108 protein-coding genes and 3 riboswitches (2 of these 111 cut by a window edge) are annotated in these 112528 nt (G+C 68.2%); of the genes, 54 read left to right on the plus strand and 54 right to left on the minus strand.

Annotation, left to right across the window (positions count from 1 at the left end):
- The 3 genes from ASE96_RS12355 to ASE96_RS12365 form a co-directional block, all read right to left on the minus strand.
- Window positions 1–199, minus strand: the 5' end (the start) of a protein-coding gene (locus ASE96_RS12355; RefSeq protein WP_056430636.1) for a hypothetical protein. It extends 248 nt beyond the left edge of the window; 199 of the gene's 447 nt are visible here — the first part of the coding sequence; the start codon lies at window positions 197–199; the stop codon falls past the left edge of the window.
- Window positions 200–422: 223 nt separating this feature from the next.
- Window positions 423–1100, minus strand: coding sequence for a TM2 domain-containing protein (locus ASE96_RS12360; protein ID WP_056430638.1), 678 nt, complete (start codon window positions 1098–1100; stop codon window positions 423–425).
- 101 nt (window positions 1101–1201) lie between these two features.
- On the minus strand, window positions 1202–1813 hold the full coding sequence (locus tag ASE96_RS12365) for a phosphoribosylanthranilate isomerase (RefSeq protein ID WP_056430641.1): 612 nt from the start codon (window positions 1811–1813) through the stop codon (window positions 1202–1204).
- 179 nt (window positions 1814–1992) lie between these two features.
- Between ASE96_RS12365 and ASE96_RS12370 the strand changes: the two genes are divergently transcribed.
- The gene (locus ASE96_RS12370; protein ID WP_056430644.1) at window positions 1993–2655 is read left to right on the plus strand and encodes a HutD/Ves family protein; all 663 of its coding nucleotides are present in this window, start codon (window positions 1993–1995) and stop codon (window positions 2653–2655) included.
- Here the strand turns inward: ASE96_RS12370 and ASE96_RS12375 are convergent.
- From ASE96_RS12375 to ASE96_RS12390, 4 genes are all read right to left on the minus strand, one after another.
- Window positions 2652–3479: an ABC transporter permease gene (locus ASE96_RS12375; RefSeq protein ID WP_056430647.1), complete on the minus strand. Its 828-nt coding sequence runs from the start codon at window positions 3477–3479 to the stop codon at window positions 2652–2654. The two genes, ASE96_RS12370 and ASE96_RS12375, sit on opposite strands and share 4 nt — an antisense overlap.
- Window positions 3480–3520: 41 nt before the next feature.
- The gene (locus tag ASE96_RS12380) at window positions 3521–4450 is read right to left on the minus strand and encodes an ABC transporter permease (protein ID WP_082492714.1); all 930 of its coding nucleotides are present in this window, start codon (window positions 4448–4450) and stop codon (window positions 3521–3523) included.
- Between the two features lies 1 nt (window position 4451).
- On the minus strand, window positions 4452–5639 hold the full coding sequence (locus tag ASE96_RS12385; protein ID WP_056430651.1) for an ABC transporter substrate-binding protein: 1188 nt from the start codon (window positions 5637–5639) through the stop codon (window positions 4452–4454).
- A gap of 62 nt (window positions 5640–5701) precedes the next feature.
- On the minus strand, window positions 5702–6778 hold the full coding sequence (locus ASE96_RS12390; protein ID WP_056430653.1) for an ABC transporter ATP-binding protein: 1077 nt from the start codon (window positions 6776–6778) through the stop codon (window positions 5702–5704).
- Window positions 6779–7003: 225 nt separating this feature from the next.
- Here ASE96_RS12390 and ASE96_RS12395 point away from each other — a divergent pair, with 225 nt between their 5' ends.
- The 6 genes from ASE96_RS12395 to ASE96_RS12420 all read left to right on the plus strand — a co-directional run bounded on the left by ASE96_RS12395 (window position 7004) and on the right by ASE96_RS12420 (window position 11313).
- Window positions 7004–7744: a FadR/GntR family transcriptional regulator gene (locus ASE96_RS12395; RefSeq protein ID WP_056430656.1), complete on the plus strand. Its 741-nt coding sequence runs from the start codon at window positions 7004–7006 to the stop codon at window positions 7742–7744.
- Between the two features lie 28 nt (window positions 7745–7772).
- A complete protein-coding gene (locus ASE96_RS12400; protein WP_056430659.1) occupies window positions 7773–8486 on the plus strand; it encodes a cache domain-containing protein in 714 nt (237 codons plus the stop codon).
- Between the two features lie 197 nt (window positions 8487–8683).
- A riboswitch (guanidine-III (ykkC-III) riboswitch) is annotated at window positions 8684–8748 on the plus strand.
- Between the two features lie 9 nt (window positions 8749–8757).
- Window positions 8758–9081, plus strand: coding sequence for a DMT family transporter (locus ASE96_RS12405; protein WP_056430662.1), 324 nt, complete (start codon window positions 8758–8760; stop codon window positions 9079–9081).
- 26 nt (window positions 9082–9107) lie between these two features.
- Complete coding sequence (locus tag ASE96_RS12410) at window positions 9108–9476, plus strand: DMT family transporter (RefSeq protein WP_056431023.1); 369 nt, start codon at window positions 9108–9110, stop codon at window positions 9474–9476.
- Window positions 9477–9629: 153 nt separating this feature from the next.
- On the plus strand, window positions 9630–10640 hold the full coding sequence (locus tag ASE96_RS12415) for an aldo/keto reductase (RefSeq protein WP_056430665.1): 1011 nt from the start codon (window positions 9630–9632) through the stop codon (window positions 10638–10640).
- Window positions 10641–10662: 22 nt separating this feature from the next.
- Entirely contained in the window at window positions 10663–11313 is a 651-nt protein-coding gene (locus ASE96_RS12420; protein ID WP_056430668.1) for an MBL fold metallo-hydrolase, read from the plus strand.
- Window positions 11314–11462: 149 nt separating this feature from the next.
- Here ASE96_RS12420 and ASE96_RS12425 read toward each other — a convergent pair whose 3' ends face one another.
- Window positions 11463–13370 (minus strand): DEAD/DEAH box helicase, encoded by a 1908-nt coding sequence (locus ASE96_RS12425; protein WP_056430671.1) that lies wholly within the window; start codon window positions 13368–13370, stop codon window positions 11463–11465.
- Between the two features lie 330 nt (window positions 13371–13700).
- Window positions 13701–14075 (minus strand): hypothetical protein, encoded by a 375-nt coding sequence (locus ASE96_RS19605; RefSeq protein ID WP_235500240.1) that lies wholly within the window; start codon window positions 14073–14075, stop codon window positions 13701–13703.
- A 199-nt stretch (window positions 14076–14274) separates the two neighbouring features.
- Here ASE96_RS19605 and ASE96_RS12435 point away from each other — a divergent pair, with 199 nt between their 5' ends.
- The 11 genes from ASE96_RS12435 to ASE96_RS12485 all read left to right on the plus strand — a co-directional run bounded on the left by ASE96_RS12435 (window position 14275) and on the right by ASE96_RS12485 (window position 21212).
- Window positions 14275–14940 (plus strand): class I SAM-dependent methyltransferase, encoded by a 666-nt coding sequence (locus tag ASE96_RS12435; RefSeq protein ID WP_056430674.1) that lies wholly within the window; start codon window positions 14275–14277, stop codon window positions 14938–14940.
- Window positions 14941–15096: 156 nt separating this feature from the next.
- On the plus strand, window positions 15097–15588 hold the full coding sequence (locus ASE96_RS12440; protein WP_056430677.1) for an Asp23/Gls24 family envelope stress response protein: 492 nt from the start codon (window positions 15097–15099) through the stop codon (window positions 15586–15588).
- Entirely contained in the window at window positions 15585–15776 is a 192-nt protein-coding gene (locus tag ASE96_RS12445; protein WP_056430679.1) for a DUF2273 domain-containing protein, read from the plus strand. The genes ASE96_RS12440 and ASE96_RS12445 overlap by 4 nt, the downstream gene beginning before the upstream one ends.
- On the plus strand, window positions 15773–16144 hold the full coding sequence (locus tag ASE96_RS12450; protein WP_200913047.1) for a hypothetical protein: 372 nt from the start codon (window positions 15773–15775) through the stop codon (window positions 16142–16144). The genes ASE96_RS12445 and ASE96_RS12450 overlap by 4 nt, the downstream gene beginning before the upstream one ends.
- Window positions 16141–16722: a DUF6286 domain-containing protein gene (locus ASE96_RS12455; RefSeq protein WP_056430682.1), complete on the plus strand. Its 582-nt coding sequence runs from the start codon at window positions 16141–16143 to the stop codon at window positions 16720–16722. The genes ASE96_RS12450 and ASE96_RS12455 overlap by 4 nt, the downstream gene beginning before the upstream one ends.
- Entirely contained in the window at window positions 16719–17324 is a 606-nt protein-coding gene (locus ASE96_RS12460) for a hypothetical protein (RefSeq protein WP_056430690.1), read from the plus strand. Before ASE96_RS12455 ends, ASE96_RS12460 begins: the two co-directional genes overlap by 4 nt.
- 64 nt (window positions 17325–17388) lie before the next feature.
- The gene (locus ASE96_RS12465) at window positions 17389–17619 is read left to right on the plus strand and encodes a CsbD family protein (RefSeq protein ID WP_056430693.1); all 231 of its coding nucleotides are present in this window, start codon (window positions 17389–17391) and stop codon (window positions 17617–17619) included.
- Window positions 17620–17737: 118 nt separating this feature from the next.
- Window positions 17738–18340 carry an RNA polymerase sigma factor gene (locus ASE96_RS12470; RefSeq protein WP_056430695.1) on the plus strand — a complete coding sequence of 201 codons (603 nt, stop codon included), beginning with the start codon at window positions 17738–17740 and terminating at the stop codon, window positions 18338–18340.
- Window positions 18337–18963: an Asp23/Gls24 family envelope stress response protein gene (locus ASE96_RS12475; protein ID WP_056430698.1), complete on the plus strand. Its 627-nt coding sequence runs from the start codon at window positions 18337–18339 to the stop codon at window positions 18961–18963. The genes ASE96_RS12470 and ASE96_RS12475 overlap by 4 nt, the downstream gene beginning before the upstream one ends.
- Window positions 18960–19295 carry a hypothetical protein gene (locus ASE96_RS12480; protein WP_056430700.1) on the plus strand — a complete coding sequence of 112 codons (336 nt, stop codon included), beginning with the start codon at window positions 18960–18962 and terminating at the stop codon, window positions 19293–19295. Before ASE96_RS12475 ends, ASE96_RS12480 begins: the two co-directional genes overlap by 4 nt.
- A 435-nt stretch (window positions 19296–19730) precedes the next feature.
- Window positions 19731–21212: an amino acid permease gene (locus tag ASE96_RS12485; RefSeq protein WP_056430704.1), complete on the plus strand. Its 1482-nt coding sequence runs from the start codon at window positions 19731–19733 to the stop codon at window positions 21210–21212.
- A gap of 83 nt (window positions 21213–21295) precedes the next feature.
- Here the strand turns inward: ASE96_RS12485 and ASE96_RS12490 are convergent, their stop codons facing one another.
- Window positions 21296–22711 (minus strand): MFS transporter, encoded by a 1416-nt coding sequence (locus tag ASE96_RS12490; protein WP_056430707.1) that lies wholly within the window; start codon window positions 22709–22711, stop codon window positions 21296–21298.
- Between the two features lie 165 nt (window positions 22712–22876).
- Between ASE96_RS12490 and lhgO the strand changes: the two genes are divergently transcribed.
- Complete coding sequence (gene lhgO, locus ASE96_RS12495) at window positions 22877–24082, plus strand: L-2-hydroxyglutarate oxidase (RefSeq protein WP_056430709.1); 1206 nt, start codon at window positions 22877–22879, stop codon at window positions 24080–24082.
- 161 nt (window positions 24083–24243) lie between these two features.
- On the opposite strand, the gene ASE96_RS12500 is transcribed toward lhgO, so the two are convergent.
- Both ASE96_RS12500 and ASE96_RS12505 read right to left on the minus strand, forming a co-directional pair.
- Entirely contained in the window at window positions 24244–25476 is a 1233-nt protein-coding gene (locus ASE96_RS12500) for an MFS transporter (protein WP_056431026.1), read from the minus strand.
- Between the two features lie 143 nt (window positions 25477–25619).
- A complete protein-coding gene (locus tag ASE96_RS12505; RefSeq protein WP_056430711.1) occupies window positions 25620–26228 on the minus strand; it encodes a class I SAM-dependent methyltransferase in 609 nt (202 codons plus the stop codon).
- Between the two features lie 86 nt (window positions 26229–26314).
- Between ASE96_RS12505 and trmB the strand changes: the two genes are divergently transcribed.
- Together trmB and ASE96_RS12515 are read left to right on the plus strand one after the other, a co-directional pair.
- A complete protein-coding gene (gene trmB, locus ASE96_RS12510; protein ID WP_056430717.1) occupies window positions 26315–27238 on the plus strand; it encodes a tRNA (guanosine(46)-N7)-methyltransferase TrmB in 924 nt (307 codons plus the stop codon).
- Window positions 27239–27410: 172 nt separating this feature from the next.
- A complete protein-coding gene (locus tag ASE96_RS12515) occupies window positions 27411–28217 on the plus strand; it encodes a DUF1206 domain-containing protein (RefSeq protein ID WP_056430719.1) in 807 nt (268 codons plus the stop codon).
- Between the two features lie 29 nt (window positions 28218–28246).
- Here the strand turns inward: ASE96_RS12515 and ASE96_RS12520 are convergent, their stop codons facing one another.
- From ASE96_RS12520 to ASE96_RS12530, 3 genes are all read right to left on the minus strand, one after another.
- A complete protein-coding gene (locus ASE96_RS12520; protein WP_056430722.1) occupies window positions 28247–30025 on the minus strand; it encodes a hypothetical protein in 1779 nt (592 codons plus the stop codon).
- A 134-nt stretch (window positions 30026–30159) separates the two neighbouring features.
- Window positions 30160–30837 carry an anti-sigma factor family protein gene (locus ASE96_RS12525; RefSeq protein ID WP_056430725.1) on the minus strand — a complete coding sequence of 226 codons (678 nt, stop codon included), beginning with the start codon at window positions 30835–30837 and terminating at the stop codon, window positions 30160–30162.
- Window positions 30834–31334, minus strand: a complete 501-nt coding sequence (locus tag ASE96_RS12530) for a sigma-70 family RNA polymerase sigma factor (RefSeq protein WP_056430727.1) — start codon at window positions 31332–31334, stop codon at window positions 30834–30836. Before ASE96_RS12530 ends, ASE96_RS12525 begins: the two co-directional genes overlap by 4 nt.
- A 206-nt stretch (window positions 31335–31540) precedes the next feature.
- Here ASE96_RS12530 and ASE96_RS12535 point away from each other — a divergent pair, with 206 nt between their 5' ends.
- On the plus strand, window positions 31541–32068 hold the full coding sequence (locus tag ASE96_RS12535; protein ID WP_056430731.1) for a COG4315 family predicted lipoprotein: 528 nt from the start codon (window positions 31541–31543) through the stop codon (window positions 32066–32068).
- Window positions 32069–32105: 37 nt separating this feature from the next.
- Here ASE96_RS12535 and ASE96_RS12540 read toward each other — a convergent pair whose 3' ends face one another.
- Window positions 32106–32996, minus strand: a complete 891-nt coding sequence (locus tag ASE96_RS12540; protein ID WP_235500241.1) for a DMP19 family protein — start codon at window positions 32994–32996, stop codon at window positions 32106–32108.
- 601 nt (window positions 32997–33597) lie between these two features.
- On the opposite strand from ASE96_RS12540, the gene ASE96_RS12545 reads away from it, so the two are divergent.
- Both ASE96_RS12545 and ASE96_RS12550 read left to right on the plus strand, forming a co-directional pair.
- The gene (locus tag ASE96_RS12545; protein WP_056430734.1) at window positions 33598–33948 is read left to right on the plus strand and encodes a DUF3846 domain-containing protein; all 351 of its coding nucleotides are present in this window, start codon (window positions 33598–33600) and stop codon (window positions 33946–33948) included.
- 225 nt (window positions 33949–34173) lie between these two features.
- The gene (locus tag ASE96_RS12550) at window positions 34174–37686 is read left to right on the plus strand and encodes a DEAD/DEAH box helicase (protein WP_056430737.1); all 3513 of its coding nucleotides are present in this window, start codon (window positions 34174–34176) and stop codon (window positions 37684–37686) included.
- A 14-nt stretch (window positions 37687–37700) separates the two neighbouring features.
- Here ASE96_RS12550 and ASE96_RS12555 read toward each other — a convergent pair whose 3' ends face one another.
- On the minus strand, window positions 37701–38168 hold the full coding sequence (locus tag ASE96_RS12555; protein WP_056430740.1) for a hypothetical protein: 468 nt from the start codon (window positions 38166–38168) through the stop codon (window positions 37701–37703).
- A gap of 9 nt (window positions 38169–38177) precedes the next feature.
- On the minus strand, window positions 38178–40112 hold the full coding sequence (locus ASE96_RS12560; RefSeq protein ID WP_056430743.1) for a primary-amine oxidase: 1935 nt from the start codon (window positions 40110–40112) through the stop codon (window positions 38178–38180).
- Between the two features lie 118 nt (window positions 40113–40230).
- On the opposite strand from ASE96_RS12560, the gene ASE96_RS12565 reads away from it, so the two are divergent.
- Both ASE96_RS12565 and ASE96_RS12570 read left to right on the plus strand, forming a co-directional pair.
- On the plus strand, window positions 40231–40830 hold the full coding sequence (locus tag ASE96_RS12565) for a TetR/AcrR family transcriptional regulator (protein WP_056430746.1): 600 nt from the start codon (window positions 40231–40233) through the stop codon (window positions 40828–40830).
- Window positions 40831–40956: 126 nt separating this feature from the next.
- The gene (locus tag ASE96_RS12570) at window positions 40957–41928 is read left to right on the plus strand and encodes a helix-turn-helix domain-containing protein (RefSeq protein WP_056430749.1); all 972 of its coding nucleotides are present in this window, start codon (window positions 40957–40959) and stop codon (window positions 41926–41928) included.
- A 112-nt stretch (window positions 41929–42040) separates the two neighbouring features.
- Here ASE96_RS12570 and ASE96_RS12575 read toward each other — a convergent pair whose 3' ends face one another.
- On the minus strand, window positions 42041–43510 hold the full coding sequence (locus tag ASE96_RS12575; protein WP_056430752.1) for an APC family permease: 1470 nt from the start codon (window positions 43508–43510) through the stop codon (window positions 42041–42043).
- A 289-nt stretch (window positions 43511–43799) separates the two neighbouring features.
- Here ASE96_RS12575 and ASE96_RS12580 point away from each other — a divergent pair, with 289 nt between their 5' ends.
- Complete coding sequence (locus ASE96_RS12580; protein WP_056430755.1) at window positions 43800–45209, plus strand: aldehyde dehydrogenase family protein; 1410 nt, start codon at window positions 43800–43802, stop codon at window positions 45207–45209.
- 161 nt (window positions 45210–45370) lie between these two features.
- Here the strand turns inward: ASE96_RS12580 and ASE96_RS12585 are convergent, their stop codons facing one another.
- Complete coding sequence (locus tag ASE96_RS12585; protein ID WP_056430758.1) at window positions 45371–47299, minus strand: FAD-binding monooxygenase; 1929 nt, start codon at window positions 47297–47299, stop codon at window positions 45371–45373.
- A 223-nt stretch (window positions 47300–47522) separates the two neighbouring features.
- Here ASE96_RS12585 and ASE96_RS12590 point away from each other — a divergent pair, with 223 nt between their 5' ends.
- The 7 genes from ASE96_RS12590 to ASE96_RS12620 all read left to right on the plus strand — a co-directional run bounded on the left by ASE96_RS12590 (window position 47523) and on the right by ASE96_RS12620 (window position 55728).
- The gene (locus tag ASE96_RS12590) at window positions 47523–49019 is read left to right on the plus strand and encodes a fumarylacetoacetate hydrolase family protein (protein WP_056430761.1); all 1497 of its coding nucleotides are present in this window, start codon (window positions 47523–47525) and stop codon (window positions 49017–49019) included.
- Window positions 49012–49692, plus strand: a complete 681-nt coding sequence (locus tag ASE96_RS12595) for a GntR family transcriptional regulator (protein ID WP_056430764.1) — start codon at window positions 49012–49014, stop codon at window positions 49690–49692. The genes ASE96_RS12590 and ASE96_RS12595 overlap by 8 nt, the downstream gene beginning before the upstream one ends.
- A 10-nt stretch (window positions 49693–49702) precedes the next feature.
- Entirely contained in the window at window positions 49703–51217 is a 1515-nt protein-coding gene (hpaE, locus tag ASE96_RS12600; protein WP_056430767.1) for a 5-carboxymethyl-2-hydroxymuconate semialdehyde dehydrogenase, read from the plus strand.
- 38 nt (window positions 51218–51255) lie between these two features.
- Window positions 51256–52362, plus strand: coding sequence for a 3,4-dihydroxyphenylacetate 2,3-dioxygenase (gene hpaD, locus ASE96_RS12605; RefSeq protein WP_056430770.1), 1107 nt, complete (start codon window positions 51256–51258; stop codon window positions 52360–52362).
- 2 nt (window positions 52363–52364) lie between these two features.
- Window positions 52365–53150, plus strand: a complete 786-nt coding sequence (gene hpaH, locus ASE96_RS12610; protein ID WP_056430773.1) for a 2-oxo-hept-4-ene-1,7-dioate hydratase — start codon at window positions 52365–52367, stop codon at window positions 53148–53150.
- On the plus strand, window positions 53135–53956 hold the full coding sequence (locus ASE96_RS12615) for an aldolase/citrate lyase family protein (RefSeq protein ID WP_200913048.1): 822 nt from the start codon (window positions 53135–53137) through the stop codon (window positions 53954–53956). The genes hpaH and ASE96_RS12615 overlap by 16 nt, the downstream gene beginning before the upstream one ends.
- 218 nt (window positions 53957–54174) lie before the next feature.
- On the plus strand, window positions 54175–55728 hold the full coding sequence (locus tag ASE96_RS12620) for an FG-GAP-like repeat-containing protein (protein WP_235500243.1): 1554 nt from the start codon (window positions 54175–54177) through the stop codon (window positions 55726–55728).
- A gap of 54 nt (window positions 55729–55782) precedes the next feature.
- Here the strand turns inward: ASE96_RS12620 and ASE96_RS12625 are convergent, their stop codons facing one another.
- On the minus strand, window positions 55783–56181 hold the full coding sequence (locus ASE96_RS12625; RefSeq protein ID WP_056430779.1) for a hypothetical protein: 399 nt from the start codon (window positions 56179–56181) through the stop codon (window positions 55783–55785).
- A 523-nt stretch (window positions 56182–56704) separates the two neighbouring features.
- Between ASE96_RS12625 and ASE96_RS12630 the strand changes: the two genes are divergently transcribed.
- From ASE96_RS12630 to ASE96_RS12645, 4 genes are all read left to right on the plus strand, one after another.
- Complete coding sequence (locus ASE96_RS12630) at window positions 56705–57157, plus strand: hypothetical protein (RefSeq protein WP_056430782.1); 453 nt, start codon at window positions 56705–56707, stop codon at window positions 57155–57157.
- Between the two features lie 121 nt (window positions 57158–57278).
- Window positions 57279–58112: a COG1470 family protein gene (locus ASE96_RS12635; protein ID WP_056430785.1), complete on the plus strand. Its 834-nt coding sequence runs from the start codon at window positions 57279–57281 to the stop codon at window positions 58110–58112.
- 1 nt (window position 58113) lies between these two features.
- A complete protein-coding gene (locus ASE96_RS12640; protein ID WP_056430788.1) occupies window positions 58114–58623 on the plus strand; it encodes a hypothetical protein in 510 nt (169 codons plus the stop codon).
- On the plus strand, window positions 58620–59882 hold the full coding sequence (locus ASE96_RS12645; protein ID WP_056430790.1) for a hypothetical protein: 1263 nt from the start codon (window positions 58620–58622) through the stop codon (window positions 59880–59882). Before ASE96_RS12640 ends, ASE96_RS12645 begins: the two co-directional genes overlap by 4 nt.
- Before the next feature lie 46 nt (window positions 59883–59928).
- Here ASE96_RS12645 and ASE96_RS12650 read toward each other — a convergent pair whose 3' ends face one another.
- From ASE96_RS12650 to ASE96_RS12675, 6 genes are all read right to left on the minus strand, one after another.
- The gene (locus tag ASE96_RS12650) at window positions 59929–60351 is read right to left on the minus strand and encodes a heat shock protein transcriptional repressor HspR (protein WP_056430792.1); all 423 of its coding nucleotides are present in this window, start codon (window positions 60349–60351) and stop codon (window positions 59929–59931) included.
- Window positions 60352–60366: 15 nt separating this feature from the next.
- On the minus strand, window positions 60367–61353 hold the full coding sequence (locus tag ASE96_RS12655) for a DnaJ C-terminal domain-containing protein (RefSeq protein ID WP_200913049.1): 987 nt from the start codon (window positions 61351–61353) through the stop codon (window positions 60367–60369).
- 175 nt (window positions 61354–61528) lie between these two features.
- A complete protein-coding gene (locus tag ASE96_RS12660) occupies window positions 61529–62200 on the minus strand; it encodes a nucleotide exchange factor GrpE (RefSeq protein ID WP_056430801.1) in 672 nt (223 codons plus the stop codon).
- A 2-nt stretch (window positions 62201–62202) separates the two neighbouring features.
- Window positions 62203–64065, minus strand: coding sequence for a molecular chaperone DnaK (gene dnaK / locus ASE96_RS12665; RefSeq protein WP_056430804.1), 1863 nt, complete (start codon window positions 64063–64065; stop codon window positions 62203–62205).
- 257 nt (window positions 64066–64322) lie between these two features.
- Window positions 64323–64646 carry a hypothetical protein gene (locus ASE96_RS12670; RefSeq protein WP_056430807.1) on the minus strand — a complete coding sequence of 108 codons (324 nt, stop codon included), beginning with the start codon at window positions 64644–64646 and terminating at the stop codon, window positions 64323–64325.
- Between the two features lie 143 nt (window positions 64647–64789).
- Window positions 64790–65551: a TetR/AcrR family transcriptional regulator gene (locus tag ASE96_RS12675; protein ID WP_056430809.1), complete on the minus strand. Its 762-nt coding sequence runs from the start codon at window positions 65549–65551 to the stop codon at window positions 64790–64792.
- A gap of 221 nt (window positions 65552–65772) precedes the next feature.
- Between ASE96_RS12675 and ASE96_RS12680 the strand changes: the two genes are divergently transcribed.
- Window positions 65773–66696: an NAD-dependent epimerase/dehydratase family protein gene (locus tag ASE96_RS12680; protein WP_056431035.1), complete on the plus strand. Its 924-nt coding sequence runs from the start codon at window positions 65773–65775 to the stop codon at window positions 66694–66696.
- A gap of 39 nt (window positions 66697–66735) precedes the next feature.
- On the opposite strand, the gene ASE96_RS12685 is transcribed toward ASE96_RS12680, so the two are convergent.
- Complete coding sequence (locus ASE96_RS12685; protein WP_056430812.1) at window positions 66736–68952, minus strand: MMPL family transporter; 2217 nt, start codon at window positions 68950–68952, stop codon at window positions 66736–66738.
- A gap of 237 nt (window positions 68953–69189) precedes the next feature.
- Here ASE96_RS12685 and ASE96_RS12690 point away from each other — a divergent pair, with 237 nt between their 5' ends.
- On the plus strand, window positions 69190–69705 hold the full coding sequence (locus ASE96_RS12690) for a MarR family winged helix-turn-helix transcriptional regulator (protein ID WP_056430814.1): 516 nt from the start codon (window positions 69190–69192) through the stop codon (window positions 69703–69705).
- On the opposite strand, the gene ASE96_RS12695 is transcribed toward ASE96_RS12690, so the two are convergent.
- A complete protein-coding gene (locus tag ASE96_RS12695) occupies window positions 69647–71029 on the minus strand; it encodes an APC family permease (RefSeq protein ID WP_235500245.1) in 1383 nt (460 codons plus the stop codon). The two genes, ASE96_RS12690 and ASE96_RS12695, sit on opposite strands and share 59 nt — an antisense overlap.
- A 135-nt stretch (window positions 71030–71164) precedes the next feature.
- Between ASE96_RS12695 and ASE96_RS12700 the strand changes: the two genes are divergently transcribed.
- The 4 genes from ASE96_RS12700 (at window position 71165) to ASE96_RS12715 (ending at window position 75456) form a co-directional block, all read left to right on the plus strand.
- On the plus strand, window positions 71165–71980 hold the full coding sequence (locus ASE96_RS12700; RefSeq protein WP_056430817.1) for a methyltransferase domain-containing protein: 816 nt from the start codon (window positions 71165–71167) through the stop codon (window positions 71978–71980).
- A 95-nt stretch (window positions 71981–72075) separates the two neighbouring features.
- The gene (locus tag ASE96_RS12705) at window positions 72076–72699 is read left to right on the plus strand and encodes a LysE family transporter (protein WP_056430820.1); all 624 of its coding nucleotides are present in this window, start codon (window positions 72076–72078) and stop codon (window positions 72697–72699) included.
- A 112-nt stretch (window positions 72700–72811) separates the two neighbouring features.
- Entirely contained in the window at window positions 72812–73411 is a 600-nt protein-coding gene (locus tag ASE96_RS12710) for a low molecular weight protein-tyrosine-phosphatase (RefSeq protein ID WP_056430821.1), read from the plus strand.
- On the plus strand, window positions 73408–75456 hold the full coding sequence (locus ASE96_RS12715; RefSeq protein WP_056430824.1) for a chorismate-binding protein: 2049 nt from the start codon (window positions 73408–73410) through the stop codon (window positions 75454–75456). Before ASE96_RS12710 ends, ASE96_RS12715 begins: the two co-directional genes overlap by 4 nt.
- A gap of 40 nt (window positions 75457–75496) precedes the next feature.
- Here the strand turns inward: ASE96_RS12715 and cls are convergent, their stop codons facing one another.
- A complete protein-coding gene (gene cls, locus ASE96_RS12720) occupies window positions 75497–76924 on the minus strand; it encodes a cardiolipin synthase (protein WP_200913055.1) in 1428 nt (475 codons plus the stop codon).
- Window positions 76925–77065: 141 nt separating this feature from the next.
- Between cls and ASE96_RS12725 the strand changes: the two genes are divergently transcribed.
- Entirely contained in the window at window positions 77066–78022 is a 957-nt protein-coding gene (locus tag ASE96_RS12725; protein WP_056430826.1) for an aminodeoxychorismate lyase, read from the plus strand.
- An 81-nt stretch (window positions 78023–78103) separates the two neighbouring features.
- Here the strand turns inward: ASE96_RS12725 and ASE96_RS12730 are convergent, their stop codons facing one another.
- From ASE96_RS12730 to ASE96_RS12765, 8 genes are all read right to left on the minus strand, one after another.
- On the minus strand, window positions 78104–78856 hold the full coding sequence (locus ASE96_RS12730; RefSeq protein WP_056430829.1) for a hypothetical protein: 753 nt from the start codon (window positions 78854–78856) through the stop codon (window positions 78104–78106).
- Between the two features lie 125 nt (window positions 78857–78981).
- A complete protein-coding gene (locus ASE96_RS12735; protein WP_056430832.1) occupies window positions 78982–80055 on the minus strand; it encodes a hypothetical protein in 1074 nt (357 codons plus the stop codon).
- A gap of 8 nt (window positions 80056–80063) precedes the next feature.
- A complete protein-coding gene (locus tag ASE96_RS12740) occupies window positions 80064–81359 on the minus strand; it encodes a glycosyltransferase (RefSeq protein ID WP_056430835.1) in 1296 nt (431 codons plus the stop codon).
- The gene (locus ASE96_RS12745; protein ID WP_082492718.1) at window positions 81346–82290 is read right to left on the minus strand and encodes an ATP-grasp domain-containing protein; all 945 of its coding nucleotides are present in this window, start codon (window positions 82288–82290) and stop codon (window positions 81346–81348) included. Before ASE96_RS12745 ends, ASE96_RS12740 begins: the two co-directional genes overlap by 14 nt.
- The gene (locus tag ASE96_RS12750) at window positions 82287–83192 is read right to left on the minus strand and encodes a PIG-L deacetylase family protein (protein WP_162238827.1); all 906 of its coding nucleotides are present in this window, start codon (window positions 83190–83192) and stop codon (window positions 82287–82289) included. The genes ASE96_RS12745 and ASE96_RS12750 overlap by 4 nt, the downstream gene beginning before the upstream one ends.
- Before the next feature lie 511 nt (window positions 83193–83703).
- Window positions 83704–84654, minus strand: a complete 951-nt coding sequence (locus tag ASE96_RS12755; RefSeq protein ID WP_235500246.1) for a cysteine synthase family protein — start codon at window positions 84652–84654, stop codon at window positions 83704–83706.
- On the minus strand, window positions 84614–86263 hold the full coding sequence (locus ASE96_RS12760; RefSeq protein WP_056430843.1) for an aromatic amino acid ammonia-lyase: 1650 nt from the start codon (window positions 86261–86263) through the stop codon (window positions 84614–84616). Before ASE96_RS12760 ends, ASE96_RS12755 begins: the two co-directional genes overlap by 41 nt.
- Before the next feature lie 4 nt (window positions 86264–86267).
- The gene (locus ASE96_RS12765) at window positions 86268–87563 is read right to left on the minus strand and encodes an NtaA/DmoA family FMN-dependent monooxygenase (RefSeq protein WP_156367601.1); all 1296 of its coding nucleotides are present in this window, start codon (window positions 87561–87563) and stop codon (window positions 86268–86270) included.
- Window positions 87564–87750: 187 nt separating this feature from the next.
- A riboswitch (SAM riboswitch) is annotated at window positions 87751–87865 on the plus strand.
- 94 nt (window positions 87866–87959) lie between these two features.
- On the opposite strand from ASE96_RS12765, the gene ASE96_RS12770 reads away from it, so the two are divergent.
- From ASE96_RS12770 to ASE96_RS12780, 3 genes are read left to right on the plus strand one after another with little or no spacing between them, the layout of a single operon-like run.
- Complete coding sequence (locus tag ASE96_RS12770) at window positions 87960–88187, plus strand: DUF1737 domain-containing protein (protein WP_056431045.1); 228 nt, start codon at window positions 87960–87962, stop codon at window positions 88185–88187.
- A complete protein-coding gene (locus ASE96_RS12775; RefSeq protein ID WP_056430846.1) occupies window positions 88184–88603 on the plus strand; it encodes a rhodanese-like domain-containing protein in 420 nt (139 codons plus the stop codon). Before ASE96_RS12770 ends, ASE96_RS12775 begins: the two co-directional genes overlap by 4 nt.
- Entirely contained in the window at window positions 88604–89812 is a 1209-nt protein-coding gene (locus tag ASE96_RS12780; RefSeq protein WP_056430849.1) for an O-succinylhomoserine sulfhydrylase, read from the plus strand. It abuts the gene before it with no gap.
- On the opposite strand, the gene ASE96_RS12785 is transcribed toward ASE96_RS12780, so the two are convergent.
- The 5 genes from ASE96_RS12785 to ASE96_RS12805 all read right to left on the minus strand — a co-directional run bounded on the left by ASE96_RS12785 (window position 89809) and on the right by ASE96_RS12805 (window position 95788).
- Complete coding sequence (locus ASE96_RS12785; RefSeq protein WP_056430850.1) at window positions 89809–90993, minus strand: glutamate--cysteine ligase; 1185 nt, start codon at window positions 90991–90993, stop codon at window positions 89809–89811. The genes ASE96_RS12780 and ASE96_RS12785 overlap by 4 nt on opposite strands.
- A gap of 99 nt (window positions 90994–91092) precedes the next feature.
- Complete coding sequence (locus tag ASE96_RS12790; RefSeq protein ID WP_056430853.1) at window positions 91093–92616, minus strand: UDP-N-acetylglucosamine 1-carboxyvinyltransferase; 1524 nt, start codon at window positions 92614–92616, stop codon at window positions 91093–91095.
- Window positions 92617–92712: 96 nt separating this feature from the next.
- Window positions 92713–93516 carry an energy-coupling factor transporter transmembrane component T family protein gene (locus ASE96_RS12795; protein WP_056430856.1) on the minus strand — a complete coding sequence of 268 codons (804 nt, stop codon included), beginning with the start codon at window positions 93514–93516 and terminating at the stop codon, window positions 92713–92715.
- Window positions 93513–95144, minus strand: a complete 1632-nt coding sequence (locus tag ASE96_RS12800) for an ABC transporter ATP-binding protein (RefSeq protein WP_056430859.1) — start codon at window positions 95142–95144, stop codon at window positions 93513–93515. The genes ASE96_RS12795 and ASE96_RS12800 overlap by 4 nt, the downstream gene beginning before the upstream one ends.
- Window positions 95144–95788 (minus strand): ECF transporter S component, encoded by a 645-nt coding sequence (locus ASE96_RS12805; RefSeq protein ID WP_056430862.1) that lies wholly within the window; start codon window positions 95786–95788, stop codon window positions 95144–95146. Before ASE96_RS12805 ends, ASE96_RS12800 begins: the two co-directional genes overlap by 1 nt.
- Before the next feature lie 65 nt (window positions 95789–95853).
- A riboswitch (TPP riboswitch) is annotated at window positions 95854–95997 on the minus strand.
- A 196-nt stretch (window positions 95998–96193) separates the two neighbouring features.
- Here ASE96_RS12805 and ASE96_RS12810 point away from each other — a divergent pair.
- Together ASE96_RS12810 and ASE96_RS12815 are read left to right on the plus strand one after the other, a co-directional pair.
- Window positions 96194–96760 (plus strand): heme-degrading domain-containing protein, encoded by a 567-nt coding sequence (locus ASE96_RS12810; protein ID WP_056430865.1) that lies wholly within the window; start codon window positions 96194–96196, stop codon window positions 96758–96760.
- A gap of 41 nt (window positions 96761–96801) precedes the next feature.
- On the plus strand, window positions 96802–97065 hold the full coding sequence (locus ASE96_RS12815) for a DUF4235 domain-containing protein (protein WP_056430868.1): 264 nt from the start codon (window positions 96802–96804) through the stop codon (window positions 97063–97065).
- A gap of 70 nt (window positions 97066–97135) precedes the next feature.
- On the opposite strand, the gene mnhG is transcribed toward ASE96_RS12815, so the two are convergent.
- Genes mnhG through ASE96_RS12845 form a run of 6 tightly spaced genes read right to left on the minus strand, consistent with a single transcriptional unit; the run spans window position 97136 to window position 103606 of the window.
- Window positions 97136–97552 (minus strand): monovalent cation/H(+) antiporter subunit G, encoded by a 417-nt coding sequence (mnhG, locus tag ASE96_RS12820; protein ID WP_082492721.1) that lies wholly within the window; start codon window positions 97550–97552, stop codon window positions 97136–97138.
- Window positions 97542–97820: a monovalent cation/H+ antiporter complex subunit F gene (locus tag ASE96_RS12825; protein WP_056430870.1), complete on the minus strand. Its 279-nt coding sequence runs from the start codon at window positions 97818–97820 to the stop codon at window positions 97542–97544. Before ASE96_RS12825 ends, mnhG begins: the two co-directional genes overlap by 11 nt.
- Window positions 97817–98362, minus strand: a complete 546-nt coding sequence (locus tag ASE96_RS12830; RefSeq protein WP_056430874.1) for a Na+/H+ antiporter subunit E — start codon at window positions 98360–98362, stop codon at window positions 97817–97819. Before ASE96_RS12830 ends, ASE96_RS12825 begins: the two co-directional genes overlap by 4 nt.
- Window positions 98359–100005 carry a Na+/H+ antiporter subunit D gene (locus tag ASE96_RS12835; RefSeq protein ID WP_056430876.1) on the minus strand — a complete coding sequence of 549 codons (1647 nt, stop codon included), beginning with the start codon at window positions 100003–100005 and terminating at the stop codon, window positions 98359–98361. The genes ASE96_RS12830 and ASE96_RS12835 overlap by 4 nt, the downstream gene beginning before the upstream one ends.
- A complete protein-coding gene (locus ASE96_RS12840; RefSeq protein WP_056430879.1) occupies window positions 100002–100580 on the minus strand; it encodes a Na(+)/H(+) antiporter subunit C in 579 nt (192 codons plus the stop codon). The genes ASE96_RS12835 and ASE96_RS12840 overlap by 4 nt, the downstream gene beginning before the upstream one ends.
- Window positions 100577–103606: a Na+/H+ antiporter subunit A gene (locus ASE96_RS12845; RefSeq protein WP_056430882.1), complete on the minus strand. Its 3030-nt coding sequence runs from the start codon at window positions 103604–103606 to the stop codon at window positions 100577–100579. Before ASE96_RS12845 ends, ASE96_RS12840 begins: the two co-directional genes overlap by 4 nt.
- A gap of 167 nt (window positions 103607–103773) precedes the next feature.
- Here ASE96_RS12845 and ASE96_RS12850 point away from each other — a divergent pair, with 167 nt between their 5' ends.
- From ASE96_RS12850 to ASE96_RS12860, 3 genes are read left to right on the plus strand one after another with little or no spacing between them, the layout of a single operon-like run.
- On the plus strand, window positions 103774–105177 hold the full coding sequence (locus tag ASE96_RS12850; protein WP_056430885.1) for an MFS transporter: 1404 nt from the start codon (window positions 103774–103776) through the stop codon (window positions 105175–105177).
- A gap of 39 nt (window positions 105178–105216) precedes the next feature.
- The gene (locus tag ASE96_RS12855; protein ID WP_056430888.1) at window positions 105217–105699 is read left to right on the plus strand and encodes a cation:proton antiporter regulatory subunit; all 483 of its coding nucleotides are present in this window, start codon (window positions 105217–105219) and stop codon (window positions 105697–105699) included.
- Between the two features lie 4 nt (window positions 105700–105703).
- Entirely contained in the window at window positions 105704–106900 is a 1197-nt protein-coding gene (locus tag ASE96_RS12860) for a cation:proton antiporter (RefSeq protein WP_056430891.1), read from the plus strand.
- Between the two features lie 56 nt (window positions 106901–106956).
- Here ASE96_RS12860 and dcd read toward each other — a convergent pair whose 3' ends face one another.
- The 4 genes from dcd to ASE96_RS12880 form a co-directional block, all read right to left on the minus strand.
- The gene (gene dcd / locus ASE96_RS12865; RefSeq protein WP_056430894.1) at window positions 106957–107532 is read right to left on the minus strand and encodes a dCTP deaminase; all 576 of its coding nucleotides are present in this window, start codon (window positions 107530–107532) and stop codon (window positions 106957–106959) included.
- A gap of 50 nt (window positions 107533–107582) precedes the next feature.
- Window positions 107583–108026 (minus strand): SRPBCC family protein, encoded by a 444-nt coding sequence (locus ASE96_RS12870; protein WP_056430897.1) that lies wholly within the window; start codon window positions 108024–108026, stop codon window positions 107583–107585.
- 173 nt (window positions 108027–108199) lie between these two features.
- The gene (locus tag ASE96_RS12875; protein WP_200913050.1) at window positions 108200–109510 is read right to left on the minus strand and encodes an MFS transporter; all 1311 of its coding nucleotides are present in this window, start codon (window positions 109508–109510) and stop codon (window positions 108200–108202) included.
- Between the two features lie 138 nt (window positions 109511–109648).
- Window positions 109649–111397: a thiamine pyrophosphate-binding protein gene (locus ASE96_RS12880; RefSeq protein WP_082492722.1), complete on the minus strand. Its 1749-nt coding sequence runs from the start codon at window positions 111395–111397 to the stop codon at window positions 109649–109651.
- A 141-nt stretch (window positions 111398–111538) separates the two neighbouring features.
- Here ASE96_RS12880 and ASE96_RS12885 point away from each other — a divergent pair, with 141 nt between their 5' ends.
- Window positions 111539–111988 carry an acyl-CoA thioesterase gene (locus ASE96_RS12885; RefSeq protein ID WP_056430903.1) on the plus strand — a complete coding sequence of 150 codons (450 nt, stop codon included), beginning with the start codon at window positions 111539–111541 and terminating at the stop codon, window positions 111986–111988.
- A 75-nt stretch (window positions 111989–112063) separates the two neighbouring features.
- On the opposite strand, the gene ASE96_RS12890 is transcribed toward ASE96_RS12885, so the two are convergent.
- Window positions 112064–112528: the end of a bifunctional salicylyl-CoA 5-hydroxylase/oxidoreductase gene (locus ASE96_RS12890; RefSeq protein ID WP_056430906.1), read on the minus strand. The gene runs 1917 nt beyond the window's last position; 465 of the gene's 2382 nt are visible here — the last part of the coding sequence; the start codon falls outside the window, past its right edge; it ends in the stop codon at window positions 112064–112066.

A 112528-nucleotide genomic window follows, 5' to 3' on the forward strand; every position in this document is an offset into this window, starting at 1 on the left:
CACCAGGCTTAAGGGTCTGCTTGAAGTTTGTCAGGGCTGCCGCGTAGGCACTGGCAGCAGCGCACGCCTGGGAAACGTTCTCCTGCGCTCTGGCGCTGCTGGCGCTCGTCCCGGGGCTGGAGGCGCTGCAGCCCGTGAGTAGCGCTGCGGCTGCCGCGAGTGCGATCGATCCTTCAAGGATTGCGTGACGTCTCGACATTGGAGGCTTCTTTCCGATGAGGGTTGCGACAGGTGGGTCTGCCACTGGCGGGTAAGACCATTTTCGGGCCGCACCGGGGGCGCGGACCTCATCCGGGGAAGATGATTCCCGGTGGTAATACGGAGATCAGACAGCGCGTCGCCGGGGAACTCACCCTCGCAGCGTCCACGGAATACTGCCTGTCCTCAACAGGCCCGGAGCCTGGGCAACCGGCCGGCCGGCGCTACCCGGGGATCCGGAATTCCTGGGCCGTCAGCGTCCACGCGGTTCCGGTGGCGCTCACTATCAGTGTGTAGGTCCCGGGTTCCACGGTGACGCCGATCGCCCCGGCGCCGCCGGCCTTACCCAGGGACAGCACAGCGATGGCGGGTCCTTTCACGGGTTGGAGGTAAGCGACGGCCGGCCCGGTGAACTTGTACTCGATGTGGACCCTGCCGGTGAGGGTCACGAGCGAAGCCGGGGCCTTAGTGCTGGAGGACTCCGCGACGGTGACCCACTCTTTCGTCGGTGGCGGTGGGACCGGGTCCAGCAATGCCTTTATGGCGGTGACAGTCCCTGCGAGGGGGGCCGCACTGACGCAGATCAGGACACCCGCGAGTGCGGCGACCAGAACAGCCGAAGCCACGCGCAGGCCTCGGCGCAGTACGTTCGTCCCGGCCAACGGCATGGATGCACCGTCGGCGGCGTACTCGTTGGTGATCCGGAACAGGTCAATGATCCACCAGATCCCGAGCCCACCGAGCGTCAGCAGCTTCAGGGTGCCGGAGACGGGCTGGCGGAGGTAGAATCGGTCCGCGCCGGCGATGCCCAGGAACAATGCCAGCAGCCACGCCGTGCGCAGGGAGCGCATCGGCGGCAGCTCACCTTCGAAGAACAGCCCATGCTGCTCGGTCAGAGTCACATTTCCGATTCTCGACCAGCCACGCGCAGGATGTCCACGGTCTTTCGGCACGGATGGAACGTCGCAACCCGGGTCAGGACCCGGGATTCAAGGCTTCCGATTCAGGGCTTCGGCGCCGGGGACTTGGCTGCCGACACGAAGTTCCGGATCCTGGCCAGGTCCTTGACCCCGCGGGAGGACTCGACGCCGGAGGAGACGTCCACCCCCCACGCGCCGGCCTGCAACCCGGCGTCGGCGACGTTGGCGGGATCGAGCCCGCCGGCGAGCAGCCACTTGCGCCCCTCCAGTCCCTTGGCGCGCACCGAGGCGTAGTCCCAGGCCTCGCCGGAGCCTGGCACCGCGGCGTCGATCAGGAGCAGGTCCTCGCCCCAGTCCGCAAACGCGTCGGGCGCGGCGGACATGGTGACGGCCCGGATGAGTTTCAACCCGGCGTCGTGCACGGTATCCACGTCCTCCGGCGTGCGGTCGCCGTGGAGCTGAACCCAACCGAGCCCGGCTTCACGGGCGACGACGACGGCGTCCGCCGCCGCCTCGTGCCGGAAGACGCCGACGGCGGGGAGGCCGGCCGGGACGTGGGCCAGGAGCTCCCGGGCCTGCGCCGGAGTCACTTCGCGGGGGCTGCGGGTCAGGACGAAGCCGACGGCGTCCGCCCCGGCCTCCGCGGCGGTCCGCACCGACTCCGGGGTGCTCAGCCCGCATACCTTGACGAACATTCGGCTCCTTCTGGTGTGTTTCCTACTTCTGTCTCCGACGTTTCTGCCTCCGACCGTAGCAAGGACCGAGGCCTGCCGGCTTGCCCGGCCCGCGAGGTGAGACTTCGCGCCCATGTTTGCCGGGAGCATGGGCGCGAAGTCTCACCTCGGCGCTCGTGGCCGGCGGATAGGGTGGAGGGATGGAAATCATCCGCTATGCCGAGCTGAAAGCCCAACCCTGGCGCAACGGCGGCGGGGTGACCCGCGAGGTGGCCAGCCATCCTGCGGGCGCATCTTCCGCGCCCGGCACAGGAGACGGAGGCTGGGACTGGCGCGTGAGCATCGCCGAAGTGTCCAAAGCGGGCGACTTCTCGGCGTTCCCCGGCATGGACCGCGTCCTCACGGTGGTGGAAGGTGAATTGCTGCTGCTGAGCGTCGATGGCGCCGAGCACCCGCTAGAGAAATACCGTCCGTTCCGGTTCTCCGGCGAAGCCGCTGCGGCCGGTTCACTTCCCACCGGCGACATCCGGGACCTCAACGTCATCACCCGCAACGGCGTGTTCAAGGGCTACACCTCCATCATCGAACTCTCCAAGAAGCGGGCGCATCCCGTGTTCGGCGGCCAGCTGGGGATTCTGCTGCAGGGCCAAGCGGCGGTCACCCCCGGCACAGCCGGAGCCGGTCAGGCCGGCGTCGAACCCGCCGACGCCGCACCGGCCGGAACAGCCGGCGCGGCTGGAACCCCGGACGGGCCGACGACGCTGGCCCGCTATGACGCCGTCGTGGGTTCCGATACGGACACTCCGGAGATCCTGGGCCGCGGCTTCCTGGCCGTCGTGTCGATCGACCCGGTCAGCGACTAACCCTCCGCAGCTTTCACCCGCGTTCCGCCGATTCCCACTGAATCCTGCGACAGGCGTTGCGCGAGCCAGATCGGCACAATCGACACGACGATCAGGACGACGGCCACGACGTTGACCACCGGCGCCTGGTTGGGCCGGAAGAGGTTCTGCAGGATCCAGATCGGCAGGGTGGTGTCGCCGGCGCCGATGGTGAACGTGGTGACGATGATCTCGTCGAAACTCAGCGCGAAGGCCAGCAGCCCGCCGGCCAGCAGGGCGGAGCGCAGCTGCGGGAACGTGACCAGCCGGAACGTGGTGAACACACCGGCGCCAAGATCGGCGGACGCCTCCTCCAGGCCTGCGTGCATTCGGCGCAGCCGCGCAATGACGTTGTTGAACACGGTCACCATGCAGAAGGTGGCGTGCGCGATCACCACCGTCCACATGCTCAGCGAGACCCCCAGGATGGTGGTGAACATGTTGTTCAAGGCGATGCCGGTCACGATGCCGGGCAGCGCGATCGGCAGGATCACGAGCAGGCTGATGACGTCCCGGCCGAAGAATTTGTAGCGCAGCAGGGCCAGCGCCAGGAGCGTGCCCAGCACCAGCGAAATGACGGTCGACACCGCCGCCACCCACAGCGAGGAAACCACGGCCTCGCGGACGCCGGTGGAATCCAAGGCCCGACCCCACCACTCCAGGGTGAACCCCTGCGGCGGCCAGCCGAAGGTCCGGTCCGCGTTGAAGGAGTTCACCACCACCAGCAGCAGCGGGACATAGATGAAGAGGAAGACAAGCGCGGTGACGACGCCCAGGATGACTTTGGCACTTCGGGAAAGTCTCATGGTGCTCCTGCCGCCTGTTCCGGGCTACACGCCGCCACTGTTCACAGGCTGTTGAGGGCGCCGGAGCGCCGGACGATAAAGAGGTACAGGGTGATGATCGCGATCGGGACCAGCGAGACGGCCGCGGCGAACGGCAGGTTGTTCGCGGCCCCCACGTTCGCGTAAACCACGGTGCCGAGCATCTGGGTGGTGCCTCCGACGATCTGGGCCGTGATGTAGTCGCCCAGCGAGAGCGAGAACGTGAAAATGGTCCCGGCAATGATGGAGGGCACCAGCAACGGGAACATGACCAGGCGCATGGTGGTCAGCGGTTTCGCGCCCAGGTCGCCGGAGGCCTCCAGCAGCGAATCGGGCACCCGGTCGAATCCCGCGTAGATCGGCAGGATCATAAACGGCAGCCAGATGTAGGCCAGCGTCAGGATCACGGCGGTTTCACCGTACCCCGGAGATTCCAGCCCGATCGGCGTCCCCAGCCACTCCAGCAGTCCGCCGTCGGCGAGCACGTTCCGCCACGCGTAGGCCTTCACCAGGTAGCTCGCCCACAGCGGCATCAGCACGGCCACCACCAGCAGCTTCTGCCACCGGGGGCTGGATACCTTGGCGATGAAGAACGCCATGGGCAGCGCCAGGACCAGGTCGATCAGCGTCACGGCGATGGCGATCCACAGTGTCCGCAGGGTGATCCGCTGGTAGACGGGATCGGTCAGGACCGTCACCACGTTTTCCGTGGTCCATTCCGTGGACACCTTGCCGGTGAAGGTGTCCACGGTCCAGAACGCGGTGATCAGCAGCGCCGCGAGGGCGGCGATGTAGACGAGCACCAGCCAGCCGGCGGGGGCGGTAACCAGCCCCGCCAGCCGAAGGTTCGGCGAGCGGTGGAGCAGCGCCGAGAACTTGTGGGCCTTGGGCCGGGGCACGGCGGCGGCTGCCGGGGGCGTGCCGGGGACCGGGTGCTGCGTCTGGAGCGCCATGTCAGCCCTTGATCTCCGTCCAGGTCTTCGTCCACTCCGAGTAGTCGGTGCACTGGACGTCCGTCCGGCCGTCCAGGCATTTGGCCACCGGAGTGGTCCAGTACCAGATCTGCTCCGCGTAGGCTTCGTCACCGGAGTGGTAGGTCTCGCAGTGCGCTTTGTCCTTGGTCAGATCGCACGCCTTGGGGTTGGCCGGCGATTCGCCGAAGTACTCCGCCACCGCCGCGTTGGCCTCGGGGCTGGCGATGTAGTCGAGCCACAGGTAGGCGCAGTTCTTGTTCTTGGACTCCGAACCGATCATCCACGTGTCCGACCAGCCGGTGGCGCCCTCTTCGGGGAGCAGGGTCTTCACATTGGTCCCGTTCTCGACGGCGATGTTGGCCCCGACCTGCCACGTGGTGCCCACCACGGTGCTGCCGCTGGCGAAGGCCTGGACCTCCTTGACGACGTCGCTCCAGTACTCGCCGATGTGCTTGCGTTGCTCCTTCAGCAGTTCAACGGCTGCCGCGAGCTGGTCCTTGTCCAGCGCGTAGGGGTTCTTGATCCCGAGTTCCGGCTTGTGCGCCATGAGGTACACGGCCGCGTCCGCGATGTAGATTGGCGAGTCGTACGCGGTGACCTTACCGCTGTGCTGGGCGGCGTCGTCGAACACGGCCCGCCAGGACGTGGGCGCCGGGGTGACGGTGTCCACGGAGTACATCAGCAGGTTGGCTCCCCAGCCATGCGGCATCCCGTAGTTTTGGCCGTCCACGGTGTTCCACGCTTTGTCCTTCAGGAACGGGTACACGTCGGCGTAGTTTTTCAGCAGGCTCATGTTGACGGGCTCCACGTCGTTGCCGGCGATCAGCCGCAGCGAAGCGTCGCCGGAGGCCGAGACGACGTCGTACTGGCCGGTGCGCATCAGGGTCACCGCTTCGTCCGAGGTGCCGAACGGCTTGAAGCTCACCTTGCATCCGGTCTGGGTCTCGAAGGGTGTCACCCAGTCGACGGCGGGGTCGTTGCTGCCGTCCTCGACGTAGCCCGGCCAGCCGAGGATGGAGAGCTGTCCTTCGCCGGCGCCGATTTCGGTCTTGACCGGCTGCGCGGACGGGCTGGCCGAGCCTCCGCCGGTGGTGCCGCAGCCTGCCAAGGCGAGGGCTGCCGCCGCGGCCACCCCAACCACGAGGGAGGCCCTATTCCTTGATGCCATGATCCTTACCTTTCGTTGGAGGGGTGAATCAGAAGCAGGCTCCGCGTGACGCCACGCCGACGTCAGGTGCCGGTGGACGACGGCAGCCAGACAGCGGCGTCGTCGTCCCAGCTCACCGTGACGCGCCGGTCCACAAGGTCCGCGTCGCCGCCGGGCAGCGTTTCCGGCGCCAGAACGACGACGGCGGGACCGCCGTCGAGCTGCACCCGCACCTGGGTGGCGTGCCCCACGTAGACGAGTGACGTGACGGTGCCGGGGCGGGAGGTGACGCCAGTGCGCGGTTCCGGGGCCGCCGTCCAGGACAGGCGCAGCCGTTCCGGCCGGATGCAGACCTGCTCCGCGCGGCCGTAGAGTTCCTGGGCGTGGGCGGCGTCGAAGATATTGGAAGTGCCCACGAAGTTGGCCACGAACGCCCCGCCCGGGCGCTCGTAGATCTCGTGCGCCGTCCCGATCTGTTCCACGCTCCCATTGTTGAAGACGCCGATCCGGTCGCTCATGGTCAGGGCTTCCTCCTGGTCATGGGTGACGAAGATGAAGGTGATGCCCAGGGAGCGCTGCAGTTCCTTGAGTTCCACCTGCATCTGCTGCCGGAGCTTGAGGTCCAGGGCGCCCAGCGGCTCATCCAGCAGCAGGACCTTCGGCTGCACCACCAGTGCACGGGCCAGCGCCACGCGCTGCCGCTGGCCGCCGGAAAGCTGGGCAGGCTTGCGTCCGAGAAACTTCCCCAGCTGCACGCGTTCCAGGGCTTCGCGGGCCCGCTCGTGGCGCTCCTTCCTGGCCATGCCGCGCACGCGCAGGCCGTAGGCGACGTTGTCGATGAGGGACATGTGCGGGAACAGCGCATAGTCCTGGAACACCGTGTTGAGGTCGCGTTCGAAGGGCGCCATCCCCGTGACGTCCTTGCCCTCAAGTTCGATGCTCCCCGAGGTGGGCAGCTCGAAGCCTGCGATTAGGCGCAGGACAGTGGTTTTGCCGGATCCCGACGGCCCCAGCATGGAGAAGAATTCACCCTGGCGGATGTCCAGGTCCACGGCGTTGACGGCGACGGTATCGCCGAAAACCTTGGTGAGTTTCCGCAGGCGGATCGCAGGAACCGCGTCCGATTGCGTCTGCCTGCCGGCGGCGAGCGTTTCGGTCATGGGATGCGCCCTAACTCCGTTGCCGGATCGTCTCAGATGCGACACAGCGGGGTGTGATCCAGGCCACAACAGGCTGCTGGGCCAAATACTATTACTCCATAGGTTTTGTGTATAGACCCCCGCGAAAGCCCGCATTAGGATGGCTTCAACCGGGGCGCGGGCAGCCCCCAGCGCCCGCTCCTGGTTCTGGAACCGCGACGCCAAAAACTGCCAGGGAGGCCCCGGATGCTGCTGACACCGCAGGGCGCCTCCCGGAGCCTGGCGGCCGTGTTCACGCCGATCAAATCCCGGGGCCTGGTGGATGAGGTGTGCGGCCGGATAGAACAGGCCGTGGAAACCGGGTTGCTCACCAGCGGCCAGCGGCTGCCCAACGAAACGGAACTGGCCGCCGCCCTGGGGGTCTCCGCGGTGACCGCCCGGGAGGCGCTGTCGCAGCTCCGGACCTCGGGCATCATCCGCACGGCCCGGGGCCGCAACGGCGGAAGCTTCATCGCGGATGACGTCCTGCCCTCCCGGGAACGCGCCCTGGACCAGCTCCGGGAACTGACCCGGCTCCAGATCAGTGACCTGGGACTGCACTACCAGGCCATTGCCGCAGCCTGCGCCAGCGTCGCCGCCCGGCGCTCCGACGCCGCGGACATGGCTACCTTGCGGTCCTTCATCCCCAGCACGGAGGAGGATCCGTTGCACTGGCGGCTGGCCCTCTCCGAGTTCCTGCTCGAGGTGGCCGCCATCGCCCGCTCGGCCAGGCTGGCCCGGGAACTGATCCGCCTGCAGGCAGACCTCGGCCCCCTGACGCTGCTGCCATGCGCCGACGCCGGATACCGTGCCAGGACCAGCGGCCTTCTCGAGGAGGTCGCGGCCGCCGTCGAAGCCCACCAGCCGGCGGCAGCGGAAGCCGCGGTGAAAGCCCTGGTGGCCGCCACCACGGACTGGTTGCTGACCGAGCAGTCCCAGCGCTACTGACCCCGTTCCTTCGAGCCAAGGACTCCCGATGCCTGAAACCACCGCCTCCCCTGGCCCACTGACCCTGGACGCCGCCGGGGAGCTCGACGCCGCCGTCACCGGCATCGAGTCCAGGCTCGCGGCGTGGGCGTCGGAAACGGGAGCCGCACTGGCTGCGCTCTCCGCCAAAGTCACGGGCACCGCCGTTGACAAGCTCATCCGTCCGGTGGTCGAAGAACTGGTGCGGGCCCCCGACAGCTACGTTGCCGGCGCCGGCTTCCTCGCGAACGCAGGGCTGCTGGGGCCCGACCGCAGCTACATCGCCTGGTGGCAGGGCGAGGAGATGGAGCATGTGGACGCCCTCGCCAACTTCAGCCCCAACTCCATCAGCCGCTACGTCAAGTCCGAGTGGTTCCGCGTCCCGGTGGAAACCGGACAGGCCCACGTGACCGGGCCATACGTGGATTTCCTGTGCACCGACGAATACGTCCTGACCTTCACACACCCGGTGTTCTGCCGCCCGGACGGTCCGGTGGTGGGCATTGTGGGGATGGACGTCACCGTGCAGCGGCTGGAGCGCGGCGCCATGCCCGGCCTGCGCCGGATCGGCGAACGGGCCACGCTGGTGAACTCCGACGGCCGCGCCATCGTCTCGGCAGCCCCGGACATCGCCGCCGGGGACCTCGCCGCCGCCGAGGAGGGCTGCGGCGTTTATCCCGCGGGCCGCAAGTGCCGGATCTGGAGCGGCGCGACGGCGCTGTGACCTGACACTGCGGCCTGCCCTCGAGTGCTCCCCACCGGCTCCCTCGCCCTCGCAAGCTCGGCCAGGGAACCCTGCCGGCGTGGGCCCAACTGCCGTTTGAGGGTGCATAAGGGCATCTGCGGAGCACTTGATGCTGGCTACGACTTCTCCCCGGGCCGGCGGGTTCGCCCCGCCGCCGGGGCGTTGCTAAGCTGGAATGAAGGCCCCATCTTGGGCCTCCGGACGACGGATCAGTACCCGGCACGCGACAAGACTGGCCACAGGAGTAGTCATGTCGTGGTTAATTCTCATTCTTTCAGGCTCGTTGGAGGCCGTCTGGGCTGCAGCCCTGCACCGGACAGCGCAGGCCACGGGCCGCCGCCGGATTGCACCGGCCGCAGTCTTCCTCATTTCCGTGCTCGCCAGCACCGGCGGGCTGGCCGTCGCCATGCAGTCCATCCCGACCGGAACCGCCTACGCCGTCTGGGTGGGCGTCGGTGTGGTGCTGACCTCGGCCTACGCTATGCTCACCCGTGTGGAACCGGCGACGGCGGCGCGGATCCTGCTGCTCGGCGGGATCGTCGCCTGCGTGGCCGGCCTGAAGCTGGTGGCGTAACCATGGCCGCGGACCGCACAGCGAAAATGACAAACAAAGCACCGGCCACCACGGTGGCCTGGCTTATCCTGCTCGCCTCCGCCGTGCTGGAGGCGGTCTGGGCCACGGCCCTGGGCCTCTCCGACGGCTTCACCCGGCCGCTGCCCACCCTCGTGTTCGCGCTGACCGCGACCCTGAGCGTGGTGGGGCTGGGCCTGGCCGTGAAGCGCATTCCGCTCGGCACGGCCTACGCCGTCTGGGTGGGGATCGGCGCGGCCCTGACGGTCGGCTGGGCGATGGTGACCGGCGTCGAACCGGCCAGCCCGCTCAAACTGCTGTTCATCGCGGGCATTGTGGGCTGCGCGGCGGGCCTGAAGCTGCTGCCGGCCTCCCCCGCTGAATCCCCCCGGATTTGAGCCAGTACGACGGCGTGTCCCGGCGACGCGCCGTCGTACCGGCACAGCGAGATTCAGAGGTGGGGAGAATCCGGCGCCAAGGCCCGGAATAGCCGCGCACCCATCGGAGTTCTTGGCTGGGACAACACTTCCGGCAGCGAATGGAGACCCAAGATGACGGCAGCAAAAGTCCGGCTCGGCGACGGTTTGACGGTCAGTCCGCTGGGGTTCGGCGGCATGGCCCTGACCCCGGTGTACGGGGAAGTGGATCCGGCCGAGGCCCTGCGGACCCTGCACCACGCGGTGGATGCCGGCGTCAGCTTCATCGACACGGCGGACATCTACGGCGGCGGCAGCAATGAGGAACTGATCGCCAAGCTTCTCAAGGAACGCCGCGGCGAGGTGCAGCTGGCCACCAAGTTTGGCCTGGTGGGCACCCCGTCGACCGGCTACTCCGATATCCGGGGCGACGCCGACTATGTGCGGCAGGCGGTGGACCAAAGCCTGCGCCGGCTGGGCACCGACACCATCGACCTGTACTACATGCACCGCCGTGACCTCCGCGTTCCGATAGTGGAAACCGTGGAGGCCATGGCGGGGCTGGTGCAGGCCGGCAAGGTGCGGCACCTTGGCCTGTCGGAAGTGACGGCCGAGGAGCTGCGTGATGCCAGCAGCGTCCACCCGATCGCCGCGGTCCAGAGCGAATGGTCCATCTGGAGCCGCGACGTGGAACGCAGCGTTGTTCCCGCGGCGGCCGAACTCGGCGTGGGTTTTGTGCCTTACTCGCCGCTGGGCCGGGGATTCCTCACCGGCACCGTTGACGCGGCGTCACTGGGCAGCAACGACTTCCGCCGCAACATCCCTCGCTTCGCCGAAGCGGCGCTGGACGCCAACCAGGGCGTGGTCGCCGCCGTGCAGGCCGTCGCCGCCGAGATCACCGTCTCCGGTCAGGCTGCAACCCCCGCCCAGGTGGCGCTGGCCTGGCTGCTCGCGCAGGGCCGGAAGCTGGGACTGCCCGTGGTCCCCATTCCCGGCACGCGGAAAGCGGCCCGGATCGACGAGAACCTCGGCGCCTTGACGCTCGACTTCGCCACGGCGCAACTGGAGAAGCTCGACGCCGCCGCGGACGCCGTCGTCGGCTCCCGCTCCGCGGATCCCAACTGGGTGTCCGAGGGCCGTGAATAGCGTCTTCCGTAGACTGAAGCCCATGGACTCGCTCATTCACTCATTACGTGACATCACCATCCGCCGGATTTCGGTCAGCGAGATGGACAACAACGTGTACTTGCTCACCGGCAAGGCATCGGGCGCGCAACTCCTGATCGATGCGGCCGATGATCTGGCCGCCATCCAAGGGCTGCTGGCCGACGCCGCCGCGGATACCTCCGCGACGCCGAAGCTGGCGCTGATTGCCACCACCCACCAGCATTGGGACCATGTCCGTGCGCTGCCGGGCCTGGTGGAAGCCACCGGCGTGAAGACGGCGGCCGGGACGGACGATGCCGCCGAGCTGCCGGTGCCGGTGGATGTACTGCTGGATCACGGGGACGTCGGCAACTTCGACGGCTTCGACGTGACGGCAGTGCACCTGCGCGGCCACACCCCGGGGTCGATCGCGCTGGTGTACCAGGACCCGGAGGGCCCGGCGCATATCTTCTCCGGCGACTCGCTGTTCCCCGGCGGCGTGGGCAACACGCAGCAGGATCCCGAGCGGTTCGCGCAGCTGGTCAGCGATGTCAGCGAGCGGTTGTTCGACGTGTACCCGGATGACACGGTGGTGCACCCGGGCCACGGCAAGCCCACCACCCTGGGTGCGGAACGCCCGCACCTGGAGGAGTGGCGCGCCCGCGGCTGGTAGCTGGCGCTGCGCTTTCAGACTGGCGCTGCGCTTTCGGACGGACGCTGCGGGAATCCCCGTAGCGTCCGTCCGTTTGCGTAGCGGAAAGCCTGGGGCCACGACCGCCGGGTTCCCTGACCGAGCTTGCGAGGTTAGGGAGCGGTTGGGGATTAGCGGCTGCGGCGTTCGTTCGACGCCGGGGCTGACGCGCGGCGGGGTCCGCCGCTGCGTGCCGGACGGCCTTCGCCGGAGCGGCCGTTGCCGCCGCCTGCGTAGGATCCGCCCGAGGTGCCGCCAGTGTTGGAGGACCAGACAGCCGCGTTGCCACCGGCGTTGCCGGTCTTGGCGCCGGCAGCTGCACGCTGGCCCGTTGCCGGACGTCCGCCACGCTGGCCGCCGGTTGCGCCACCCGTGCGGGGTGCGCCACCCGTACGGGGTGAGCCGCTGCGCTGTGCGCCGCTGCGGGGAGCCGAGGCGCCCCGGGCGTCGCTGCGTCCTTCTGCTGCGCGGCCGTCGGAACCGCGGCCGGCCGACGCGCGGCCGCCTGCGGCTGGAACATCGTTGCGGTGGGCGCCGTACGACGTCGAGCGGGCGCGGGCGCTGCGGCGCTCGGCGCGCTCGGCATCCATCCGGTCCTCGTTCCGCTCGATGACACGCTCTGCAGCGTTGCGGGCAGCGGCCTGGCCTTCGTAGGCCACGGCGCGGCGCTCGGCGCGGGGAAGATCGGTGCGGGGAGCCTCGGCTCCGACACGTCCGCGTCCGCCACGGCCGCCCCGGCCACCCGCGGTGGGTGCAGCCTGGGTGGTGCGGCGGGCGCGCTTGCGCTCGGCGTTGGCACCGGTGGAGCTGCCGCCGCCCTGGTTGGACTTGGCGGCCAGCAGCGCGGCGCGGGTGCGCGGATCGATCTTGTCGGCCATTTCGCCCACCAGTTCTGCAACCAGCGGGGAGTTGGCGGTGACGCGTTCGAAGTTGACCTCTACACCGGCAGCCTTCATGAGCTTCTTGACGTCGGACTGCTGCTCCGGCAGGGTCAGCGTGACCACGGTGCCGTCGGAGCCGGCGCGGGCGGTACGGCCCGAGCGGTGCAGGTAGGCCTTGTGCTCCGTGGGCGGATCCACGTGGATGACCAGCTCGACGTCGTCGACGTGGACGCCGCGGGCGGCGACGTCGGTGGCGACCAGGACGCGGACCTCACCCGAGGAGAACTCGGCCAGGTTGCGGTCACGGGCGTTCTGCGAGAGGTTGCCGTGAAGGTCGACGGCGGGGATGCCGGCGTCCGTCAGGGTCTTGGCAAGCTTGCGGGCGTGGTGCTTGGTGCGCAGGAAGAGCACGCGGCGGCCGGAACCCGAGGCGAGCTCGACGATCAGCTGCTTCTTCACGGTCTGGTCGTTGACCACCAGGACGTGGTGTTCCATGGTGGTCACGGCGGCCTGCGACTCATCCACGGCGTGGGTCAGCGGGTTCGACAGGTAGCGCTGGACGATCTTGTCCACACCGTTGTCCAGGGTGGCGGAGAACAGCAGGCGCTGGCCCTGGCTGGGGGTCATGTCCATCAGCTTCTTGACCACGGGGAGGAAGCCGAGGTCGGCCATGTGGTCGGCCTCGTCCAGCACGGTGATCTCGACGCCTTCGAGGGTCAGGATGCGCTGGCGGATCAGGTCCTCAAGGCGTCCCGGGCAGGCGATGACGATGTCGACGCCGGCGCGCAGTGCCTTTTCCTGGCGGGCCTGGGAGATGCCGCCGTAGATCACAGTGGTGTTCAGGCCCATGGCCTTGGCCATCGGCTCGATGGTCGCGTTGATCTGGGTGGCCAGTTCACGGGTCGGCGCGAGGACCAGGCCCATCGGGCGGCCGGGCTTGCGGAAGTGCTTGGCTTCCCGCTCAGCGAGTCGCGCTACAAGCGGGATGGCGAAGGCGATGGTCTTGCCGGAGCCGGTGCGGCCGCGGCCCAGGACGTCGCGTCCGGCCAGCGTGTCCGGCAGGGTCTTGACCTGGATGGGGAACGGTTCCACGATCCCCTGGGCGGTGAGGGTGTCGGCCAGAGCCTTGGGCGTGCCGAGGGCAGCAAAAGTAGTCATAGGTTTCAAAGGTCTTTCAGGCGGTATCCATGCGGATATCGGCCCCCGGTGCCGGTTGGCCCAAGGGTTCGCCGAAGAAAAGTCAGGTGATCAACCGGGCTGCTACCAACCTTGCGGCAGTAGCGGCCGGGACCAAATAGAACGCGTTCATCGACGCAGGATGTGCCTCTCACATGAAAAAATCCCACTCCCTGTGACGGAATCCGTAAGGAATCCAGCAGGGGAACCGGTTGATGAACCGGACCGATCATTCAAGACCAAAGTGGGCATCACTGCACATCAAGTTCCCTCAGTCTATCATCCGGCGAGGCCAGGGCCGTTTCCGCCCGCTCAGGGCACCAGTGCGGGCGCCTGGAACAGCGGAACGTGTGACGCCGGGCGCACGGCCTCCGGCGCCTCCACCGCTGGCAGCCCACGCAGCACGCTCCCTGCCGCTGCGCCGCGCCCGGCCGCCGCGCCGTAGGTACTACCCGCCGCGCCAGACGTGGCCGCCGGAGCCGCCACGCGCACGATCACCAGAGCCTCGGAATCGATCAGCCGCCGGGTTCCGGTCCGCTCATCCAGGATCCAGAACAGGTCCGTCGCCGCAACAGTCCGGACCACCTCGCCCCGATGGAAGAGTCTGCCGTTGTGCCACGCTTCAATCTGGTCCCCCACCGACAACTCCCCACACGATTGAACCTGCCGCGATACCTCTGCAGTCATGGCCTGCTCCTTCCCCGGATCCGGATTCACCCCAGTGTCATTCCGCTCTCCGGCTCCAGCCTCCACCAGAAAGGTTTCGACGGCGTTTCCGGGGGGTGATTTTCTCGTGTCGCCTTCAGGCTGGTTTCGCGGGCAGCCTTCCCCTGCCATGATGTGGGAAACGGCCCAGCCCGACACCTACAGACCTGCGAGGACAACCATGGCGGAGCGCACCCAGCCCGATGACAACAGCGACGTCAGTGCGGCCCAGATGTGGGACGAGATGTACCGCAGCCGGGCCAGGATCTGGAGCGGCGAGCCGAACCCGCAGCTGATCGCCGAGGCCGCGCCGCTTCCGCCCGGGACGGCCCTGGACTTGGGCTGCGGCGAGGGCGCGGACGCCATCTGGCTCGCCAGCCGCGGCTGGAAGGTCACCGCCGTCGACGTCTCCGCCGTCGCGCTGGAACGGGCCGAAGCGCACGCGCAGGAACGCGGCCAGGGCGGGAACATCACGTGGGTGTGGCAGGATCTCGCCGCCTGGGTGCCCGGGGAGCTCTTCGATCTGGTGACGGCGCAGTTCCTGCATTCCACCGTAATGCCCTGGCAGCAGGCCCTGCAGCTCGCCGCCGCGGCCGTGCGCACCGGCGGCACGCTGCTCGTTGTGGGCCACCACCCGGACGGGCTGCCGCCGTGGGAGCAACACCATGATCATGGGCTGGAGCGGTTCTACACGGCTGAGCAGCTGGCCCGCGAACTGGGCCTTGAGTCACCAGACTGGCGGCTCGACGTCGTCGACACCCGGCACCGCAGCGCCACCGGACCCGACGGAGCGGCTGCCGCGCTGACGGACGCCGTGCTGCGCGCCACCCGCCTCGCCGCCCGCTGAGTTAGCAGCGGAAGCGCGTCATCCGCCGTCGACGTCGCCGATTCGGAGGCATGTGACACAGCTCACCCCAATTGGACCGTGAGGTTTCCCGTGCGGGCACCGTCTTACTTGGGACGGCGCCACCGGGCGCCCCCGATCCGATCAGGAGTGATTGCATTGACGATCCAGACGCACACGCCCGCAGATGTTGCCCCTAAAAACGCTCCGGCAAACACCACAAAGGCCCCCGCGCCAGCCGCCCGCCAAAGTGCCGGCCCGGACGGCCGCGGCGCCACCACGGTCGCCGACGGCGTTGTGGCCAAGATCGCCGGCATCGCGATCCAGGAGATCGACGGCGTCTACGCGCTGGGCGGCGGAGCTGCCCGGGCGCTGGGCAACCTGCGGGAAAAGGTCGGGCAGAAGGACCTGACCCAGGGCGTCAGTGTGGAAGTCGGCCAGACCCAGGTGGCGGTCGACGTCACCCTGGTGGTCGAGTACCCGCACCCCCTTCAGCAGGTCGCGGACACCGCCCGCGACGCCGTCTACCGGGCCATCGAGGACCTCGTCGGCATGGAGGTCACTGAAGTCAACGTCACCATCACGGACATCCACGTCCCGTCCGACGACGACGCTGACGACGCCGCCCTTGCTGAGCCGAGGGTGGCATGAACCCCACCGTCACCGGCATGGCCGTCGGCGCCGTCCTCGCCGTTGTGGCCCTTGCGTTCGGCTTCTGGGGCTTCCTGCTCGCGGCGCTCCTGATGGGAATCGGCGCTGTGCTGGGCCGCACTGCCGAAGGACGGCTGGACCTGGGCGGGGTCATCGACGCACTGCGCGGCAAGCGCTCTTCCGTATGACGCGCGCGGGCCACACCCGGATTACCCAGGCGGCCCTGCTGCGCACGGTGGAAGCCATCACGGCCCGGGCCTTTGGTGTTCAAGCCTCCGGGGTCTCGGCCAGACTGGACGACGATTCCGGCAAGCTCGGGGTCGCCGTGTCGGTGCCGCTGGCGCTCCCGTCCTTGCTGGAACCGCGGACGGCAGCCGGCCAGAGCATTGTGGACCGGTCCCGCGAAGCACGGTCCGCCATCATCCGCGAGGGCCTCGCCATCACCGGAATGATGCTGGGACGCGTCGACATCCGGCTGCTCGCGGGAAAGCATCCCGCGCCGGCCGGAACGGTCGGCCCGACGCAAATCCGACGCCAGGAAGGAACGGCCCAGTGAACGCGGAACGAACCAAGCGGCGCCTGATACGCCGGGAAACCCATTCCTCACGGGCCGCGGCCTCCATTGCGGCGGCCGCCGTGCTCGCCGCAGGATTCCTGTGGCTGGCGTCCGAAGCCGTGCTGGCGCTGCTCGGCGGGAACGCGCTGCTGGCTGGTCCCGCGCAGCTGGGGCGGTGGCTCGCAGGGATTCCCGCCGCCACCCTCCCGGCCGGCCTGATGGCCGCCGGGGCAGGAATGGCGCTGCTCGGCGTCCTCCTGCTGGGCACCGCCCTCCGGGCCGGCCACCTCCCGCGGCACGCCCTGGACAGCGAGCGCAGCGCCATCGTGGCGGATGACGACGTCATCGCCGCGGCCCTATCCGCCCGGGCACGCCGCACCGCTGGCCTCGCCCCGGGACAGGTCACCACCACCGTCGGGCACCGTTCCGTCCATGTCCGGGTCCGGCCGACGTCGGGCCTGCCGGCGGACGGGGCTGCCATCAGCGCAGCGGTGGCGAGCGAACTCGCCAGCTACGCGATGGACCGCCGGATCGCACCGCGCGTCACCATCAGCAGGGAAGGGGTGCTGGGGCAATGAGCCAGACCAACAGAACACGCAACCGCATTCTCCTGGCACTGCTGGGTCTGGTGCTGCTGGCGGCAGGTGCGCTGACCGCCACGGCCGGCGTCGTCCCCGAGGTCTCGGCAGCCTGGACCTCGACGGCGGCATCCGGCCTTGACCGGTCCAGCGAGCTGCTGGCGACGGCATCGCTCCCCGGCGCAGCCCGGAGCTGGTGGGCCGTTGGTCCCGTTGCCGGGCTCGTCCTGGCCGCGGCTCTCAGCGCCGCCTGGCTGGCATCGCAGGGCGGAGGCAGGACGCCCCGCGCCGCCACTGACGTTGACGGGGACCGCGGCAGCACCGTCGTGGACATCGGGTTCGTCGCCGCGTGCGTCAGCGAAGCTCTCGCCGGCAACCGCCAGGTGCTCGGCACCTCGGTGTCGGCCTGGCGCGTTCACGGCACGACGGGCCTGCGGCTGGGGCTTGAGGCACGGAAAGGCGCCTCCCCGCGGGAGATCGCCGACACGGCAGAGGAACTGGTGCTGGGTTTGGACCAGCTGCTGGGCCATCCGGTTCCCGTCCTGGTTCGAATCACCAGCGGCACGCGATCCAGGCTGGCCGGAGTTAACCGCGTGCGCTGACCGCCGGGGACGCAGCGCACCACCGATAGACCGCTACATCAAGGAATCACCGGAAGGCAAGATCATGGCAATGGACGACAAGGTCAACAACACGGTCATCAACCACCTCGGCGCGGCCAAGGAAGGTGCCGGCAGGCTCACCGGCAACGACGAGCTCAAGCGTGAGGGCCAGCATGACCAGGTCCAGGCCAAACTGCAGGAGGCCGGCGAGAAGGTGAAGGACGCGGCGGCGGACGCCGGGGAAAACATCAAGGACGCCGCCCGCAAGCTCAAGCAGGGCTTCAGCCGGGACTAGGTCGCGCACCGGAGCGGTTCCGCCACCGCGGAGCCGCTCCGCGCATTGCACCGCCGCTGCAGACGTCTCCCTCCCGAAGACGCCTCTGGCGGGCCCGATCGTATGAAAGCAGGGAAACGTGACTGGTTCCCCACCGGCGCCGGACCATTTTGACCTCGTTCCCGACGCGCTGCTCGCGGGACGGGCGGCCGACGGCGACACCGTCGCCTTCGAGGCCCTGGCCCGGCGCCACGGTCCCCTGATGCGCGCGTCCGCACGCCGCCTTACCGGCTCCCTCGCCGACGCCGATGATGTGGTGCAGGAATCGCTGGTCCAGGCGTGGAAGCAGCTGGATACCCTGCGCGACGGTGACGCCGTAAAAAGCTGGCTGCTTCGGATTACCGCCAGCCGCAGCATCGACCAAGTACGCCGCCGAAAAAACCATTCCGACCTCAGCGACCTCGACCAACGGCTGGCCGCCGGGTCCGGGCTTGCAGGGGGCGGCGCGGCTGGGGCCGGAAATCCCGAAGCCGCGGCCCTGAGCGGCTCCCGGATGGAGGCGCTGAAGGCGGCCGTGGCCGCCTTGCCCGAGGAGCAGCGGCGGTGTTGGGTGCTGAAACAATTCAATGACCAGAGCTATGAGGAAATCGCGCAGACTTTGAACATCAGCGTTGCCAGCGTCCGCGGCCGCCTGGCCCGGGCCCGGGTTGCCCTGGCCCGCGAAATGGAGGGATGGCGATGAGCGCTTCCGGCGACAACTTCGAGTGCGGACACAGCCTCGAGGAGCTAAGCATCTACCTGGATACGGGCGAGTTCAGCGATCCGGGCCACCTGACCGAATGCCCCGAGTGCCAGTCCGGGCTGGCCGCGCTGCGCCGTCTGGCCGCCCTGGGCGATGAGCTGGTCAGCGCCGACATTGCCGCGGCCGGCAGCGGAACGGACGACTGGATGCAGTCCATCCTGGACAATCTGCGGCTGGAGCTGCGGCCCGGCAGGGACATTCCCGTGCGCCCGGACACCCCGGGGGACATCCTGACCGAAACGGAAGGCTCGATTTCCGCTCTCATCCGCTCCGCCGCTGATTCCCTTCCCGGGACGGCCGCCGGCAAATGCCGGCTCGACGGAGACGTCAGCACACCGGGGTCCCCCATCACAGTGCGCGTCGACGTGGCAGTCGTCTTCGGCCATCCGCTGGAAGAACGGGCCGACGCCCTCCGCCGCGGCATAGCAGCGACGCTCGCCCGGCACACCGAACTCAACATCGCAGCAATCGACGTGACGGTCGCCGATGTCCTTGAACCCGGGTTTCCCGGGCCTGCTGCCGGACCAGCCCGCCCGTCCGAGTCCTCCGAGGAGAAGCCATGAACCAGTCCCTTCTTCCCGGGGACACCACACCCGCGGGCCTGGCCGCCGCACTGCGCGACGTGATCCTGGACGTCGACGGCGTCGCCGAGGTGTTCCCAGCCCGGCCGCTGTGGCAGAACATCGCCGGTGCGGCCCGCTCGGCGGTGACAGGGGAACCTCTGCCGGTTGTGCAGGTCGAGTTCGACGGGGAGGCCGTGGACGTCTTGACGCGCATCGGCGTCAGCACCGCCCTCCCTGCTCCTGCCGTGGCCAGGTCCGTGGCGGCGGCCATCCGGGAGCATCTGGGCTCGCGGACCGCCACCGTCCGGGTGCAGCTTGTCCAGGTCCGCTAGAGACGGCGTCCCGGCGACTTCGCCTATTTCCCAGGCCCCCGGCGGTTTCAGATATGACATGGGACACGGGACGACAACTGAGGCAAGGTTTGTCGACAGATGTCGAGCCCGTGACGGCGGCGCACACCCGGCCCGCGGTGCGCGCCGGCCCGGCAGCGGCGGGCTGCTGCCGGCGTCGGGAATTCCCGGACTCGCACCGGAGATGGCATTCTTCCGGCCCGATCGGGACGGCTCCCGCAACGCCGGCAGGCCCCGCCGCGGGACGCACGACGGCGCCCGGCCGCCGGTCGGCGGCGTCGCGGGGTCCCCCGGATCCCGCCCGTACGCTTAGTCCACACGACAAAGTGTTACCTCCGTCACACCTTCGATGGATCCGTGCGGGCCCCGGCGGAATGTCCTCCGCCCGCGGCCCGCCTGTAACAAGGAAGAAGCCTAATGTCTGAACGCACCACCACGGCTGTCCCGAATACCGCCCAGGAGTCCCCCAGCAGCCAAGGCCAGGAACCGCACCTCGCCCGCGCCCTGGGCAACCGCCACATCCAGCTGCTGGCCATCGGCGGCGCGATCGGCACCGGATTGTTCATGGGCTCCGGCAAGACCATCTCGCTGGCCGGCCCGTCCGTCATTTTCGTCTACATGATCATCGGCTTCATGCTGTTCTTCGTCATGCGGGCCATGGGCGAGATCCTGCTCTCCAACCTGAACTACAAGTCCTTCAGCGACTTCGCCGGCGACCTCCTGGGCCCCTGGGCGGGCTTCTTCACCGGCTGGTCCTACTGGTTCTTCTGGGTGGTGACAGGCGTGGCCGACATCGTCGCGATCGCCGGGTACGTGGACAAACTCGCCCCCGGCACGCCGCTGTGGATCCCTGCCCTGATCACGCCGGTTGTGCTGATCCTGCTGAACCTCCCCACCGTCAAGGCCTTCGGCGAAGCCGAATTCTGGTTCGCCATCATCAAGGTGGTGGCCATCCTCGCGCTGATCGGCACCGGCATCGTTATGATCGCCACGAACTTCACCTCCCCCAACGGCGCGGTGGCGAGCCTGGCCAACATGTGGAACGACGGCGGCATGTTCCCGCACGGCATGTTCGGGTTCATCCTTGGCTTCCAGATCGCCATCTTCGCCTTCGCCGGCATCGAGCTGGTGGGCACCGCGGCAGCAGAAACCAAGAACCCCGAGAAGAACCTGCCCCGCGCCATCAACTCCATCCCCATCCGGGTCCTGCTGTTCTACGTGGGCGCCCTGGTGGTCATCATGGCGGTCAACCCGTGGCGCACCATCGATGCCGCCAGCAGCCCCTTCATCGGCATGTTCACCCTGGCCGGACTCGGCATCGCCGCGGTGGTCATCAACCTGGTGGTGCTCACTTCCGCGGCTTCCAGCGCCAACTCCGGCATCTACTCGACCTCGCGCATGGTCTACGGCCTGGCCCAGGACGGCAATGCCCCGAAGGCCTTCGGGAAGCTGAGCATCCGCAAGGTTCCGCAGAACGCCCTGCTGTTTTCCTGCATCTTCCTGCTGGCGGGCCTGGTCCTGCTCTACTCGGGTGACTCCGTGATCGGGGCCTTCACCGTGGTCACCTCGGTGGCGTCCGTGCTCACCATGTTCGTCTGGTCCATGATCCTGATCAGCTACATCGTGTTCCGCCGCCGCCGTCCCGAGCTGCACGCGGCCTCGAAGTTCAAGATGCCCGGCTCGGGCTTTATGCCCTACGTGGTGCTCGCCTTCTTCGGCTTCATGCTGGTGGCACTTGGCCAGGCCGATGACACCCGGCTTGCGCTACTGGTAGCACCGATCTGGTTCATGCTGCTCGGCGGTGCCTGGTACTTCAACCGGCAGACGCCGCTCCAGCAGGCCCGGATGGCGGAATGGAAGGCAATTCGCGACGCCGAAAAAGTCCCCGTAGCGGGTTAGGCGGTACCCGCCGGCCCGGAAGGGCACACCCCCGGGAGCTCCGGCCGGATCCAACCGGCCGGGGCTCCCGTCGTCGCGCCGGCCTACCGGCGCCCGGCGACCCGCGGGGCGACCACAACGGCTGCGACGCCGATCACCGCTGTGAGGGCGAAGACGCCGCCGAAGGACGCCGCCGTCGTCGGGAACGCGGCAAAGATGATCCCCGTGGTGGCGAGGGACAGCGCGCCGCCGAGTGAATCGGAAATGGACATCGCCGAGCTGTTGAAGCCCTCGTTCTCCCGGCTGGACAGGGCCAAGGTCATGACGCTCAGGCGCGCGTACATCAGCCCCATGCCGCCCCCGGCGAACACCCAGGCGGCGATCGCGACGGCGGCCGGCCAACTGAGGAGCGTGGTCACCAGCACCAGGACGACGGCGCCGAGGACGAGGGCCGCTCCAATCCGGACCGCGCGGCGGTGATCAAGCCGCGTCCCGAGCCGGCCCTGGACCGCCGAACCGGCGGCCCAGGAGACGGCTCCGCCCGTAAGCGCCAGGCCTGCGAAGGTGGGCGAAAAATCGTAGCGTTCCACCAGCAGATAGGGCAGATACACCTCGGCGCCGAAGAACGCGGCAGAAGCCAGGCCGCGCGTGAGGATAACGCTGGGGAGGCCGCGGCGGGCTGTCAGGGTGCCCTGCGGCACCAGCGGGCGGACGGAGATGAGGGCCACGGCTACGGCCGCCACAGCCACGACGCCGCCTGCCACCGGAAGCCGGGCGGAGAGGTTCAGGCCGAGCACGGCGAGCGCCGCGAGGGCGGCCCAGGCCAGCCTGAAGGAGCCCCAGGGCTTGTGCGGGGCAGGAGTGGGCATGTCCTCCGGCGCGGACTTGGGGGTTCCGTGCGGGGTACTGCCTGGAGCTCCGCGCAGGCCGCGCAGCGCCGGCACAATCATCAGCAACGCGGGAACCACAAGCCCCACGACGCCAAGGAACACCCAGTGCCAGCTGGCCATCTGCGCCACGACGCCCGCGGCGAAGGGTCCCACCAGCGAGGGAATCACCCAGGCCGCCGAAAACGCGGCAAAGATCTTCGGGTGCAGCACGGGCGGATAGACCCGGGCGATCACCACATACAGTGCCACGGTCATGGCGCCGCCGCCCAGGCCCTGGACCAGCCGGCCCGCCACGAGGGCCGGCATGGTCGCTGCTGTTCCGGCGATCAGCAGACCCAGCACAAACATGACCACGGACGCGTACAGCGGCCCCACCGGGCCGCGCCGGTCGGACCAGTTGCCGGCCGCCACCATACCGATGACGCCGGTGGCGAGTGGGCCGGCGAACGCCAGGGCGTAGAGGGCGGCCCCGTCCAGCTCCCGGCTGACCAGCGGCATGATCGTGGTCACCGCCAGGGATTCGAAGGCGGCCAGAAATACGAGGGCGCAGGCTCCCAGGGTCACCAGGAGGTAGTTGCGGTGGAAGATGCCGGCTGATTCGAGAGTCGGCGCGGGGGTGGTTCGGGGCAAGGTGGCGGCCTGATCGGTGGTGATGGACGGGCGAGTGAAACCCGCGGAGCCGGGACGTTCGACTCAAGGGGAAGCATGCCACAGCCGGCGGCCGGGACGCAGCCCCCCGCCGGGCGGCCGCGGTCTATACTCGCGGGAAGACCGCGGCGACAAGGACGCAACGACGTGACTGAACGAATCGGAATCATCGGTGGCGGGATTGTTGGCATCGCGCTGGCACGCGCCCTTGCCCGGGCCGGGACCGGTGACGTCACGGTCCTTGAGAAGGAGCACCGGCTGGCCGCCCACCAGACCGGCCACAACTCGGGAGTCGTACATGCAGGCCTCTACTACGCCGAGGGGTCACTGAAAGCGCAGCTGTGTGTTGCCGGGCGCGCCGCCCTGCGGGACTTCTGCCTGCAGAAGAACCTTCCGTACCGGGAAGTCGGCAAGCTGGTGGTTGCAGTCGACGAGTCCGAGCTGCCTGCCCTGGCCGACATCGAAAGGCGGTCCCGGGCGAACGGCGTGCCCGGCCTGGCCCGGATCAGTGGCACCGCGCGGCTGCACGAGATCGAACCGCACGTTACAGGGGTGGCAGCGGTCCATTCGCCGCACACCGCCGTCGTCGATTTCGCGGCGATTACCGAAGCGATGGGCCAGGACGTGCGAACGGCCGGCGGCACCATCCTGCTCGGACAGGAAGTGGTTGCGATGGCCGTCGAAGGCGGCACCGTACGGGTAGGAACCGCCGGGGCCGAGCACGTCTTCGACCGGGTGATCGCCTGCGCGGGCTTGCAGTCGGACGTGGTTGCCGGCCTGGTGGGCGCCGACCCCTCGCCGAAAATCCTCCCCTTCCGGGGTGAATACTGGTCGCTCAACCCGGAGCGGAACCACCTGGTGCAGGGGATGATCTACCCGGTGCCGGACCCCCGGTTCCCGTTCCTCGGCGTGCACTTCACCCGCGGCGTGTACGACGACGTGCACGTGGGCCCCAATGCCGTCCCGGCGCTCGCCCGCGAGGGCTACGGCTGGCTCTCGGTCTCCGTGAAGGACACCTGGGAGTCGGTGCGGTGGCCCGGAGCCGGCCCGCTGGCGAGAAAGCACTGGCGGATGGGTGCCGACGAGATCAGAGCGTCACTCTTCAAATCGGCCTACTACCGGAAGGCCCGGCGCTTCATCCCCGAACTCACCATGGCGGACCTGACGGCGAAGACGGCTTCCGGTGTGCGGGCCCAGGCCTGGGGCCGCGACGGGTCCCTCGTGGACGACTTCGCCGTGGACCAGGTGGGGCCCGTGACACTGCTGAGGAATGCGCCGTCGCCCGCGGCCACGTCCTGCCTGGCCATCGCGGACTACCTCATCGACCAGTACCTGCGGGTCCGGAGGCCTTAGAAGTTGGCGCAGGGATGGATCCGGGAGCTTCAGGGCCTGTCGTGGAACCTGGTTCCCGTCCTCACCGTGCTGGGCGGAGTCACCGGGTGGATGCTTACCGCCCCCCGCCACTGAGTAGGCGCTGAGTAGGCGCTGAGTAGGCGCTGAGCCGCCGCCCGGCGTCAGCCGCCGATGAACCGGTTCCGCCCGGCACGGTAGCCGAATACCGCGGCCAGTGAGCCCACGACGAGGAACAGCACACCTGCCGCCGCGAAGGACCCCGTGGCCTGATGCAATTGCCCCACCATCAAAGTGCCGGTGGAGCCCACGCCGTAGCCCACGCCCTGCATCATGCCGGACAGGTGAGCCGCGGTGTGCCCGTCCCGGGTGCGGACCATGATCATGGTCAGCGCGACGGCGGTCAGGCTGCCCTGGCCCAGGCCCAGCAGCCCGGTCCACAGCCAGATCAGCTCCAGCGGACCGAAAACGCTCAGCGCGAAGCCGGCACCGGTCATCAGCGCCACCACGGTATTGATGCCGCGCTGGTCCCGGAACCGGGTGGCGAGCGCCGGCGCAAACAGTGACCCCAGCATCTGCAGCACGATCGAGACGGAGACGATCACCCCGGCCGTGCCGCCGTCCACACCGCGTTCGCGCAGGATCGGCGCCAGCCAGGCAAACACACTGAAGGACATCATCGCCTGCAGCACCATGAAGATGGTCACCTGCCAGGCGATGCCCGAGCGCCACACGTTCACGCCGCCGTGCGAAGTCCGCTGCCGGCCGTGGCGCTGCCGGACCGCGACCGGCAGGAACAGCAGCAGAACGACGCCGGCGGGCAGCGCCCAGAACCGCAGCGCCGCGGTCCACTCCCCCGTCGCGCTGAACACCGGATAGGTGAAACCGGCGCCGAGGGCCGCGGAGGCGCAGATCGCCGTGGTGTAGAGTCCGCCCATCAGTCCGAGCCGGTGCGGGAAGTCCCGCTTCACCAGGCCGGGCAGCAGCACGTTGCAGAGCGCGATCGCGGCACCGCAGGCCGCCGTCCCGGCCAGCAGCGCGGGGAGGTGTCCGGCGTCGCCGGCGTCCAGGGGCCGCAGCAGCAGTCCGGCCGTGAGCACCGCCATGGCGCCCAGCAGCACACGTTCGGCGCCGAAGCGGCGGGCCAGGATGGGCGCCAGCGGCGCGAAGACTCCCAGCAGCGTCACCGGCACGGTGGTGAGGACCACCACCGCCCAGCCCGGCAGCCCGGCGTCGGCCGTCACCTCCGGAAGCACCGCAGAGAAACTGGAGAAGACCGTACGAAGGTTCAGCCCGATCAGGACAAGGCACACACCGAGGTAGGCCAGTGCGCGGCGGCTGGCCACCCGCGTGGGTTCCGCCGCGGGGACGTCGTCAATTTCGGCGTCCACCAGCATGCCCGGGCGGTCCCGGTCCTCAATGCCGGTGACGGCGGATTCCTGGGCGTTCTTCGGTACAGTCACGGACCCATTCTGGCAGGCTCGTCGCCGCAAGCGTTGTCAACAGCGGCCATGTCAACAGCGCACTCGCGGCCGTCCCGTCACCTCCGGCTGATGAGCAGGTAGCGTTCGTCGCTGATCTCCTTTCCCCACAGCGCCGGGTCGGTCAGCGGAACGACGTCGGCGTGGCGGCGGTGCCGGAGGACAAGTTCCTGGCATGTCCCCGACGGAATGCCGGCACCGGCGCCCCACAGTCCTTCCACTAAGAGCATCGTTCCGGGGGTCCGCAGGAGCCGCGTCCACCGGCCGAGGGCGTCGTCCGGATCCGGGAGCGCCCACAGCACGTGGCGGACCAGCACAACGTCGCAGCTTGCCGGCGGGTACGGCGGTTCAGAAGCGTCACCCTGCCGGAACTCAACCGCTGCCGGACGCCCGGCGCTGGCTGCTTCGGCGGCCTTGGCACGGGCGGCTTCCACCATCCGGCCGGAGAGGTCCAGGCCCCTGACGCGGTGCCCCGCCTCCGCCAGCAGCACGGACAAGCTGCCGGTCCCGCAGCCCAAGTCCGCCACCTCGCTGCCGGGCAGCGGAATGAGCGGCAGGACAAGCTCCGCCCACGCCCGGCGGACGCCGGGATCCAGCAGGCCATGATCGGCTTCCCGGTCGAAGTCCGCCGCTTGACCGTCCCAGTATTCGCGTGTTGCGTCGATCATGCGGACAGTCTGCCACGGACCCCGGACAGGAACAGTTGCCCTGGCCCCAGCCTGCCGGACGGCGGAACTCCACTATTCTGGAAGGGATGAGTGAATCCCCAGAATCCCCCGAAACACCGCAGCCACCGCGCCCGGTGACCCCCGGCAGCCAGGCCTCCTTCGGCACGTACGGAGGCCGTCCGGTCAGCTTTGTGCGCCGCGGCACCAGGCTGCAGGGCCGCCGGCAGGTTGCGTGGGAGGAGCATTCCGACCGGTGGGCGGTCGACGTCCCGCGCCACGTCGCCAACACCTCCGTGCACCCGGACTACGTCTTCGACGCCGAAGCCGAGTTCGGCCGCAAGGCACCGCTGATCGTGGAGATCGGCTCAGGACTCGGCGACGCCGTCTGCCACGCCGCCGAGGAGAACCCGGACAAGGACTTCCTTGCCGTCGAGGTGTACACCCCGGGACTGGCCAACACCCTGATCAAAATCAACAGCCGCGGCCTGAGCAACGTCCGCGTTGTGGAGGCGAATGCCCCCGAGGTGCTCGCCACCATGCTGCCGCCACGTTCCGTGACGGAACTCTGGGTCTTCTTCCCGGACCCCTGGCACAAATCACGGCACCACAAGCGCCGCCTCATCCAGCCCGCCTTCGCCGAGCTCGCCGCACGCGCCCTCAAGCCGGGCGGCCTCTGGCGCATCGCGACGGACTGGTCCAACTATGCCGTCCATGTACGGGAGGTCCTGGCCGGCTCCCCCGACTTCGAGAACCTTCACGACGGCGAGCGCAGCGGCGCGGACAGCCCCCTGACCCAGGTGTGGGACTCCGGTGTCGAGTCCCTCGTGGGCGGTGCTCCGGTCAAGGAGGGCCGCGCCCCGGTGAGCACCGAACACACCGGCCCGAACGAGGGCATCGACGAGGCAGGCGGCTGGGCGCCGCGGTTCGACGGCCGGATCCTGACGAGTTTTGAGAACAAGGCACACGAGGCGGGCCGGCTGATCTTCGACCTCAGCTACCGCCGCCGCTAGGCCGGAACCGTCTCGGGCGGCCCCGTGCAGCGGCCCTTCCGGGGCCCGGAGTCGGGGGTGCTGTTCCCGGGCGGCTCCACGTGGCACGATTACCGAAGATGCAAGAACCGGGCGGAAACGGAAGCCCGGCAGAACCACCGAGTCAGTTGAGGAATCCGCCATCAAAAGAGAACTGAAAACCGCCGCGGACACTGCGGAAGAGATCACCAATTCCCGGGCGTTGGAGCTGGTGGCCCGGGCCGGTTTTGCCGTGAGCGGCATCCTGCACCTCCTCATCGGAGTCGTCGCGATCCGGCTCGCCATGGGCGGTCAAGGCAAGGCTGATGTCAGCGGCGCCGTGGAGCAGCTCGGCGGTCAGCCGGCCGGTCCGTTGTTGTTGTGGACGTCGTTCGCGGCGTGTGTGGCCCTCGCCATCTGGCAGGTCAGTGACGCCATCTTTGATTTCGAGCACCTGCCGGCCAAGAAGAAACTGGCCAAAAAGCTGAAAGCGGCACTCCAGGCCGTGGTCTACGCCGGCCTGGCCATCACATTGTTCTCGTTCGCCCGCGGCGCCGGCACTGATCAAAGCAGCTCCACGAGCGATCTCACGGCGACCATGATGAAAGCCCCAGGCGGCGTTGCCATCCTGCTCGCCATCGGGGCGGCCGTGGCGGTCACCGGAGTCGTGTACGCCATCCGGGGGTTCCGCCAGTCCTTCGCCAAACACCTCCGCCTCCCGGCTTCGGAGAAGGCGAGGAAAGCGGTGACGGTCCTGGGCGTCGTAGGCTATGCGGCCAAAGGTGTCGCCCTGCTGCTGGTGGGGCTGCTGGTCATCATCGCCACGGTCAAAGCGCACCCCGAGGAGTCAACGGGGATTGACGGCGGGTTGAAAGCCCTCCGCGAGCAGCCTTTCGGCGTGTACATGCTGGCCGCCGTCGGAATCGGCCTGATCTGCTATGGCATCTTCATGATGGTGCGGGCGAAACTCGCCAAGATGTAGGGCGCGATGGCGGCGCTCCCGCCGCCTGGTCAGGGCTTGAAGTCGTCGTGGACCACAACACGCGAGAGCTCAACCGAGCCGTCCGGCAGGCGCCAGTAGTGCAGCCGCCGGGCCGAGGCCACTCTCTGCTCGATCGCCGCGCGGAAGCATTTCGCCCCGTCCCCGCGTACCACCTGGGCGGCGTCGCCGCCCCCGTCGGTCCGCAGCGCATGCACTTCCCGCGCGGCATTCCGCTCCGCCACCCCGGTCAGGACCTCCACCGCGGCCTTCAGCGCCTTGCCCACGACGCCGGGCTCGGTGAAGCCGTACAGGCTTGCCGCAAACTGGGGGCCTGCTGTCCATCCCGCAGGCAGCTGAAGCCGCGCTTTGTCGCACGCGGGAACGTTCTTGGCCCAGGCGAGATATACATCGTGCCGCAGCCGCTCCTCGTCGGTCACGAACAGCCCCTCCGAATCGGCAGCCAGTGCACGCTTGAGCGCGGGCTGCGTCCGGCGTTTGAAGGCCCGGAGATCGAGGAGTTCATCCTGCCGCCGGGCGAGCCGGTCCGCCACGTCCTCCAACGCCACCCTGGCCCCCTCCGCGATTTGTTTTTCCGCGTCGAGTTCCGCCCGGAGGGCATTCTGCTCCTGCTGGAGGCTGACGAGCCTGGCCCCTGCCTGGCTGGCGGCGGCGACCAGGTCCTGCAAGGCTGCCACCTTCCTCCGTTCCGCTTCGAGCTGGAGCTGTGCGGTCATCAGCGCGGCCGACGCTTTGGGGGCGGGCACTGCCTGAGCCGCGGAGCCGCCGTCGGGCTCCGCGGTCCCGGCCGCTGTTTCCCCCGGGGCGCCGGTCCCCTCGGCGGGGAACGTCCGGCCCGAGGCGGGCTGTTCGGCAAGGTGCCTCCCGGGCAGCAGCCAGGGGGTGCCGCCGGTCAGCAGCGCGGGCGCGTCCTCGACGCCGGCGTCATCGTCGACGTCGAGCAGTGACAGCACCACCGCCCCGTGTTCCCGCAGGAACCGCGCCACCACCACCTCGCCTTCCGTCACCAGGCTGTCCACCGTGTCGAGGGGGTTGGACGAGACCCGGGCCTGGTCAACGGTCCAGCTTGATCCGGGATAGAGGGTGAGCTTCGCGTTCCTGGCGCTCACTTGTTCGGCCAGGGCGAGGACCAGGTCCCCGGACCGGTACAGGTCCGCGAGCCGGGGAGCTGTCCGCAGGTCCTTGATATCAAGCGTCTTGTCGTCGTCGTTGAGTTCCCCCTCGACGGGCTGGCCAAGCTTCAGCATCCAATCGAGGCGGACCGGCGGGGACACGTGCTCGCGCTGGATCGTGCAGCAGCTGCCATCGCCCAGTTCGACGATGGCCCGGGACCCGGCGCTGGCGAAAGCCTTGACTGTGCCTCGGACGCGCCGGGGCACGGTGCGGACCGGCGGGGCCTTCGGCGGAACCACCGTGATCAGGTTCAGCACGTCCTCGATGATGTCCTCGGCCGCGCGGGCAGCCGCCCGGCGGTCCCGCGCCATCCGGAGCGGGCTGCGGTGCACGTCCTCCATCCAGCGCAGATCCTCCGAGTAGACGCGCGCCGCGTTGCCGAACACGTGCGCCCCGTACGGCAGGCTGTCGCCGAACGCATAGCTCTCCGGACCGTTTTCCAGCCAATAGACTTCGGCCAGGCCTCCCACCTCCCGGGCGATATGTTCGACGTCGATCCGGTTGTCCCGCTGTTCCGGATGCCAGGAAACAACCGCCGCCGGTTTGGTCCGCCCGGCGGCCGTCAGGCGCAGCGCGAGTTCTTTCCCGGAAGTGACAACCACATAAGCCTGGTCCATAACGAATCCCCATTCGCAGGTGCGGACGTCCGTGCCGCAGGTGGTGGAGATGCCAACAGCTCTCCCACCATGAGTAGAACAGGGGGCTATGACAAAGTAGCCTGGCAGGCAAAGTTGCCGGGCCGGCGCCGCCGCTACCCGTGCGGCACGGCGATGACGGCCATGGTCTGCTGCTGCGCGTTCCGCATCTCGACGCTGGCGATGTTGGTCAGCTGCAGGGGCGTGGCCCCGGTGATCCTGACCCTGCCGCTGGGCGTGGCCGTCCAGGAGCAGGCCCGGTCTTCGCCGCCGTCGCTGTCCGTCACCCACAGCGACAAGGTGCCGTCCACCGGCAGGCTCCGGCCCTCAACCGCGAGCTCCGTGCCCCAGGTCTTTTTAACCATGCCCACCGTGACCTGCAGTCCGTCGCCGGCCTGGACGGAATAGCTGGCATCCGGTTTGGGCGGCCGGTTGAACAGAGGCGCGGCCAGGATCCCCAGCGCGAGGCACGCAGCAGCCGCCGCAGCCAGCGCCGCGCTCCAGCGGAGCCGTGCTTTCCGCCGCCGCGTGGCGAGCTCGTCGAGCAGCCGCCGCGGCGCGGCGGCCGGCGCGGGAACCGACGTCGCCGGTTCCCGCCCGGCCGCCGTGCCGAGGGCGACGGCGTCGGGCACCGGGAGCGCGTCCAGGAGCGCCGGGATGCTGGCCAGCTCGTCCAGCTCCCGCCGGCAGTCCGGGCAACGCCCCAAGTGCTGCTCAAAGAGGTCGGCCTCGTCAGGTTCCAGGCCGCCCAGCAGGTAGGCACCGAGCAACTGGTGCGGGTCTGTGGCGTTCACCGTTGCACCCCCATTTCATCAAGGATCGTCCGGAGGGCACGTACGGCGTAGAACGCCCGGGACTTCACTGTCCCGCTCGGAATGTTCAAACTGACCGACGCCTCCTGGACGGTATAGCGGCGGTAATGGAGAGCCACCAGAACTTCCCGGTGCTCCGCGCTGAGCCGCAACAGCGCCTCTTCCATCAGGACCTTGTTGAGCAGTTCATCGATGCGTTCCGCGCCGCCCGCCGGGTCGGCCAGTTCCCGGTCCGTTGTCTCGCGGGGCCGGCGCTGGGCCTTGCGGTAGTTGTCGATCATGATGTTCCGGGCCGTCCTGAAGAGGTAGCTCCGCAGGCTTCCGGTGATGTGCGGTGCCTGCTGCCAGACCCGCAACACGGTCTCCTGCACGATGTCGTCTGCCAGTTGCGGATCCCGGCAGGCGCTGAGGACGAAGCGCCGGAGGGCCGTCCCGTGGTCGCGGTAGATCGCTGCCACCACGTCTTCGTCCAGCGGCATGACCACCCTCCTTGGCTCTGAGGTTTCCGCGCTCTCCGGTTTCGGCGCTTCTGCCCGTACGACGTCCGGGCCGCCGGAAAGGTTCACGCCCCCCCGGATTCCGGGGCGCAGTCCAGGGGCCTGCTGTGAACCATTCTTCCCCCGGCGGCGTCGTAACGGTTAGCGTCGGCCGGACCAGCCGGCCGGTCCGAGTCAAGGATCAACAAATGAAAAAGAGCCTCAGCATCGGCCTGTCCGCTTTCGCCCTCGCCGCCCTGCTCTCCGGCTGCGCCGGCACCAGCGGAACCGCCACGTCCCCGACGACGACGCCCGGCAGCGCAGCGGGTTCGACGTCGGCACCGGCGTCGACGTCCGCTCCGGCCGCGGCCACCGCGGACCTCAAGGTCGCGGAATCCACCGCCGGGCCGATCGTGGTGGACGGCAAGGGCATGAGCGTCTACTACTACACGAAGGACGTCAAGGACTCCGGGACAAGCACCTGCACCGGCGGCTGCCTCGAAGCGTGGCCCCCGGTCCTCGCCGCGTCTGACACACCAACGGTCGACGGCGTCACCGGCACCGTGGGCACCATTGCCACCCCCGATGGGAAGAAACAGCTGACCGTCAACGGGATGCCCGTGTACTACTACGCCGAGGACCTGGCTGCCGGGGACATTAAGGGCCAGGGCGTCGGCGGCGTCTGGTACCTCGTGGCGCCTTCCGGTGAAATGATCACCGCGGCCGCCGGGTACTGACCTGCAGGCGGGCCGTCCCGGCGGCCGGGACGGCGGCTCAGTCGTCCTCGTGCGCGAACTCGACGGCTGCCAGAATCTCCTTGGTGTCCGGGTGGATCATGACCGCTTCGTCCTCACCGTCCAGCATGAGGAACTCGCCCTGGTCCGTGGTGAAATGCCATGCCAGGGAGGTCTGGCCGTCATGTTCATAGTTGGGGTCGCCCATGGTGATTTTCAGGAGCGTGTGGCCGGCGACGTCGCAGAGCTCGCGGATGATCAGCTCGAACTCCGGGGCACCCAGGAGGTCGTCCTCGGCGGCGTCGGCCTGGCGTTCCGCGAGGTTGGGGATGCGGGAGACGCGCTCGGCGATGTGACGGTCCAGGTCCTCCTCGTCCAGCACGAGGAGGTCTGCCTGGCTCCGGAGCCAGGCCGCGTTCAGCGCGATGATGTCTTCGGCCTCCAGCAGGGTGTCGAACTCGCCGTCGAGCTCTTCCAGGAGCCGGACGGCGTCCGTGACGCCGCCGTCGGTGTCCCCGTCAAGGTCCGTGTCCATGTCAAGGTCCGTGTCCCCGTCAAGGTACGCGGCTGCTTCCTCCTCGGAGAGCGAGTCGAAGGCCGCCGTGATGCGGTTGAAGAGGTCCAAGTGCGCTGCGGCGCCCATCCCCTCCAGACCTGCCCGGATGTAGGCGTCGATGTCTTCGCGTTCGGGCGCGGTGAAGACGTACTGCGCGAAACCGCCGCCCAGCGACTGCGCCAGGTAGAAGTCAACGTAGTAGCTGCGCAGTGCAGTCGCCGCGATTTCCTCGATGTCCAGCAGCTCCGCGTACATCGTGTTGACTACGTCCACATTCGCGTCGACAACGTCGGCGTCGCTGCCGTTGATGCACTCCCGCGGCAGGACCGTCGCGTAATTTGTGGCGGGAAGGGTGGTGGCAAGGTCGGTGCTCATGGAAGATCCTCACTGCAGAAGGCGGGTGGCGCTCCGAACCCTTTCACCGTACGTTGCACCGCCTGCCCTGCGGTTGAGCCGGAGCTGAACGTCCGGCGAAGTCTGGGTGTCCCGGGGAGGCCCGTCGCGGGCCGGGCTGCGCCTTCGTTCGGACGGTAAGAGTTCCAGTCTCTTTTGCGCCCGGCCGGGTAAATAATTTGCTCTAAACCCGTGGACTGGCATTTAAAATATAAGTAGGTATGGTGATGGGTAGATAGCGTTTAGAAAGGCGTGATTCCATTGTCAGGAAAATCTCCCAGAAACATCAATGCCAAGAAAACGGGAAAGTCGATTCTCGAAAAGAGAGCCGAAAAAAGGGCAAAAAGCGAATCCAGCGAAACTCTGTTCGCAAAGCCGCGTAAAAGCCAGAGGTGACACCTCTGCCCTGATGCACCAGCACGTACAACGGACCTGCGGGCAGTGGCCCCTGCATGTTGAAATAACTGCGGGCAGCCGGACTCTATACTCCTAGCCGTTCGGCTGCCCGCAACAACCGGCCCGGTTGGACCGCTTTTCAAGCCTGTGTAAATTGCCGGTCGGTCTGAGATAGAAAGATCCAGTCATGCGCCAAACACTTACCGCTCTCATTATTCCGGCCCGCGTTAGCCACCCCATTCACGTCGAAGAGATCGACAATTCTGTGGCGGCACGGCAGTCCCTGGTTGAAGGAAACGTCGGGGCGATCACTTGTATGGATTGGCACGTCTATCTGAACGACGAGGCAGACTTCATCCCCCTGCCCCTGAACGCCCGGGCCGAAGTGCTGATCCGCGAAGCAGGTCTCCATCTTAACGGGACCGTCAGCGGGACGGCGGTGTTCCTCGGACACGGAAACAACGGCGACGAAGCGGATGCCCCTGCACATCTGCTCCGGCTGGCCGAGCGGCTCTTCGACACAGCGTTGGCGGTCTAACGACAAGGAAGAATCCGTGCAGCCAACCCCGGCTGCGTCCTGCCCTCCGCTTCCGTGTGGGCCGCTGCCCATGAGCCAGCGGGAGACATCGGAACCGCGCCCGGCGCCGGTCATTGGCCGGGAGGCGAAGCACTCACTCGGGTCCCCGGCTGGCCCCGGGTACGGGGAGCCCGGCCACGCTCGCTAAGATGGATCAGATGACCAACTGCTGAAAGTAGTGCGCACATGCCATCCCATCCGGACGAGAGTGCGGCACTGGCAATACAGACTCCCGCGATCAACGACCGCTCCCTTGCGGCCGGACTTGCCTACGCCATGGGGAGCCGCGTTTCCGGGATATCCTTCGACGCCTCCACCGGGCTCATGCTCGGGAAGGTGCGGGGCGGCGCCGATGTGCCGTACTCGACGACGGCGAAACTGGTCCGCAAGGCCGGCGGCTGGAGCTGCACCGTGGGCGTCTGCAGCTGCCCGGTCCGGAAGGACTGCAAGCATGTGGCCGCGCTGTTGTTCTCCGCCGAAGACAACCCGGCGATCCGGGTCCAGCTGCTGGCCCCGGCCGATGTCAGCCGGCTGTCCCGGCAGGTCCCGGTTCTGGACGTCCCGGACTGGGAGCAGGCCCTCAGCCCGCTGATCGCCCAGCCGGGGATCACCCAGTCCACCAACGGCATCCCGCTCGCGCTGCAGTTCGAGATCGAAGAACCTGCGCCGCATTTCTCCTACACCGGCCGCCGGGATCCGCTGCGGAGTGTGCGCCAGCTGAAGGCGCGTCCCGTCATCATGGGCGCCAAGGGCAAGTGGATCCGCGGCGATGTCTCGTGGAACACCCTGAGCTACCTGAGCTACCGGCGCGAGTGCAATGAGGCCCACGTCGAGTGGATGCAGGAGTTCCTCGCCTCGCACACCGCCCAGGCCAACCGCCAGCACGCCGGGACCGGGCTGTGGCTGGGACTGAACACCTATGCCGGCAAGAACCTGTGGAGCCTGTTGGCCCAGGCCCGGAAGATCGGCGTCGCCCTGGTGCACAGCCGGGGTTCGGACCCCGTGCGCCTCGTGGAGCAGCCGGCCGCCGTCGGGCTCAACCTGACCCGTTACGGGACCGCGCCGGCCGACGGACCCGACGCCGACGCTGGCACCGCGCTGCCGGCAGCCGCCGGCGGGGACGGCGGCGGGCTGTCTCTCGCCCCCACCATCACGGTCGAGGGGGATGTGGTGGATCCGGCTTCCGTCGGGACCATCGGACGCCCGGCCCACGGGATCTTCCTGACCTCCGGGGCGGATGCCCTGCCCGGCGTCCCACCGTCCGACTCCGTCATCACGCTGGCCCCGCTGGAGGGCGGGCTCAGCGAGGAGCTCCTGACCTTCGTCACGGCCGGGACCACCCTGCATATACCGGCCCGGGACGAGAGCCGGTTCCTGACCGGTTTCTATCCGAAACTCAAGCAGAGCGCCCGGGTCACGGCCACCGACGAGTCCGTGGAACTGCCCCAGCTGGCCGTTCCCACCCTGTCGCTGCTGGCGAACTACGGCGCCGACCACAGGGTCCGGCTGCACTGGGAATGGCATTACAAGTCCGGCAAGCTCGTCACGGCCCAGCCGCTGTGGCGCCACCCGGGCGATCACGGCTACCGGGACGACCCCGCCGAAGCCCGGATCCTCGACGCCGTCGGGCAACCGTGGGACGTGGTGCCGGCGCTGGGCGAGTCGGCCACCGGCGGCTGGGGAACACCGCGGCTGGCGGCCTCGGCTGAACTCAGCGGCCTCGACACCCTGGCCTTCACCGAGGAGCTGCTCCCCCGGCTCCGTGAGGTCCCCGGCGTCACCGTGGACACCGCCGGCGAGATCGCCGACTACCGCGAGGCGGAGGAGGCCCCGGTGGTCTCCATCTCCACGAAGGCCACCGAGCAGCGGGACTGGTTCGATCTGGGCATCCAGATTTCCCTGGAGGGCCAGCCGGTGTCCTTCGCGGCCGTTTTCTCCGCCCTGGCCGCAGGCCAGACCAAGATGCTGCTGCCCAGCGGCGCCTACTTCTCCCTGGACCTGCCCGAACTGCACCAACTGCGGGCCCTCATTGAAGAGGCCCGGGAACTGCAGGACAACAAGGACGCCCCGCTGCAGATCAGCCGCTTCCAGGCCGGGCTCTGGGACGAACTCGCCCAACTCGGCATCGTGGACCAGCAGGCCGCGGCGTGGCGCGAGTCCGTCGGAGGGCTCCTCGAAGGGGACGTGGTGGGCCTGCCGCTGCCGGCCACGCTCAACGCGGAGCTGCGCCCGTACCAGTTGGAGGGGTTCAACTGGCTCAGTTTCCTCTACCGCCACGGCTTGGGCGGGGTGCTGGCCGATGACATGGGCCTGGGCAAGACCGTGCAGGCGCTGGCGCTGATCTGCGCCGCCAAGGAGGCGGCCGGGAAGCTGACTGAAGCGGCCGACGGCGGCGCTGCCGCCACGGCGCTGGCCACAGACGACGGCGCTGCGCAGCCGGCCGGGGCTACGCCCGGCTCCGCGCCTTTCCTGGTCGTCGCCCCCACCAGCGTCGTGGGCAACTGGGAGGCCGAAACCGCGCGGTTCGCCCCGGGCCTCACGGTACGGGCCATCAGCGAGACGTTCGCCAAGAGCGGCTCTGACCCGGTGGCCGCCACCGCGGGCGCGGACATCGTGATCACCTCCTACGCCCTGTTCCGGATCGACTACGAGGCCTACGCGTCCAAGGAATGGGCCGGCCTGGTCCTGGACGAGGCCCAGTTCGTCAAGAACCACCAGTCCAAGGCCTACCAGTGCGCCCGGAAGCTACCGGCAGTGTTCAAACTCGCCATCACCGGCACCCCGCTGGAGAACAACCTGATGGAGTTCTGGGCGTTGACGTCGATTGTCGCGCCGGGGCTCTTCTCCAGCCCCAAGCGCTTCGCCGAGTACTACCAGAAGCCGGTCGAGAAGAACGGGGACAAGGCGCAGCTGGACAAGCTCCGCCGTCGGGTCCGTCCGCTGATGATGCGGCGCACCAAGGAACAGGTCATCCACGACCTGCCGCCGAAGCAGGAGCAGATCCTCGAAGTCGTGCTGAACCCGCGGCACCAGAAGGTCTACCAGACCCACCTGCAGCGCGAACGCCAGAAGATCCTGGGCCTGATCGATGACGTCAACAAGAACCGTTTCACCATCTTCCAGTCGCTCACGCTGCTGCGGCAGCTCAGCCTGGACCCCTCGCTGATCGATCCCTCGCTCTCCGGGGTGCGCTCCAGCAAACTCGATGTGCTCTTCGAGCAGCTGGAGGACCTCGTGGCGGAAGGGCACCGCGCCCTTATTTTCAGCCAGTTCACCGGCTTCCTGGGCAAGGTCCGCGAGCGGCTCGTCGAGGAGAACATCGAGTTCTGCTACCTCGACGGCAGCACCCGCAACCGTACCGACGTCGTCAATGAGTTCAAGAACGGCGCCGCCCCGGTGTTCCTGATCAGCCTCAAGGCCGGTGGCTTCGGTCTGAACCTGACGGAGGCGGACTACGTGTTCCTGCTGGACCCGTGGTGGAACCCCGCCTCGGAAGCGCAGGCCGTGGACCGCACGCACCGGATCGGGCAGGCCCGGAACGTTATGGTCTACCGACTGGTCGCCAAGGACACCATCGAGGAAAAGGTCATGGCGCTCAAGGCCAGGAAGTCCCGGCTGTTCGCCGACGTCATGGAGGGCGACGCGCTCTCCGGCGGGGCGCTCACCGCGGAGGACCTGGCCGGGCTGTTCACCGACTGACGAGGGCAGGAGCGTTAGCACGCCCTCGGCAGGGGTGCCCGGAGCCGGGCCAGGAGCGTCGCGGCGAGCATCGCCGTCGTCACTTCCACCGCAATGATGACCAGCAGCGCTACGGCACCCGAGGACGCCGCGCCGGCTGATACGGGCGCCGCGCCGGCTGAGGCGGCAGCTGCAGCATGGTGGATGTGGCCCGATGCCCCGGCACCGGCACCGAGGAGCAGCAGCGCATGCACCCCGGTCATCGCCAAAGCCGAGGCCATGACCCGGCGAAGGGCCCCGACCTGCCCGTGGCGCCAGATATGCACGGTACACGGGAGGCACACGGCCACCATGGCAAGCATCACCAGGTTCAGCCACAGCCCGTGGTGGTTCCCGGCGACAAGCCACACGTGCAGGAGGCACGACGCCGCCGTCACGGCGGCGCAGATCCGGGAATGGAGGACCGGGCGGGTCCGGCGATCCACCCCTGCTGCGACAGTCACGGTGCCGGCCTAGCCGTGGCAGTGGCCGCCGGCCGGCTGTGCACTCGCGGGCACATCCAGCACGGGGCTGCGGTCGAAGAAGCCCTCCGGCCGGAGCTTGAAGCCCACGGTGTCCACCGGCATGATGGGCCAGTCCTCGGGACGCGGGAAGTGGGTGAGGCCGAAAGTGTGCCACACCACGATGTCCTGGCCGTCGATGTCGCGGTCCTGGGCGATGTAGGCCGGCAGGCCGGCCCCGCCGGCATGCTGGTTCACGAAGTCGCCCGTGGGGTAGCGCTCATCGTCGGCGTACCGGGTCACCCACAGGTCCTTCGTGGCGAAAGCGGCGCGCCGGGCGATGGAGGACTCCGGGGCTGCGAGCAGGGTGGGCTGATTCCCGGAGTGGAGCTTGTAGGCCACGGGCTCGCCGAGACGGTTCCGGGACTGCGGGTTCGAGATGACCCATGTCCTGCCGCTTGCGGCACCTGCCTCACGGACCCCCTCGGATTCCCGGGAAAGGACAGTGCGCTTCCGGGAGAAGGCGTTGCCGCGCTCGTTGCCCGCACCCATCGCCTGCCGGACCACGTCCTCCTCCTCGACCCGGTTGGTGAAGCCGTCGATGGCCATGTCCAGTCGGGCGCTGAAGAGGTGCTGGTGGAAGGGTGCCCCCAGGCCGGGGGCCAGTTGGGAAATGTTGTCCGAGCCGCCCTCCGGGAAGGCGGAGGTGAAGACCACGCCGGTGGCTTTTGCCTCGAACTCGATGGTGCCGTCGAGGTAGAGGTACCAGTAGAAGCCGTAGTCGTAGTTGCCGATCGTGGTGAAAAAGGAGATCACCAGGCGGCGGTTGCGTCGGGTGTAGTTGATGCCCGTCCACAGGTCGCTGTGCTTGGCCAGGATGCCCCAGTCCTCCTCGTGCATGCAGATGCCGTTGCGGATCTCCCGGGGGTTGCCGAACGCGTCGCTGATGACGGGGCTGAGGTACGTGATCTCGCCGAGGCAGTCGCAGCCCAGTTCCAGGGAGTTGGCGTACTGGCCTACGAGGTATTCGCCGGTGTCGAAGTAGTTCTGCCAGGACCGGACCGGTGACGGGTCGCCGTACGGGACCACCATCTCGGCGATGGACGCCCGGTTGATGATGGGCCGCTTCCGGTCACCGTCCTGGAAGGCAATGTTGTGCAACACCACACCCTCGCGGACATCGAAGCCGACGTCGAGGCTCCATTTTTCCCACTCGACGTGGTTCCCGCCGCTGACAGTGAAGCTGGGCCCGTCCGGCTGGGTGATGCTGATGGGCTTCTGGGTGGTGCGGAGCGGTCCGGTCAGTTCAGGGTCGGTGCAGTTGCCGTGCTCCTTCGGGACAGGCACGGCGCCCAGGTCCAGAACCTGCGTCACTTCACGGCTGACCACATCGACGTAGGCCACGAGGCCGTCCACAGGGTGGGCCCAGGCGCTGTCCGCGGGGAAATCCTGCACGAAGGCCAGGCCACGCAGGATCCTGCGCCCTTTTTCTTCCGGGTACTCGAAGACACCCGCAGACAGGGGCGCGACGCGGACCTTGCTGACGTCGAGCCCGCGCGCTGCGAGCGCTTTGAGCCAGCGCTCGTCGGCGGCGAGGAGAGCCTCCACCACCTCGAACTCTTCCTCGAGCACCGGAAGCTCGCCGGTGACGGCGGTGTCCAGTTCGACGGCGGAGACCACCTCCCGCCCGGTCGCGGAGACCACGGCATCTGTGGGTGCACCGCCGGAGATGTCATGGATGAAGATGCGGAACCGGCGGTCCTCAGCTCCCTCCGGCGCGTTCCTGGCCGGGTCCATCAGGCCCAGATAGGCGATGCGCTTGGTCTCGCCCAGCAGGCCCGCCGCGCGCAGGATCGCCTGGACTTCGGTGATTTCGGCGTCCGCGGCCAGGCGGTACAGGCTGTACGGACTAGACGAGGTGCGGGTGTCGGTTTGTGCGGTCATCATGACGGCCTTCGTTCGGGGACCCTGGCGGGTCAGAACTTTATTTTCTATAGTTGTAGAGAATACGGAAATGTAAGCTGTGCCACAAGAGTCCGACGCAAGAAAATTGGGGAGCTGTCCCGTGCCAAAGATTGTCGACCACGACCAGCGGCGGCTCGAACTGGTCGACGCCACGTGGCGGATCATCGCCCGGCTCGGGATCGAAAGTGCCACCATGCGTGAAATTGCGCTCGAGGCGGGCTTTGCGAACGGCGCCCTCAAGCCGTACTTTCCCACCAAGGATGACCTGCTGACTTTCGCGTTCGGGCACGTCTTCAACCGCACCAACAAGCGGATCGCGGAAGTCACCGCGGGACAGGTCGGACTCGCGGCCCTGCGGGCTTTTTGCGTCGAGGTGCTGCCCCTGGACGAGGAGCGGATCAACGAGGCCCGGATCGTCATCCCGTTCTGGCAGAAGGCCATCAACGACCCCGACAAGGCCCGGATCCACCGCGACTCGATGGAGCAGTGGCTTGCAGCGATGCGCCAGTACCTCACCGAGGCCCGGCACGCCGGCGCCGTCACCACCACCGTCAGCGACGCCGCCCTGGCCGGGCAGCTGCTCAACCTCCTCCTCGGCGCGCAGATCGCGGCGGCACTTGCCCCGGACGGCCAGGTGGAACTCGGGCTGAATGAGCAACTGGAGGGATTCCTGACCCTGATGGGCTGCCAGGCCCGGTAATCGGGCCCAGGCGATCTTTTTTCGCCGGTTGTCGAAAAAAGATGACAGCGGCGGACTGCGGCGCTACCCTGAAAGGACTGTGTCCCATGACACACTCCCAGAAATACGACGGCGTCAGGATCTCCTATGACCGCAGTTGCAGCCCGCCCCTCGCTCGGTCCCACCGGACAGGACGTCCGAACCAGCACGGCGGAATCCTTCGACCACTGGCGGCACCTCGTCGCGGAATCCTTCGTTCCCTTGGCCGCCTCGAGCGCAAATTCGGACCACTTCCACGGTCGCATGCGGGCCCGCAGGCTGGACCGTGTGGCACTCGTCGAGGTCTCCTCCACAAGCCATGAGGTCCACCGCACACCGGCGCTGATTGCGCAGTCCCACCAGCGCTATTTCAAGCTCAACCTCCAGCTGCAGGGCACCGGGCTCCTCATCCAGGACAACCGCGAGGCAGTCCTGCATCCGGGCGATCTCTCCATCTATGACACCAGCCGCCCCTACACGCTTGCCTTCGAGGGCGACGCCCGGCTCATGGTGGTGATGTTCCCTTGGGACGCGCTGTCCCTGCCGCCGGAGTGCATCGCACAGCTTTCGGCCGTGCGTTTGGCCTCCGACGGCGGCCTCGCCGCCATCGTCGGGCCGTTCATCGCCCACCTCGCGGAGAACCTGGATGCGCTCAGCGGCCCCAGCGGGTCCCGCCTCGCCACCAATGCCCTCGACCTGGTCTCCACGATGCTGCATTCGGAACTGGATATCGCGCCGGACCGGATGAAGCCGCAGGCACTGCTTGCCGTTTCCGTCCGTGAGTACATCGAGGCGAATCTTGCGGATCCCTTGTTGTCGCCGGCGACCATAGCCGCGGCCCATTTCATCTCCACCCGCCACCTGCACAACGTCTTCCACGAAACAGGGACCACCGTTGCCAGTTGGATCCGGACCCAGCGGCTGGAAGGGGCACGCCGGGAACTGCGGGACCCGCTTCACTCCGGAAAGTCCGTGGGTGCCGTCGCCGCCCGGTGGGGTTTCCTTGATGCGGCACACTTCAGCCGCACCTTCCGGGACGCCTTCGGCGAATCCCCCAGCGACTGGCGGCGCGGCGCCTGAGCACGACCTTCACCGTGGTTGACCTCACCTGCCATTGGCAGCATCAGCCGTGACCCAAAGGGGCGCGGTACCGGATCTTTCCGGCACCGCCCCTCAACTCTTAAGCCGGTTGTCAGGCGGGGACCGCCGCGAGCGCCGCCTTGCGTTCCACGCCGACTTCCACCAGCACGCCGGCCGCAAACACGATCGGGACGGCGATCAGCAGGCCCAGGGCCGTTTCGGAGCTCCCGCCGATCAGCGCCGTGAAGTTGCTGACCACGAGGTATAGCACCCAGGCAAGCAGCGCGGTGGCGAGCACTGGAGCCACCGCGGTCTGCCAGAGTTGGCCAGTCACCTTTTCGCGCCGGAAGTATGCGACGACGGCAAGGGAGCACAAAATATACAAGACCAGCAGCGCCGCCACGGCCAGCCCGCTGAACCACGAAAACAGGGTCAGGACGGGATCCAGGGACAGCAGGGCGAACGGCGCCACGAGCACAAACGCGATCACGGTCTGGATCCGGGCGGCGACGGCAGGAGCCCGGTGCCGGTTGGTCCGGGCAACAACGCCGGGCATGGACCCGCGCAGTGCCAGCGAGTGGAGGTAGCGGTTGATGCCGTTGTGGAAGGCGATGATGCCGGCCAGCAGGGATGTCACCAGCAGGATGCCGGTGGCTATGCCGGCCCACGGACCGAACAGCTCCACCATCGGCGTCAGCACGAAGGAAGTGGAGTCGCCTGATTCGAGGGCCGCCCCCGCGGCATCAATGACCTGCGAGGGGCCGTAGTAGCTGACCAGCATCCACGAAATGAAGGAGAAGAAGACCGCGATGACCCCTACGGACAGATACGTGGCACGGGCCACCGTGCGGTGGGCGTCCTTGGCCTCCGCCGAGTAGATGGCTGTGGATTCGAAGCCGAACATGGAGGCGACGGCGAACATGATGGCCACGCCCGGGGCGCCGGCGGCGATCGCCGCCGGAGAGAAGGACGCCGCCAGGCTGATTCCTTCCGGTCCGCCGCCGCGCATCAGCACGGTCAACCCAAACATGAGCAGAATCGCGACCTCCAGGCCCACGAGCAACGCCAGGACCCGCGCCCCGAGTTCGATGTTAAGGGATCCCAGCACCTGCACGCCCGCCATGGTGACCACGGCCAGCAGCCACCAGGGAACCGTGATCCCGGCTGATCCGAGGAGCCCCGAGAATGCCGCGCCGTACAGCCCGTACATCGCGGCCTGGACCGTGCTGTACGCGAGGAGCGCGAGCCACGCCGCTCCGGCCCCGATCTTCCGCCCGAAGGCGGCCGTCACGTAGGCGTAAAAGGCGCCGTTGGCCTGGACCTTCCGGCTCATCGCGACGAACCCGACGGCGAAGATCACGATGACAATGCCCACCACCAGGTACGCCCCGGGCGCTCCGGGCCCGTTGCCGAGGGCCGCGGCCAGCGGTGATGCGCCCACGATTCCGGTCAACGGCGCCTGGGCAGACAAGACAAAGAAGAGAATGCCCATGACGCCGACGCTGCCGGCGCGCAGCGCGGTGGAGTGCTCCGTGCGGGGACTGGACTCTGCGGTCCGGGAATCGGAATTTGAAATACTCATCGGATCCTTCTTTAACTGTCATGAGTGCTGGGGAATGTAAAGAGCTTGGGAAAGGTGCCCGGGTGATGGTGCACCGATAAATCCAGCATTGCAGGTGATGCCCGTCACTTTTTTGTCGATCAGTGATCGGTTGTTGTTCCCCAGCGCATCGGCCTCCAAGGCCCTGGCAATCATTCGCACCGGGTCAACTCCAGTTCGCGCAAAGACAAGACGGCACGTCCGGCACCGGAGGACACTCGGACATGAGTCCCAACGACTCAGAGCCTCAACTACTCGATGTGGAGTACCCATGGAAACCTACGACGCCCTTCTCGCCGCGATCACCCCGGACGCCGGCGAAACCCGGACCATCCTTGACCCCGCCACCGGAACGGTCGTCGGCGAAGCGCCCGTCCACACCGTCCAGGACCTCGAGCAGGCAATTGCCGCCGCCGAAGCCGCCCAGCCGGCCTGGGCGGCGCTGGGCCACGACGCCCGGAGCGCCGCCCTGCAGAGGGCCGCCGACGCCGTCGAACGCTCCGCCGAGGAACTGGCCCGGCTGCTCTCACGCGAGCAGGGCAAGCCGCTCAACGGCCCGAACGCCCGGTTCGAAGTCGGCGCCTGCGCCGCCTGGCTGCGCGCCGCCGCCGGCATCCCGCTGGAGCCGGAAACCGTCGTGGACGACGGCGAAACCCGCGCCGAACTGCACTACCGGCCCATCGGCGTCGTCGGTGCGATCGGGCCGTGGAACTGGCCCATGATGATCACCGTCTGGCAGCTCGCCCCCGCCCTGCGGATGGGCAACGCCGTAGTGGTCAAACCGTCCGAATACACCCCGCTGTCCGTCCTGGCCCTGGCGAAGGTCATCAACGAGGAACTCCCCGACGGGCTGCTGAGCGTCGTCTCCGGCGGCCGCGACGTCGGCGAGGCCTTGGCCGGGCACCCGGCGATCGGCAAGATCATGTTCACCGGTTCCACCACCACCGGCAAGGCCATCATCAAATCCTCCGCGGACACGGTCAAACGCCTCACCCTGGAACTCGGCGGCAACGACGCCGGCATCGTCCTGCCCGACGCCGACCCCAAGACCATCGCCGAAGGCCTGTTCTGGGGCGCGTTCATCAACACCGGCCAGACCTGCGCAGCGCTCAAGCGACTCTACGTCCACACCGATATCTACGACGCCGTCTGCGAAGAGGTCACCGCCGTGGCCGCCGCGATGCCCATGGGTGTCGGCCTGGACGAGAACAACGTCCTCGGCCCGTTGCAGAACAAGCAGCAGTACGACATCGTGGCCCGGCTGGTGGAGGCGGCACGCGATTCGGGGGCCAGGATCCTCCTGGGTGGCAACCCGGACGCCGAGCAGCCCGGGCACTTCTACCCCGCCACCTTGGTCGCCGACATCGACAACACCAACCCGATGGTCGCGGAGGAGCAGTTCGGACCCGCCCTCCCGATCGTCCGGTACAGCACCGTGGACGAGGCCGTCACGATGGCGAACGCGCTCGACGTCGGGCTCGGCGCCTCCGTCTGGTCCGCCGACGCCGCGAAAGCCCGCAACGTCGCTGCCCGGCTCGAGGCCGGCACTGTCTGGATCAACAAACACGGTGCCGTGGACCCGCGCATCCCCTTCGGCGGAGCCAAGCAGTCCGGCTACGGACTCGAGTTCGGCGTCGAAGGCCTCAAAGCCCTGGGCGTTCCGCAGGTGATCAACGGCTGACCGGACCTGGAACCACCCGCCGTCGAACACCTCGTTCGACACGGGCACCGGGCTCGTGACACAGCAACGGCCCAGCGCTGCGGTGTTCCCGCAGCGCTGGGCCGTTGCCGTGCTACGGGACGCGACGCTCCCGCCCTCGGCGGGGGTGCCTGTGCCGGAGCTCAGCCCGCGTGATCCTGCAATTCGCGGGCACGGTGGCCGGCCTGCAGCAGGGGCGCGAAGAACGCGGCCAGCTCCGCCGTCGCCGTCAGCGGCAGGATGTTCGCCACGTACTGGTCCGGCCGCACCACCACCACCGCGCCGCCCCGGTCGATGCCGCGCAGCTCGAAGATGTCCGCCGCCGGATCGGTGCCGTAGACCTTCTCAAGGTAGGTGAGCTTGAACGGCCCCACCTCCGGCTTGAACACCGCAGGCACGGCGCCGATTTCGATGCCCGTGTGGTCCTGCTGGTAGACCACCTTCACGTCGAACCAGGCGTCGCTGTCGGCACCTTCGGGGGTGGCAGCGAGCGGTGAGTCCGGTGCGGTGGCCAGCCATGCGGCGAGATCGGTGGTCGGCGACGGGGCCGCCGCCGACTGACCTGGCGCTGCCGCGTCCGCGAAGACATAGATGCGCCAGCGGCCGTCCGCCGCGGCCTGGTGGCCGAGCTGGACCGGGTTGGTGTCGCACACCCGCACCACCGGCGCGGATTTGAAGCGCTTGCCGACAGGGAAGCCGGTGGCCAGGTTCTGATGCGTCGCCTCGGCGACGATCATCGACGGCGAGTACTCGGTCATAAAGCCCGCGGGGAACTCGGCGGTGCGCACGTAGAAGTCCTCGAGCTCGGAGGGGTTCTCGAATTCCTCGGGCTTCTTCGCCATGAGCGTCGACCACACCTTGTCGAAGTCGATGAGGTTCTTCGCGACGACCTGCCGCTCGGCCGAGTAGGTGGAGAGCAGGCTCTCCGGGCTGCGGCCTTCCAGCACGTGGCCTAGCTTCCAGCCGATGTTAAAGCCGTCCTGCATGGAGACGTTCATGCCCTGCCCGGCTTTGGCGCTGTGCGTGTGGCAGGCGTCGCCGGTGATAAAAACGCGCGGCGTGCGGGTGCCGAGGTCCTCCGGGATGACGTCGTCGAACCGGTCGGTGAGGCGGTGGCCCACCTCGTACACGCTGTGCCAGGCCACGTTGCGCACGTCGAGCGTGTAGGGGTGGATGATCGCATTGGCCTTGGCGATGATCTGCTCGATGGTGGTCTTGCGGACGGCCCCGTTATCGTCTGCGGGCACTTCGCCGAGGTCGACGTACATGCGGAAGAGATGCCCGCCCTCGCGCGGGATCAGCAGGATGCTGCCGCCGTCGTGGGACTGGATGGCGCACTTGAGGCGGATGTCGGGGAAATCCGTGTTCGCGAGCACGTCCATAACGCCCCACGCGTGGTTGGCCTGGTCGCCGGCCATGGTGCAGCCGATCGAAGCGCGGACCTTGCTGCGCGCGCCGTCCGCACCGACGACGTACTTGGCCCGCACGATGCGCGTCTGGCCCTCGTCGGGGCCTGCGGTGTGGAGGAGGGTCACGGCGACGGGGTACTCGCCCTCGCCGACCTCGAGCCCAACGAACTCGTAGCCGTAGTCGGGCGCCATGCGGGAGGGCGAGTTGGCCATGAATTCGCCGAAGTAGTCCAGCACGCGGGCCTGGTTGACGATGAGGTGCGGGAATTCGCTGATCCCACCCGGGTCGTCGAGGGTGCGGGCGCTGCGGACGATCTTCGAGGGGTTCCGGGGGTCCGGCTTCCAGAATGCCATCTCGGTGATGCGGTAGGCCTCGGCGATGATCCGCTCGGCGAAGCCGAAGGCCTGGAAGGTCTCGACGCTCCGGGCCTGGATGCCGTCGGCTTGGCCGATGGCGAGCCGCCCTGCGCGGCGCTCCACAATGCGGGTGGTGACGCCCGGGAACTGGGACAGCTGGGCGGCCGCGAGCATACCTGCGGGGCCGGTGCCCACAATGAGCACGTCCACCTCGTCAGGAAGCTGGGCGGAGCGGTCGATGCCGATGCCGGCAGCCGGCTGGACGCGCGGGTCACCGGATACGTATCCGTGATGGTGGAAATGCACGGGCTTTCCTCACTTCGTTGTGTGGCGGCCTGTCGCCGTCTTTCGTGTTCGATAATTGAACTTCGTGTTCTATTATCGAAAGTTAGTCTGTGATCCAGAACTGTACGGCAGATATGACGTGGGTTACAAGTGCCTCGAAAACCTCCGGAATCAGGGGTTGACGATCCGCCATCCCTAAGTCATAGTCATCGTATACGATTTCGTACTCGATGAGGAGATATTCTTGGAACAGGTCACCGACCACATCCTGGCCGCGGCCCGCAAGGTCATCGCGGTGCATATCAACTACCCCAGCCGTGCCGCCCAGCGCGGGCGGACGCCGGAACAGCCGTCCTACTTCCTGAAGCCATCGTCCTCCCTGGCACTCGGTTCGGCAGCAGCCCCTTCGACGGTGGAGCGCCCGGCCGGCTGCGAACTCCTCGGCTACGAGGGCGAAATCGCTTTGATCATCGGCAAGCCCGCCCGGCGCGTGGGCCTCGAGGACGCCTGGAGCCACGTCGAGTGGGTCACGGCCAGCAACGACCTCGGCGTGTACGACCTCCGCTATGCGGACAAAGGCTCCAACCTCCGCTCCAAGGGCGGCGACGGCTTCACACCCGTGGGCCCGGGCCTGATCGCGGCCGACGCCGTGGACCCCGCCGCGCTGCGGATCCGCACCTGGCACAACGGCGACCTCGTCCAGGACGACACCACCAACGACCTGCTCTTCCCCTTCGCCCGGCTCGTGGCCGATCTCTCCCAACTGCTCACCCTCGAAGAAGGGGACATCATCCTCACCGGCACCCCGGCCGGGGCCTCGGTCGCCACGCCGGGCGACGTCGTCGAGGTGGAGGTCAGCAGCGCTGACCTGACCACCGGCCGGTTGGTCACCCGGGTGGAGGAAGGTACGACGCCGTTCGCGGACTTCGGCGCCCGGCCGAAGACGGACGACCTGCAGCGGGAGGAAGCCTACGGTTCCCGCGAAGCGGCGGGGCTTGCCGCTCTGGCACCGGAGGCGCCGGCTCCCGTCCTGTCCCCGGAGCTGAAGGCGAAGCTGGAAAGCGTCTGCACCGCCACCCTGTCCTCCCAGCTGCGCAAGCGCGGACTGAACAACGTCAGCATCGACGGCCTCACCTCCACCCGCCCCGACAAGCGCATTGTGGGCCTGGCCCGGACCCTGCGCTACGTGCCCAACCGCGAGGACCTTTTCAAGGCCCACGGCGGCGGTTTCAACGCCCAGAAGAAGGCGATCGACTCCGTCAACGAGGGTGAAATCCTCGTCATGGAGGCCCGCGGCGAAAAGGGCACCGGCACCATCGGCGACATCCTGGCCCTCCGCGCCCAGGTCCGCGGAGCCGCCGCCATCATCACCGACGGCGGCGTCCGCGACTTCTCCGCCGTCGCCGCCATGGACATGCCCACCTACTACGCCAACCCGCACCCCGCGGTCCTGGGCCGCCGGCATATCCCGTGGGACACGGACATCACCATCGCCTGCGGCGGCACCACCGTGCAGCCCGGGGACATCATCGTGGCGGATTCCGACGGCATCCTGGTGATCCCGCCGGCCCTCGCCGAAGAGCTCGCGGACGATTCCATCGCACAGGAGCGTGAGGAAACGTTCATCGCCGAGATGGTGCAGCAGGGCCACAGCGTGGACGGCCTTTACCCGCTGAACGCCGCATGGCGCATCAAGTATCACGAATGGGAAGCGATGGGAAGCGGTAAAACCAATGGCTGACACAGTGACAGCCGCTGCCACAAGCACAAACGCTGCCAGCAAATCCGAGCGGGCCTACGCCTCCGTCAAGACCCGCATCGTCGACGGCACCTACTCCCCCGGCTACCGGCTGGTGCTCGCCAAGATCGCCGAGGACCTGGGCGTCAGCGTGGTGCCGGTGCGCGAGGCCATCCGCCGGCTCGAGGCGGAAGGCCTGGTGAAGTTCGAGCGGAACGTCGGCGCCACCGTGGCCGGCATTGACCCCACCGAATACCTGTACACGATGCAGACGCTGAGCATCATCGAGGGCGCCGCGACGGCCCTTTCGGCTCCGCTCATCGGGCCTGCGGACGTGGCACGCGCCCGGTCCGTGAACGCCGAGATGCGCGACTGCCTGACGCACTTCGACCCGGTCCGGTTCACGCAGCTGAACCAGGATTTCCACAGCGTCCTGTTCGAGCACTGCCCCAACCCGCACATCCTGGACCTGGTCCACCGGGGCTGGAACAGGCTCGCGTCCCTGCGGTCCTCCACATTCCGGTTCGTCCCCGGCCGCGCCCACGAGTCCGTGGACGAACACGAGGAGCTCCTGCAGCTCATCGAGTCCGGTGCCGGCGCGGATGAGATCGAACGGGCCGCCCGCCTGCACCGCTCCGCCACCCTGGACGCGTACCTCGCCCAAAGCAACAGTTAGGAAGACAACAATGACGTTCACTGCTCCTGTTACCACCACCCACTACATTCCGCAGGACCTGCCCACCCACATCCAGCACTACATCAACGGCGAATTCGTTGACTCCGTGGGCGGCAAGACCTTCGACGTCCTGGACCCGGTGTCCAACACAAACTACGCCACCGCGGCCGCCGGGCAGAAGGAAGACATCGACCTCGCCGTCGCCGCCGCCCGCGACGCGTTCACCAACGGCCCCTGGCCGAAGATGAAGCCCCGCGAACGCGCCCGCGTCCTGAACCGGATCGCCGACGCCGTCGAAGCCCAGGAGGCCCGGCTCGCTGAGCTGGAGACCTTCGACACAGGCCTGCCCATCACCCAGGCCAAGGGCCAGGCGCTCCGCGCGGCCGAGAACTTCCGCTTCTTCGCGGACCTGATCGTGGCCCAGTTCGACGACGCCATGAAGGTTCCCGGCGCCCAGATCAACTACGTCAACCGCAAGCCGATCGGCGTCGCCGGCCTCATCACGCCATGGAACACCCCGTTCATGCTGGAGTCCTGGAAGCTCGCCCCCGCACTGGCCACCGGCAACACCGTGGTGCTCAAGCCGGCCGAATTCACCCCGCTCTCCGCCTCCCTGTGGGCGCAGATCTTCAAGGATGCCGGCCTTCCCGACGGCGTGTTCAACCTGGTCAACGGCCTGGGCGAGGAAGCCGGTGACGCCCTCGTGAAGCACCCGGACGTCCCGCTGATCTCCTTCACCGGCGAGACCACCACGGGGCAGACGATTTTCCGCAACGCCGCGGCCAACCTCAAGGGCCTGTCCATGGAGCTCGGCGGCAAGTCCCCGTGCGTTGTGTTCGCCGACGCCGACCTCGACGCCGCGATCGATTCCGCCCTCTTCGGGGTCTTCTCGCTCAACGGCGAGCGCTGCACCGCGGGCTCCCGGATCCTGGTGGAGCGCGCCGTGTACGAGGAATTCTGCGACAAGTACGCCGCCCGTGCCAAGAAGATCGTGGTCGGGGACCCGCACGACCCCAAGACCGAGGTGGGGGCCCTGGTCCACCCGGAGCACTACGCCAAGGTGGCCTCCTACGTGGAGATCGGCAAGTCCGAAGGTCGGCTTCTGGCCGGCGGCGGCCGCCCGGAGCACTTGCCCGAGGGCAACTACATCGCCCCGACGGTGTTCGCCGACGTCGCCCCGGACGCGCGGATCTTCCAGGAGGAGATCTTCGGCCCCGTCGTTGCCATCACCCCCTTCGACTCGGACGAGGAAGCCCTCGCCCTGGCGAACAACACCCGTTACGGCCTGGCTGCCTACATCTGGACGCAGAACCTGACCCGCGCCCACAACTTCTCGCAGAACGTCGAGGCCGGCATGGTGTGGCTCAACAGCCACAACGTCCGCGACCTCCGCACACCGTTCGGCGGCGTCAAGGCCTCCGGGCTGGGCCACGAGGGCGGCTACCGCTCCATCGACTTCTACACCGACCAGCAGGCCGTGCACATCACCCTCGGCACCGTCCACACCCCCAAGTTCGGCGCCTAGCAGCGCTCACCGGCCACCCTCAACGAAGAGAGAATCCCATGACCAGCCAAGCTTCACAGCACAACTTCGTCCCCACCCCCACCGTCCCCGCTCCGGACATCGTCCGCTGCGCCTACATGGAGATTGTGGTCACCGACCTCGCCAAGTCCCGCGAGTTCTACGTGGGCCTCCTGGGCCTGCACGTCACCGAAGAGGACGAAAACGCCATCTACCTGCGCTCCTTCGAGGAGTTCATCCACCACAACCTGGTGCTCCGCAAAGGCCCCATCGCCGCCGTCGCGGCCTTCGCGTACCGGGTGAAGTCCCCCGCCGAAGTGGACGCCGCCGAGGCGTACTACAAGGAGCTGGGCTGCCGCACCGAACGCCGCAAGGACGGCTTCACCAAGGGAGTCGGCGACTCCGTCCGGGTGGAGGACCCGCTGGGCTTCCCCTACGAGTTCTTCTACGAGGTGGAGCACGTGGAACGCCTCACCCAGCGCTACGACCTCTACTCCGCCGGCGAGCTGGTCCGGCTGGACCACTTCAACCAGGTGACCCCGGACGTTCCCCGCGGCCGGAAGTACCTGGAGGACCTGGGCTTCCGTGTCTCCGAGGACATCCAGGACTCCGACGGCGTCACCTACGCCGCCTGGATGCACCGCAAGCAGACCGTGCACGACACCGCCCTGACCGGCGGCAACGGCCCGCGCATGCACCACGTCGCGTTCGCCACCCACGAAAAGCACAACATCATCCAGATCTGCGACAAGATGGGCGCCCTGCGCATCAGCGACCGGATCGAACGCGGGCCCGGCCGGCACGGCGTCTCCAACGCCTTCTACCTGTACATCCTGGACCCGGACGGGCACCGCGTGGAGATCTACACGCAGGACTACTACACCGGCGACCCGGACAACCCCACCATCACCTGGGACGTCCACGACAACCAGCGCCGCGACTGGTGGGGCAACCCCGTGGTCCCGTCCTGGTACACCGAGGCTTCGCTGGTGCTGGACCTCGACGGCAACCCGCAGCCCGTCGTCGTCCGTGAGGAAAAGAGCGAAATGGCCGTGACCGTGGGTGCCGACGGATTCTCGTACACCCGCAAGGAAGAGGACGGTCACGCCGGGGAAAAGACCGGCTTCAAGCTCGGCGCGCAGCTGTAGCCATGCTGGATGCCAAGACGATCGAGGCCATCGCCGACGAACTGCTGGAAGCGGGCCGCAGCCGGACACCGGTCCCCCGCCTGACGGCCCGTTACCCGGACATGACGGTGGAGGACTCCTACGCCGTGCAGCAGCTGTGGCGCCGGCGCAACGAGGACGCCGGCCGGACGCTGGTGGGCCGGAAGATCGGCCTCACCTCCAAGGCCATGCAGGCGGCCACCGGCATCACCGAACCGGACTACGGCGCCATCTTCGATGACATGGTGCTTGAGACCGGCTGCGCGGTCCGGTGGGACCGGTATACCCACCCCCGCGTGGAAGTGGAGCTGGCGTTTGTGCTGAAGAAGGACCTGTCCGGCCCGGGCTGCACCATCTTCGATGTCCTGAACGCCACCGACTACGTGGTGCCGGCCCTCGAGATCCTGGATTCCAGGATCGAGATGGAGGGCCGGACCATCGTGGACACCATCGCGGACAACGCGGCGATGGGCGCCATGGTGGTGGGCGGCAACCCCGTCCGGCCCGACGCCGTGGACCTGCGCTGGGTCTCCGCCATCCTCTACAAGAACCAGACTGTGGAGGAAACCGGCGTGGCGGCAGGGGTCCTGGACCATCCCGCCGCGGGGGTCCACTGGCTGGCGAACAAGATCGCCGCCCACGGTGACGCCATGAAAGCCGGGGACATCATCCTGGCCGGCTCGTTCACCCGGCCGCTCTGGGTGTACCAGGGCGATACCGTCCACGCCGACTACGGACCCCTGGGGAGCATCACATGCCGCTTCGAGTAGAACCCGATCCCACCTTCCGGGATGCCCTGCGCAACCAAACGGGCGCTTCTGGCCGTCCTTTGGCCGGAATGTGGGTGTGCTCTGGCAGCCCCCTGGTGGCGGAGATCTGCGCAGGTTCCGGACTGGACTGGCTCCTGATCGACGCCGAACACAGCCCCAACGGCCTCGAGTCCATCCTTGCCCAGCTCCAGGCCGTGAACGGCTATCCGGTCCAGGTGATGGTCCGGCCGCCGGTCAACGACACCGTGCTGCTCAAGCAGTACCTCGACCTGGGCGCCCAGAACCTGCTGATCCCCATGGTGAACTCGGCGGCCGAGGCGGAAGCCGCCGTGGCCGCCACCCGGTACCCGCCGCGCGGCGTGCGCGGCGTGGGCTCCGCGCTGGCCCGCGCCTCCCGCTGGAACCGGGTCCCCGAGTATCTGGCCGGGGCCTCCGGCACCGTCAGCGTCACCGTCCAGATTGAATCCGCCGCGGCTGTCGAGGCCGTGGCGGAGATCCTGGCGGTCGACGGCGTGGACGCCATTTTCCTGGGGCCCTCGGACCTCGCCGCGTCCATGGGCGTGCTGGGGCAGCAGGAACACCCGGACGTGCGTGCCGCCGTCGAACGCTGCCTTGCTGCTGCCGCGGCGGCCGGCAAACCCGCCGGCGTGAACGCGTTCAATCCGGCCACCGCGCACCAGTATCTGGCCGCCGGCGCAGCCTTTATTCTGGTGGGCGCCGATGTGGCGCTGCTGGCCCGGGGCAGCGAAGCCCTCGCTGCGGGATTCGTGACACCGGCCTCCGGCGCCACCCCCACCAGTTACTGACCTTCCAAGGACCTATTCCGGGTTCCTGCGCCGGTTCGCCGAGGAAACCGTCCCTGGCCTGCCCTCCGTTCGGCCCTACCGGTCCCGCCCCGACGGGTGTCCAATGGTCCGTAACGGTAGGAGCGCGGGCGAAGGAGCTGGCCATGGCTGCGCGGATCGGGTTCAGGGGCGCTTCGGGGCGCCGGCGGCGGCGGTTTTCAGCAAGGCTGGGGTCGGTCTTGTCCGTCTTGGCGCTCCTGGCCGGGCTGCTGCCCGCGGCCGCTCCGCCGGCCCAGGCGGCCACCCTCTACGGCCACGATATTTCCTGGCCCCAATGTCCGACGGCGGTCGGCGGGCTGGGGCTCCCGCTGCCGCCGGCGACGACGCAGTTCGTCGTGGTCGGGCTGACCCGGGGGCTTCCCTTCACCGAGAATCCCTGCCTGGCCAGCCAGGTGGGCTGGGTAGGCAGCAATAACAAACGGGCCCACGCCTACACTATGGCCGCCTTCCCCACTGCGGCCCAGCTGACCACGTACCGCGCGCAGGGACCCTGGTCCGCGGCGACCCGGGCCGGGCAGCTTTCGAATGTCGGTTACGCCGAGGCCCGGTACGCCGTCGCGAGCCTGCAGCGCGCCGGGTTCCGGCCCCCGGTCGTCTGGATCGATGTGGAGCCGCGGCCGGCCCAGCCCTGGCCGACCGCCACCGCCGTGCAGCAGCGGGAGAACCGGTACATCGTCGAGGGCCTCATGCGGGGCCTGCGGGACGCCGGCTTTTCCTACGGCCTGTACTCCTTCGCCTCTGGCTGGCAGTCCATCACCGGCTCCTGGCGGCTGCCGGGCGTCCCGGTCTGGGCCACCGCAGGGCGCCTGGACTACCCGGCCGAGGCGCTCGACCGGTGCCGGCAGCCGAGCTTTTCCGGCGGACGCGTCTACCTCGCGCAGTGGTACGACGACATCCGCGACTATGACCTCACCTGCGACCCGTACGCGTTCACACCGCTGCCCATGCCGGCTTCCGCGCTCTCCGGGGCCACGGCGGACTTCAACGGCGACTGGAACAATGACGTGCTGGCCCGGGTGGCGGCCACCGGGGAGATGCGGCTGTACGCAGGGACCGGGCGGGGCGGGCTTTCCCCGGGCCTCAAGATCGGCACCGGCTGGGCCGGCTTCAACGCCCTCGAAACCCCCGGGGATTTCAGCGGTGACGGGGCGCTGGACGTGCTCGCCCGGGAGTCGTCCACCGGCCGGCTGTGGCTCTACCGGGGTACCGGCTTTGGCGGTTGGCTGCCCCGCATCCTGATAGGCAGCGACTGGCAAGCGATGAGTGCCATCGTCGGGCCGGGAGACTTCAACGGCGACCAACGCGTCGACGTGCTGGCCCGCGAGGCGGCAACCGGCATCATGTGGCTCTATCCCGGCACCGGCACCGGCGGCTGGCAGCCCCGAGTGCGGGTGGGCAGCGGCTGGAACGCCTTCAACGCCTTGGTCGCCCCGGGGGATTTTGACGGCGACGGAGCGGCCGACGTGCTGGCACGGGAAACGGCCAACGGCCGGCTGTGGCTGTACCGCGGAACTGGCACCGGCAGCTGGCGGCCCCGCGTGCTGCTCGGCACCGGCTGGAATGCCCTGACCGCGGTGATGAGCCCCGGCGACCTGAACGGCGACCGAACCCCGGACGTCCTGGCCCGCGACAGCGCCGGGGTGCTGTGGCTCTATCCGGGCAACGGAGCCGGCAAGTGGTTGCCCAGGGTCCGTGCCGGGACCGGCTGGAACATCATGAACGCGATCTTCTAGACGGCGCCGCCAGAAGCGGGTCCAGCCGGAGCGGGAGTCTTCGGGAACGGCGGCTCAGGCAGCCGCCGGAGCGGCCGCGGTCCGGGTGGCCGTCTGGTGACGGAACCAGGCGGCGAGCTTTTTGCCCTTGCCCTTCCACCAGCTGTCCTCGTCGCCTCCATGGCGCCACCGGAAGATCACCATGACCATCACGAAGACTCCGCCGGCGACGTTCTGCCACGTTCCGCTGGCGGCGTCGATCAGCACACTCACCGCACTGATGAGGATGGACGGCCAGGCCAGGGTTGTGAAGACGGTGTTAGCCACGTAGCGGCGGTGGGACCGCGGCACCGACAGTGCACGGACCATGTCGAAGCAGACACACACCACCACCACCGTCTGGCCAATGGACAGCAGGATTGAGCCCGGCAGGGTCCCGGCGAAGAGGGCCAGGGAACTGAGCCCGGAGTTCATGGCCTGCCCGCGATCAGTGCGGGTCCAGGCGCCGACTTACCCGGCCACATGGGATCAAACGTGCGGTGCTTCAACATGCGGTGCCCCCCCCCCCCCCCCCCCCCCCGCCGGCAACCCCAATTGAACAGCGTGGTCGGCTGCCGGGTCCCGCGAGGAAGGTACTCGACTTTCGCCTGCACGGCTACGTGGCTCACCCGAAGGTGTACTCATTTTCGTGCGCCCGAACACTTGGTGGTCGAGCCCAGGGGCCACGTCTCAGCCCGGGACGCCGTTTACTGCGGCGGCCCGGGCCGGGATTCCGGGTACGCTTTTCGCGACCATCCGGTGTCCTGAATTCGTTGGATGATGCGTGGGGGCAGGTAGTCGGAGCCACAAAAGACAGGTACCACTACCTGTTGTGAAGCCCGGATTTCGCGGCAACGATGAGGCCATTCGATTCAGCGATGGCAACCGCAGGATTGGGGGATGCGGCTCTTGCCTGTTGACTCCTCTGTCCGGGTGCCCCACAGAAGGAGTCTCACAAATGCGCAAGCTCACCAAGAAGAGCAAGGTCATCGCCGTTGCAGCCTCGGTTGCCCTCGTGGCCGTCGGCGGCGGCACGGCCTACGCCTACTGGACCACCACCGGCAGCGGCACCGGTACCGCCGCCAACTCCGCCGGCGGCGGCACTGTGACCCTGCATGCCAGCTTCGACGCCGGCCTGGCCCCGGGGAACTCCGTGCCCGTCGTGTACACGGCAGACAACAGCACCAACACCGGCACCGTCGTCGGCGCCCTCACCGCAAGCGTGACCACGAGCGTGGCGGAGTGCCTGCCGGCATGGTTCACGGTCAGCGCCAATACCTCGAACTCCCCCGTCGCAGCCAACAGCACCGGCACCCAGGTGGGGTCGGGAACACTGGCATTCCTCAATGACGCCGCCAACCAGGATGCCTGCAAGTCGGCCATCGTCACTGTCACAGTCGGCAGCCTGTAGCTGTGACCCGGCGGGGCCGGACACCCGGCCCCGCCGGGGCCCTCGGGCCTCCGCCCAGCAACCATCAGCCACCGCCGACACCCACAATCCGCGCAACGCGCCGGTCGAAGGAGGATAGGTAATGCAGCATCCAGTGCGGTTCTTCCGGCTCGCGGGGGATCATGCGGGCCTCGCTGGCCGTGCCCTCATGATTGGCTTGCTGGCCATCTTCCTGCCCGCGGGCGCACTCTACGCCGCAGGGCAGCAATTGGCCCCGCCAAAGCCCGGAATCCAGCTGCAGGTCACGCCGGCCAGCCGGAACGTGGACCAGGGACAGGCCACAAGCTATTCCGCAAGCGTCAGCTCCACGGGAGGATTTGCCGGCACAGTTTCGCTGGCTGTCACCGGCCTCCCCGCTGGGGCAACGGCCACTTTCTCGCCGTCGTCCGTCAAACTGACGGCCGGGAGCACGGCCCAGCTCAGCATCAACGTATCCACGGCACCCTCCACAGCGGCGGGAGACTACGATCTGGCGCTGACGGGCCGGAGCGGCTCCGTCCAGTCGGCTGCCGTCAAGACCCAATTGCGTGTCAAGGCGCCCTTGCGCGTCTTCGGCCTCACCGGCGATGTGTCGGGCCTCCTCGCACCCGGGACCAGCCGGTCCCTGGATCTTGGAGTCAACAGCCCGAATAAGAGCATCGACGTCGGGAATCTGACCGTCTCGATCTCGGGTGTCGTCCGCACGGCGAAGGCAGTCGCGGCCAACCTGCCCTGCACGGCACAGGACTATGCCGTGGCGCAGTACAGCGGGCGCTATCCCCTGACGGTCCCGTCCGGCAGCAGCTCGCTCTCACAGCTTGGCATTCCACCGGCCCAATGGCCCCGGATCGCCATGCTCGACACTCCACGTCTCCAGGACGGCTGCAAAGGTGCAGTCCTCCAACTGGCGTACTCGGGATCAGGGCAGGGAAACTGACATGCGATCCACACGATCCTTGGTGCGCGGCACCAGACTCGCCGGAACCGCCTCGGCCAGTGCCGTCGCGCTCTGCCTGCTGGCCGGCGGGGGCACGGCCTACGCTTACTGGGCCAGCACGGGTGCGGGAACCGGGGCCGCAGCGGCCGCCACGATGCAGAAGGTCACCGTCGACGCGATGGTGGCAGGCGACTCGAGCAGCACCAGCCTGGTGCCGGGCGGCACGGCGGACGTCATCCTCCGGACCAGCAACCCCAACGGCTTCGCGGTCCAGCTGTACTCGGTCGCCGCCAGCGGGGCGGTCACGGCCGACGCCGCCCATGCCGGATGCGCCACCACGGGAGTTTCCTTCACGGCCCCGGCCGCCCCGCTCGCACCTGCCGTCACCATCCCGGCGAACTCTTCCCGGCTGGTCACCCTGCCCGGTGCGGCGAGCATGTCCGCGCTGTCACAGTCCGCCTGTCAGGGCGCGACCTTCAAAATTCCCGTCACCGTGGAGGCACGACGATGAGCCGTCACAACGGGCGCGAGGCCCGCCCGCGCGCCCGGGGCCGCGTTGCCGTCATCCTTGCCGGCGCGGCCCTCCTCTCGTGGGCCGGTCCAGGGGCCAACGCCTTCTGGACAACCGTTTCAAACGGAGGTTCCGCGTCCACCACCGCAGACGCGGTGGGCGCTGGCGCAACGCCGACGGCCTCCGTGTCTGCCGGAAATGTCACGCTGGCATGGACAGCCACCGCCACCCGCGCCGGGCGCCCGGTCAGCGGATACACGGTGGCCCGCTATGCCTCGGCATCGGGCGGCACCAAGGTACCCGCCGGCGGCAGTTGCGTAGGAACGGTCACCGCCGGACTCGGCTGCACCGACCAGGGTGTCCCCACCGGCGCCTGGTACTACACCGTGACCCCGGTGCTCGCGCAGTGGCAGGGAGCCGAGAGCGTCCGTAGCAGCGGTGCCGCCGTGGACACCACGCCTCCAGCCGCCCCTGCGGTGGCTGCCCCCGCTTATGTCAACATCGACAACGTCTCCTCCGTGCCGGTCAGCGGCACCACCGAGCCCGGGGCATCGATTGCCCTGGCCGTCACGGACGCCGGCGCGGCGCACACCGTGAACGCCACCGTCACCGCGAACGGCTCCGGGGCCTGGAGCGCCACGGTCAACCTGACGTCGCTTAACGCCGGAACCGTCAACTACCGCGCGGTCGCCACCGACACCGCGGGCAACCAAGGCAATCCCGCGACGCCGGGCACAGCGACCTCGGTCAAGGACGTCACCGCGCCGACAGTCACAGGAGTTCTACTGGCAGACGGCGGGGGCAGGAACGGCAAGCTCGATTCGAATGACAAGGCCACCATCACATTCTCCGAACGCCTGGACGCGTCCACGATCTGCAGTGGCTGGGCTGCCGATCCCAGCGAAACGCTGACACTGACCCCGGACCAAGCCACGGTTACCATCAGCTCCGGCTCCAGCAATACCCTCAGCGTCGCCGTGGATCCCTCGGTCTGCGCGACGTCGAGAATCGGCACCGTGGCATTGGGGGCCAACTACTATGGCTCGGGAACGCTCAGCTACAAGGGAATCATCAGCTGGGATCCGGCCACGAAGACGATCACCATCACCCTGGGGGCCCTGATCACGGGCGGCGCGGGTAACGGAACGGAACAGGCCGCTGTACCGTCCTATACGCCGGTATCCGGGATGCGGGACCTCGCAGGCAACACCTTCGCCACCACGTCCCCGGTCTCCGGCAGCACCAAGTCCCGGTTCTAACGACAACAGTGCCCGGGCCCCTAAGGTCCCGGGCACTGTTTTGTCTTCACTCGGGGTTGCGTGGCCGCCACACGACCAACGCCTGGGAGCGGGCCCGGGGGCGCTTGCCGCGGGCCAGACTGACGACGTCGCCCGCGGCTCCAGCCGCGAAGATGCGGGAGTCGAGGGCGCGCGGGCGCCGTTCGAGTTCCTCGCTCAGTTCGGTGACGCGCCGCTGCAGGGCCGCCACCTGGTTTTCCAGCTGCAGGATCCGTTTGATGCCTTCAAGCGAAACGCCCTCCTGGGAGAGCCGCTGCACCTCGCGGAGCATGGTGATGTCCCGCTGCGAGTACCGCCGGGACTTGCCGGGGGCGCGGCTGGGCGAGACGATGCCCAGCCGGTCGTACTGCCGCAGCGTCTGCGGGTGCATGTCGGCCAGCTCCGCGGCGACGGAGATGACGAAAATCGGCTGCTCGTAGTCGAAGGCCATGGCGGGCGCCCGTTCCTAGAGCCGGGCCTTGGCTGCCAGTTCGGCGCGGACGTCCTCGCCGGCGGTGGCCGCGGAGAAGGCCTTGACGGCTGCTTCGGCGTCCTTGTTCAGCTTCCGCGGGACGGCGACGTCGATGGTCACCAGCAGGTCCCCGGTGGCTTTGGCGTGCTTGACGCCGCGTCCCTTGACCCGCAGGGTGCGGCCCGACGGCGTGCCGGCCGGGACCCGTACTTTGACCTTGTCGCCGTCGATGGTGGGAACCTCGATGTCTGCGCCCAGGGCCGCCTCCGGGAAGGTCACCGGCACGTGGATGCGGAGGTTGTCGCCGTCGCGGACGTAGAAGTCATGCGGTTTAACCGAGACCGTGACCATCAGGTCCCCGTTGCCGGCCGGACCGTACTGGCCCTTGCCGCGGACCCGGACCTTCTGGCCGTCCTTGATGCCGGCCGGGATGCGCACGTCGATGACTTCGCCGTCCGGTTCACGCAGGCCGATGGTGGTGCCGCGGATGGAGCCGGCGAAGGAAATGGAGGTGGACGCGGTCCGGTCCGCGCCCTTCTGCGGGGCCCGCTGGAACGACTGGCCGCCGCCGAAGCCGCCGGCACCTCCGCCAAAGAGGTCCGCGAACTCCGGCGGAATGCCGCCGGCCGTGCTGTAGCCACCGGAGTGGCGCCCGCTGCCGCCGGTGAACAGACCGCCAAAGAGGTCTTCGAAGCCAGCCCCGCCGCTGGCGCCGCCGCCGCCTCCGCCGGGGGCGAACCGTGCGCCGCCCATGGCCCGGATGGCGTCGTACTGCTGGCGCTCGTCGGGATCGGAGAGCACGGAGTAGGCCTCGGAGATGTCCTTGAACTTCTTCTCCGAAGCGGCGTTCCCCGCGTTGGTGTCCGGGTGGTGCTGCCGCGCGAGCTTCCGGTAGGCCTTCTTGATGTCGGCGTCGGAAGCGTCCTTGGCGACTCCAAGGATCTTGTAAAAGTCCTTGTCCACCCAGTCCTGGCTAGCCAATGGCGTTTCCTTTCAAATTACAAAGAGTTAAGGCGAGACTACCGCTGAACGCCGGAGCGGATGAGGGGGCCCGGGAGTGGCATCGGGCCTGCCGGAGCGTGGTGGCAAAGTCCGTTAGGACTTTGCCACCACGCGTAGGGGCGGGGCCCCCTCATCCGCGGAGGCGTGGAGGTAGCTACGCCGGCACAGCCACGATGACCTGTGCTGCGCGGAGCACGCGGTCTCCGGACTTGTAGCCCGAGCGCAGGACCTGGCTGACGGTGTCGATCTCGACGTCCGGGCCGGGCTGCTGGATGAGGGCCTCGTGGATCGTGGGGTCGAACTCCACGCCGGTCTCATCGATGCGCACCAGGCCGTACGTCTTCAGCGCGTTCTCCAGCTTCGCGGCGATCGCGGCGAACGGTCCGTCCGTGAGGTCACCATGCTGGCGGGCGGCGTCGACGTCGTCCAGGACCGGGAGCAGGGAGTTCAGGACGCCGATGACGGCCATCTCCCCTGCCACGGCGCGGTCGCGTTCGACGCGCTTGCGGTAGTTGACGTACTCGGCCTGCAGGCGGCGGAGATCATTCCTGAGCTCTTCCGCCTCCGCGCCGTCGACACCCTGGGCCACGGATTCCGCGGCCGGCACCTCAACACTGTTGAGGATGTCCTCCGCCTGGGACAGTGCGTCCCTGGAATCCGCTTCCCCGGCAGCGCGCTCCTGGTCGGGGTGGCGGGCCTGGCCGGTCTTCGGGTCAACCTTGCGGTTGTCGTGGATGATCGGCTTCTGCGGCTCGCCTTCCTGATTGGCGGCGTCGCGACGGCTCTCGGAAGAACCGTGCTCTTCTTCGTTACCGTGGTGCGGCATGATTACTTCTTCTCGTCTTCGTCAACGATCTCGGCGTCGACGATGTCCTCGTCGGTGCCGGCCGCCGGCTCACCGGCGGGTGCACCCTGGGCGCCGGTGGCGCCGTCCGGGGAACCTGCCTGGGCGTAGATGGCCTCGCCGAGCTTGGTCTGGGAAGCCTGGAGCTTCTCAAACGCGGTCTTCACAGCGGCGTCGTCGGTGCCCTCGAGGGCGGCCTTGAGCGCGTCGACGTCGGCCTGGACCTCGGTCTTGACCTCTTCCGGCAGCTTTTCGGCGTTGTCGGCGATCAGCTTGTCCACCGAGTAGGCCAGCTGCTCAGCGGTGTTGCGCGTGTCGGCGGCCTCGCGGCGGGCCTTGTCCTCTGCTGCGTGCTCCTCGGCGTCCTTGACCATGCGGTCAATGTCTTCCTTGGAGAGGCTGGACCCGCCCGTGATGGTCATGGACTGTTCCTTGCCGGTGCCCTTGTCCTTCGCGGAGACGTGGACGATGCCGTTGGCGTCGATGTCGAAGGTGACCTCGACCTGCGGCACGCCGCGCGGGGCCGGAGCGATGCCGGTCAGCTCGAAGGTGCCCAGAGGCTTGTTGTCGCGGGTGAACTCGCGTTCGCCCTGGAAGACCTGGATGGCCACGGACGGCTGGTTGTCGTCCGCCGTGGTGAAGGTCTCGGACCGCTTGGTCGGGATGGCCGTGTTGCGCTCGATCAGGTGCGTCATGATGCCGCCCTTGGTTTCGATGCCGAGGGACAGCGGGGTGACGTCGATCAGGAGGACGTCCTTGCGCTCACCCTTCAGGACACCGGCCTGCAGGGCGGCGCCGACGGCGACGACCTCATCCGGGTTAACGCCCTTGTTCGGTTCCTTGCCGCCTGCGAGTTCCTTGACCAGGTCGTAGACGGCCGGCATACGGGTGGAACCGCCGACGAGCACGATGTGGTCGATCTGGGAAAGCTGGATGCCGGCTTCCTTGATGACGTCGTGGAACGGCTTCTTGGTGCGCTCGAGCAGGTCCTTGGTGAGGTCCTGGAACTTGGCGCGGGTCAGCTGCTCGTCCAGGTGCACCGGGCCGTCGGGGGTGACCGAGAGGTACTGGAGGGAGACGTTGGTGCTGGTGGAGGAGGAGAGTTCCTTCTTCGCCTGCTCGGCTGCCTCGCGGAGGCGCTGCAGGGCGATCTTGTCCTTGGAGAGGTCGATGCCCTTGACCTTGAGCTGGTTCAGCAGGTAGTCGACAACGCGCTGGTCCCAGTCGTCGCCGCCGAGGCGGTTGTCGCCTGCGGTGGAGCGGACCTGGATGGTGGAGAAATCGTCCTCGTCCTTGCCCACCTCGAGGAGGGAGACGTCGAAGGTTCCGCCGCCGAGGTCGAAGACGAGGATGAGTTCGTCTTCCTTGCCCTTGTCCAGGCCGTAGGCCAAGGCAGCCGCGGTGGGCTCGTTGACGATGCGCAGGACCTTGAGGCCCGCGATTTCGCCGGCTTCCTTGGTGGCCTGGCGCTCGGCGTCGTTGAAGTACGCGGGGACGGTGATCACGGCATCCGTGACCTTTTCACCCAGGTAGGACTCGGCGTCGTTCTTGAGCTTCATGAGGATACGGGCGGAGATTTCCTGCGCCGTGTACTTCTTGTCGTCGACGGCGACGCTCCAGTCGGTGCCCATGTGGCGCTTGACGGAAGCGATGGTGCGGTCGATGTTGTTGACGGCCTGGCGCTTTGCGATCTCGCCGACCAGCACTTCGCCGGACTTGGAGAAGGCAACAACCGACGGCGTGGTGCGGCCACCCTCGGCGTTGGCAATGACGGTGGGCTCGCCGCCTTCGAGAACGGAGACGACGGAGTTGGTGGTTCCGAGGTCGATACCTACTGCACGTGACATGTGTTGCTTCCTTCTTTCCTTGGAAACTTGCTGAGATGGCTGCGGACCGCGGGAGGTCCGGCCGATATTGAGTGATCTGCACTCAACTTTACTCAGGGCCGTTTCAAAGTCAATTCAAAGTTGAGCGAAGTGGACTCAACTATGAATTTCGGGCGTCACGGAGCGCTCTCGGAGAGGTATTCTTTCCCGGATTTCCGGGCATGGCAGGGCGGCAACGCCTGGGACGCCGCCCTGTTCGCTGTGCGCGAAGCCCGCCGCTAGCGGTCGGTTCCGGCGGCCCCGGCAGTTCCGTAGTCGCCTTCGGGGTACTCCCCTTCTTCTGCGGCAGCCGGCGGTGCGCCGGTGCCGCCCGCTGCGCCGTAGTCACCCTCGGGGTAGTCGCCCTCTTCTGCGCCGACGGCGGTGGTGCCGGCGGTGCCCGCCGCGCCGTAGTCGCCGGTGGGGTATTCGCCTTCCACGGCTTCTGCCGGATTCTTCCCGGCCGTGCCCGCCGTGCCGTAGTCTCCCTCGACATACTGGCCCTCGGCGGCGTCGACGTCGGCTTCAGCCGCCTTGCGATCAAACTCGTTGTTTTCGGACATGTTTGGATCCTTCCTGGAAGCCTCGGCGCGCCCAGGCAGGCGCAGTGGCAGTCTATCGAGCACCGGCGGGAGGCAACAGGGGGTGAGGAAAGCCCACCCGGGGCCACTTGGGGGCGGCTATTCCGGGCGGCTATTCCGTGCGGCTATTCCGTGCGGCCTCCGGCCGGGTCCGCCGAGGGGCCAAGGCCTGCGAGGTCCGCCAGCGCGGCCAGATGGTGCGCGAAGAGCTCATCCGGAGCGGCGAAGGTGTCTGCGCCGTACTGACCGAACACCTCAAAGCTGATGGCACCGAACAGGGAAGTCCACACGAGTGCGCCACGCGCCAGCAGAATGTCAGGCACGGCCAGTCCCATATCGCGGCGGATGCGCCCCAGGTCAGCGGCGAGCGGCGGCACGACGGCGGCCTGCCCGCCGCGCGCAGCCAGCCTGCCCGCGCGGTAGGCGCCGTCGAGGAGCGCCATCAATGCGTAAATGACCCGCGTGCCCGGTCCGGTTGTCCGCTCGGCCGGCGCCCGGTATCCAGGCACAGGGCTGCCGAAGAGGAGTCCGTAGCGGGCCGGTTCGCGCAGCGCCCAACGCCTCACTGCAACGCCGAGTGCGCTGAACCGGCCGGAAAAATCAGCCTCGGGGCGGGCTGCCACCGCGGCGTCCACTTCGTCGCCCAGCTCGTCGTAGGCATCAATGAGCAGCAGGGTCAGCAACTCTTCCCGGTTTTCCACGTAGCGGTAAATCGCCGAAGAGACGACGCCGAGGTCCCTGGCCACAGCCCGGAGCGACAGCGCGGCAGCCCCGTGCAGGGCCAGATGCTCCCGGCCGAGGCGGACAATGTCGTCGATGGTCCGGGCCCGGGCCCGCTCGCGGGGCGTGGGCGGCTTCCGGGACGGGGCGCTGGGGTTCTGTGGCACTGACCCAGCCTTTCACAAAACAGAGCAGTGTCAACAAATGTGAGCACTGCTCTTGACTTTCGCCAGCGGCGGTCGCATCCTGTAATCAGAGAGCACTGCTCTCAAGTCGCACGAGGGCATCCGGGGATGGCGAAGTCTGCCCGGCAGCCCTGCCGGCGCCCACCAGCGAAAGAGAGAATCCCGTGTCCCAGTTCGAATCCCCGGAAGCCCGGCCCTTGGGCCTGTTTGTTGTCACCGGAGCCGGGCCGGTGGGCTGGACGGTTGCCGAACAGCTCGCTGCGGCGGGCCGCCGGGTGCGGGTATTGACACGATCCGGCAAGGGGCCCGATCACCCGCTGATCGAGAAGCAGGCCGTGGACGTGTCGGACCCGGCACGGCTTGGCGGGCTGTTCCGCGGCGCCACGGCCGTGTTCCACTGCATCCATGGCTCGCAGTACAGCGCGAAGGTGTGGGCGGCGGAACTGCCCGGCGCCGAGCAGGCCGTCCTGGCCGCGGCCGGCGAGGCGGGCGCCGTCGTCGTCTTCCCGGAGAGCCTGTATTCGTACAGCGAGCCCGACCGGCCGATGACCGAAGAGGGTCCGCGCGAGGCACAGGGAGGAAAGCGCGGTGTCCGCACCGCACTCTTGAAGGCCCGGGCGGCGTCCGCAACGGACACTGTGAGCGTGGCCGCAGGCGATTTCTTCGGCCCCAGGGTCCGCAATGCGCATGCCGGCGAGCGCATGGTGAAACCGGTGCTGGCGGGCAAGTCCCTGATGGTGATCGGCAATGCGGGACTGCCGCACTCCTTCACGTACGTGCCGGATCTGGCCGCCGCCATGATCGTGGCCGCGCAGGACCGCACCCTGTGGAACACGGTGTGGCACGCGCCGACCGGCCCCGCGCTGAGCCAGCGGGAGATCGCCGCGGCGTTCGCTGCGGCTGCGGGCGCCCGGGCGCCGCGTGTGTCCGCCGTCCCGGGCTGGGCGCTGCGTGCGATGGGCATGTTCTCCCCCGCAACGCGGGAACTGGCGGAGACCCTTTACCAGTTCGAGCGCCCGTTTGTGATGGATTCGCGGGCGAGCGAAGCCGCCCTGGGGTTGCAGCCCACCCCGCTCACGGAGGCAGCCGCCGCCACGGTTGCCTGGTGGGGGGACCAGGAACAATGACGACGGCTGCGGACTGCGTTCCGACGAGCGGCGTTCCGGCTAGCGGATGCCTGCCTCCGCGGTTTCCGGCGCGGCAGGCAGGGTGCGGGCGGCAGCATCCGCCTCGGGGCGTCCCAGCTTGCTGGGCCACCAGATCCGGGGGCCGATGTCGTAGGCCAGGGCCGGGACCAGCAGGGACCGGACCACAATGGTGTCCAGCAGGACCCCGAAGGCCACGATGAAGGCCAGTTGCACCAGGAACATGATGGGGATGACGCCCAGGGCCGCGAAGGTGGCCGCGAGCACCACACCGGCGGACGTGATCACCCCGCCCGTGACGCCCAGGCCGCGCAGGATGCCGGGCCTGGTGCCGTGCTTCAGGGATTCCTCCCGGACCCGGCTCATCAGGAAGATGTTGTAGTCCACCCCCAGCGCGACCAGGAAGACGAACCCGAAGAGGGGCACGGTGGCATCGGCGCCCGGGAACCCGAAAACGTTGTTGAACACGTAGGCGGAAACCCCCAGTGCGGCGCCGTAGGACAGGACCACCGAGGCGACCAGCAGGGCCGGTGCCAGCAAGGAACGCAGCAGGATCATAAGGATCACGAGGATGACCGCGAGGACCACCGGGATGATGGTGACGAGGTCACGCTGGGCGGTGGTGTTCGTGTCCAGGGCAGTGGCGGTCACGCCGCCCACCAGCGCGCCGTCGTCGATCTTCTTGAGGCCCTCGCGGAGGGCCACCACGACGTTTTCCGCCTCGTTGGAGTCCGCGGCGAAGTTCAGCGTGGCGTTGATCAGGACCTTGCCGTCCCGCACCGCCGGTTCCGTGGGGGCCGCGGGAGCGCCGGGAGCAGCCGGCGCGCCGGTGATCGGCACGCCGCCGTCGGCCAGCAGGTAGGCGTCCCCGACGCCGTCGGTCGCCTTGGTCTGTTCCAGCACTTCCTGCGCCTTCGCTTCGTCGGCTACGATCACGGCGGGGCTGCCGGTGCCGGCGTCGAAGTGCCGGGCCAGGGCGTCCTGGCCGTCGACGGCGTTGGAGGCGGTGAGGATGACATCGGTCTGCGGGACGCCGTTGGCCTTGAGCTGCAGGACGCCGGCCGAGGCCACGAGGAGCAGCAGCACGGAGGCGATCCAGACGGTCCGGGGCCGGCGGGACACGAGGGAGCCGGTGGCGCGCCACAGGCCCTTCTGCCCCTCAAGGCCGGTGACAATTGCAGGCTCGCGTTCAGTCTCCGGGAGCAGTCTGGGGAGGAAGGGCCAGAACGCGGCGCGGCCCAAAAGTGCCAGCAGCGCCGGCAGCAGGGTGAGGGCGGCGAAGAGCGAGCAGAGGATGCCCGCGGCGGCTACCGGGCCGAGGGCCTTGTTGGAGTTGAGATCGGAGAACAGCAGGCAGAGGAGCGCGATGATGACCGTCGCGCCGGAAGCAACGATGGGTTCCCACGAATTTTTCCACGCCGTCAGTGCGGCGGCCGTGCGGTTGGTGCTGTGCGTCAGCGCCTCACGGAACCGGGACACGTAGAGCAGCGCGTAGTCCGTGGCGGCACCGATCACCAGGATGGACAGGATGCCCTGGCTCTGGCCGTTGAGCTGGATCCAGCCCAGTTTCGCCATGCCGAAGACCAGAAGGATGGCGGCGCACAGGGCGAAGACCGAGGTGAAGAGGACGACAATCGGCAGCAGCAACGAGCGGTAGACAATCAGCAGGATCACGAACACCGCACTGAGGGCCGCGAGCAACAGGATGCCGTCAATGCCGGCGAAGGCGCTGACGAGGTCCGCGGTCAGCCCGGCCGGGCCGGTCACGAAGGTCTGCATGCCCTCCGGGGCGGACGCCTGCACCTCGTCGCGGAGTTCCGCGACAACTTCCTTCACTTCGCCGGCCGCATCGATCGGGACGACGAACTGCACGGCTTTGCCATCCTCGGACGGGATGGGGCCGATGACAGTGCTGCCCGCATCCAACGCCTCAAGATTTCCCTTGAGGGCTGCCACCTCACCCAGCTGGGCCGGGGTGAAGGCAGTGTCGCTCTCGATGACAATGACGGCGGGGATCTCGTTGGTGTCCCGGAACTTGGCCTGCCAGTCCTGGGCCGCCGTGGCCTCGGCCCCTGCCGGGAGGAAGGACGCCTGGTCGTTTGAGGAGACCTCTTCCAGCCGGCCGAAGGTGGGTCCGCCGATCCCGGCGATGGCAAGCCAGGTGATGACGAGCAGGACGGGAACCAGCCAGCGCAGCCAGAAGGGGACGCGGGCACCGGATCGTGGGGTCGTGTTCATGGTTCCTTCTGGTGATTGCCTGGGAGGAGTAGAATTGAGTCCATCATAGACTATCTCCATGATGGAGATATAGAGCGCGGAGATAAAGGCAGAGATAAAGGCGTGGGGGTACTCGCGGATCCGATCTTAGGAACATCGCGGGCGCCCCCGGGTCCGATGCCCGGTGGCGCTGAAGTAAACTCCGGGAGGCGCAACCAACTGCGGCGACACAGGCGACAGGATAGAGGGAGGTGCACCGTGACAGTTGATTCCTCGGGCCGCCCCGACGCGTCCGGGCCGCCGCCGCTGGTCCGGCTGCTGCAGGAGTTCAGCCTCGAAGCCAACCGCTACGTGGACTCCGCCGGCGGCCGCAACGACATGCACCGCACGGACCTCAACGCCCTGGCCGTGATCATGCAGCACACCGCGCGGAACCAGATCGTCACACCCGGGGTGCTCCGCAAGGAACTCCACCTCAGCTCCCCCGCCACGACGGCGCTGATCGACCGGCTGTATAAGTCCGGACACGTGGTCCGGGAACGGCTTGGCACGGACCGCCGCCAGGTCCAGCTACGGATGACCCCCAAGGCCTACCGCGACGGCGGCGCCATGTTCCTGCCGCTGGCCCGCCACATGGACGCCGCGATGGCCGAATTCACCCCGGAGGAGCTGGAGATTGCCACCCGGTTCATGGCGTCGATGATCGAGGCGACGGTCAGGGCCGGGCAGGAGGCGGCGCAGCAGACGGCACCGTCTCCAGCTGACCTGCCGTAACTGCCGTCTTCGGGTGCCCCGCCCGCATTCCTCTCCGGCCCGCCCAGACCGCCGGCAGCCCCCTCCGGCCCGCCCAACCCGCCGGCCGGCCCACCCAGACAGCGGCCGCGGCCAGGCCCAGGGGGACCACGAGCGCCCAGCCGCTGAAGAGCAGCACGGCCAGCATCACAACGGCGGCCACAATAACGCCGTACCAGGCCGCCGTCCGGGCGGGCAGCAAACGGATCCCGGCCACCAGGCCAAACGCCGTCACGGCGGTGAAGCAGGCCGATGCCGCCCCGATCTGGAACTGCATGTTGCTCAGCCCGGCCGCGGCCGCCCCGAAGGACAGGAACGTCATCGCGGCCAGCAGCCCCAGGCTGGCTGCGGGCACCCGGCCCGGGCCAGTGCCCCGCGCGAGGGACCGCGGCAGCACGCCGTCGGACGCCAGGCTCGCCCCCAGCCGGCTGGCGCCGGCGACGAAGGTGTTGATCGGGCCGAAGGTCAGCACCGCGGCGGCGACGGCGGTCAGCGGGGCGGCGAGTCCGCCGAGTCCCTTTTCGAGCAGTTGCGCGATGGGCACGTCGCTGCCGGGGAGGGCCGGGCCCAGTACGGCGACCGAGGCTGCGACGACGCCGATGTACACCACGCCGACCACAACCAGAGTGAGCCAGGTGGCCCGTTTGAGGTCCCGTTCCGGATTGCGAAATTCCCCGGCAAGGTGTGTGACCGCCTCCCAGCCGGCGAAGCAGAAGAAGAGCAGGCTGGCCACCCCGCCCACGGCCCAATAGCCGTGCGGCGCGAACGGCGTGAAGTTCTCGGCCCTGGCGAACGGCGCGGCGAGGGCGACCGCCAGCGCCAGCAGCCCGACCAGCAGCACCATCAGCACCAGTTGGATGCCGCTGGACATCCGGATCCCGACAGCGTTGCATCCGAACGCGGCGGCCAGCAGCAGCGCCGCGGCCAGCAACGCCGTCCCGCGCCCGCCGCCCAGGGCGTGGGCGATGTAGTTGCCGCCGATGACGGCTGTCGCGGGAGCGCCGAACGGAATGGCGAAGTAGAAAAGGTAGCCGGCCACGGCCGAGGCGCGGCGCCCGTAGGCACGGGTCACAAAGTGGGCGATTCCGCCGGCGTCGGGCTGCTGGCGGCTCATCTCCGCGAAGCTGAAGGCCACGGGGGTGCAGAACACGAGCAGCAGGGTCCAGGCCAGGAGCGACGCCGGGCCGGCTTCCTTGGCGGCGATCGCCGGGAGGACCAGGATGCCGGAGCCCAGGATCGCCCCGACGTAGATACCGGTCGCCCGGAACAGGCCGAGCCCTGCCTGCTTGCTGCTGTTGATGTTCACTCCTCTAATCATCCGCACCACGGCCGCGGGCAGAAGCGGCAAAACAGACGGGCACGCATAAAATCCTGCCGTCTTCCGCCCGGCCGCTTCCCCCGCTTCCGCTGATTTGCCGGCGCGTGGCGGTAGCGTTTCATTATGAGTGCGCAGCAGCCTGAAGATGTGTACAGCCACGGCCACCACGAGTCGGTGGTCCGCGCCCACGCCTCGCGGACGGCGGAGAACTCCGCGGCCTTCGTGGTCCCGCACCTCACGCCCGGAGTCTCGGTGCTCGACGTCGGCTGTGGGCCGGGCAGCATCACGTGCGACTTCGCCGGACTCGTCTCCCCCGGGAAAGTCACCGGGCTGGACCGCTCGCCCGAGGTGATCAGCCACGCTGCCGCCCTCGCAGCCGAGCGCGGCGTGCAGAACGTCGAGTTTGTCGCCGGCAACATCTACGACCTCGATTTCGACGACGAAACGTTCGACGTCGTGCACGCCCACCAGGTGCTGCAGCACCTCACGGACCCGGTCGCCGCCCTCCGGGAAATGCGCCGCGTCGCCAAACCCGGCGGGATCGTGGCGGTGCGCGACGCCGATTTCCACGGCATGAGCTGGTACCCGGCCGTCCCCGAGCTGGATGAATGGATGGAGCTCTACCAGCGGATTGCCCGCCGCAACGGGGCCGAGCCCGACGCCGGCCGCCGCCTGGTTTCCTGGGCGCAGTCCGCCGGGTTCACCGACGTCGCACCCTCCAGCAGCAACTGGCTGTACGCCACCGGCCAGCAGCGCCGCTGGCAGGCCCGGGTGTGGGGCGAACGGGTGCTGCACTCGGCCTTCGCGGACCAGGCGCTCGAGTACGGCTTCGCCAACGCCGCCGACCTGGCCCGGATTTCGGCCGGCTGGCACCGCTGGGGCTCCACGGACGACGGCTGGTTCCTGATCCCCAACGGCGAAGTCATCGCCCGGGCCTGAACTGCACCCCCACCAAGCCGGTGCCGCGCGGAATGTGACACGACTATGTCCCTCCTGCCGGAACCTCCTCCCGCCCGCGGCCGTAAACTGGCTCCGTGCAACCCTCCCTTTGGCTGGCCCTGGCGGGCGCCGGCGTCTTGATCAGCTTCACGCCCGGCGCGGGCGCCATCAACACCATGAGCAACTCGCTGAACTCCGGTTTCCGGCGCGCCATCTGGGGAATCCTGGGGCAGCAGGCGGCACTGATCGTGCACGTTGTGATCGTGGCCCTGGGTGTCGGCGTCCTGGTGGCCAGCTCGCCGGTCGCCTTCAACGCGATCCGCTACGCGGGCGCGGCCTACCTTGTCTACCTGGGCATCCAGCAGTTCCGGCACAAACCCGATCTGGACCAGGAGAAGGCGGCCGCGCTGCGCAATGAGCCAGGCCTCTCCATGTTCCGCCGCGGCCTGTGGGTCAACCTGCTGAACCCCAAGGCGATCGTGTTCTTCCTGGCCTTTATGCCCCAGTTCATCCGCCCGGAGGATCCGCTGCTGCCGCAGTACCTGGTCCTGTCAGCCACCGTGGTGGTCATCGACATCCTGGTGATGTGGTTCTTCTTCGCGGCCGCGGCCAAGTCCTTCCAGCGCTTCACGCACGATGCCCGCGGACAGCGGATCCTCAACAGGACATTCGGCGTGCTGTTTATGGCCGTCGGTGTGATGCTGGCCCTGATCCACTGACGCCCCGGCCACAGCCCCCGCGTGACAGGTGCAGAATACAAGTGTGACAAGCTTGTAATGTTCACGGTCCGGAAACTAGCCAAGGGGAAACCGCATGATTCATGATTGCACTATGACATCACCGCCGAGGACCCCACCGCCGAGGACCTCACCGCCGGACCAGTACCGGATCATCGCGGTCTGCACCGGCAACATCTGCCGGTCGCCGATGGCTGAACTGATGCTGGCGGAGGCAATGGCCGCCGCGGGCCTGGCCGGCGCCGTCGTGGATTCAGCCGGAACCACGGCTTACGAGGTGGGCCGGCCGATTGACCCGCGGGCCGCCCGCAAGCTCACCGCCCACAGCATCCCCTCGGACCAGCATGTGGCGCGCGAATGGCGGACGGATTGGTTCCACAGCCGCGACCTCATCCTCGCCCTGGACGTGGACCACTTCGGCTGGCTGCAGCAGGCGGCGCCGGACCGCGAGTCCCTGGCCAAGATCAGGATGTTGCGCAGCTTCGATCCCGCCGTCGCGGGCAAGGACCCCCTCGACCAGGGCATCGAAGACCCCTGGTACGGCGGCCACGCGGACTTCGACGTCACCTGGAACCTGATCCACGCGGCACTTCCCGGGATCGTGGCGCACGTCCAGGCCGAGCTCGCCGTGCTCCGGCGACCGGGCGGCAGTGATCAACCCAATGCAGGGCAGCCGGTACGCTCTATTTCATGAGTCCTGCACCCGTCATCATCGCCATCGACGGACGATCCGGCGCAGGCAAGACCACCCTGGCGATCGAACTGGCGGCACGGCTCCGCGAGCACCACAAGGTGTCCCTCTTTCACCTCGAGGACATCTACCCCGGCTGGAACGGGCTCGCGGCCGGCGTCGAACGCTACGCCTCGACGGTCCTGGCCCCGCTGCACCGCGGCGAGCCCGCCGAATGGGTCAGCTGGGACTGGAACGCGCATTACGACGGCGAGACCCGCACCACCCGGCCCGCCGAGATCGTCCTGGTGGAAGGCGTGGGTGCGGCCGCTGCGGCAGCCCGTCCCTACCTGTCCGCGGTCATCTGGGCCGATTCGCCCGAACACGACCGGCGCAGCAGGGCCCTGGCCCGGGACGGCGACAGCTACGCACCGTACTGGGATGAGTGGGCCGCCCAGGAAGAGGAGTGGCTGGCCGTGGACGACGTTCCGGCCCAGGCCGATGTCCGCGTGCTCAACCTGGCCGACGGCGCCGCGCCGGCGGAAGTGCTCCAGGCCCTCCAGTACCTGCCGGCGCTGACCACGGTGATGCTCCCGGAACTCGCCGCCCGCCGCGGCCTGGAGCTCCGCGCCGAACGGATCACAGCCGCGCCGGACCCTGCCCGGCTGTTCGAGTCCCTCTACGGCCGCTCAGCCAACGCCGTCTGGCTCGACTCGTCCCTGCCGCCGGACGAAGGCGCCGCGGCGGAACGGAGCCGGTTCAGCATCCTGGCCGACGACGGCGGCCCGTTCGGCCAGTCGGTCCGGCACACTGCGGGCAGCACCCAGGTGACGGTCGGCAACGCCGCTGTCACGACGGAGGAGCCGTTCTTCCGGTGGCTCGACGGCGTCTGGGGCGGCCGCGCCGTCCGCGGCCCCGAGGGGTACCCCTGCGAGTTCACCCTGGGCTGGCTCGGCTACCTCGGCTACGAACTCAAACGCGAGACCGGCGGCAGCGACGTCACGGCCGAGTCCCCCGATGCCTGCCTGCTGTTCGCCGGGCGCGCCGTGGTGCTGGACCATGTGGAGCAGGCGGTCTGGCTGCTGGCGCTGGACACCCCCGACGCCGGGGACTGGCTCGGGGCCGCCCGGACCGCCGTCACCGGGGCATGCGGCGGCCTCGAACCGTCCGCCCCGCGCGCGGGCGCTGGCACTGGCACTGGCACTGCCCCGGCCTTCACCGCACGGGACTCGGAGGTCGCCTACAAGTCCAAAATCACTGAGGCCCAGTACCAGATCGCCGAAGGCAACACCTACGAGGTCTGCCTGACCACCGCCCTGACAGCAGAACTTCCGGCTTCCGCCCTGGACCCCCGGCAGGCCTACCTGGCGCTGCGCCGGAGGAATCCGGCCCCGTTCGCCAGCTATCTGCGCTTCGGGGACCTCACGGTGGCGAGCACCTCGCCCGAGCGGTTCCTGCGGATCGCGGCCGACGGCCGGATGCGCGCCGAGCCGATCAAGGGCACCCGGCACCGGGACGCGGACCCGGCGCGGGACGCGCTGCTGCGGCAGGAACTCGAATCCTCCCCGAAGGACCGGGCCGAGAACATCATGATCGTTGACCTGCTGCGCAATGACCTCAGCCATTTCGCGGTGCCCGGCACGGTGTCGGTCAGCCGGCTCTGCGCGATCGAAAGTTACGCCACGGTCCACCAGATGGTGAGCACCATCGATGCCAGGCTCAGGCCCGGGATGCCGCGGGCCGAGGCCGTCGCGGCGTGCTTCCCCGCCGGCTCCATGACCGGCGCCCCCAAGGTCAGCACCATGGCCATCCTGGACCGGCTGGAGGGCGCGCCGCGGGGGGTCTACTCCGGCGCGATCGGCTATTTTTCGCTCAACGGCGCCACCGACCTGGCCGTGGCGATCCGCACCCTGGTGCTCGCGGAGCGGCCCGGCGGTGGCACCGGGCTCAGCCTCGGTGTGGGCGGGGCGATTACGGCCGATTCCTCGCCGCAGGACGAGTACGAGGAAATCCGGACCAAGGCCTTCGGGGTTCTCTCGGCGCTCGGCGCGGAGTTCCCGCCCGGCTGACGGCAACCCCGTCACCCGGCTGACGCCGGTGCAGCTCGGGCTACTGCAGGGTGGCTGTCAGCCGGGCCACGTTGTCCACGTATTTGACACCCATGGGCCGTTTCATCCAGTCCTCGAGGGTCAGTTCCCGCGAAATGCCCCGGTAGGTGTCCTCCACGGCGCTGATCCGGCGCACGATGTCCTCGCCCAGGAGCATCACTGAGACCTCAAGGTTCAGCGAGAAGGAGCGCATGTCCATGTTGCTGGACCCCAGCACCGCCACGTCGTTATCGATGGTGAAGTGCTTGGCGTGCAGCACGAAAGGGGCCTTGTACAGGTAGATCCGCACGCCGGCTTCCAGGAGCGCCTCGTAGTACGACTGCTGGGCGTGGTGGACCAGGAACTGGTCACCTTTTTCCGAGACGAAGAGTTCGACGTCGACGCCGCGCTGCGCCGCCGTCGTCACCGCGTACAGCAGCGAATCATCCGGGACGAAGTAGGGGCTGCAGATCGAGATCTTGTGCTGCGCCGAGTAGATCAGCGTGTTGAAAAGACGCAGGTTGTTTTCCGTGATGAAGCCGGGGCCGCTGGGCACCACCTGGGCCGTGATGTTGCCGGCGTGCAGTTCGGGACGATGCGCCAGCTGATCCTCGAGCGACTCGTCGGTCTCGCTGAGCCAGTCCGTGGCGAACACGACGTTGAGCGTGGTGACGATCGGCCCCCGCAAGCAGGCCATCAGCTCGACCCATTCGCGGCCCACCTTGCGGTGCCGCGGGTTGTTGTACGAGGGTTCGATCAGGTTCTGCGAACCGGTGAACGCCACCTCGCCGTCGATCACCATGATCTTGCGGTGGTTGCGCAGGTCCGGCCGGCGCCACTGCCCGTGCACGGGCCGCAGCGGCAGCATGGGACGCCAGCGAATCTTGCCGGCCTTGAGCCGGGCGATCAGCTTGCTGTAGCCCTGGATGCGCAGGGTCCCCAGGTGGTCGAACAGGAGACGGACCTCGACGCCGCGTTCTGCGGCCTCTTCCATCGCCGTCAGCAGATCGTCCGTGACGTGGTCCGAGCTCAGGATGTAGAACTCGGCGTTGACGAAGGACTCGGCCTTACGGACTGCCGCCGCCATCGCCTTGATCGAGTCCGGGTACCCGGGGAGGAGCTCCACGTGGTTGCCGTCCACCATCGGCAGCGAGCCAAGGGTCTTGTTCAGTTCCGCCGCGGAGGCCACCCATTCCGGGCCGTCGTAGCGGCTTTCCAACATGGCCAGGTCGGCCGTGCCGGCGCGCACGCGGGTGTTCACTGCATCCTGCTGCGCCCGGCGCTTGCGGGAGAGGCGGAAATTGCCGAAGAGCAGGAACAGGACCAGGCCGAGGGCCGGGACGAAGAAGATGATCAGCAGCCAGGCCATGGCCGTGGTGGGGCGTCGGTTTCCCGGGATGATGCCGAGGGCCAGCACCCGGATGGCGAGGTCCACCACGGTCAGGATCATGATCACCCAGGACGGCAGCGTTTCCGCCAGCGAAAATGGCCACAGCACAGGCGAACCCCTCAAGCTCCAGACCCGCGGAACAGTTCCGGAACGGGCAACCGTCAAATCCTAACCCGTTGCCCGCCGCACTAAGCTGAAGCCATGACTTCTCCTGCCGCCGCTCCCTCCCCCGCCACGGTGCTGGTCTTCCTCGACCCCGCGTTCGAGGACGGCCGGCTGGCCGATGCGTCCAAGCCGCAGCTCATGGCGACGGACCAGGGCGCCACCCGCGGCGATGGTGTTTTCGAGTCGCTGCTGGCGGTGGGCGGGCACCCCCGCAAGCTCCAGGCACACCTGAACCGCCTGGCCGGGTCCGCCCGGCTCCTGGAGCTGGACATCCCGGCGGAGGAGCCCTGGCGCCGCGCCATCACAACGGCCATCCGCGAATACCGCAGCCAGCACGTGCCGGGGTCCGTTGCTGACGACGAACTCGTGGTGAAGCTGCTGGTGACCCGCGGCGTCGAAGGATCCGCCATGCCCACCTGCTGGGTCCAGGCGTCCGCACCCGGCCCCGCCGGGCGTCGCCAGCGCGAGACCGGCGTCGACGTCATCCTGCTGGACCGCGGCTACGACAGCGAAGTGGGCGAGCGGGCGCCGTGGCTGCTCCTGGGTGCCAAGACCCTTTCCTATGCGGTCAATATGGCGGCCCTGCGGTACGCGCATGCCCAGGGTGCGGACGATGTCATCTTCACGTCCGCGGACGGCCGGGTCCTGGAGGGTCCGACGTCGACCGTGCTGCTCGCGCACCTGGAGACCGTCGACGACGGCGCCGGCGGGGTCCGCACCATCCGGCGTCTCATCACCCCCCAGCTCGACAGCGGGATCCTGCCCGGCACCTCGCAGGGCGCCCTGTTCACCGCGGCCAAGGCCGCCGGCTGGGAGCTGGGCTACGGCCCGCTGGAACCCCACGACCTCTACGACGCCGACGCCGTCTGGCTGATCTCCAGCATCCGGCTGCTGGCGCCCGTCAACCACATTGACGGCAAGGAAATCGGCACCCCGGAGCTGCGCCGGCAGCTCACGGCAGAGCTCAACGCGCTCTACGCCACGATCCAGTAGCCCAGCGGCATGCAGCGCGGGGTCAGCTGCGGCCCACCCGGGCGCCCCGGATGGGCGCGTGGTGACCCCGCGTTCCGCGTGTCAGCCCTTGGCGAGGGCTTCGTCGACGAGACGGGCCAAGTCGACTGACGCATCCGCGGTGAGCCCGATCCCCGTTACGACGGCCGTGGCCGACAGCGTTCCCTTCAATCCCATGACCATGACTGTCGTCACGGCCTGCCCGGAGGGCAGCGTCTGAGTGGAGAGGGAGCTGAACGAGTTGTCCCCGGTTGTTTTCACGTCCAGGACTTTCGTCGTGTTCGTGATTTTCTGGCCCTGGAACTCCAGCGTGAAGTTTGCACACTTCGTGCTGTTCGCCTCGGAGGCTTCGACATTGCTGCTTAGGAGCTCCGGGTCCGTGACCGCCACGAGGGTGAGCACCGTGATGGTTTCCTCCTTGGCCGATTCGGCGCCGCCGGCGGCGTAGGTGCTGCCCTCGGGAATCTGCGCGCTGCTGTCCGCAAGGGCGCCACATTCCGCCGGAGTGATCTTGGCGGCGTCCATCATCTCGCCGGCCGATTCGATGCCCTGGTCCAGTTCGCTTGCCGGAACGGCAGTCAGCGGCCGGCCTGCGGCGTCTTTCAGCCCGGCGATGATCGCGGCCAGCTCCTTTGCCGCGTACGCCTTCGGTGTGGGAGTCGGGGTGGGCGTCGGCGTGGCGGACGGCGATGCCGCCAGCGATTCCCCCGAAGCAGGCGAGGACGAGCCCCCGGCGGCTGAGGTTGTGCCGCAGCCGGCGAGCGCCAGCGTTGTCGCGAGAAGGAGCGCGGCCGGTGTGATGCTTCTTAGATTCATGGAGGTCCCCAGTTCCTGTGTGATGTGGTCATGCACCGCTCCCAGACGCGATAGCCGAGAGCCTACGACATCAGACGCGGGTAGGGAAAGACAAACGCATGGCAACGACACGCCCGTCGGGCCGGCTAGGCCCACGCCGTCCGGAGCGCCTCCCAAGCGTCGTCGTCGAGCATGCTGGACGGCGTGACGGCGACGGCGGTCGCCCCGCCCGAGATGGACGCCGCCAGCGCGGCTGCCAGGTCCGCCGCGGAGATGCTGCCACCCGTCGCCCACATCCCCACCGAAATGACGAACTTGGGAGAGCGCTTCGCCATGGCCCGGGCCAGTTCGGCGGAGTATTCGGGCTCCTTGCCGTTGAGCCCGAAGTAGTTCCACACCACCAGCCGGTCCGCGGCCGAGGCCAGGAGGCCGTAGTCGTGACCGCTCTCCGTGCGGTCGCCCGCCGGATCGTCCCACGGAGCCCTGACGTCCATGTCCAGGGTGGCCCCGTTTTGGTGTGCGGCCGCCGCCGCCTTCGCCACCACGGAGGCCAGCGCCTCGGAACGCCACGTCGCGATGCTTGGATGCCCGACGTCGATGTCCCCGCTCGCCTGCCTCGGCCAGTCGGTGGCGCCGCTGGCCAGCATGTAGGAATCGCGGTCATCGCCCCCGTAGGTGTTGTTGTCGAACATCAGTTCGGTCAGGGCCACCGCGGCCGGCTGGTAGCGTTTGGTCACCTCGGCCACGAACTCCACCAGCCGCTCCCCGGCCGGACCGGTGGTGAGGGCGGTAACGCTGGCGAAGTCCGTGGACCGGGTGCCGTCGAAGTTGATGCCCGCCAGGCCGGGATTCGTGCTGATCCAGCCCGGGATCAGCAGGTCGACGGTTAAGGTGACCTTCCGCTTCCGGCCGTCGCTGCCGGTTCCGAGGGCCTTGATCGCCTCGGCGACGTGGTCCCGGCCCGGGACGGCTTCCAATTCCGGGTAGGCGGCCCAGGGGAAAGCCGTCCAGTCCAGCCGTCCGACGCTGATGGTCACGCTGTTGGCGTTGACCTCGTCGAGCCTCTTGGCCAGGGCCGGCAGGGTGTGGGCGGCATCGACGACGGTTTCGTAACCGACGCCGACGGTCCGTTCCTCGGCTGGCGCCGCGACCGCACTCGACCCCTCCTGCGGCCCGGAACACGAGGTCACGGCGAGGGCCAGCACGGACAGGAGACCCACAGCCCGTCTCAAGCCCGCGCTTCCGCGCGTGGCGCCGGGACAGTCACGCTGACGATTCCGGTCCGGGTGAGCTTGTTCCAGCGGGCTTCCTTCCTGCGCAGCTCCTGGTTGAGGGCGGCGACCATGGTCAGGCTGGTGAACACGGAATACAACGGGATCAGCGGCAGCACCCAGATGTGCCGCAGGTCTTTCCATGCCCGGTTCATGCCCAGGGCGCACACCGTCAGAACGAGCGTCACGATGATGCCGAGCCAGCCCAGGAACGCCCAGGCGTCGCCGCCGAGCGGGCTGTAGCCCAGAGCGAGGAGGAACGCCAGGTCAAGGAGGACCAGGATCTGGACCACTGGCAGGACCACCATGGTGATGGCGTTGAACAACAGGTAGGCGCCGAACCTGCCGTGCCGGAGATTGCCGATCATGCCCTTGTGGACGGCCATGGTCTGCAGCAGGCCGCGGGCCCACCGGACCCGCTGCCGCCACAGGGCCCGGATGGTCGACGGGGATTCGGCGTAGACCAGCGCCCGCGGCGTGAAGACCACGCGGTAGCCCGCCTTGTGTACCCGCCAGGTCAGCTCCAGATCCTCGCCCACGGTGTCTTCGCGGAACGGCCCGATTTCCTCCACAACCTTGCGCGGGAAAGCGCCAATGTTGCCGGAGACGATGGGCAGGCATCCGATCACGGTCAGTGCGCGCCGGACCATGCCGGTGCCGACGTGGCTGATGAAGGCCAGCATCCGGGTCTGGGCCCGGTTCAGGTTCACCGGCCGGTCATCGCCGCAGACGGCCCCGGTACGCCCGTCCTCGAAGCCCTGGAGCATCTTCTCGACGGTGTACCGGGAAAAGATGCCGTCCGCGTCAACGAACATCAGGACATCGCCGGTCGCGTTGCGGATTCCCAGATTCAGGGCGGCTCCCTTGCCTGCGTTGGCCTGTGTCAGGACCCTGATCCGCGCATCCCCGGCCGCGAGACCTGCCATCAACTCTGCCGTGTTGTCGGTTGAGCCGTCGTCCACCAGGATCACCTCGTACCGGTCATACCGGGTGAGCTGGATAGATCGGACGCAGTTCTCGATGACGGTTGCCTCGTTGTAGGCGGGCACGATGATTGACACGCTGGGCCATTCATCGTGCAGTGTGGGGGCTTCCCGCCGCCGCCGCATGGCGGCACGGACTTCAAACCAGACGGACAGCGGCAGCACCAGGAGTTTGACGAGCCCGAAGACCAGGATGGGCAGGCCCAGCGCGAGGAGCAGGAGCTGCGCCCCGGGGAGGGCTGCCGCGAAGGATGATTCAAACCAGGACATTGGCGTACGCTCCTGTGCTTTGCCGGAAGGATGCCGGGTTGAAGGCTGGAAGGGCGAAGGACGCCAGAACGGCGTCGAGCAGTTCCGGGGCCCGTGCGCTGTTCGCGCCGAACCGGGCGTTCACCTCCAGGACCACGGGGGTCCCGTCCGCGCGGCGGCGGACATCCACGTCCACCGGGCCGGTGAGGCCCAGTGCGCGGACGGCGGCAAGCGCCACATTGCCGACGTCGATCGCTTCGCCCGCGTCGGTCCGGCGGGTGGTGACGGCGTTCCCGATGTTGCCCTGCGCCAACTCCGTTTTCTCCACCACGACGACGAACGGTGCGGCGACGTTGTGCGCGGGCGTGCCGAACACCATGGGACCGTACTCGACGCCCGGGATGAACTCCTGGACGATCTGCCCGGCCGGGAGACGGTGCCAGTCCACCTCCGTGCTGCCGTCGATGACCGTCACGCCGCGCCCGCCTCGCGAGACGCGGGGCTTGACGACGATGGGTCCCCCCAGCGCGGCCATGGCCGCGTTTGCGTCGGCATAGTCGCCGGGCACCCCGAAGCGCGGCGCCGGGACTCCGGCCGAGTGCAGCTGCCAGGCGGTGAAGAGCTTGTCGTCGGCGAGCGCCACCGGCCCGGGATCCCCAATAATCACGCGGACCTCCGCCCCGAACGCCGCCCGGTACGCCGCAAGCTGCGGGAGTTCCTCGCTGACGGTGGGGATGATCACGTTGATGCCCTCCTGCACCACAATCCTGCGAAGCGCGGAAACCAGGTCCGGGTCTGAGGCGGGCGGGACGGGAACCACCGTGAGGCCCGCCCCGGCGGGAAGCTCGCGGATGTCGGTGCCGAGGACGGGAATGCCGCGGTCTTTCAGTTGGGCGGCGACGGCACGGCCCGCGGGCCCTCCCGCGCCGGTGACCAGGACGCGGGGCTTCACAGCTTCTCCAGTTCCGTGTTCAGGAGGCGGATGGGCTCATAGGCTTCTGCGACCCTGCGCCGGGCCTGCCCGCCGCGGAAGGAAGCAATGCCGCGGACACGCTCGGGGGTCATATACGGCTTGGTGAGCTGGTCGCTGTGCATCTTGACCGCCTGGACCTTGGCATCCATGTAGTCGTCAATATCGACGAATACGCTCGGATTGAATTCGCGCGTTGCCGAGGGGCTCTCGTAGCAGAGGATGGAGTGGTGCTGGCGAGCTGCCCGCAGCGTGGCCTGGTGGACGGCCTGGTGGTCCTGGTGCTGGTCATGGTTGGAGTGCGTCAGGATGATGTCGGGGTTGTAGCGGGCGATCGCGGCCTCGATGACACCGACCATCTCCTGGCTGTGCCGGTTGAGTTCCGTGTCGGTGAAATTGTGGTGGGCCATCCCGGTGAGGCCCATGAACGCCGCGCCGCGCTGCGCATCCAGCGAACGTTCCAGGGCGTCCCCGCCGCGCTTGCCGTCGCTCATGACGAGCCCCTGGACCTCGTGTCCGGAGTCCACGAATTTGGCCAGGGTCCCCCCGCAGGCCAGTTCAAGGTCATCCGGATGGGCGCCGATTGCCAGGACACGGCGGGGCTGGCGGGCCGGAACTCCCCCGGTGCGCAGGGCCGTCATGACCACACCCAGTGCCGCGAGGCCGCCGACGGTTGCGGTGAAGTTCGCGGTCCGCCAGAACGGCGTTGCCTCGAGGAGGAAGCATGCCAGATTCGTCACGAGCAGTGTGCCGCCCACACCGAGGGAAACCTGTCGCAGCAACTCGGGCCGGCGCAGCCGGCGATGGAACCAGGAGCGGCCGACGGCGGCAGCAACCAAGAATGTGATCAGGAAAACAATCATCAAGACATATATCGAGACCATGAAATTCAATTCCTTCGTAGAAGTACCGGCAGCCCTCAGCGCTGGACCGGGAATAGAGCGACAGAACGTCAGATAAGGCCGCGGGAAAGAGCCGGGCCTGGGTGCGGAAGGTGGACCATTCGTGGAGCAAGTCCAGGGCATCTCCGGCAGGACGCAGGACGGCAAACAGCGCAGCCGCAAATCGGCGGCACTTGCACGTCTGAGTGTTGACCAGCGCTTATGTTGCACAGCGCGATTACCCCCCCGGCATGTTGCGTGGCATGTGAGACTTTCTGGAGACCTTGGACTTGCTCTTCAGTAAAGTCGAGTCGCCTATCAGTAGGCCCGAGTAGGCGTTACTCGAAACTTTCTGGTTCTGAATTCAATACGTGGGCGGGTAGTACTCGCATTGATTAATTCGACTACCCGGAGCGCGCTATTCCTGCCGTAATTCCCTGCGATTACTCGTCGCGGGCTGCTCCGGAGAGATGGATGTGGTTTTCGGCCAGCCAGACAGGATTGAAGGCCTTGCTCACGTAGTTGCTTCCGGCGTCGGGGCTATGGCCACCACCACCGAGCCGTGCGGTGCTGCGAGTGCCACGCGGAGTGCGGCGGCCACCGCGAGTCCGGAGGACGGGCCCAGGGACAGGCCCTCCGCGTCCAGCAGCCGGTGTGCGGTGGTGTACACCTCGTCGTTGGGGATGCGCAGGAAACGGTCCACCGCGGCGCGGTCAAAGACCTTGGGCCAGTCGGCTTCGGGCCAGGTGTTCCCCACCCCGTCCACCAGGATCGGTCCCGCATGCCCGCCGCTGTACACCGAGCCGAAGGGATCGGCCGCGATGACTTCCACCTGTCCGGCCGATCGTTCCTTGAGGAAGCGGCCGGTGCCGCTGATGGTCCCGCCGGTGCCGACTCCGGCCACGAAGTGCGTGACCGTGCCGCCGGTCTGCGCCCAGATCTCCGGCGCCGTGGCGTCGTAGTGGGCCTGCGGGTTGGCCGGGTTGTCGAACTGCAGCGGCCGCCACGCACCGGGCGTCTCCGCGGTAATCCGCGCGGCCACCGACCTCGCGTTTTCCGGCGATCCGGACGGCGCATCCCAGTCCGTCACCACCACGCGGGCGCCGTAGCGGTGCAGGGCCGCGAGCTTCTCGGCGGAAATCGAGTCGCCCGTCACCACCACCACCGGGTGCCCGGTCAGCGCCCCGATCAGGGCCAGCCCGATTCCGGTGTTCCCGGAGGTGCTCTCCACGATTGTGGCGCCGGGCTGCAGTGCGCCGCTGCGCTCGGCGGCCCGGATCATACTCAGGGCCGTCCGGTCCTTGATCGACCCGCCCGGGTTGTCCGATTCGAGTTTGACGTAGACCGCGCTGGCCAGGCCGCCGGCGACGGCCCTCAGCCGCACCAACGGGGTGTTCCCCACCTGGGCCAGGACGGCGTCCGCATCATTGGGCAGCAGTTCCGCTACCGTGTGCTTCCCCGTCATGGCGTCTCTCCTCCCCGGCAGCTGGTTCCGCGAGCGCCGAACGCAGAGCGCCGCGCGCCGCGTCCAGCAGTTCCGACGCCGGCAGGCCGCTGTCCGCGCCGTGGGCCAGGACCCTGGCCAGGCGAGCCTGGACCGCACCGGTCCCAGCCCCGAGCGGACGCGTCGCCGGCTCCACCGCGCCGTCACCCGCGGCGCCGCCGCCCCCCGCACCCGCCCGGGACAGCAGGTAGGCCGCGGTCAGCGCCTCGATGGTGAAGAGCTTCTCGGCCGCCTCCGCCGAGCGTTCCAGCTGCTGCAGGGCCAACGGCGCCAGGGTGGAATGGTCCTCCACGTCGGCGGACAGGGTGGGCGCCCCCAGCGTGGCCGGCGCCGCGAGGGTCTTCAGCTCGGCCAGCAGCCCGGCGGCCGAGTACCACAGCAGACCCGGCAGTTGCTCGCGTTCCAGGGCCGTTCCGTCCCTCGCCGCGGCAAGGTGCTGCTGACGGATCCGGCGCTGCGGCGGATAGAGCTTGGCGATCCGGCGTTCGCTGCTGATGCCGAGGTGGGCCAGGCCCACCCGGAGGGCCTCAAAAGCCAGGGCCAGCTGCATGGGCTGGAAGTTCCCGCCGGACACCATCCGCCCCGAGGCCAGGTCGGTCAACGGATTGTCGCCTTGTCCGTTGAGTTCCACTTCGAGGGCTTCCTCGAGCGCGCTGAGCTGCCAGCGGTAGGCGCCATGGGTCTGCGGCGCGGCCCGGAAGGACAGGGCGTCCTGCACCGAGACGTCACGGCCGTCCTGCTCCAGCCATCCGCCGCGAACCAGCCGGCGGACGTTGCCGGCGGACACGGCCTGGCCGTCGACGGCCTTGGCCGCCTGCACGGCCGCGGAGAAGGGGCTGAGGTTCCCGCCGCCGTCGTACCGCGCGGTGGCCTCCAGGGAGAGCGCCAGCGCGGTGTCTGCCAGGTCCGCCAGGCCCAGGAGACGCCCCAGCAGGAGCGCACCCACGCCGATCGAGTAGGAGTTGGCGCTGACGAGCGCCAGGGCCTCCCCCGGCGCCAGGGTCAGCGGCTCCAGTCCGGCGGCGGCGAGCGCCTGGCCGCCGGGGACGGGCGGCCCGTCCGGAGAGAGAACCCGCCCCTCGCCGATGGCGACGGCGGCGACGGCGGCGAGCTGGGTCAGGTCCGAGGATCCCACGGAGCCGTCGCGCGGAATGGCGGGAAGCACGCCGCGATTGAGCAGCCGGGCGTAGAAGCGGGCCGTCTCGGGGCGCACCCCCGAGCCTCCGCGGCTGAAGCCGATCAGCCGGGCGAGGACTGTGGCGCGCGCTTCGGCGGCGTCCAGCATCCCTCCGACGCCGCTGTCGTGGTAGCGGACCACCTGGACCTGGTAGGCGAGGATCGATTCCTCGGCCACGGCAGTGTCGCGGCCGGACCCCAGCAACGTATTGAGGCCATACACCTTGTGGCCGGACTCGATGGCCCGCTGGACCACTTCCCGCGAGCGGCCCAGCACTTCGAGGGCCTGTTCGCTCAGGACCACAAGGACCGAAGGGTCCGCGGCAGCCGCTGCGACCTCCCGGGCGTGCAGCCGGGCCGTGCCGATGAGGAAGGTTGCTGCCGCGGCGTGCATGGCGCTAGAAGTCCAGCAGGTTCCGGCGGAACCCGCCGTCGCCGTAGCCGGTCCGCAACAGCCCGCGGCGGCGCAGCACGGGGGTCAGCCGGTCCAGGACGCCGTGGACGGTCACGGGATCCACGAACCCGGAGAAGAGGAAGCCGTCGCCGCCCACCTGAGCTCCGGTGTCCTCGAGGTAGTCCGCGATCTCCTCGGCGGTGCCGATGATGCTGTCCCCGGCGCCGCCGCTGCGGGCCTGGAGGAGCTGGCGCAGTGTGGAGCCCGGCGGCCCGGCCTTGGTGAAGTGGTCGAGGGTGCCCTGGTTGCTGTTGGTGTGGAGTTCCGGCAACGGGGCGTCCAGGTCGAACTTTTTGAAGTCGATGACGGAGAGATAGGAGATGGAGTTGAGCTGGCTGTCGATGTCCCGCTGTGTGAGTTCCCTGCGCCGGGCCCTCAGGTCCTCCGCTTCCGCCCGCGTGCCCACCACCGTGGGTTTGAGGACAAACAGCACCTTAACGTCGTCGGGGTTCCGGCCTGCGGCGGCGGCTTCCGCCCGGATGGAGTTCCGGTACGCCGTCATCCCGTCCGCTCCCCGTGCCAGCGCAATCGCGACGTCGGCGTTGCCCCCGGCGAAGGCCTTGCCCCGCGGGGAGGCGCCCGCCTGCACCAGCACGGGTTCCTCCGGCAGCGGTGCGGTGTTCAGCGGCCCGCGGACCTTGAAGAACTCGCCGTCGTAGTTGATCGGGTGGACCTTAGTGTGGTCCGCGAAAACGCCGTCTTCGGTGTCCTCACGGATCGCGTCCGGTTCCCAGCTGCGCCAGAGCCGCCGCACCACGTCCACGAATTCCTCGGCCTTCTCATAGCGCCGGTCGTGTTCGATTTGCTGGTCAAGGCCGTAGTTCTGCGCGGCGAGGTCGCTGCCGGAGGTCACCACGTTCCAACCCAGCTGCTGGTGGGAGAAGTGCTGCAGCGTGGCAAGCAGCCGCGCCGCGGTGAACGGCGGGTAGAAGGAGGCGCTGATGGTCGGCACGATGCCCAGATGCCTCGTGGCGCAGAACAGGTACGGCACGAGGGCCAGCGGATCGTGTTTCGGCGCGAAGGACGCCTGGGCCAGGGAAACTTCCGCGCTCCCGCCGTAGGTGTCCGGGACGGTGAGGGAATCCTCGATGATGAACAGGTCCAGCCCGGAGCGTTCAAAGGCCCGCACCGCGTCCTGGTACAGCGCCGGCTTCTTCCAGTCGTAGCCGATCCCGTAACCGGGGGTACCCCAGCCCTGCACACCGAAGCCGTGGCCCACGAACCAGCCGAAATGCAGCATGGGGCTGGCTGTAGGGGCATCCGACGCGTTCACGGCCACCTGATTTCATCCGGGGTTAGGGGACTGCATCTCCCGTCATTATCCTCCCGGGAGCGCCGATTGGGTCCCTGCGGTCCGGCGGATTCCGTTACTTAACATGACGTGCGCGGCGGTGCCTGCCGGCGTCGCGGGTGTTACGTTTTTGGTGAGTAATGAGAACCGGCGCCAAGCCCTGACTGGCCGGTCGGCAACCCTCCCTTTCGCGGCGGGGTGCCTCAGGTGAATACTCGGCACATCGAAAATTCGAGCTGCAAGCGTGAAAGAAGGAGATCCGTCGTGCCTGACGCGTCCGCCCCCGCTGTCCCCGATACAGCACCCACCAAAGCCCCCGCCGTCCCCGGCGCCGCCGAAGAGAAACTGGCCTACCGCCTGTTTACCGGCCCCGATGACCGGGCCTTCTGCGAGCGGGTCTCGGCCGCCCTCGCCGAGGGTTATGTGCTGCACGGGAACCCGTCCGCCACGTACAACGGCATCAACGTCATCGCGGCCCAAGCCGTGGTGCTGCCGGCCGCGGTTGCCAGCGCCGATGCCGCCGTCGCCAATGCCGTGGATGACCTTGAGTTCGACGGCGAGGGCCACGCGTGAGCTACGCCGGGGACCTCAACCCGCAGGAAGCCTGGGCCAAGCTGGAGGACGGCGCCATCCTGGTGGACGTCCGCACCGAAGGCGAATGGGCCCACATCGGCATCCCGGACACCGCAGCTGCCGGCACCAGGCCGAACGCTCCGCTCTTCATCCAGTGGAACCTTGCCGGCGGCCTCCCCAATGCGCGGTTCATCGAGCAGCTGAAACAGCAGACCCCCGACGGCGAAGGCACCGAGCTGGTTTTCCTGTGCCGTTCCGGCGCCCGGTCCATCGCCGCCGCGATCGCCGCGACGGACGCCGGCTTCACGTCCTACAACGTCCTGGAGGGCTTCGAGGGCGAGCCGGACCGCCACGGTGACCGCATTGTCAACGGCTGGAAGAACCGCGGCCTGCCCACCAACCCCGGAAGGCACTAAGTGACCTTCAACCCTGATGCCGCCGGCTGGAGCGCCGACACCCAGGCCGTCCGCGGCGGACTCGACCGCACCGGCTTCCAGGAAACGTCCGAGCCGGTCTTCCTGAACTCCGGCTTCGTCTACGAATCCGCAGCCGCCGCGGAGCGCGCCTTCACCGGCGAGGACGAGCGCTTCGTTTACTCCCGCTACGGCAACCCCTCGGTGGCCACGTTCCAGGAACGGCTCCGGCTGCTCGAAGGCACGGAGGCCTGCTTCGCCACCGCCTCGGGCATGTCCGCCGTCTTCACCGCCCTCGGCGCCCTCCTGGCCGCCGGCGACCGTGTTGTCGCGGCCCGCTCGCTGTTCGGCTCGTGCTTCGTGATCCTCAACGAGATCCTTCCCCGCTGGGGCGTGGAGACGGTGTTTGTGGACGGCCCGGACCTGGAGCAGTGGCGCTCTGCGCTGTCGGAACCCACGACGGCGGTGTTCTTCGAGTCGCCGTCGAATCCGATGCAGGAAATCGTGGACATCGCCGCCGTCAGCGAACTGGCGCACGCCGCCGGGGCAACGGTCGTCGTCGACAACGTCTTTGCCACCCCACTGCTGCAGCGCTGCGGGGAGCTCGGCGCGGACGTGGTGGTCTACTCAGGCACCAAGCACATCGACGGCCAAGGCCGTGTGCTCGGCGGCGCGATCCTGGGCACCAAGGAATTCATCGACGGCCCGGTCAAGCAGCTCATGCGCCACACCGGCCCGGCACTCTCAGCGTTCAACGCGTGGGTGCTGACCAAGGGCCTGGAGACGATGGCCCTGCGCGTCAACCATTCCTCCGCCTCCGCGCTGCGGCTGGCGGAATGGCTCGAGGAGCAGCCCGCGATCGGCTGGGTCAAGTACCCGCTGCTGCCGTCCCATCCGCAGTACGGACTGGCCGCACGGCAGATGAAGGCCGGCGGGACCGTGCTGACCTTCGAGCTCGCCCCGTCCGCCGGACGTTCGGCGAAGGAGGCCGCGTTCGCGCTGCTGGATGACCTGCGGATCATCGATATCTCCAACAACCTGGGCGATTCGAAGTCCCTCATCACTCATCCCGCCACCACAACACACCGCGCCATGGGGCCCGAGGGCCGCGCGGCGATCGGGCTCAGCGACGGTGTAGTGCGACTCTCCGTGGGACTCGAGGACATCGAGGACCTGATCCGCGACCTGGGCCAGGCGCTCAAGCAGGTCTAGCCCCGGCTGGCCCCGCCCAGCGACGAATCCTGGTCAGCCTCCACGGCCGCGCTTCCCTCCGTGGTCACCTCGACGGCGCGTTCGACGACGGCGGCCAACCCACCCGCGTGGAACGGCTCCCGCTGCAGCTGCGAACCCGTTCCTTCCGCCAGGATCCGGCTGACGCCCTCGCGGACCAGGTCCAGCTCGCCCTGCTCCGCCAGCACGGGGGCCACGAAGTCCACCAGGGCATGGACCACGTCGGCGGCCGGGGCCGGGGTAAAGGTGCCGAAGTCCAGCAGTTCCCCGCGCAGACCGCAGTTGCTGGCCTGCCAGGCGGCCATCCGCAGCAGCAGCGTCGGCACGGGGGCGGGATCGACGCCGTCGTTCCATTCGCGGGACGCCGACTCGACGAGCGCGCGGACCAGCACGGCGATCAGCGCCGCGTCCTCCGCCCGCAGGCAGACGTCGGCGACGCGGATCTCCACGGTGGGATGGTGCCGGGCCAGCCGGGCGTCGAAGTAGACCATCCCCTCGTCCATCAGGACGCCGCTTTCCACGAGCCGGGTCACCAGCCGCCGGTAGACGGGCAGGCTGCCAAAGATCATGGTGGGACCGGACCCGGGCCAGCGGTTCCAGGCCTGCGTCCGGTAGCTTTCAAATCCTGTCTCGGCACCGTTCCAGTACGGGGAGTTCGCGCTGAGGGCTATCAGCACGGCCAGCTTGTCCCGGATCCGGTCCATGACGGCCACGCCTTCCTCCGGGGACTCCACCAGGGTGTGGACGTGGAGGCCGCAGGTCAGCTGGTTCCGGACCGTGAGCCCGAAGCGCTGCTGCATGGTCATGTATCGCTTGTTCGGCGTCAGGTGTGTGGCGGCGCCCTGGGGAGAAGTGGCCAGGGCCGCGACGCGGCCGCCGTGTGCGCGGGCGGCGCGGTCCGCCCGCGCCCGGCCCTGCCTGAGCTGCCGGAGCAGTTCAGGGTAGTCCAGGCATGGCCGCGTCTGGGTTTCAATTTGCTCGAGCTTGAGCTCGTAACTGAAGTCGGCGCCGCCGTCGTGGACGGGTTGCTGCCCTGGGACAACAAGGGCAGCGTCCTGCTTCGGCGGCACCAGGCCGGGCAGCATGACGTCGGCGAGGGCAAGCAGCATCCCTGTTTCGGGATCCACTATGAGCAGTTCTTCTTCCACGCCGAAGGTGCGCATGACTCTATTGTGCGGCAGGATCCGCCGAAACGCCCGGGGTCATTTGGCCCGGGCGCGTGCGGACTGGCGCCTGGCTGTTATCCAGCGCACTCAGCGCATTCAGTCTTGGAAATACTCGATCTTCGCGCCGATGGTGTTGAGCCGCTCGGCCAGGTCCTCGTAGCCGCGCTCGATCACGTAAATATTGCGCAGTTCCGACACGCCCCGGGCGGCGAGCATCGCCAGCAGCAGGCAAGCGGCGGGGCGAAGGGCCGGCGGGCAGCCGACCTCGGCCGCACGCCATTTTGTGGGTCCGTTGACGTAGATCCGATGCGGGTCCAGCAGCTGCACCCGGGCGCCGAGTTTGTTCAGCTCGGTGAGATAGATCGCGCGGTTGTCGTAGACCCAGTCGTGGATCATGGTCTGGCCCTCGGCATTGGCGGCGATGACGGCGAAGAAGGGCAGATTGTCGATGTTCAGCCCGGGGAAGGGCATGGGGTGGATTTTGTCCTCCGGGGCGCGCAGCGCGGAGGGCTTGGTGGTGACGTCCACCAGCCGGGTGCGCCCGTTGCGGGCCAAGTACTCGCCGGACACTTCGAGCCGCTGGCCCATCTGTTCCAGCGTCGCAAGTTCGATCTCCATGAATTCGATCGGGACGCGGCGGATGGTGACTTCCGAGTCCGTGACGATCCCGGCGGTGATCAGGCTCATCGCCTCGATCGGGTCCTCGGACGGGAAGTACTCGATGTCGGCGTCGACCGCGGGGCGGCCGGTGATCTTCAGGGTGGTGGTTCCCACACCCTGGATCTCGACGCCGAGCATCTGCAGGTAGAAACAGAGGTCCTGCACCATGTAGTTGGGGCTGGCGTTGCGGATGATCGTGGTGCCGCTGCGGTGGGCGGCGGCCATGATGGCGTTTTCGGTGACGGTGTCGCCACGTTCGCTGAGCACAAACGAGCGGTCGTGCCCGTCCGACGGCGGTGCCTTCACAGCGTAGTAGCCGGACTTCGCGTCGACACTGAGGCCGAACTGGCGCAGCGCCTGCATGTGCGGCTGCACGGTGCGGGTGCCGAGGTCGCAGCCACCGGCGTAGGGCAGCCGGTACTCGCTGGATTCGTCCAGGAGCGGGCCCAGCAGCATGATGACGCTGCGGGTCCTGCGGGCGGCCTCGACATCCATCGAGTCCAGGTCCAGCACGGCGGGGCGGCGGATCTGCAGGTCGTTGGCGTTGAGCCAGGTGCACTCGACGCCGATGCTGGTCAGCACCTCGACGATCCTGTTGACTTCTTCGATCCGGGCGAGCCGCCGCAGGGTGGTGGTGCCGCGGTTGATCAGGCTGGCGCACAGCAGGGCGACGCCGGCGTTCTTGCTGCTGTTCACGTCGACGGCGCCGGAGAGGGTGCGGCCGCCCTCGACCCGGAGGTGCGTCATGGCGGGCCGTCCCACATTGACGATGCTCCGGCCGAAAATGGACTCCAGCCGCTGGATCATTTTCAGGCTCAGGTTCTGCTTGCCTTGTTCCATGCGGGCGATGGCGCTTTGGCTGGTTCCCAGCTCGGCAGCGAGCTGCCCCTGGGTCCAGCCTTTCTGGCCGCGGGCGTCGCGGAGCAGGGCGCCGACGTGTTCAGCAGTCTCTTGAGTCATCCCAAGAAAATATCACGCATGATTTATTAACCCCCCGCATTTCCGCCGGAATGCCGTTAATCTCACAGCCATACCCGCACCGTGCGATAACGATCGCTACTGCCGCGAGAGGAAGACCATGTTCCAGGTCCCCGCCGCCAGGGCAGCGGCGACCGCGGCACCGGCTATCAGCAGCCCGCCCAGGAACACCCACACGTCCAGGCCGCTGAAGACCGACTTCCGGGCCCACGTGCGGGCATCCCCGCCGAAGCCGCGAGCTTCCATGGTGACTGCCAGCCGGGAAGCGCGCCGTACGGCCTGCACCAGCAGCCCGAAGCTCTGCCCCAGGGTGGCCCGCAGCCGCTGCAGCGGGTTCCCGTGGGAACCCACGCCGCGGGCGCGCCGGGCCATGCCGATGGTCTGCCACTCCTCGGCCATCAGTCCCACCAGCCGCATCGCGGCCAGCGTCCCCAGGACAAAGCGGTGCGGAAGCTTCGCCTTCTGCGCGAGGGCGTCGGCCAAGTCCGTGGGATCCGTGCAGCTCATCAGCAGCACGGCCGGCAGCGCGATGGCCAGGCCGCGGAGCATAAAGCCGAGCCCGAGTTCCAGGGAACCCTCGCTGATGGACCAGATCCTGGCGTCGAACAGGATGGCCCCGCCGTCCGGGGCCAGGATCGTCGTGCTCCAGCCGCCCAGCGCCGCGGCCAGGATCAGTGGCCAGCCGCGCTGCCAGAGCAGTCTGACTGTCAGTCCGGCCAGCGGAAGAAGCGCCAGCTCGAAGGCGAGCGCCACGGAGGCGGACACCCAGTCGATGGACAACGCCAGCACCATCGTGATGAGCATAACGGCGGCGAATTTCGCCAGCGGGTTGGCGCGGGTCAGGACGGCAGTGTTGCCGCGGAGCGTCAGTTCCTGCCTCATGGTGCTTTGACCTTGCCACGTTCCGGGAGTTCCCGGCCCCGGTGTCCCGGGGCGCGGAGGCTCAGCTCGGTGCCGCCCAGGACCTCGCTGAATTCGGCGTCGTGCGTCACCGACACGACGGCGGTGCCGTCGTCGAGGAGTTCCGAGAGGAAGGAGGCAAGCTCTGCCCAGGTGCTGGCGTCCTGGCCGAACGTGGGTTCGTCCAGGACCAGCACCCGGGGATGGGCGGCGAGGACGGTGGCCACGGACAGCCGCCGCTTTTCCCCGCCGGAAAGGGTATAGGGATTGGCATCGACCAGCTCCGTCAGCCGGAGCCGCTCCAGCAGTTCGTCGACGCGATCCCCGCCGCGGCCCAGATGCCGGGGGCCGAACATCAGCTCGTCCAGCACGCGTCCGGTGACGAACTGGTGCTCGGGTTCCTGGAAGACGGTGCCGATCCTGGCGATCAGCTGCTGCGCCTTCCACCGGTACGGATCGATTCCGGCGCCCGCACTCAGTTCCAGGGTGGCGGACACCCTGCCGGAGACCGGCGCGAGCAGGCCGGCGAGGGTCAACGCGAAGGTGGACTTCCCCGAACCGTTGGGGCCCGTGATGGTCAGCGCCTCTCCGGCGCGGACCCGGGCCGTGATGCCGGCCTGGACGGGCTCCGGCGGCACGGGACGGAAGCCTCCGCGGAGACCGGCCCGCCGCGGCCGTTCCCGCGAGACGGCCAGACCCTCCGCGGCGAGCAGCAGCTGCCCGGCGGGGCCTGCAGCGGAAGCAGGGCCGGCGGACCGGGCGCCGCGCACCCGGGTGGCCGGCACGTAGCCGGGCACCCAGACGCCGGCCGCGGTGAGCATGTCCCGTGCCTGCGCCAGGACCTGGTCCGGCGGCCCGTCGATCAGCACGGCGGAGTCCGTGGCGGATCCCGGCTGCAGCACCACGATCCGGTCCACAAGGTCTTTCCAGACCGCGACCCGGTGCTCCACCACCACCAGGGTGGCCCCGGTCTTCTCCAGGCAGCGGCCGACGGCGTCCCGGACCTCCAGGACGCCGGCGGGGTCCAGGTTGGCCGTGGGCTCGTCGAGCAGAATCAGCCCGGGCCGCATCGCGAGGATGCCGGCGAGGGCCAGCCGCTGCTTCTGGCCGCCGGAGAGCGCCGACGTCGGGTGGTCCAGCGGCAGCTGTCCCAGCCCGACGTCGTCGAGCGCTTCGGCCACGCGGGACCAGATCTCCGCCGGGGGAACGGACAGGTTTTCCGCGCCGAACGCGACGTCGTCGCCCAGGCGCGAGAGCACCACCTGGGTCTCCGGGTCCTGCTGCACCAGCCCGGAACGTCCGCGCCGGGACCGGGGCGGGGCGCCGTCGATCAGCAGGCTGCCGGTCTCGTCCGCGTCCTCGGCACTGCCGCCGGGAGCAAGGTCACCGCCGCCCGCGGAGCTGTCACCGAGCACCCCGGCCAGGGCGTGGAGGAGCGTGGACTTGCCGGCGCCCGAAGGTCCCAGCAGCAGCACACGCTCCCCGGGCCGGATGTCCAGGTCCAGTCCGCTCACGGCGGGCCGGGGCCGGCCGGCGTGCCGCCAGCCCCAGCCGCGTGCGGTGACCGCGGCCGGGCGGACGCTGCTGGCGGACGTGTTGAAGGCAGGCATCAGGAGAAGACGGGCTCCGTGGCCGCCTTGCGGGAGGCGAAGGAACTCAGCACGCCGGTCCTGGCCAGGCCCCGGTTGGCGAGCCAGGACAGCCCGCCGGCGATCACGGCGCCGGAGATCGCAGTGAAGATGATGTACGCCAGCTTGTCGCCGCCGGCGTAGGCGATGTTCCAGCCCCAGGGCATAAACGAATCGTTCAAGCCGCAGAACAGGCCCGCGCCGGCTCCGGCCAACAGGGATACGGGCAGGTTGAACTTCTTGTACAGGAACGCGGCGAAGACCAGTTCGGCGCCCAGGCCCTGCAGAATGCCGGAGATGAGCACCGTGGTGCCGTACTGCGAGCCCATGATCAGCTCGCCGGTGGCCGCTACGGCTTCGCAGAAGAGCGCGGCACCCGGCTTGCGGATGATGAGCATGCCCAGCACCGCCGGGATCATCCAGCCGCCGGCGTACAGCCCGGTGAGCGGCGGGTAGAGCGCATTGACGGGAGCGGAAATCAGGTTGGCGCCCTGGGACCAGGCCCAGAAGATCACGCCGCCGGCCACCGCGATCAACGCGGCCACCACAATGTCCACCACACGCCAGTTGTAGCTGAGTTGGGTGCGGGCCTGCCGGGCAGCAGACGCAGCAGATGTATCAGTCATGTCGTCCTCCTGAGGAACAGGAGGGGAGAGTGCCCGCCGGCCGCGGCTTCCGCCGCCGCTCCGGGCACTCTGAGAACTCGACTCCCTTGCGCCGGTACTAACCGGATCAGGTTCGAGGGTCTGCGGCTGTCCGCACTCTCAGCGCCCACCTGTGGTTCCCCCGGATTTCTCCGGTGATGCCCGACGGCGGCGCTCCCCTGTCGTATCTAAATGTCGCCCTTATGGGCGTGGCCCAGTTTACACCCGTGGGACCGTGATCTCCGGGGCCCGGCCGTCACAATCCGGCGGTGCCGGCGCCGGTGACCTCCGGAGGCCTTGCTTGGTAGAGTCGGCAACGCAGGGAAAACGCCGGAGGCCGCCGCGTGCCGGCCGCCCGGCGGCGGCCACTAACGGAAGCTGAATGACTTGACCACTTCACCGGCGTCTTCCCCGGACTTCGATCCGGACTCCCCCGAACCGCAGCCGCACGGATCCCTGGCGGCGCTGATCGGCCGCATCCTGGCCGAAATGGACGAGCTGCAGTTCCTGTCGTTCAGTAAGGACGACGCCCTGGATCTGGGGCTCCGCCTGGTTGAACTCGGCAGGCAGCGCTCCCACCCGATCGCCATCGACATCACCAAGGGTGAACAGGTGCTCTTCCACGCGGCGCTGGAGGGCGCCACACCGGACAATGAACGCTGGATCAGGGCCAAGCAGCGCACGGCCGTGCGGTACGAGGTCCCGTCCCTGCTGGTGGGACTCCGGGCCCGGGCCGCCGGACGGCGGATAGAGGACAACGCCTGGTTCGACGAGAAGGAGTTTGCCGCCCACGGCGGCGCCTTCCCCATCTACGTGCGCGGAACCGGGATGGTCGCCACCGTCACGGTGTCGGGGCTGCCGCAGAAAGCCGACCATGAGCTGGTGGTCGAGGCTCTGTCGGACATTCTCGGTGGTCCCGCGTCCCTGGCTGGACCGCCGGTCAAGGACCGCTAGGCTAGGGGAAGCCCTGTTTCCGCCCGCAAGGAGTCCGAAGAATGAACCTCTTCATCAAACTGTTCGGCGCCGGCATCAGCCTGCTTGCCGGCTACGTCGGCACCAAGCTCGTTGACACCATCTGGGAGAAGTCCACGGGCAGCAAGCCGCCCAAGGGCGACGACGAGGACGTTCCCACCACGCTGCACTCGGCCCTGACCTTCGCGCTGATCTCAGCGTCCGTCAGCGCCATCATCCAGGTCCTCGCGAACCGCGGCACCCAGCGCGCGATCACGCGTTACGCCAAAACCCAGGATTTGGTTTAGGCGCATCGTCTAAGGCGTTTGGTTTAGGCGCATCGTCTAAGGCGTTTGGTTTAGGCGCATCGTTTAGCTACTACCGCCCGTCGGTGGTGGCGCCGCCGTCGTCATCGCTGAATCCGCTTTTTCCCGCCGCTTGCTGCACCACGGCTTCCAGTTCGTCGGCGCTGAGCAGCTCCGGGTGCAAGTGCTTGGTGCGGTAACCGGCCCGGCCCACCATGTGCGCCGATACGGGCACTGTCAGCAACTGGAAGATCCAGGCCACCACCAGCACAGGCCAGACCCACCAGGTGCGCATTTGAAGGCCCAGCGCGAAGAGCAGCAGGAACAGACCCAGCACCTGCGGTTTGGTGGCTGCGTGCATGCGTGTCATGAGGTCCGGAAAGCGCAGCAGCCCCACGGCCGCGGCGAGGGACATCAGCGCCCCGACCACCATAAAGACCGCCGAGACGGCGTCGATCACGGTATCGCCGGAGAACGTCTCAGGATCCACGGGGCTTCTCCCTTCGGTCGGCGACGAACCGGGCCACCGTCACGGAGCCGACAAATCCGATCAGGGACACCGCCACCAACAGCATGAGATTGTTCAGGTGCCGGTTCACGGCCATGTCGATGCACAACGCCGCGCCCACGATCGCCAGCAGCACGTCCGACGCGAGCACCCGGTCCAACAGTGAGGGGCCCCTCGCGATCCGGATAATCGCTCCTCCGGCGGCCAGGGACAGCACCACGGCGGTCACGGTCAGGACAAGCTGCATCATGAGTCCAGCTCCTGGTTGAGTGCGGACAGTTCGGCTTTGGTACCCATGATCCTGATCAACCCGGCCTCCGTGTTGCGGACGTCTTTTCGCAGTTGCGCGGCGTCCTCGGCGTTGCGGACATTGATGCCGTGAACGTAAAGCGTGGACGTGGAGCGGTCCACCTCCACCACCAGCGACCCGGGGATCAGCGCGGTCACGTGTCCCGTGGCGGTGACCAGGAGGTCGGAGTGGCTCCGCAACGGGACGGCGACGACGGCGCTGATCACCTTAGGGCCTTTGGCCACCGCCAGGAACAGGACCTGGAAGCTCGCTGCCACGACCTTGGCCAGGAAATGCAGGCCGAAAGGGACGGCGCGCAGCAGGTTGAAGCGCCCGCCGAGTTCCACCGGGGGGAGGTAGAACAGACGGGCCACCAGCACCGCGATGAGCGCACCGAAGAGCAGGTTACCCGGACTGAAGTTCTGCCACAGGGCGGCCCACACAATCACGAGCCACACCAGCAACGGAAGTTCCTGGCGCAGGGATATGCGTTTCCGGCTCATTTGCGCTCCTGCCCGCCGGCCGGCTGGTCACCGGCGGGGTCCGGCCCCGGTCCCGGCTGGGACAGCGCCGGAACCGGCGCGTCATCACCGAGGACGGCGTGGATATACGAGGTGCGGTCCAGCATAACGAGGGCGGACTGGTCCGCCACCCGGAACAGCGGCCCGGCAAAGACCGTCAGCCCGACGCCGAAGATGACCAGGCCCAGGGTGGAACCCACCATGGTCCGCGGCAGGAGGGTGACGTTGGCCTTTCCAGCCCTGTCGCCCGTGGCCGACTCCGCGGGATCGGCCAGCAGCACCGGGTCGGGGTGTTCGGCGTCCTCGGGCTTGCGCCAGAAGGCACGGTTCCAAACCCTCGCGATCGCCAGCAGGGTCAGCAGGCTGGTCAGCACACCGCCGATCACCAGGGCATAGGCCAGCGGGGTGCCCAGCTGGACGCCGGCCTGCAGCAGGCCGAGTTTACCCAGGAAGCCGGAGAACGGCGGGATCCCGGCCAGATTCATGGCCGGGACGAAGAACAGCACAGCCAGCACCGGTGACAGCTTGGCAAGACCCGCGACACGGTCCATGGAGGAACTGCCGCCGCGTCGTTCGATCAGGCCCGTCACCAGGAACAGGCTGGTCTGGATGGTGATGTGGTGGGCCACGTAGAACACCGCGGCGCCCAGCCCGGCCACCGAGGACATCGCCAGGCCGAACACCATGTAGCCGATGTGGCTGACCAGGGTAAAGGACAGGAGACGCTTGATGTCGCTCTGGGCCAAGGCACCCAGGATCCCCACCACCATGGTCAGCAGGGCCGCGACCATCAGCGGCGTATTGAAGGTGTCACCCGGGAACAACAGCGTTTCGGTCCGGACCATGGCGTACACGCCCACCTTGGTCAGCAGACCGGCGAACACGGCCGTGACCGGGGCCGGCGCCGTCGGGTAGGAGTCCGGCAGCCAGAAGGACAGCGGGAACACGGCGGCCTTGATCCCAAAAGCCACGAGCAGCATGACGTGCAGCAGGTTCCGCGTGCCCGGGTCCAGCTCGGCGAGCTTGAGGGCGAGGTCGGCCATGTTGATCGTTCCGGTGGCCCCGTAGACCATGGCGATCGCAATCAGGAAAAGCACGGAGGACACCACCGAGACCACCACGTAAGTCACACCGGCGCGGATCCGCGGACCCGTCCCGCCGAGTGTCATCAGCACGTAGCTCGCCGTCAGGAGGATTTCGAAGCCCACATAAAGGTTGAACAGGTCCCCGGAGAGGAAGGCGTTGGACACGCCGGCCACCAGGATCAGGTAAGTGGGGTGGAAGATCGAGACCGGTGCGTCCTGGTCGCCGTCGGCCATGCCCTGCCCGGTGGCGTAGATCAGCACGGCGAGGCTCACCGAGGAGGACACCACCAGCATCAGTGAGGAGAACTGGTCCACCACCATGACGATGCCCCAGGGCGGGAGCCAGCCGCCGATGTTGACCGCGGAAGTGCCGCCGTCCCAGACGGAGGCCAGCAGCCAGCATTCGAGCAGCAGCGTCAGGGACAGGACCACGATGCTCACGGTCCGTTGTGCCTTCGAGTGCCTGATCAGCAGGAAAGTCAGGGCGGCGCCGAGGATGGGAAGGAGGACGGCGAGCGGGGCGAAACTGGCAATGTTCATTGTCCGCCTCCTTCCTTGTTCGGTGGTGTGATGTTGAGGGAACCGGGTTGCTCTTCCGAGGCGGCTTTCTTGGCGTCGAGCTTGCGGTCGGCAACCTTGACCGTGGCGTCGGCGCCGTCGGGGGCGTCGGAGACCGACTGGCCGTCCGAACCGATCATCGTCAACGGGAATTCGGAAGTTTCCACGGGGATCACGGAGTCGTCCTCGACGTCGAAGCTGGGGGTCTTGGCGACGCGCCGGTCCTCGGCGTCATCCTGGATCTCATCCTCGCGGGCCAGCACCCAGGTGCGGTAGATAATGCCGAGCATAAACGCCGTGACGGCGAACGAGATCACGATCGACGTGAGGATCAGGGCCTGCGGCAGCGGATCGTTGTACTCGCCCGGAGCGGTGTCCTTGCTGAACAGCGGCGCCAGGCCCGCGTAGCCGCCCGTCGTGAGGATCAGCAGGTTGGTGGCGTTGGTCAGCATCATCAGGCCCAGCAGGACCCGGGTGAGGCTGCGTTCCAGGATGAGGTAGATGCCGCAGGCATACAGAGCCCCCATGACCGTCAGCAAGGTCAGGTTGACGCTCATGCTTTCCCCTTGGCTGTGGTTTCGGCCGGGATTTCGCCGGCTTCCTGGTCTTCGGACGGTTCCCCTGGATGTTCGTCGAAGTGCTCCTCGAAGTGCTCGTCGATCTCGGCGCCCAGGCTGCGCAGCACATCCAGTGCCAGCCCGACGACGACGATGTACACGCCGATGTCGAAGATGGTGGAGGTGACGAACTTGACGTCGCCAAAGACCGGCAGCCAGAACTCAAGGATCGCGGACTGGAACACCTGGCCGCCCAGCAGCAGCGGCGCGACGCCGGAGGCCGCCGCGGTGGCGAGGCCGATGCCCAGCAGCGCGCCGGCACTGACCGGGGTGGCTTCGCGCAGCTCGAACCGGCCGCCGGCCAGGTAGCGGATGGTGAGGGCCAGACCGGCGGTGAGACCGCCGGCAAAGCCTCCGCCGGGGAGATTGTGGCCGGCCAGGAGGAGGTAGATCGAGAAGACGATCAGCGAGTGGAAGATCAGCCGGGTGACCACCTCGAAGATGATCGACCGGCGTTCCGGCGCCAGGGTCCGTCCCGCGACTAGCCACGCATCGCGGGTGGAGGCGGCGAACCGGCGGCTCATGGCCAGCGCGGCGTCGTCGCGGGTGTTGCCGCGGCCGGGGCCGCGGGGCTTCCGGCGCCCGACAGTACCCTCGGCGACGCTCGACGACGCCGGGCTCCGGTCACCCCGGCCCCGGACGAAGATGAGGCTGGCCACGCCGGTGGCTGCCAGGGCCAGGACGGCGATCTCGCCGAAGGTGTCCCAGGCCCGGATATCCACGAGGGTGACGTTGACGATGTTCAGTCCGCCGCCGCCCTCGTACGCCAGCTGCGGGAATTCGAGCGAGACGGGCGCGGCCACGCGGGCGCCCAAGGCGTAGATGGCGGCGAACACCATCGTGATGCCGAAGGCCGCCCCGATGATGACGCGGACCACCCGGTAGCGTCCGCCCGTGCGGTCCCGCAGCTCTGCGGGAAGGCTGCGCATGGCTAGGACAAACGCCACCAGGATGATCGTTTCCACCAGCATCTGGGTCAGCGCGAGGTCCGGGGCGCCCTGCAGCGCGAACATCAACGCGATCCCGTAGCCGGTGACGGACACCATGAGGACAGCCAGGAAGCGCTTGTTGGCCCGAACGGCGGCGAGCGCGCCGATCACGATTCCGGCGCCCACCACGATCTGCAGCGGGGCGTTGGGGTCGATGAAGTAGAGGTCTCCGGGCAACGGCTTGTTGGCCAGCAGCAGGGCGGTGAGCGGCAGGGCGAACGCCACGGTCAGGATCACGGACAGGTAGAAGTACAGTGAACCGCGCTGGGTCCGTCCGGTGATCCAGACCGCCACGTCGTCGAGGGCGCCGATGGTGAGCTGGTAGGTGCGGTCGCCGTCGATCCATCCCGGAACCAGGCCCTGCAGCCGGGCGACGGAGTCGCGGCCGTAGAACATGACGAGGCCGAGCGCGAAGGTGATGGCGGTCAGCCCCAGGGCTGGGGTCACGCCGTGCCACAGCGCCAGGTGTCCGGCGGCGGCCGCCGGGTCCTCGCCCTCCGGCACGAACAGTGCCGCGTACGGCTGGATCCAGCCGTCCACCGGGGCCGGCCAGAGGCCGTAGACGATGGTCAGCAGGCTCAGGATGGCGGGGGCGGCCAGGAAGGCGGGCTTGATCGGCTTGAAAGGGGTCGGCTCGACGCCGGGCTTGACCGCGAAGGCGCCCCACATGAACCGTGCGCTGTAGGCGAACGTCAGGATGGACCCCAGGACCACGCCGATCAGGATGACCGGCCCCCACAGGCCGGCTGCGGGGTCGGAGGCGTAGTGGACAAAGGCTTCGAAGACCGATTCCTTCGCGACGAAGCCGGCCAAGGGCGGGATGCCGGCCATCGAGGCGGCGCCGATCGCGGCCACGATCGCGAGGGCGCGAGAGGACCTGAACACGCCGGAGAGCTTGCGGATGTCGCGGGTTCCGGCCTGGTGGTCAATGATGCCCACCACCAGGAAGAGGGTGGCCTTGAAGAGCCCGTGCGCCAGGAGCAGGGCGAGGCCGGCGAGGGCAGCGTCAGGTGTGCCGAGGCCCACCACCATGGTCAGGAAGCCGAGCTGGCTGACCGTGCCGTAGGCCAGGATGAGTTTGATATCCGTCTGCCGCAGCGCCCGGTAGCCGCCGACCAGCATCGTCGCGAGGCCGAGGCCGAGCACCACCGGCAGCCAGTACGGCGTTTCCGCGAATCCGGGGGCCAGCCGCGCCACGAGGTAGATGCCGGCTTTGACCATGGCCGCAGCGTGCAGGTAGGCGCTCACCGGGGTGGGGGCGGCCATGGCACCGGGCAGCCAGAAGTGGAAGGGGACCAGCGCCGATTTTGTGATCGCGCCTACCAGGATGAGAACGACGGCGGCGGCCACGGCCCCGGCGGCGGGCCCGGCGACGAGGGCGGGCGCCTGTTCGAGGATGGCGGAGAGCCGGTAGGTCCCGGCGTTGAAGCCCAGGACGATCAGGCCCACCAGCATGGTCAGGCCGCCGGCGGTGGTCACGATGAGGGCCTGCAGCGCGGAGCGGCGTGCCGAGAGCCTGGTCCGGGCGTAGCCGATCAGCAGGTAGGACAGGACCGTGGTCAGTTCCCAGAAGATGAACATCAGGAGCAGGTCATCGGCCGTCACCAGGCCGAACATGGCCCCCGCGAAGGCCAGCAGCTGGGCACCAAATCCGCCGAGGTAGTCGTCCTTGTCCTTGAAATACCGGGCGCAGTAGACGAGGACCAGCGCACCCACGCCGAGGACCAGCAAGGACATGACCCAAGCCAGGGGGTCCATCCGGAAGGCGAGCTCAATCTTCAGCTCGGGGATCCACGGCAGGACTTCGGACACGCCGGTTGCAGCGCCGGAATAGACCGCGCCGTGCTGGAGGAGCAGCCAGACGAACGAACCGGCGGGCACCGCGGCGAGGGCGAAAAACGAATTCCGGCCGAATTTCCGAAAGAGAAACGGCGCCACAGCAGCCACCGCAAAGTGCACGGCAAGGACTGTGATCACTGGTATCTCCGCAACGTCAGGAATTCGATTGTCAAAAAGTTGGAGCAGGCGGGGCATTCGTTAGGTTCAGTCCGGACAGTTTACCAAGCGTGGACAAATTCTTTTCGCACGGTTTCTTTTCGCACGGTGCGCCGGGCAGTGCGCCCGCTGCGGATAATATTCGAGCTATGAACTCAGCCGCTGCCCCCGAGGCCACGCATCCCGCCTCGGAACTGGAGTCCGGGAGCCAGGCCTCCCATAAGGGCCGCATCCTCGCCTGGGCGGCCTGGGACTGGGGCTCGGCGGCCTTCAACGCGGTCATGACCACCTTCGTCTTCACCGTGTACCTCACCTCCAATGCCTTCGGCGGTGAGGACCAGGCCTCCGCCGTGCTGGGCGGCGCACTCGCCATCGCGGGAGCCGCCGTCGCCCTGCTGGCACCCGTCACCGGGCAGCGTTCCGATACCGGCGGGCACCGGAAGCTCTGGTTGGGAGTCAACACCGCGGCCGTCGCGCTCCTGACCGCGCTGTGTTTCTTCGTGTTCCCGCGGCCGGAGTTCCTGCTGCTCGGGGTGACGCTGATTGCGCTGGCGAATGTGTTCTTCGAGTTTGCCGGCGTGAATTACAACGCCATGCTCACCCAGATCTCCACCCCGCAGAACATCGGCAAAGTCAGCGGCTTCGGCTGGGGCATGGGCTACCTCGGCGGCATCGTGGCGCTGCTGGCCGTGCTCCAGCTCTTTGTCCAGCCCAGCTTCGAGTGGTTCGGCGCCTCGACGGCGGACGGCCTGAACATCCGGCTCGTCGCGGTGTTCTCGGCCCTGTGGTTCTTTATCTTCGCGTTGCCCGTCATGTTCGCCGTTCCGGAGCTCCCCAGGTCCAAGCAGGGCGCCGGCCTGGGGTTCCTGGCCTCCTACGGCCTGCTGGTGCGGCGGATCAAGGCGATCTACCGGACCAGCCCGCACACCATCTACTTCCTGCTCGCCAGTGCCGTCTTCCGGGACGGGCTGGCGGCGGTATTCACGTTCGGCGGCATCATCGCCGCGGGCACGTTCGGCTTTGAACTCAAGGACGTTATCTTCTTCGCAATCTTCGGGAACGTCGTGGCCGCGGCGGGCGCCGTCCTGGGCGGCTTCCTCGACGACCGGATCGGGCCGAAGGCGGTGATCACCGGTTCGCTGATCGGTCTGCTGGTCGCCGGCACCGCGATCCTGGTCCTCGGCAACGACAACCATTCCTTCTTGGGCATGGAGTGGGCCGGCACCACCACTTTCTGGATCTTCGGTTTGTTCCTGTGCCTCTTCGTGGGGCCCGCGCAGTCCTCCTCGCGGGCTTACCTGGCCCGGCTAGCGCCGGCAGGCGAGTCCGGCGAGCTGTTTGGTCTCTATGCCACCACCGGCCGGGCCGTCAGCTTCCTCGCCCCGGCCCTCTTTACGCTGTGCATCGCCATTGCCGCCCCTCTGGTGGAACCCGGCGAGGCGCAGCGCTGGGGCATCCTGGGCATCATGGCGGTACTGCTCGTCGGACTGCTGCTGCTCCTCCCGGTGAAGGCTCCGGACAAGACGGAAATCGCCGTCGTCCCCGCTGTCTGAGGCCGCCCGAAAAGTCGCGCGGCGCACTAGGCTGGGGGAATGAACGTGGATGAAACAGACCTCCCGGGACTGGGCCGGCGCAAGGACTTCATGACCGCCTCCGGGCGGCGGATCGGCGTCGTGGAATACCGCGAAGGCCAAACCGAACTGATCGTCTCCGCCTGGGACGACCCGGACACCTGCCAGGCGTCCATCCCGCTGACCGCCGATGAGGCCGCCGCGCTGGGAAACCTGCTGGGCGGCCAGCGGCTGGCCATGCAGCTCTCCGAAGCCCACCGCGAGGTACCCGGGATCGTCACCCGGCAGTTCTCCATCGCCGCCGGCTCTCCGTTCCAGAACCAACCGATGGGCAAGGCCGCTATCCGGACCCGCAGCGGCGCCTCGATCGTCGCCATCATGCGTGAGGGCGAGGTGCTCCCTTCCCCGGGACCCGATGTCGTCCTCCACCCCGGTGATCTCCTCGTTGCGGTAGGAACGCAAGAAGGTCTCGATACGGCGGCCGGCATCCTGCGCAACGGCTGACGGCATGGATCCGCTCGCACTGACCCTGATTGAACTCGGGGCCGTCGTCTTTTGCCTCGGCATGCTGGCGAGGCTGGCCGGGCGGATCGGCATGTCCCCCATCCCGCTGTACCTCCTCGGTGGCCTGTTTTTCGGAGCCGGCGGCGTCATCAAGCTCGAAGGTATGCACGAGTTTGCACATCTCTCCAGCGAAATCGGCGTCATCCTCCTCCTACTTATGCTCGGATTGGAATATACGGCCGCCGAGCTGGTCACGGGGCTCCGGCGCTCGTGGCAGGCGGGTGTCTTGGACCTCGTCCTCAACTTCCTGCCGGGGGCCATCCTCGCGGTGCTGCTGGGCTGGGGCGTCGTGGGGGCAATGGTGATGGGCGGCGTCACGTATATATCGTCGTCGGGCATCGCGGCCAAGGTCATCACGGACCTGGGCCGGATCGGCAACCGCGAGACACCCGTGGTGCTCTCGATCCTCGTGTTCGAGGACCTGGCCATGGCCATTTACCTGCCGATCCTGACGGCCACCCTGGCCGGGGTCAGCTTCGCCGTGGGGCTGCAGACCGTGGGGATCTCACTCGCGGTGGTCACCGTTGTCCTGCTGGTGGCGCTGCGGCACGGGCACCACGTGTCCAAGGCCGTCCACAGTGAGAACTCAGAGGTGTTCCTCCTCAACCTCCTGGGAGCCGCGCTGCTGGTGGCCGGTCTGGCCGCCGCCATGCAGGTGTCCGCCGCAGTGGGCGCGTTTATGCTCGGAATCGCCATTTCGGGGGCCACCGCGCATAACGCCACAAGGATCCTGGAGCCGCTGCGGGACCTCTTCGCTGCAATCTTTTTTGTGGTCTTCGGACTCAACACGGACCCCTCCACCATCCCGCCCGTGCTCGGCTGGGCCGTCCTGTTGGCCCTCGCAACGGCGACCACCAAGATGCTCACCGGGATCTGGGCGGCTAAGCGCGCCGGGATCGGTGTGCCGGGCCGCTTCCGCGCCGGCGCCGCACTCATCGCCCGCGGCGAGTTCTCGATCGTCATTGCCGGACTCGCCGTGGCCTCCGGCGTGGTGCCCGCGGAACTCGCGGCCATGGCGACCGCCTATGTGCTGATTATGGCCGTGACAGGCCCGCTCGCCGCCAAGTACGTGGAGCCGATTGTGGCGATGCTGCGCCGCCCGGCGAAGCCGCCTGCGGTGCGGACTGCGGACGGGATCTGACCCCGCCGTCAGGCCGCACCAGCGCGGCGCACCGGCGCGGCGCGGCAGCGCGTGGGTCAGATGTCCGTGCGGTGGAAGTTCAAGTGGCTGCGGCTGGCCGTCGGACCGCGCTGGCCCTGGTAGCGGTTGCCGTATTCGCCCGAGCCGTAGGGGTGTTCGGCGGCCGAGGTAAGCCGGAAGAAGCACAGCTGGCCGATTTTCATACCCGGCCACAGTTTGATCGGCAGCGTAGCCATGTTGGACAGCTCCAGGGTGACATGGCCGGAGAAGCCCGGATCGATGAATCCCGCGGTGGAGTGCGTGAGCAGGCCCAGCCGGCCCAGCGAAGACTTACCTTCGAGCCGGGCAGCGATATCGTCCGGGAGTGTCACGGTCTCGTAGGTGGAGCCCAGGACGAACTCCCCGGGGTGGAGGATAAAAGGTTCGCCGGCCTCGACTTCCACCAGGCGCGTCAGCTCGGGCTGGTCCTCGGCCGGGTCGATGTGGGCGTACTTGTGGTTGTCGAAGAGACGGAAGAACTTGTCGATCCGGACGTCCACCGACGATGGCTGAACCATGGCGGGGTCGAACGGCTCCAGAACGATCCGTTGGGAGTCTATTTCGGCACGAATGTCGCGGTCGGAGATCAGCACAGTCTCAAAATTACCGTACGCACTGGGAAGAGATGTGCGCGGCACCAGTGTTACGGCGCTGCCTGTTCTTCCAGCACCGACTTGAGCTGTTCCAACTGGCAGACTTCGGCCTTCATCCGCCGGCGGAAGGGGGACTTCAGCCGGGCCAGGATTCCCCGGGGCTCGCATTCGAGGGCAAAGCGGACGCGGGTGTTGCCGCCTTCCGTGCTCAGGTAGTAGCCGCCGTGGGTGCGCTCCGGCCCGGTCAGGGCCCGGTACTGGATTTCCGCCCCGGGTCGCGCCTCGGTGATCTGGAATTCTCCGCAGACGGCGCGTCCGCCGGGGCCCGCGATTGTCTGCCGGTAGACGGCGCCCTTGGTTCCGGCAGCGCCGGCTTCAAGTTCAATGCTGCGGACACCGGCACGCCAGCTGGGCAGGTTGCGGGCGTCGAGCAGGAAGTCATACACGCTCATGGCATCCCGTTGGATGACGACGTCGTACTCTGCAATTGCCACGAAAATCCTTGTTCGGCGGACAGCTGATGGGCGTAGCCCGCTTCCCCTGAACTGCAGCTAACCCCTTCAGGATAGACAGCAAGGCCCGCCCCACGCGGCTGCGGGGACGGGCCTTTATCGAAGAGTTATGGGACTCCCCGGACTGTGTACGGTTCCGGAACTACGTCGGGCGGCTATTTGTCGGTGAGCTTCGGCACCGAGAACACCACAATGGCGCCGATGACAGCGAAGGCCGCGAACATGTAGAAGTTCAGCTGCCAGCCGAAGGCCATGCCGGCAATCAGCCCGCCGATCAGCGGTCCGCAGATGGCGCCGATGCGTCCAATGCCAAGGGACCAGCTCAGGGCTGTGGCGCTCAGGGATTGCGGGTAGTGGGTGGCGCAGTAGCCGCCCACCAGGATCTGGGTTCCCACGGAGCCGAGGCCGGCGAAGGCGACGATCACGAGCAGCATGGCCAGCGGCAGCTGGAGGCTGAGCATGAGGATGGCCACGAAGGCCAGCAGGAAGGATGCCGTCACCACCTTGCGGATGCCGATCTTGTCCGCCAGCACGGAGGCGCTGATGGAGCCGACGATCGCGCCCGCGTTGAGGACCAGCAGGAACGTCAGGGCATCCCCGAGCTGGAAACCGGCCTGGCGCATGATCTGCGGGAGCCAGGTGTTCAGCCCGTAGACCAGCAGCAGCCCGCAGAAGTTTGCGAGTGCGAACAGGATCGTGGAACGGACCCACTTGCGAGTGAACAGGGTCTTCATGGCGGATTTGGGCGCTTCGGCGCCGGTCTTGACGTCCTCGGCGGTGACGATGTCCGAGTAGACGAGGCCGTAGCGGTCCGCGGTGGCTTTGGCTTCTTCAATGCGCTGCTTGCGGGCCAGGTATGCCACCGATTCGGGGAGGAGCTTCCAGGCGATAGGGAGCAGGGTGACCAGCGGCAGGGCGCCGATGGCGTACATCCAGCGGAAGTCGATGTGCTGCAGGAGGTTGATGGCGAGCAGCGACGCGCCCACGCCGCCCACCGAGTACCCGCTGAACATCACGGCGTTGGCGATCTGGCGGCGCTCCTTGCGGGCGTATTCGACCGTCAGCGCAATGCAGGTCGGCACGATGCCGCCCAGGCCGAGGCCGGTCAGGAAGCGCAGAAAGCCGAAGACCTCGGCGGACGGCGCGAAGGCCGTCAGCAGCATGCACGTGGAGAACCACGCGATGCAGGCAAGCATGATGCGGCGGCGGCCCAGTTTGTCGGTCAGGATGCCGACGGAGAGCGTGCCGATCAGCATCCCGACCAGGGCGAGGCTGCCGATCAGGCCTGCCTGCCCGGGGGTGACGCCCCAGTCCTGGAACTTCAGGATGGTGGGGACGGTGGAGCCGTAGACCACCAGGTCGTAGCCATCAAAAACTATGGCCACGAAGCACAGGATGAGGACCGCGTGGCCCTTCCAGCGAGGTGCGGCCTCGTTGCGCAACTCAGTCGACATTGACTGCGTCATGGATGTACCTCTCGTTGAGATGTCATGGGAATGTGTGGTAGCTCACATGCTGTGCCCACTGTGTCACGCTTTGATTCCGACAGTAAACAAATCAGCATATATCGTTTGTGTAACGATCGTCAGCCAGTAATGGGACCGTCAGTGGCCCTTGAACGCCTCGGCGAGCCACCAGGCGCCGCCGTCGGAGGCGATCTTGGCATCGATGACCAGCGGACGGGAGGGACGCGCTCCCACCCAGGCACGGACGTCCTCAAGATCGGCCACGCCGCGCACCGTCACGGCGTCCGCACCGAAGCCCCGGGCGATCGCGGCGATGTTCGTGTCCGGGAACGTGACAGTGCCGAGATCGACGGCGGAGCCGCCGTCGTGCGCGGCGCCGAAGTGGTGGACTTCCGCGCCGTAGCCGGCGTCGTTGTAGATGATGCAGACAAGTGGCAGGCCCAGCCGGACCGCGGTCTCCAGTTCGCTGATGCCCATCAGGAATCCGCCGTCCCCGGCGCCCAGCACCGGCAAGCGGTCCGGCCGGGCCAGCGCGGCCCCGATCGCTGTGGACAGCCCCAGCCCGATCGACTGGAAGGCCTGAGTGAAACAGAAGCCGAACTCATCCGGGACCTTCAGATAGGTGCTGGGATAGCCCATGAAGTTGCCGGAGTCGATCGAGACGATCCGTTCCGCAGGCAGGATCGCGTCCAGTTCGCGGCTCAGCACGCGGGGGTCGATCCGTCCACCGCCGGAGAGGTCCGGCGTTTCGACGTCGTTCCAGCGCGAGCGTTCCGCGATGGCCGCGGCGTTCCGCGGGGTGCGGTACCGCTCGGCCGGGTCGGGCTGCAGCGTCCGCAGCTCCGCGAGGACATCCGCGGCGGTCAGCGCGGCATCCCCGACCACCCCCAGGTCGACGTGCCGGTTGGCGCCGAGAGCGGAATCCTCGACGTCGACCTGCACCACGGCCGTCCCGTCCGAGATGAGGTGGCCGTGCCGCATGGTCCACATATTCAAGGCACAGCCCCAACCAACAATCAGGTCGGCGCCCTGGATCAGCTCGGCGCTGAGCGGTGAGGAGAATCCGCCGGAGATCCCGAGACTGAAGTCCTCGTCATGGAACAGCCCGTTGGCCACTGCGGACGTGGCCACCAGCGCACCGGCGTGGGCGGCCAGCTCCAGCAGTTCTTCCCGGGCCGTCCGCGCCCCGCGGCCCGCCACAAAGACCGGGCGTTCCGCGGCGTTGATCAGGTGCGCCAGGCGCCGGACGCTGGTGGCCGCGGGGCGGACCGGCTGGGCGTCGGCGACTGCTGCGGGGTGCGCGGCCAGCGCCTGCCCCGGTGCCGGTGCGGACTGGACGTCGAGGGGCAGGTTGAGCACCACGGTGCGGCGTTCGTTCCGCGCCGTGCGGAACGCCCGCAGGGTGTCCGCGACGGCGGTGGCCGGGGAGTGGATGCGCTCGCTCACGGCTCCGACGCTCCGGGCGAGGGCGTCCTGGTCGATTTTGAAGTTGGAACGGACCGCGGAGGCCTGGGTGTCGGCGGTCAGCACGATCAGCGGCGTGCGGCTCTTGGCGGCTTCCCCGATCCCGGTGACGGCGTTGCTCAGCCCGCAGCCCTGGTGGGTGCTGACCACCCCCACCCGGCCCGACATCCGGGCGTAGGCGTCGGCCATTGTGGCGGCGCCGCCTTCGTGCCGGGCTGCGGTGAACGGCACCCCGGCCTCGCGGAGGGCGTTGGTGACCTCGAAGTTGCCGCTGCCGACCACGCCAAAGACGTGCCCGACGCCGAGCCCCGCCAGGGTCCGGCCAACGAGCTGTGCGACGGTCCCGGCCACCTGCTGGACCGTGCCGGAGGACTCCCGGGGCGCCTCCACGGCGCCGGGGGAAACGTATGAAGCTACTACCATGGACTTACCTTCCATTGAGTAATGCACCGGTTGGGTACTGCACTGTTGACTGACTGCAAAGTTGCTGACGGCCCTGTTGCTGCTTGCCCTGTTGCTGACTGCTCTGTGCTGAATTGCTCTTCGAACTTCCAGGCGGCTTCCATGAACTCCACCCAGTCCCTCCCCCGCGCTGCTGCGACGGCAACCCTGGTCCGGACCATTGAATGGGTGGATACGGATGCCGCGGGGCACCAGCACAATTCGGCGGTGCTCCGCTTGGTCGAGGCCTGCGAGGCCAAGCTGTTCCGGGACCTGGAGCTGCCGGAGTATTTCCCGTTGGCGCCGCGGGTTCGCCACGAGCTCAACTACCGGGCGAAGTTGTACTTCGGCCAGCAGGTCACCACCACCGTAGTGGTGGAGAAAATCGGCCGCACGTCCATGACGTTCAGCTTTGAAGTGTGGGGCGAGGAGTTCCGGGGCGAACCCCGCGTCCTCGCCGCCCACGGATCGTTCGTCACGGCCCATGTGGCACAGGGCGGAACGGCGGCCACCCCGTGGCCGGCGGAATTTACGGCCAAAGTCACCGCCCGCGGGGGTTCCAGCCAGGACTGAGCCGCCGGGGACGCTGCCCGGCACCGCCCCGTTGAGGCGCCGGGCAGCGGTTCTCCAGCCGGTTCTCCCGGCCGCCTATACCGACGCCGGCACTTTCGCCGGCGTCCAGCGCAGGTGGGTGGGCAGCTCGGCGGTCTCCGGCTCCCGCACGAGCGCCAGCCGGGGCCGGACCGCGTCGGTGCGGGCCGCCGGCGGCTTCCGGCTGCCGGCCCGGAACTGCTGCGGCCAGTCGGCGCCGGGCCCGCGGTAGTCCTGCTCGATCGCCGCATGCAGGGTCCACTGCGGATCAAACAGGTGCGTGCGGCCAAGGGCGCAGAGGTCCGCGCGGCCCGCCAGCAGGATCGAGTTGACGTCGTCGTAGGAGGACACGGCCCCGACGGCGATCACCGCCACGCCTGCCTTGTGGGCCACCTCCTGCCGGATGCGGTCCGCGAACGGGGTCTGGTAGCTGCGGCCGTAGGCGGGTTTCTCCTCCTTGACCACCTGGCCGGAGGAGACGTCCACGCCGTCGGCGCCGTGCTCCACGAACGCCCGGGCGAT

Origin of the sequence: Arthrobacter sp. Leaf69, assembly GCF_001422645.1 — a bacterium.
Classification (GTDB): Bacteria; Actinomycetota; Actinomycetes; order Actinomycetales; family Micrococcaceae; genus Arthrobacter.

Coding starts and splice junctions, on each gene's coding strand:
- ASE96_RS12365 (WP_056430641.1), bottom strand. CDS start 1,813: ATGTTCGTCAAGGTATGCGGGCTGAGCACCCCGGAGTCGGTGCGGACC.
- ASE96_RS12370 (WP_056430644.1), top strand. CDS start 1,993: ATGGAAATCATCCGCTATGCCGAGCTGAAAGCCCAACCCTGGCGCAAC.
- ASE96_RS12375 (WP_056430647.1), bottom strand. CDS start 3,479: ATGAGACTTTCCCGAAGTGCCAAAGTCATCCTGGGCGTCGTCACCGCG.
- ASE96_RS12380 (WP_082492714.1), bottom strand. CDS start 4,450: ATGGCGCTCCAGACGCAGCACCCGGTCCCCGGCACGCCCCCGGCAGCC.
- ASE96_RS12385 (WP_056430651.1), bottom strand. CDS start 5,639: ATGGCATCAAGGAATAGGGCCTCCCTCGTGGTTGGGGTGGCCGCGGCG.
- ASE96_RS12390 (WP_056430653.1), bottom strand. CDS start 6,778: ATGACCGAAACGCTCGCCGCCGGCAGGCAGACGCAATCGGACGCGGTT.
- ASE96_RS12395 (WP_056430656.1), top strand. CDS start 7,004: ATGCTGCTGACACCGCAGGGCGCCTCCCGGAGCCTGGCGGCCGTGTTC.
- ASE96_RS12400 (WP_056430659.1), top strand. CDS start 7,773: ATGCCTGAAACCACCGCCTCCCCTGGCCCACTGACCCTGGACGCCGCC.
- ASE96_RS12405 (WP_056430662.1), top strand. CDS start 8,758: ATGTCGTGGTTAATTCTCATTCTTTCAGGCTCGTTGGAGGCCGTCTGG.
- ASE96_RS12410 (WP_056431023.1), top strand. CDS start 9,108: ATGACAAACAAAGCACCGGCCACCACGGTGGCCTGGCTTATCCTGCTC.
- ASE96_RS12415 (WP_056430665.1), top strand. CDS start 9,630: ATGACGGCAGCAAAAGTCCGGCTCGGCGACGGTTTGACGGTCAGTCCG.
- ASE96_RS12420 (WP_056430668.1), top strand. CDS start 10,663: ATGGACTCGCTCATTCACTCATTACGTGACATCACCATCCGCCGGATT.
- ASE96_RS12425 (WP_056430671.1), bottom strand. CDS start 13,370: ATGACTACTTTTGCTGCCCTCGGCACGCCCAAGGCTCTGGCCGACACC.
- ASE96_RS19605 (WP_235500240.1), bottom strand. CDS start 14,075: ATGACTGCAGAGGTATCGCGGCAGGTTCAATCGTGTGGGGAGTTGTCG.
- ASE96_RS12435 (WP_056430674.1), top strand. CDS start 14,275: ATGGCGGAGCGCACCCAGCCCGATGACAACAGCGACGTCAGTGCGGCC.
- ASE96_RS12445 (WP_056430679.1), top strand. CDS start 15,585: ATGAACCCCACCGTCACCGGCATGGCCGTCGGCGCCGTCCTCGCCGTT.
- ASE96_RS12450 (WP_200913047.1), top strand. CDS start 15,773: ATGACGCGCGCGGGCCACACCCGGATTACCCAGGCGGCCCTGCTGCGC.
- ASE96_RS12460 (WP_056430690.1), top strand. CDS start 16,719: ATGAGCCAGACCAACAGAACACGCAACCGCATTCTCCTGGCACTGCTG.
- ASE96_RS12465 (WP_056430693.1), top strand. CDS start 17,389: ATGGCAATGGACGACAAGGTCAACAACACGGTCATCAACCACCTCGGC.
- ASE96_RS12475 (WP_056430698.1), top strand. CDS start 18,337: ATGAGCGCTTCCGGCGACAACTTCGAGTGCGGACACAGCCTCGAGGAG.
- ASE96_RS12480 (WP_056430700.1), top strand. CDS start 18,960: ATGAACCAGTCCCTTCTTCCCGGGGACACCACACCCGCGGGCCTGGCC.
- ASE96_RS12485 (WP_056430704.1), top strand. CDS start 19,731: ATGTCTGAACGCACCACCACGGCTGTCCCGAATACCGCCCAGGAGTCC.
- ASE96_RS12500 (WP_056431026.1), bottom strand. CDS start 25,476: ATGCTGGTGGACGCCGAAATTGACGACGTCCCCGCGGCGGAACCCACG.
- ASE96_RS12505 (WP_056430711.1), bottom strand. CDS start 26,228: ATGATCGACGCAACACGCGAATACTGGGACGGTCAAGCGGCGGACTTC.
- trmB (WP_056430717.1), top strand. CDS start 26,315: ATGAGTGAATCCCCAGAATCCCCCGAAACACCGCAGCCACCGCGCCCG.
- ASE96_RS12520 (WP_056430722.1), bottom strand. CDS start 30,025: ATGGACCAGGCTTATGTGGTTGTCACTTCCGGGAAAGAACTCGCGCTG.
- ASE96_RS12530 (WP_056430727.1), bottom strand. CDS start 31,334: ATGCCGCTGGACGAAGACGTGGTGGCAGCGATCTACCGCGACCACGGG.
- ASE96_RS12535 (WP_056430731.1), top strand. CDS start 31,541: ATGAAAAAGAGCCTCAGCATCGGCCTGTCCGCTTTCGCCCTCGCCGCC.
- ASE96_RS12540 (WP_235500241.1), bottom strand. CDS start 32,996: ATGAGCACCGACCTTGCCACCACCCTTCCCGCCACAAATTACGCGACG.
- ASE96_RS12545 (WP_056430734.1), top strand. CDS start 33,598: ATGCGCCAAACACTTACCGCTCTCATTATTCCGGCCCGCGTTAGCCAC.
- ASE96_RS12550 (WP_056430737.1), top strand. CDS start 34,174: ATGCCATCCCATCCGGACGAGAGTGCGGCACTGGCAATACAGACTCCC.
- ASE96_RS12560 (WP_056430743.1), bottom strand. CDS start 40,112: ATGATGACCGCACAAACCGACACCCGCACCTCGTCTAGTCCGTACAGC.
- ASE96_RS12570 (WP_056430749.1), top strand. CDS start 40,957: ATGACCGCAGTTGCAGCCCGCCCCTCGCTCGGTCCCACCGGACAGGAC.
- ASE96_RS12575 (WP_056430752.1), bottom strand. CDS start 43,510: ATGAGTATTTCAAATTCCGATTCCCGGACCGCAGAGTCCAGTCCCCGC.
- ASE96_RS12580 (WP_056430755.1), top strand. CDS start 43,800: ATGGAAACCTACGACGCCCTTCTCGCCGCGATCACCCCGGACGCCGGC.
- ASE96_RS12595 (WP_056430764.1), top strand. CDS start 49,012: ATGGCTGACACAGTGACAGCCGCTGCCACAAGCACAAACGCTGCCAGC.
- hpaE (WP_056430767.1), top strand. CDS start 49,703: ATGACGTTCACTGCTCCTGTTACCACCACCCACTACATTCCGCAGGAC.
- hpaD (WP_056430770.1), top strand. CDS start 51,256: ATGACCAGCCAAGCTTCACAGCACAACTTCGTCCCCACCCCCACCGTC.
- hpaH (WP_056430773.1), top strand. CDS start 52,365: ATGCTGGATGCCAAGACGATCGAGGCCATCGCCGACGAACTGCTGGAA.
- ASE96_RS12615 (WP_200913048.1), top strand. CDS start 53,135: ATGCCGCTTCGAGTAGAACCCGATCCCACCTTCCGGGATGCCCTGCGC.
- ASE96_RS12625 (WP_056430779.1), bottom strand. CDS start 56,181: ATGAACTCCGGGCTCAGTTCCCTGGCCCTCTTCGCCGGGACCCTGCCG.
- ASE96_RS12630 (WP_056430782.1), top strand. CDS start 56,705: ATGCGCAAGCTCACCAAGAAGAGCAAGGTCATCGCCGTTGCAGCCTCG.
- ASE96_RS12635 (WP_056430785.1), top strand. CDS start 57,279: ATGCAGCATCCAGTGCGGTTCTTCCGGCTCGCGGGGGATCATGCGGGC.
- ASE96_RS12640 (WP_056430788.1), top strand. CDS start 58,114: ATGCGATCCACACGATCCTTGGTGCGCGGCACCAGACTCGCCGGAACC.
- ASE96_RS12645 (WP_056430790.1), top strand. CDS start 58,620: ATGAGCCGTCACAACGGGCGCGAGGCCCGCCCGCGCGCCCGGGGCCGC.
- ASE96_RS12650 (WP_056430792.1), bottom strand. CDS start 60,351: ATGGCCTTCGACTACGAGCAGCCGATTTTCGTCATCTCCGTCGCCGCG.
- ASE96_RS12660 (WP_056430801.1), bottom strand. CDS start 62,200: ATGCCGCACCACGGTAACGAAGAAGAGCACGGTTCTTCCGAGAGCCGT.
- dnaK (WP_056430804.1), bottom strand. CDS start 64,065: ATGTCACGTGCAGTAGGTATCGACCTCGGAACCACCAACTCCGTCGTC.
- ASE96_RS12670 (WP_056430807.1), bottom strand. CDS start 64,646: ATGTCCGAAAACAACGAGTTTGATCGCAAGGCGGCTGAAGCCGACGTC.
- ASE96_RS12685 (WP_056430812.1), bottom strand. CDS start 68,952: ATGAACACGACCCCACGATCCGGTGCCCGCGTCCCCTTCTGGCTGCGC.
- ASE96_RS12700 (WP_056430817.1), top strand. CDS start 71,165: ATGAGTGCGCAGCAGCCTGAAGATGTGTACAGCCACGGCCACCACGAG.
- ASE96_RS12710 (WP_056430821.1), top strand. CDS start 72,812: ATGACATCACCGCCGAGGACCCCACCGCCGAGGACCTCACCGCCGGAC.
- ASE96_RS12715 (WP_056430824.1), top strand. CDS start 73,408: ATGAGTCCTGCACCCGTCATCATCGCCATCGACGGACGATCCGGCGCA.
- cls (WP_200913055.1), bottom strand. CDS start 76,924: ATGATCCTGACCGTGGTGGACCTCGCCATCCGGGTGCTGGCCCTCGGC.
- ASE96_RS12725 (WP_056430826.1), top strand. CDS start 77,066: ATGACTTCTCCTGCCGCCGCTCCCTCCCCCGCCACGGTGCTGGTCTTC.
- ASE96_RS12730 (WP_056430829.1), bottom strand. CDS start 78,856: ATGAATCTAAGAAGCATCACACCGGCCGCGCTCCTTCTCGCGACAACG.
- ASE96_RS12740 (WP_056430835.1), bottom strand. CDS start 81,359: ATGTCCTGGTTTGAATCATCCTTCGCGGCAGCCCTCCCCGGGGCGCAG.
- ASE96_RS12750 (WP_162238827.1), bottom strand. CDS start 83,192: ATGGTCTCGATATATGTCTTGATGATTGTTTTCCTGATCACATTCTTG.
- ASE96_RS12755 (WP_235500246.1), bottom strand. CDS start 84,654: ATGACGGGGAAGCACACGGTAGCGGAACTGCTGCCCAATGATGCGGAC.
- ASE96_RS12760 (WP_056430843.1), bottom strand. CDS start 86,263: ATGCACGCCGCGGCAGCAACCTTCCTCATCGGCACGGCCCGGCTGCAC.
- ASE96_RS12765 (WP_156367601.1), bottom strand. CDS start 87,563: ATGCTGCATTTCGGCTGGTTCGTGGGCCACGGCTTCGGTGTGCAGGGC.
- ASE96_RS12785 (WP_056430850.1), bottom strand. CDS start 90,993: ATGCGCACCTTCGGCGTGGAAGAAGAACTGCTCATAGTGGATCCCGAA.
- ASE96_RS12790 (WP_056430853.1), bottom strand. CDS start 92,616: ATGACTCAAGAGACTGCTGAACACGTCGGCGCCCTGCTCCGCGACGCC.
- ASE96_RS12795 (WP_056430856.1), bottom strand. CDS start 93,516: ATGAGGCAGGAACTGACGCTCCGCGGCAACACTGCCGTCCTGACCCGC.
- ASE96_RS12800 (WP_056430859.1), bottom strand. CDS start 95,144: ATGCCTGCCTTCAACACGTCCGCCAGCAGCGTCCGCCCGGCCGCGGTC.
- ASE96_RS12805 (WP_056430862.1), bottom strand. CDS start 95,788: ATGACTGATACATCTGCTGCGTCTGCTGCCCGGCAGGCCCGCACCCAA.
- ASE96_RS12815 (WP_056430868.1), top strand. CDS start 96,802: ATGAACCTCTTCATCAAACTGTTCGGCGCCGGCATCAGCCTGCTTGCC.
- ASE96_RS12825 (WP_056430870.1), bottom strand. CDS start 97,820: ATGATGCAGCTTGTCCTGACCGTGACCGCCGTGGTGCTGTCCCTGGCC.
- ASE96_RS12830 (WP_056430874.1), bottom strand. CDS start 98,362: ATGAGCCGGAAACGCATATCCCTGCGCCAGGAACTTCCGTTGCTGGTG.
- ASE96_RS12835 (WP_056430876.1), bottom strand. CDS start 100,005: ATGAACATTGCCAGTTTCGCCCCGCTCGCCGTCCTCCTTCCCATCCTC.
- ASE96_RS12840 (WP_056430879.1), bottom strand. CDS start 100,580: ATGAGCGTCAACCTGACCTTGCTGACGGTCATGGGGGCTCTGTATGCC.
- ASE96_RS12850 (WP_056430885.1), top strand. CDS start 103,774: ATGAACTCAGCCGCTGCCCCCGAGGCCACGCATCCCGCCTCGGAACTG.
- ASE96_RS12855 (WP_056430888.1), top strand. CDS start 105,217: ATGAACGTGGATGAAACAGACCTCCCGGGACTGGGCCGGCGCAAGGAC.
- ASE96_RS12860 (WP_056430891.1), top strand. CDS start 105,704: ATGGATCCGCTCGCACTGACCCTGATTGAACTCGGGGCCGTCGTCTTT.
- ASE96_RS12875 (WP_200913050.1), bottom strand. CDS start 109,510: ATGACGCAGTCAATGTCGACTGAGTTGCGCAACGAGGCCGCACCTCGC.
- ASE96_RS12880 (WP_082492722.1), bottom strand. CDS start 111,397: ATGGTAGTAGCTTCATACGTTTCCCCCGGCGCCGTGGAGGCGCCCCGG.
- ASE96_RS12885 (WP_056430903.1), top strand. CDS start 111,539: ATGAACTCCACCCAGTCCCTCCCCCGCGCTGCTGCGACGGCAACCCTG.